Source organism: Stutzerimonas stutzeri, from assembly GCF_024448715.1.
GTDB classification, from domain to species: domain Bacteria; phylum Pseudomonadota; class Gammaproteobacteria; order Pseudomonadales; family Pseudomonadaceae; genus Stutzerimonas; species Stutzerimonas stutzeri_AR.
In genome coordinates this window covers 169,665-284,044 of the sequence record NZ_JAMOHZ010000004.1, presented here as the reverse complement: position 1 = coordinate 284,044, position 114,380 = coordinate 169,665, and the positions used below count along the sequence as shown (strand labels likewise).

The window sequence follows — 114,380 nt, the reverse complement described above, 5'->3', positions numbered from 1 at the left end:
AGTCCGGCAGCACGCGTGGCACGGATGACGTCCGGATTCATGTTCGGGGAGACGATAAGGCGGCCGCCGGCCGCAGCGACCGCTTTCACTTGGGCCACATCGAGCACCGTGCCGGCACCGACCAGACAGTCCGCACCCAACTCCGCGGCGAGCATTTCGATACTCACCAGTGCCTGCGGTGAATTCAGTGGGATTTCGATCAGGCGGAAGCCGCAATCAAAGAGCGCCCGGCCCACTGGGAGAATCGACTCCGGCGTGATGCCGCGCAGGATCGCCACCAGCGGTAGCTGGGCCATGAATGGGTCAAGCACGTTGCACCTCCTCTTTAGCGATCAGCCCGGCTGCCTGTGCGACTTGCCAGAGACCGGCGACGCCGGGGTTGTCCAGGCTCCGCACGCGATCGAAGCCGAACAGCGCCAGCGCTTCGCGATAACGGGCGCACAGCGCCGGTTCGCCGAGTAGCACCGGAGTCGGCACAGGTGACGATGCGAAGCCACACAGCGCGCTGCGCAGTTCCTCGCCGATCAACAGGCCGGAGAGATAATCGAGGCTATGGGCCGCCGGCAGCTCACCGCAAAGCACCAGGCTGCGAACGCTGAACAGTCGATCGGCAATGCCACCCGGGCCGATGTCGCGCGCCGTCTGAATCCCGCGACGGTAGGCCTCGGTACTGGCGACCGGACCCGCTTCCAGCGCCGGCCGGCCGAGAATCGAATGCTCCCGCAGCACTGCGAATAGTTCGCCAGTCATATAGGTGGAGAACGTTTGCAGCATGCCGTCGCGCACCTGGACCCACTTGCTGTGGGTGCCCGGCAGCAGCAACAAAGCTTGTTTCTCCAGGACGGGGTCGAGGGCCAGCGCTCCCACCACCTGGGTCTCCTCGCCGCGTAAGACGTTGGGGTGTTCACCGACCTGCCGGACCCCCGGAATCAGGTGTAGCGCGCCGACACCGGTTTCGATCTTGACCAATCCGGCAGCGAGGGCCGACGCGTTGGCCGGGCAGTCGGCATAGGGCACTTCACGCCAACCCTGGCGGCTACCGATCATGCCGGACGCGATGGCCGGCAGACCGGGCCATCGGGCGAGCCAGTCTTCAAGCAGGAATCGATAGGCACGGGCAAAATCGCGATCGGGTGTGTGCTGAATTCCCCAAGGTTGCGACCTGCTATCGAGCAGCAAGGCGCCAGGGCCAAGCAAATAGGCGCGCAGGGATGAGGTTCCCCAGTCGATACCGATCAGGCAGGGCTCGCTCATCGACCTCTCCATCCCAGCTCGGCGGATACGTCGGCCGCGCACCGTATGACCACAGGCCGCAGTTCTTCCAGGCGACTTTCCGGCATGTAGGGGATCGCACTGGCGACGCTCAGCGCTGCAATGATTTCCCCACCCGTGTCGCGAACAGGGGCCGCTACGCAGCGCACACCGAGTTCGTTTTCCTCCAGATCGAAGCTGAAACCACCCGCCGCGTATTCCGCCATCTGTGCGTGATAGTCCTGCCAGGGCGTGAACTCCTCGCGCAACCCGCTCTGGCCCGCTCGCCGCTGAAGCCCTTCTTCGTAAAGCGTCTGCCAGTCGGCTGCGGGCAAGTCGAGCATCAGTGATTTGCCGATCCCGGTCAGTGCAAGGGGCATGCGCAAACCAATACGCGAGCGCATCTCCAGCCCACGGGTGCTCGACAACTTGTCGATATAGAGAACGTCACCGCTTTCACGGACGCCGAGGTGAATGGTGTCCTGCGTCAGATCGGCCAGGCGCTGCAGATGAGGGCGCGCCAGTTTGATCAAAGGCATCTCCGCACGTGCCTTGTAACCCAATTCGATCAGCCTCGGGCCGAGACGATAACCCTGCGCCTCGCTGCGCAGATAGTCGGCCTGCACCAGCGCCGCGACCAGACGGTGTGTCGTGCTGCGCGTACAGCCGATGGCGGTGCCGATCGCGGCAAGCGAATCCGCACCCTGCGACACCGCATCGATTACCGCCAATCCCCGAAACAGCGCCTGCGCGCCGAGGGGAGCTTCTTTGTTGTTGTCTTGAGTCATGAGCGTCTCCTACGAAACGCACCTTAGTACCAACGACAGGTAATCTCAATATGCGAGTTACACTCCCACAATATGGGAATATGCTTAAGCGGATAAATTTGTCATATGGCTGCAACATTTCCGTTATCTAATGCCGAGCGACGAGAAACGGACCGAGAGCGGACATGAACGGCAAATGCATACTGATCGTCGATGATGAAGCGCCGATTCGCGAGATGATCGTGGTGGCGCTGGAAATGGCCGGCTACGAGTGTCTCGAGGCAGACAACACGCAACAGGCCCACGCGCTGATCATCGACCGTCAACCGGACCTGATCCTGCTCGACTGGATGCTGCCCGGCACGTCCGGAATCGAGCTGGCCCGGCGGCTCAAGCGCGACGAAATGACCGCCAACACCCCCATCATCATGCTCACCGCCAAGGATGCCGAGGACAACAAGATCCAGGGCCTTGAGGTCGGTGCCGATGACTACATCACCAAGCCGTTTTCGCCGCGCGAGCTGGTGGCGCGCCTCAAAGCGGTGCTGCGCCGCGCCGCGCCAAGCGACAACGAGACGCCGATCGAGATCGGCGGTCTGCTGCTCGACCCCATCAGCCACCGCGTCACCATCGATGGTTCGCCGGCGGACATGGGCCCCACAGAGTATCGTCTGCTGCAATTCTTCATGACTCACCAGGAACGCGCCTACACCCGCGGACAGTTGCTTGATCAGGTCTGGGGCGGCAATGTCTATGTCGAAGAACGCACCGTGGATGTGCATATCCGCCGCCTGCGCAAGGCGTTGGGCGAAACCTATGAGAACCTGGTGCAGACCGTGCGTGGCACCGGTTATCGTTTTTCCACCAAGAGCTGAACAAAGCCGCAACTGCCGGGCTTTCGCTGGCGTTGTAGATGATTTCCGGCCGGCCCAAGCTGTCTCAAGGAGCGTTAGCAGTGAACCAAGACTGGCAAGGCGCACTCGTGCGCCGGCTGCTTCTGCTGTTGGCGGGATGCCTGCTGATCGGCCTGATCACTGGCGAATATGCCTGGGCTCTGGTGGTGGGCCTGTCCGGGTATGTCGGCTGGACCCTAAATCAGATGCGGCGTTTGCAGGGCTGGCTCAAGCGCAGTCAGCCTGACGAGCCGCCGCCGGACAGCCACGGTCTGTGGGGCGAGATCTTCGACAATCTCTATCAGTTGCAGCGCAGGGACTTGCGTTTGCGCGGCCAACTGCAGGCTGTCATCGATCGTGTTCAGGGCTCGACGACAGCTCTGAAAGATGCCGTGATCATGCTCGACAGCGACGGCAATCTGGAGTGGTGGAACCCCGCCGCAGAGCGCCTACTGGGTCTTAAAAAGCCGGACACCGGCCATCCGGTCACCAATATGGTCCGCCATCCGAGCTTCAAGGAATATTTCGACAGCGGCCGGCACGAGGAACCGCTGGAGCTTTCCTCGCCGGTCAATGATCGCCTCTGGCTGCAGGTCACCATTACCCGCTACGGCAACAGCGAGCATCTGATGGTGGTACGCGACATCACCCGACTGCATCTGCTGGAACAGATGCGCAAGGACTTCGTCGCCAACGTTTCGCATGAGCTGCGCACGCCACTGACGGTGATCGCCGGCTATCTGGAAACTATGCTCGAACACACCGACGAGATGAATCCGCGCTGGTCACGGGCGCTGCAGCAGATGAATCAGCAGGCCGGGCGCATGCAGCATCTGCTCAATGACCTGTTGCTCCTGGCGAAACTGGAAGCCACCAATCCGCCGACCAATACCCAGCCGGTGGCTGTTGCCGGCCTGCTGCAGTCGATCAAAAGCGACGCCTTGGCGTTATCCGCCGAGCGCAACCATGACATTAGTCTCGAGGCCGACCCCACCTTGCTGCTCAAGGGCAGCGAAGCCGAGCTGCGCAGTGCGTTTTCCAATCTGATATTCAACGCGGTGAAGTACACCCCGGCTGGCGGCGAGATCCAGGTTCGCTGGTGGTGCAACGAGCACGGCGCGCATCTGGCCGTGCAAGATTCAGGTATCGGAATCGAATCCAAGCACCTGCCGCGCCTGACCGAACGCTTCTACCGGGTCGATTCGAGCCGCGCCAGCAACACCGGCGGCACCGGGCTGGGACTGGCCATCGTCAAGCATGTGTTGCTGCGCCATCAGGGCCGCCTGGACGTGAACAGTACGCCGGGCAAAGGCAGCATCTTTACCTGCCATTTCCCGCTGTCCCAGGCCTCGGTGCAGTAAGCGCCGCCAACCGGCCGCCGACCAATGTCCTCACTGGCTTCTTGAAATAACCCGAGTCGAGCCCCATCCTTGTGGCCGTCATCAACTACCCGAAACCTTCATGGACCCTTCCCCCAGTTACGTTGCCCCTTCCTACTTCGCCGATTTCGGCCTGATTCTTTTTGCCCTGTTCCTGGTACTGCTCAACGGCTTCTTCGTTGCGGCAGAGTTCGCCATGGTCAAGCTACGCGCTACCAAGGTCGAGGCCATCGCCAAGCAACATGGCTGGCGCGGGCATATCCTGCGCAAGGTACACAACCAACTGGACGCCTATCTGTCCGCCTGCCAACTGGGTATCACCTTGGCATCGCTGGGGCTCGGCTGGGTCGGCGAGCCCGCTTTCGCTCATCTGCTCGAGCCGCTGCTGGCAGCCGTCGGCGTGCAATCGCAGGCCGTGGTTCATGGCGTCGCGTTCTTCACTGCATTCTTCATCATTTCCTACTTGCATATCGTCGTCGGCGAGCTGGCGCCTAAGTCATGGGCGATCCGCAAGCCCGAGCTGCTGTCGCTGTGGACGGCCGCGCCGCTGTACCTCTTTTACTGGGCCATGTATCCAGCGATCTACCTGCTCAACGCCAGCGCCAACGCGATTCTGCGTGTCGCCGGGCAAGGTGAGCCGGGAGATCATCACGAACACCACTACAGCCGCGACGAGCTGAAGCTGATCCTGCATTCAAATCGCGCGCTGGACCCGGCCAACCAGGACATCAAGGTGCTCGCCTCGGCAGTCGAGATGAGCGAGCTGGAAGTCGCCGATTGGGCCAACTCACGCGAAGATCTGTTGCAACTGGAGCACGACGCATCGCTGTCAGAAATCCTCGACCTGATTCGTCGCCATAAATACAGCCGCTATCCGGTATTCGATGCCGAGCAGGGCGATTACATCGGCCTGTTGCATATCAAGGATCTGCTACTGGCGCTGGCCAGCGACGAACAACTTGCGCAACATTTCGACCTCACCACCCTGTTGCGGCCGCTTGAACGGGTGCCCCGACACCTGCCACTGAATGCGTTGCTGGATCAGTTCCGTCAAGGCGGCGCGCATTTCGTATTGGTGGAGGAAGGCGACCACAAGGTGGTGGGCTTCCTGACCATGGAAGACGTGCTCGAAGTGCTGGTGGGCGATATCCAAGACGAACATCGCAAGACCGAGCGCGGCATCCTCGCCTATCAGCCCGGCAAACTGTTGGTGCGTGGCGATACGCCACTATTCAAGGTCGAGCGGCTGCTGAACGTAGATCTCGACCACATCGAAGCAGATACCCTTGCCGGTCTGATCTACGAAACCCTGAAGCGCGTTCCGGAAGAAAACGAAGTGCTGGTTATCGAGAACCTGCAAGTCATTATCAAGAAGATGCGCGGGCCAAAAATCGTGCTAGCCAAGGTGTTGAAGCAGGAATAAAGCGGCTGGAGGCGGGACAGAATCGTAGGGCGGGCGAAGCCGCCAGATGTACGGGAGGCAATCGGCGGGTTGCAACCGCCTTACGCTGCAAGCTTGCCGCTACTCAATCCCCGCCAACCGCAAAATTCGGCAGGCTGTTTACCGGCTGAGAGAAGTCGAAGGGAATCGATTCGACCGCCAGCCCGACGTTACGCTGCACCACGAAGTGCAGGTGTGGCCCGGTGCTGTTGCCGGTGTTGCCGGAACGCGCGATGCGGGCGCCGGTCTCGACGCGCTGGCCCTCGCGGACGCTCACCGACCCCTTCATCAGGTGCAGATAGACGCCCATGGTGCCGTCGTCATGCATGATCCGCACAAAGTTGCCCGACGGGTTGTTACCGCGCCCGCTCTGGCTGTTCTCGATCTTCACCACCATGCCGCCACGCGCCGCGATGATCGGCGTGCCTTCGGGCATGGCGATGTCCGCGGCGTAGCGGCCTTTGGGCGTGAAATGGCTGTATTTGCCATTGGCGCCCTGAGTCAGACGGAACGGACCGCCGCGCCAGGGCAGCGGATAACGATAGGGTTTGGGTAGCAGGCGCGGATCGCCCAGCGCATGGCGCAGTTTGGGGGTGTATTTCAGCGGCTTTGAAGGGTCGAGCGGCGCCAGGGTCGCCAGACGGATCTGGCTGCGTGGCGGCAGCACCCAGCGAATCGGTTCATCCGGCACACCGACGGCGTTCTGCACACCGGTCAGCTGGAGCTCGATATCCACCGGCGCGAAGAGATCATTGCGCACCAGCAAGGTTTCCCCGGCGGCATGCTTGCGCGTCTCCAGCTTCACCTGATTATCGAGCGTCTCGACCATGCGGTCGTTGAAGGTGAACACGCGCGCGCCGGGAGCAGCCTGGTCGCTGTAGGTGACCACGCCGTTGGCGTCTGTGTACTTGTAGATGGTCAGGGCCGAGGCGGGCGATGCCAGCCAGAACAACCCGAGACAGAGAACGATGCGCCCCAACATAACGGCAGACTTCATATGGTTATGTATTCAGAGCGCTGCAGACTAGCAGCGCAACGGGGTACGCGCGAGCCACCGACTGTCGGGCTGTGAAATTGTTCCTTTTGCGAAGAATCTTCCGGACGGACGGAGTGATTCGTACAGGCAGTGGCCGGCAGGATCGACCTTCAAGCTCCCGGAACGAAATGCCGCTGCGCGGTGCCGCGGGCAATCAAACGCGACAGGTAGTCGAGCTTCTGCGGGTCGCGATCGACGAAACGGAAGGTCAGCTGTAGCCACTCGCTGTCGGGCTTTGGCTCTAGCGCCGCGACGGCATGCAAGTAGCCATTCAAGCGTGCGATCTCGCCACCCTCCCCCTGTTCCAGATCGAGCACGGCACTTTCCAATACCTGCGGCAGAATCTCGCTGCGCTTGACCACCAGCAGGCCTTCCTTGAGGCTCAGCGCCTTGATCACGCAGGGAAGCGTTCCGCTCGCCAGGCGTAACTGGCCCTGGCCCCGTCCGCCGCTCGAAGCAGTGGGTTTGGCCGCGCTCGGCTGGATCAACGGCGCGGCGGCCGCTGGCACCGAAGAGCTGGCCGATGCAGCGGACGCAGGCTTCACCACCTCCGCCTTGCCGCCGGTAAGCGCGGCCAGTGAATCATTGGCCATTCCGGTGTTCGTCGGCCGTGGCGGTGCGCTGGCCGCCAGTGCATCAAGCTTGCCAGCGCGGCCCAGTGCCTTGCGTACCTTGGTGGTCAGCTGTTCGTTGGAGAAGGGTTTGCCGATGAAGTCGGAAACACCGGACTGGATCGCCTGGACGACGTTTTCCTTGTCGCCACGGCTGGTGACCATGATGAACGGGATGGTCTTCAGTTTTTCGTGGGCACGGCACCAAGTGAGCAACTCGAGCCCGGACATTTCTGGCATTTCCCAATCGCAGAGAATCAGGTCGAAGCGTTCGCGATCGAGCATCTGCTGCGCCTTGCGACCGTTCACCGCGTCCTCGATGCGGATACCTGGGAAATGACTGCGCAATCCTTTCTTGACCAGATCCCGGATAAAGGGTGCGTCATCCACTACCAGCACACTGACCTTGCTCATCACTCGCTCCTGCTTGAATGGCCGCCAGCATAGCGGTAGCCGCCGGTCGAAAAAAGCACAGCCGACCAGCGTGGCACTTTAACTTCATTTGGCCAGCGATTGTCATTTGCCTGGCGCTCCCGACCGAATACGACGCTCGACTGACTTTTGAACTTACGAAAAAGCGAGCGCAACGGACAAAAAAATGAGCCCGACACCGAGCTTAAACCCCGGGCACCGGCGCCCTGTATGGATAGATCGTCACGCGGAGCAAGCGCTGCGCCTGTTTTTTTAATTTGTTGACCCTTACGGATGCGTCAAGCGCGCGAGCTGCGCCGAATAAGCCTACCGAATCCAGCCGATTCGCCCGAAATGGTCAGTTGCGTCTGGCCGATCCCCTGCTACGTTTAGTTCTAACAATAATTAAAAAAGACATAGTCAGGCCGAATGAAAACACCCCCATCGACTATTCATGCCTGCCCGGCACAACGACCGACGGCTTCTCCTGGAGCGACCCCGTTTGCTGCCGCAGCCCCGATTTATTTTTTCCAATCGCCGCGCCTTAAGGATTACGCCCGGAGCCGTTACCGCGGCGTCCGTCGGCGCCAAATCGTTGTGATGGAGGCAGTCCCGTCTGCCGGCACCCCTTTACCCACCGAACCGTCCAGTCCGTGGCAGCCCGCATGGGCCGCCCTGTAAGCGGTCAACCCCTGCAAGGAGATAGGCGATGAAGCTTCTGGCAATTGCAACGGCAGCATTGAGCGCGGCAGCGGTGATCCCCGCGTCGGCTGCGGAAATATCCGATGGAAAAGTGAAAATCGGAATCCTCAACGACCAATCCGGCGTCTACGCCGACTTCGGTGGCAAGTGGTCCTATGAGGCGGCCAAGATGGCGGCGGAAGATTTCGGTGGGAAAGTGCAGGGCGCGCCGATCGAGATCGTCACGGCTGACCATCAGAACAAGCCGGATATTGCCTCCAATATCGCCCGCCAGTGGTATGACCGCGAACAGGTCGACTCGATCATGGAGCTGACCACCTCGTCCGTTGCACTCGCGGTGCAAGGCATTTCCAAGGAGAAGAAAAAGATCGATCTGGTAACCGGCGCCGCCACCGCGGAGCTGACCGGCAAGCAGTGCTCGCCCTACGGCTTTCACTGGGCCTACGACACCCATGCGTTGGCGGTCGGTACCGGTGGCGCATTGGTGTCTCAGGGCGGAGACAGCTGGTATTTCCTCACCGCCGACTATGCCTTCGGTTATTCGCTGGAAGAGCAGACCAGCGAATTCGTCAAAGCCAAGGGCGGCGAGATCAAGGGCTCGGTGCGTCATCCGCTGGCCACCAACGACTACTCGTCCTTCCTGCTACAGGCACAATCCTCCGGCGCCGAAGTCATTGGCCTGGCCAACGCCGGGCTGGATACTGCCAACGCAATCAAGCAGGCGGCGGAGTTCGGCATCGTCGCCAGCGGGCAGCGCCTCGCGGCTCTGCTGTTCACCCTGTCGGAAGTACATGGCCTGGGACTGGAAGCGGCACAGGGCCTGACCCTGACCGAAAGCTTCTACTGGGACCGTGACGACCAATCTCGAGAATTTGGCAAACGCTTCTTCGAACGTACCGGGCGCATGCCGAACATGGTCCATGCCGGGACCTACTCGGGGGTTCTGCAGTATCTGAAGGCCATCGACAAGGTCGGCACCGACGAAACGGAAGCGGTAGCCAAGGCCATGCATGAGATGCCTGTGAATGACCTTTTCGCGCGCAATGCCAAGGTGGGCGCGAACGGTCGGCTGATCAGCGATGTTTATCTGATGGAAGTGAAGACGCCCGAGGAAAGCGAGGAGCCCTGGGACTATTACAAGGTGCTCGCCACTGTGCCGGGGGAGGAGGCTTACATCAAACCAGCCGAGAGCGGCTGCGACCTGGTCAAGCAATAAGCATGGCGGCCGGCGTCGGTAATGTGCCCGGGGAAGCGGCGGCTTCGCCGGGCATCGGCGATGAATCGCAACCGCGCGTCGTGCTTTCGGCACGCGGGCTGCGCCGCGATTTTGGGGGTTTCGTGGCGGTGAACAATGTCGATCTGGACGTTCACCATGCGCGCGTCCACGCTCTGATCGGGCCCAACGGCGCGGGCAAGACCACCGTGTTCAATCTGCTAACGAAATTCCTGCAACCGTCGAGCGGCAGCATCCGGCTGCTCGACCATGACATCACCCGCACCGATCCGGCCAGGGTCGCACGCATGGGACTGGTCCGTTCATTTCAGATTTCGGCGGTATTCCCGCACCTGAGCGTCCTGGAAAACGTGCGCGTGGCGCTGCAACGCCCCAGTGGGCTGGCCACTCAGTTCTGGCTGCCGCTGCGTTCGCTTAATCGGCTCAACGAGCGCGCCATGGCGTTGATCGAATCGGTAGGGCTGCAGGACGCCAGCCACAGCCCTGCCGCGGATCTGTCCTACGGACGCAAAAGGGTCCTGGAGATCGCGACCACACTGGCGCTGGAACCCAAGGTCTTGCTACTCGATGAGCCGATGGCAGGCATGGGGCACGAGGACGTGCATATCGTCTCCGAGATCATTCGCGAAGTCGCTCGCGACCGCGCCATCCTGATGGTCGAGCACAACCTGAAAGTCGTCGCCGACCTTTGCGATCAGGTAACCGTTCTGCAGCGCGGGGAAATTCTCACCTCTGGCGACTACCGCAGCGTGAGTCAGGACGCACGCGTTCGTGAGGCTTATATGGGGACGGAAGATGAGTGAGGCCACGCCGCTGCTGAGTGTTCGTGAGCTAAACGCCTGGTATGGCGAGAGCCATGCCCTGCATGGGATCGATCTGGACGTGCATCAGGGCGAAACCGTCACCCTGCTCGGCCGTAACGGCGTGGGCAAAACCACGGCGCTGCGCTCGATCATGGGCATCATTCGCAAACGTACCGGAACGGTTCAATTCGATGGCCGCGACATGATGCGCGTGCCATTGCATCGAACCGCGCACACCGGAATGGGCTTCGTGCCGGAAGAGCGCGGCATTTTCGCCACCCTGACAGTTGATGAGAACCTGACCTTGCCGCCGATTATCGCCAAGGGCGGCATGTCCACCGACGAGATTTACCAGCTGTTCCCCAACCTCAAGGAACGCCGCAACAGCGCCGGGACCAAACTTTCCGGCGGCGAACAGCAGATGCTGGCAATCGCGCGCATCTTGCGCACCGGAGCGAAACTGCTGCTGCTCGACGAGCCCACCGAAGGCCTGGCACCGGTGATCGTCCAGCGCATCGGCGATGTGCTGCTGACGCTCAAGGAGCGCGGCATGACCATCTTGCTTGTGGAGCAAAACTTCCGCTTCGCCAGCAAAGTCGCCGACCGCTTTTATCTGGTCGATCACGGACGGATCGTCGACAGCTTCCACGTCAGCGAACTGCCGGACCGTATGACGATACTCAACGAAACCCTGGGGGTCTGATGACGGAAATCTTCGGCGTACCCATCCAGGCCTTTCTAGGGCAATTGTTGATCGGCCTGATCAACGGCTCCTTCTACGCCATGCTCAGCCTTGGCCTGGCGATCATTTTCGGCCTGATCAAGGTGATCAACTTCGCCCACGGCGCGCAGTACATGATGGGCGCCTTCGCCGGTTACCTGTTGCTGGCGATGTTGGGCATCGGTTACTGGCCGGCGTTGATCCTGGCACCGCTGATTGTTGGCCTCGTCGGAGCAGTGATCGAGCGACTCGCGCTCTCGCGACTGTATAACCTCGATCATTTATATGGCCTGCTGTTCACGTTCGGCCTGGCCCTCGCGTTGGAAGGCGCGTTCCGCTACTTCTACGGCTCGTCCGGCCAGCCCTATGCAGTGCCGAGCCTGCTATCGGGCGGCTACAACCTTGGCTTCATGTTTTTGCCCAAGTACCGCGCCTGGGTAGTGTTGGCGTCCCTGCTGATTTGCCTGGGCACCTGGCTGCTGATCGAAAAGACCAAACTCGGTGCCTATCTGCGCGCCGCCACCGAAAACCCCACGTTGGTGCGCACCTTCGGTATCAACGTGCCACTACTGCTGACCTTCACCTACGGGCTGGGCTCCGGTCTGGCGGGGCTGGCCGGGATTCTCGCGGCGCCGATTTATCAGGTCAGCCCGCTGATGGGCTCCAACCTGATCATCGTCGTATTCGCCGTGGTGGTGGTCGGCGGCATGGGTTCGATTCTGGGCGCGATCATCACCGGTTACATGCTCGGGATTCTCGAGGGGCTGACCAAGGTGTTCTACCCAGAGGCCTCCAACATCGTGATCTTCGTGGTCATGGCGATCGTGCTGCTCGTGCGTCCGGCGGGCTTGATGGGAAAGGATGGCTGACATGCAGCAAGCAACCGCAACCGCCGCAGCAAAGCGAAAGCGCTGGAACGCAGAGACAATCCTAATCCTTATCGGTGTCGTCGCGCTGGTACTGGCGCCCCTGCATTTCTACCCCGTGTTTCTGATGAAGGTGATGTGCTTCGCCCTGTTCGCCTGCGCCTTCAACCTGCTGCTGGGCTATACCGGCATCCTCTCGTTCGGCCATGCGGCGTTCTTTGGCGGCGCCGCCTACTTCACTGCCCACGCCGTCAAGGAATGGGGACTGACGCCAGAGCTTGGGGTGCTCGTCGGCGTCATCGGTGCCGCATTTCTCGGCTTGGTAATTGGCTTTCTGGCGATCCGGCGGCAGGGCATCTATTCGACGATGATCACTCTGGCGCTGTCGCAGATGTTTTTCTTCTTTTGCGTGCAGGCGCCTTTCACTCATGGCGAGGACGGTATCCAGGGCATCCCGCGCGGCCACCTGTTCGGCCTGATCGACCTCAACGAGCCGCTGCACATGTACTTTTTCGTGCTGAGCGTGTTTCTCCTTGGCATGTTGGCGATCTGGCGAATCGTTAACTCGCCTTTCGGGATGATCCTCAAATCGATTCGCGAGAATGAAAACCGCGCCATCTCTCTCGGCTACTCGGTGACGCGCTATAAGCTCGGTGCCTTCGTAATGTCGGCGGCTCTGGCGGGATTGGCAGGAGGCTTGAAAGCGCTGGTGTTCCAGTTCGCCACGCTAACCGACGTTAGTTGGCAGATGTCCGGCGAGGTGGTGCTGATGACGTTGCTTGGCGGGATCGGCACGCTGGTCGGGCCTGTGTTCGGCGCTGCGCTGGTGACCACCCTGGGCAACTATTTCGCTACCTCAGAGCTACCGGTCACGCTAGTGACTGGAATTATCTTCATGGTCTGCGTGCTGATCTTCCGCCGCGGCATCATCGGAGAGCTGTATGCCTCCCGCCTGGGCCGTAAGATCGAACATGCAAGGGACGAGTGAGCTCAGGCACCCTCGAGATGCCCGTGCAGCGCGACGAATTGTTGGGTCAGCTTGTGTCGAGGGTCGAAATGGATCAGCGGCAGGCAGACCTGATGCGACTCGCGCATTCGCACCGAACTCATCAAGTGTACCGGCAGCACCGGTAGGCCTTCGGCCAACAGCTCGTCGATCATCTGTTGCGGCAGCGCCGCCCTCGGCTGGAACTGGTTGACCACGATCCCCTCGACCTTGAGCACGCCGTTGTGGTCTTCCTGCAGTTCCTTGATTTCATCGAGCAGGCTGTATAACGCCTGACGAGAGAAACTGTCGCAGTCGAACGGAATCAGGCAGCGATCCGCCGCGATCAATGCGGACACGGTAAAAAAATTCAGCGCCGGCGGCGTATCGAGGTAGATCCGCTCGTATTCCTCAGAGAGGCTTTCCAGCAACTTGCGCAGCTTGTTGATCTTGTATTTGGATTCGAGCTTGGGTTGCAGATCCGCAAGTTCGGCAGTGGCGGTGACCACATGCAGATTCTCGAAACGGGTTTCACTGATTGGCGGCCGCGCCTTCTTGCCCACCGCACCGCCAGCCAGCACCTGCTTGAAAAAATCGGCAATGCCGGTGGGCAGATCATCGCCGGTGAGACCCGTGAGGTAATGGCTGGAGTTGGCCTGCGCATCGAGGTCGACCAGCAGCGTCCGATACCCCTGCGCGGCACTCACTGCAGCGAGATTACAAGCGATACTGGACTTGCCGACACCGCCCTTCTGATTGAACACAACCCTGCGCATGCCGTAGCCCCTAAACCCCGAGCGGTCGAGTCTATACGGCAAATATGACACTGGCGTTAAACGACCGGAACGCGGCGTCCGGCCGTTCTCACACCGCGACGGGAGCCTTGATGTGCGGGTGCGCTTCGTAACCGACCAGTTCGAAGTCCTCGAAGCGGAAGGCGAACAGGTCTTTCACAGACGGGTTGAGCTTCATCGTCGGCAACGGCAGCGGCTCGCGTGTCAGCTGCAGGTCGGCCTGTTCCAGATGGTTGGCGTACAGGTGGCAATCGCCGCCGCTCCAGATGAACTCGCCGGGCTGCAAATCGCAGACCTGGGCCACCATCAGCGTCAGCAAGGCGTAGCTGGCGATGTTGAAGGGCACCCCGAGAAAGATATCGGCCGAACGTTGGTACAACTGGCAGCTGAGCTTGCCGTCGGCAACGTAGAACTGGAACAGGGCATGGCAGGGCGGCAGCGCCATTTGATCGACCAGCGCCGGATTCCAGGCGGAAACGATTAGCCGTCGCGAATCGGGGTTCTTTTTGATCATTTCCACCAGCTTGCCGATCTGGTCCACCGACTCGCCATTGGGTGCCGGCCAGTTGCGCCACTGGTAGCCATAGACCGGTCCCAGCTCGCCATTTTCGTCTGCCCATTCGTCCCAGATGCGTACGCCGTTTTCCTGCAGATAGCGGACGTTGGTGTCGCCCTGCAGGAACCACAGCAGCTCATGAATGATGGATTTCAGGTGGCACTTCTTGGTGGTCACCAGCGGGAAACCTTCCGCCAGATCGAAACGCATCTGGTAACCGAACACGCTGTAGGTGCCGGTGCCGGTGCGGTCGCTCTTGAAGGTGCCGTTCTCGCGCACGTGGCGCGTCAGGTCGAGATACTGTTTCATCGATGGACTCGAAACGGGCGCGAAGGCGCGGTGAAAAGAAACTCTAGGAATAGTAAGAGTCGCCGCCCGGAATGTCTCGCTGGAAGCGACAAGCCGGACGGAATCGACTCAGGCCGAAGCCTTGGCCGGGGCACGACGGTAGCCCCAGGCCATCATGCCGAGGCCGATCAGCACCATGGGTACGCAGAGTATCTGCCCCATCGTCAGCCAGCCGAAGGCGAGGTAACCAAGCTGGGCATCGGGCACCCGCACGAATTCGACAATGAAACGGAAGATGCCGTAGCAGACAGCGAACAGCCCGGATACCGCCATGGTCGGCCGCGGCTTGCGTGAGTAGATCCAGAGAATGACGAACAACGCCACGCCTTCCAGCGCGAACTGATAGAGCTGCGAAGGATGCCGCGCCAGCTGCTGCGGATCGGTGGGAAAGACCATGGCCCAAGGCACGTCGGTGGCCTTGCCCCACAACTCGGCATTGATGAAATTGCCGATGCGGCCAGCGCCCAGGCCGATGGGCACGAAGGGCGCAATGAAATCCATTAGCTCGAAGAAACGTTTACCGTTGCGCCGGGCGAAAATCCACGTGCACAGCAGCACGCCGATCAGGCCGCCATGAAAGGACATTCCGCCTTTCCACACTTGCAAAATCAGGCTTGGGTCGTTGAGGTAGGAGGCCAGATCGTAGAACAGCACGTAGCCCAGCCGTCCGCCGACAATCACGCCCATCGCCACCCAGAACACCAGATCGGAGAGTTTGTCCTTGTCCCAGCTCGGGTCGAAGCGGTGCAACCTGCGTGAGGCGAGCAGCCAGGCGCCACCGATCCCGATCAGATACATCAGGCCGTACCAGTGAATTTGCAGCGGGCCTAGCGAGACGGCCACAGGGTCAATCTGCGGGTAAGGCAGCATCCAGGTTTTCCTCAGATCAAGAAGTTGATTCCAACGCCCAGCAGCAACAGCGCGAACAGGCGCCTGAGCAACAGCGCTGGCAGGCGATGCGCCAGATTGGCACCGATACGAGCAAAGAACATGCTGGTGACGGCGATGCCGACCAGCGCCGGCAAATAAACGTAGCCCAGACTCCATTCCGGCAAATGCGCATCCTGCCAGCCGACCCAGGCGAAACTCAACGCGCCGGCAATGGCTATAGGCAGACCACAGGCCGCGGACGTCGCAATCGCTTGCTGAATGGGCACGCTGCGCCAGCTGAGAAAGGGCACCGTCAGTGAGCCACCGCCAATGCCGAAGAGCGCAGAAGCCCAGCCGACCACCACGCCTGCCAAGGTGAGCCCAGGCTTGCCGGGCACGCCGCGGCTGGCCTTGGGCTGCAGTGAGAAAGCCATCTGGATCGACATGGCAATGGCGAACACACCGATAATTTTCTGCAGCACCGGCCCATGGATCGCGGCCGCAGTAAGGCTACCCAGCGCGGCACCAAGCACGATGCCGACGGTCATCCAAAGCACCACGGGCCATTGCACCGCACCTCTGCGATGGTGAGCCTTGATCGAATTGAGCGAGGTAAAGACGATAGTCGCCAGTGACGTGCCGACAGCCAGATGGGTCAGCACCAGCGGGTCGAAACCCTGCGCGGTGAAGCTGAATACCAGTACCGGGACGATGATCATTCCACCGCCAACACCGAACAGTCCGGCCAGCACTCCAGCGAATCCGCCAAGAAGCAGATAAAGCGCGAACTCCATCGGACCATCCTGAACAACAAAAGCGGCATGGTAGCTGAAAAGCTGGAAGCTGGAAGCTGGAAGCTGGAAGCTGGAAGCTGGAAGCTGGAAGCTGGAAGAGGTTGCCGAGTCGGCTGCTTGGCTTCAAGCTTCTCTCTTCGAGCTTCCAGCTGAGCAAACCTATGTGCCTGATCGTATTCGCCTGGCGCCCGACTCATGCGCTACCGCTCATAGTCGCCGCCAACCGCGACGAGTTCCATGCCCGCCCCAGCTTGCCGCTGGGTCCTTGGGAGGATGCGCCGCAGATCATTGCGGGACGAGACCTGCAGGCCGGCGGCACTTGGCTGGGAGTGGGGCCTGAGGGTCGCTTCGCCGCGCTGACCAATATCCGTGACCCCGGCGCACCGACCGGATCGCTTTCACGCGGCGAATTGCCGGAGCGCTTCCTGCGTGATCAGCTGCCTCCAGAGGTTTATCTGACCGAGCTGACGGGCCATCTTGAACACTATTCGGGGTTCAATCTGCTGGTCGGCGATGCACACGAACTGTGGTACCTCAACTCGCACACCGGCGTACCGGAACAGCTTTCGCCTGGCGTTTACGGGCTGTCTAACGCGGCGCTGAACACACCATGGCCAAAACTCCTGCGAACGCGGGCAGCGCTGCATGAATGCCTGGACGCACCGGAAGCAGCAAACCTGTTGCAGCTGTTGAGCGACCCGCAACCGGCCGCCGACGCAGAGCTGCCCAGTACTGGCGTCTCGCATGAAGTGGAAAAATTGCTGTCGAGCGTGTTCATTGCCAGCCCCGACTACGGCACCCGAGCCAGCACCGTGCTGCTCCGCCGTGCGGATGGCTCAACGAGCATCACCGAGCGCTGCTTCGGGCCGGACGGCCCGCTGGGAGAGGTCAATATCCGCCTGCCGTTCGCCCAAGGCGAGAAGTCCGCTCTGGGCTAGATTGCCGCCGACGGATTGACCATGCGATCCAGGCCAAGATTGCGCAGGGCCAGCTGTACGGTGGCGTGAATCACCTGCGGGCTGTCCATGACCATTATCTTGGCCAACAACTCGCGCGCCGTGGTCGAGCTGATCTGACGCAGCATCCATTTCACCTTTGGCAGGTTTGTGGCGTTCATCGACAGGCTGTCGAAACCCATCGCCAACAGCAGGATGGCCGCGCCCGGGTCTCCGGCCATCTCGCCGCAAATACTCACCGGCTTGCCTTCCTCGTGCGCTTCGCGCACGACTCGCTGCAACGCCTCGAGTACTGCCGGGTGCAGGTAGTCGTACAGATCGGCGACACGCGGATTGTTGCGATCGACCGCCAGCAGATATTGGGTCAGGTCGTTGGAGCCCACCGAAATGAAATCCACCTGACGCGCCAGTTCACGGGTCAGATAGACCGCCGCTGGCACCTCGATCATCACGCCAACGGGCGGCATTTCGACATCGGTGCCCTCGTCACGAACCTCACCCCAAGCACGGTGAATGAGGTGGAGCGCTTCTTCTAGCTCGCGCGTGCCGGAGATCATTGGAAGCAAAATGCGCAGGTTATTCAGGCCGGCGCTGGCCTTGAGCATGGCGCGTGCCTGCAGCAGGAAGATCTCCGGATGATCCAGCGTGACGCGGATACCACGCCAGCCGAGGAAGGGATTCTCTTCCTTGATCGGAAAGTACGGCAGGCTCTTGTCGCCGCCGATATCGAGGCTGCGCATGGTCACCGGCAAGGGATGGAAGGCCTGGAGCTGCTCTCGATAGATCGCCATCTGCTCCTTTTCGCTGGGGAAGCGCTCCTTGATCATAAAAGGCACTTCGGTGCGGTACAGGCCGACGCCTTCGGCGCCGCGCTCCTGGGCTCTCACCACATCGGCGAGCAGGCCGGTGTTAACCCACAGCGGAATACGCACGCCGTCGGTTGTTTCGCACGGCAGCTCGCGTAGAACATCCAACCCTTCGGAGAGTTGCCGTTCCTGCTCGGCAAGGAACAGGTACTGCTCGCGCAACACCTTCGCCGGGTTGGTGATGATCTCGCCGCGCGTGCCGTCGATGATCAGCTCGATGCCATCGACTTTGGAATACGGCAGGTCAACCGCCCCCATTACCGTCGGGATGCCCATGGCCCGGGCGAGGATCGCCACGTGCGAGTTGCTCGAACCAAGCACCGAGACCATGCCCACCAGCTTGCCTTCCGGCACTTCGCCGAGCATCGCCGGGGACAACTCCTCGCTCACCAGAATGGTCTTGTCCGGGTAGGTCAAGGTCTGCTGGCGGGCCTGCTGCAGGTAACCGAGCAGGCGTCGGCCGATGTCCTTGACGTCTGAGGCGCGCTCGCGCAGATAGGCATCATCCATCATCTCGAAACGGGCCACATGATCGCCGACAACTTGGCGCAACGCGCCTTGCGCCCATTGCCCGGTGCGGATGACCTTGGACACTTCGCCGCCGAGCGCGGAGTCGTCGAGCATCATCAGGTAGACATCGAACAGCGCGCGCTCTTCCTTGCGCATTTGCGTGGCGAGCTTCTCGGACAGCGCGCGCATATCGGCACGCACGGCCTCCAGAGCGGTCTCGAACAGCATCAGCTCGGCGGCAATATCGCTGACCGTCTTATCCGGCACCACATCGAGATCGGCAGGTGGCAGCACCACCAAAGCCGTCCCGACCGCCGCACCGGGCGCGCCGGGAATACCAATGAAGCGAGTTTCCTGGATGCCCTTACCCTGCCGGCCGAGACCGCGGATCGACCCGGTCGCCTCGGCATGCGCGATGACGCCGGCGAGCTGCGCACTCATGGTAACGAGGAAGGCTTCTTCACCCTCGTCGAACAGGCGCTGCTCTTTCTGCTGGATGACCAGCACGCCCATTACCCGTCGGTGGTGGATGATCGGCGCGCCGAGGAAGGAGGCGTAGCGTTCCTCTCCGGTTTCGGCGAAGTAGCGATAGCGCGGATGCTCGGAGGCGTGCTCGAGGTTGAGCGGTTCCTCGCGGGTACCGACCAGACCGACCAGGCCTTCGTTGGGGGCCATGCTGACCTTGCCGATGGCTTTCTTGTTCAAGCCCTCGGTGGCCATCAGGACGAATCGACCGGATTCGGGATCGAGCAGGTAGACCGAACAGACCTGGCTGCCCATGGCCTCCCGAACTCTCAGCACGATAATGCCCAAGGCCGCCTTGAGGTCCTTGGCGGCATTCACTTCCTGGACGATCTTGCGCAGCGTGCCGAGCATGCTCAGGGGCTTTCTCCCGTCAATCCCGCGCCAGGAGGCGCGGGGCGAGTTCTTTTAAGGCGCGACGGTAAACCTCGCGCTTGAAGGTGACTACCTGCCCCAGCGGGTACCAGTAACTGACCCAGCGCCAGCCATCGAACTCGGGCTTACCCGTGAGATCCATGCGCACCCGATCCTCCGCGCTGGTCAGACGCAGGAGAAACCACTTCTGCTTCTGCCCGATGCACAGTGGCTGACTATGGGTGCGCACCAGGCGTTGCGGCAGACGATAGCGCAACCAGCCACGGGTACAGGCGAGAATCTTCACGTCCTGCTGTTCGAGACCGACCTCTTCGTTGAGCTCGCGGTAAAGCGCCTCTTCCGGCGTCTCGCGTGGATTGATCCCGCCTTGCGGGAATTGCCAGGCGTCCTGATTAATCCGTCGGGCCCAAAGCACCTGTCCGGCATCATTGGTCAGGATGATGCCGACATTGGGGCGAAAACCATCGGAGTCGATCACGGCATACAACCTCGCAAACGCATGTCGCGGCATTGTTCCACAAAAAGACGCGAAGCAGAAAGCACACTGAACGGCCAGTGATCGAGAGGCTCGCGGCCTTGGGCGACGCCTTCCAGCTGCCATGCGCGGAGCAATCCCGCTATGCTTTGCGCTCACACATCCGTTCCGAGGAAGCAGCGTGCGCCTGGCTCTATTCGATCTCGACAATACCCTGTTGGCTGGTGACAGCGATCACGCCTGGGGCGAATTTCTCTGCCAGCGCGGACTGGTCGACGCCGTCGCGTACAAGGCGCGCAACGATGCCTTCTACCAGGACTACCTGACCGGCGAGCTGGACGTGCTGGAGTATCAGAACTTCTGCCAGGAGCTGTTGGGCCGCAGCGAAATGGCGCAGCTGCAGCAATGGCATGCCGAATTCATGCGTGACCACATCGAACCCATCGTGCTGGCCAAGGGCGAAGCGCTGGTGCGTCAGCATCATGAGGCCGGCGATCGTGTGGTGATCATCACCGCCACCAACCGCTTTATCACCGGGCCGATTGCTAAGCGCCTGGGCGTCGATACGCTGCTGGCCACCGAATGTGAAATGCTCGACGGCCGCTATACCGGCCGCCTCACCGATATCCCCTGTTTCCAAGAAGGCAAGGTCACGCGCATCGAGCGCTGGCTGAAAGAGAGCGAGCAAAGCCTGGACGATAGCTATTTCTATAGTGACTCGCGCAACGACCTTCCCTTGCTCGAGCGCGTCAGCCATCCGGTGGCGGTAGACCCCGACCCGACCCTACGCGAGATCGCCCAGCAACGCGGGTGGGCGATCATCAGTCTGCGCTGATACCAGGGCGTGGGCGTTACGTCAGAGGACGGTTAAACCGGCTTGGCGCCCATCAGCCCCATGATAGCGATCAGAATCAGCAGGATCAGCCCGGCATAGATCAGCGCAAAGCGCGGCAGGCTGGCCGGGGCCGGCCTCTCACCCAAGCCCTGCCAGGCGCGCAGGCGCCCGCCGAGCAATAATCCAAGCGGTACCAGGATCAGGAATAGCACCGAGCTCGCCAGCAGCCACAGCTGGCCGAGCGGAAAGGCCGCCAGATGCGCCAGCCACCAGCCGGTGACAGGCAGCAACAGCGCCAACACCGCGAGCAGCGGCAGCGACATCAACCGAGTGCGGCGCAGCTTCTGCTGCATCACAGCGGCATCGCCCCGGCGCCAAGCCTTCCACAGCATGATGATGTGGGCGATCAGCCCGAGCGTGAGCAGAATCGCCAATGCGGCATGGACAATGTTCAGCAGCTGATAGTGTTCCATTGATCCTCGCGGTACGGCTGGTCAGCCGAGAAACAGTTGATAGGCCGGATTATCCGTCTCGTCCCAGTAGCGATAGCCGATCTTGTCCAGCGCCGCCGGTAGCAGGTGGCGCTCTTCGGCCGGTACCTGCAGCCCAGCGACCACACGACCATCGGCCGCGCCATGGTTACGGTAATGGAACATCGAGATATTCCAGCGCCCGCCCAGATTGTTGAGAAAGTTGAACAGCGCGCCGGGACGTTCCGGGAATTCGAAGCGGAACACTACTTCGTCGCTCACGCCGGAAGCGTGCCCGCCGACCATGTGACGGGTATGCAGCTTGGCCAGTTCATTGTCGGTGAGGTCGAGCACCGGGAAACCTTTGGCCAGCAGCCCTTCCACCAGCGCCGCGCGCGGATCGTTTTCCGGGTGGGTCTGCACGCCGACGAAGATATGCGCTTCGCGATTCTGGTGGTAGCGGTAATTGAACTCGGTAATCTGACGCTTTCCGATAGCCTCGCAGAACGCCTTGAAACTCCCTGGCTGCTCGGGGATGGTTACGGCGATGATCGCCTCGCGCTTTTCGCCAAGCTCGGCACGCTCGGCGACATGACGCAGGCGGTCGAAATTGACGTTGGCACCCGAGTCGATGCCGACCAGCACCTGATTTTCGATGCCGTCACGCTCGACGTATTTCTTGATACCGGCTACGGCCAGCGCACCGGCCGGTTCGGTGATCGAGCGGGTGTCGTCGTAGATGTCTTTGATCGCCGCGCAGATTTCGTCGGTACTGACGGTGATCACTTCATCGACGTAATCCTTGCAGATATCGAAGCAGTGCTGGCCGATCTGCGCCACCGCCACGCCATCGGCGAACAGTCCGACCTGAGACAGCACCACTCGCTCTCCCGCGGCCATGGCTTGCTGCAGGCAGTTGGAATCGTCCGGCTCGACGCCGATAACCTTCGTCTCGGGCCGTAGATATTTAATGTACGCCGCGACGCCTGCGATCAACCCACCGCCGCCCACGGGCACGAACACCGCATCCAGTCGGCCCTGATGTTGACGCATGATTTCCATCGCCACGGTGCCTTGTCCGGCAATCACATGCGGATCGTCATAGGGGTGGATGTAGACGTAACCCTTTTCCTCGACCAGCTTCAGCGAATGCGCCAACGCGTCAGGGAAGGCGTCGCCGTGCAGCACCACCTTGCCGCCACGGGCGCGCACGCCCTGCACTTTAAGTTCCGGCGTGGTGCGCGGCATGACGATGGTCGCCTTGATACCCAGTTCGCGCGCGGCCAGTGCCAAGCCCTGGGCATGGTTGCCGGCCGATGCAGTCACCACGCCACGCGCCAGCTCCTCGGGGGACAGCTGCGCCAGCTTGTTATAGGCGCCGCGAATCTTGAACGAAAACACCGGCTGCAGATCCTCGCGCTTGAGCAGAATCTGATTGCCGAGCCGCTCGGAGAGCTGGCGGGCGGGCTGCAACGGGGTTTCTACCGCAACGTCATAGACGCGCGAGGTGAGGATCTTCTTGACGTATTGTTCGAGCATCGTGGCTATCTTGGCGGGCATTGCGGGGCCAACGAGTCTACTCTGCGAAAAACCCTGCGACCACCGGCAATCGGCGCGCAATTCACCGTTACAGTCTCGCCGGGCAAGACCCACCGGTGAGGCCCCGTTATAATTTCCCACTTTCGATTCCACTTCGCCCGGACCCTTACGCCATGACCCAGGACCAACTCAAGCAGGCCGTCGCCCAGGCCGCCGTCGACCTCATCGTCCCGCAGCTCACCGACCGCAGCATCGTCGGCGTTGGCACCGGCTCCACCGCCAACTTTTTCATCGATCTGCTGGCCAGGCACAAGGGCGTCTTCGATGGCGCAGTGGCGAGTTCCGATGCCACGGCCGAGCGCCTGAAAGGGCACGGTATCCCGGTCTATGACCTAAATTCTGTATCCGAGCTGGAGTTCTACGTTGATGGCGCCGACGAAGCCAACAGCCACCTGGAACTGATCAAGGGCGGCGGCGCGGCCCTGACCCGCGAAAAGATCGTCGCCGCGGTGGCCAAGACCTTCATCTGCATCGCCGACGGCAGCAAGCTGGTCGACCGGCTCGGTGCCTTCCCGCTACCGGTCGAAGTCATTCCCATGGCTCGCAGCCATGTCGCGCGAGAACTGGTCAAGTTGGGTAGCGATCCGGTCTATCGTGAAGGTGTGGTGACCGACAACGGTAACGTCATCCTCGACGTACATAATTTGATGATCGGCTTCGCGCCTGATGTCGAAGCGCAGATCAACAACATCGTCGGCGTCGTCACCAACGGCCTGTTCGCTGCGCGTCCGGCTGACGTCTTGCTGCTGGGCACCAAGGACGGCGTGCAGACGATCAAGCGCTGACTGGAAGCACCCAGCGCCCTTACCGCCTTGTCCGCTTGAACACATAAAACCGATTCGGCTCGCCAACAACGTAGATGTTGCCCTGACTGTCCATTGCCACGCCTTCGGCCTGATCGATTCCCTGTACCAGGCCGTTGAGGCCGCCAAACAGGCTGATGAAACTGCGTGGACGGCCCTGCAGGTCGAGTTCGACCAGCAATCGGGACTCATCGGAAAGCATCAGGGTATGGCCGGTGCGCGAATCGATGGCCACCGAGGAAATATCGCGCACCAGCAGGGGCTGGCTGGGGAGTGCCTCGAGTGTTCCGGCGCTGCCGTCTTCGGGGAATGGCAGCTCGAACAGTCCCTGCGGGTCGCGTTCCTTGGCCAGCAGCATCCGCTGTGTTCTCGGATTCCAGGCTAGCCCCTCGAAACCTTTATTGCCTTCCCCGGCGAATCCCAGATCGTAACGGGCCATATCGTCGAGATCGAGGCTCTGCACACCAGGCTCCAGGCGAAAGACCGCGACCAGTCGGCGGCGCTCGTCGACGATAGCCAGTTGCCCGTCACTCAGCGCCTCGACCGCTTCAGGATCGGAAAAGCCGGTCAGCTTCACCCGCCGCAACACGACCCCACCGGGCGTGAATTCGATGAGCTGTGGGTTTTGTCCGGTGACGGTGAACAGCGTACCGGTGAGCGGATTCCAGGTCAGACCGGAAGTTTCATCCTCCTCCAGACCAACCAACGTCGTCTGTAATGACAATTGGTAATCAGGCAACCAGATGCTTTCTATGCGTTGCTCAGCGTCGACTGACTGCTCCTGCCAATACAACTTGAGCTGGTCGTCCCAATGCAGCAGCGCGCCGGCCACAGTCACCGCAGAAACGGCAAACAACAGCAATACGTAGAGAAACAGACGCAGGCGAGAAGTGCGAGTAGCGATGGCTGGCATGGAGATCAAACCCAGGGCGGGGCCGGATTACAGCATGACAGTAGCGAAGAAGAAACGAGAAACAGCGGCCGGATGCGCCAGAGCGCACCCGGCCCAGGTGAATCAGAGCACGCGGCTCTCGAAGCGCGACAGCCCGACCAACTCCAGCACCAGCTGATCGCCCTGCTTCAGCGGACCGACACCGGCCGGCGTACCGGTCAGCACTACATCGCCCGGCTGCAGACTGAAGTGTCCGGCAATGTGCTGCAGCAGCGGCAGGATGGTATTGAGCATCTGGCTACTGTTGCCATCCTGGCGAACTTCACCGTTGATAGTCAGGCGAATGCCGATATCGGTCAGGTCCTGTACCACATCACCCGGTACGAAGGGCGCCAGCACGCAGGCGCCATCGAAGCTCTTGGCGGTCTCCCAGGGATGGCCCTTTTCCTTGAGCTTGGCCTGCACGTCGCGCAGGGTCAGATCCAGTGCCGGGGCGAAGCCGGAGATCGCATCACGGGCTTCCTCGTCGTTCGGCTTGCGCGACAACGGCTTGCCGATCAACACGGCAATCTCCGCCTCGTAATGCACCGCGCCACGGTCGGTCGGGATAGTAAAACCGCCCGCCAGCGGTACCGTGCAGCTACCGGCCTTGATGAACAGCAGCGGCTCAGTCGGTACCGGGTTGTTCAGTTCCTTGGCGTGCTCGGCATAATTGCGACCGATGCAGACCACCTTGCCCAACGGGTAATGAATTGGCGTGCCGTCGGTGTACTGGTGTTTGTAGTTCATTGCGAAATCCTTAAAAGGGCGCTGCAAGCTGCAGAAGGCCAAATGCTCGGCTTTAGGCAAAAATCTTGCCCGGATTCATGATCCCGTTGGGGTCGAACGCTGCTTTGATCGCCTTCATATACGCAATTTCCGCGGGCGACCGGCTGTATTCCAGATAGTCGCACTTGGTCATGCCGACGCCATGTTCGGCGGAAATCGAACCATTGTATTTTTCTACCGTCTCGAACACCCATTTGTTGACCGAAGCGCACTTGTCGAAGAACTCGTCCTTGGACAGCGCTTCGGGCTTGAGGATGTTCAGGTGCAGGTTGCCATCACCGATGTGGCCGTACCAGAGCACCTCGAAATCCGGGTAGTTGTTGGTGACGATGGCGTCGATGTCGGCGAGGAAGGCCGGCACTTTGGAAACGGTGACCGAGATGTCGTTCTTGTAAGGCGTCCAGTGCGAGATGGTCTCGGAAATGTACTCGCGCAGCTTCCAGAGGTTCTGCAATTGCTGCTCGCTCTGGCTCATCACGCCGTCGATCACCCAACCTTCGTTGACGCAATGTTCGAAGGTCGCCAGAGCCTGCTCGGCACGCTCTTCGGTGGTCGCCTCGAACTCGAGCAGCGCATAGAACGGCGTGCGAGTCTCGAAGGGCGCCGGAATGTCGCCACGACCGAGGAGCTTGTCCAGACACTTGTCGGAGAAAAACTCGAACGCAGTCAGGTCCAGCTTGTCCTGGAAGGCATGCAGCACCGGCATGATCGAGTCGAAGTCCGGCGTACCCAGCACCATCGCGGTGAGGTTGGTCGGCTGGCGCTCCAGGCGCATGGTCGCCTCGACGACGAAGCCCAGCGTGCCCTCGGCACCGATGAATAGCTGGCGCAAATCGTAGCCGGTGGCGTTCTTGATCAGATCCTTGTTCAGCTCTAGCAGATCGCCCTTGCCGGTGACCACCTTCAGCCCGGCCACCCAGTTGCGGGTCATGCCGTAGCGAATCACCTTGATGCCGCCAGCGTTGGTGCCGATGTTGCCGCCGATCTGGCTGGAACCGGCAGAGGCGAAATCCACCGGGTAGTACAGACCCTTGTCCTCGGCGAACTGCTGCAGCTGCGCGGTGACCACACCGGGCTGGCAAACCACCGTGCGGTCCATCCCGTTGAAATCGAGAATCTGGTTCATGTAGTCGAAGGACACGACGACCTCGCCATCAGCCGCCACCGCGGCGGCAGACAAGCCGGTGCGCCCGCCCGACGGGACCAGCGCAACCTTGCGCTCGTTGGCCCAACGAACGATTGCCTGTACCTGCTCGACGTTCTTAGGGAACACGATGGCTGAAGGTGCAGGGGCGAAATGCTTGGTCCAGTCCTTGCCATAGGTTTCCAGGGAACTGGCATCGGTGAGCACTTTGCCGGGCTCGACCAGGGTCTTCAGCTCATCGATCAAGGCGGGGTCGGTCATGACGGGAACTCTCATACGATTCATAGTCACCCTGAATACGCTTCAGCTCAGGGATGGGGGTGCTTCGAGGGGCTCGTATGCTAGCATACGCCCCCCTTTCAACGTGCCTCGGCAGACTTCCCGACACCGCTTTCACCCGGTTCGGCCAGCCTTCGCTGGACACTTCAGTCCTATCCTTCGGCCTTAAGGTTTTAACGCAGATGAGCCAGACCTCTCTCGACAAGAGCAAGATCAAGTTCCTTCTCCTCGAAGGCGTACACCAGAACGCTGTCGACACTCTCAAAGCCGCAGGCTACTCCAACATCGAGTACCTCAAGACTGCGCTGACCGAGGAGGCGTTGAAGGAGAAGATCGCTGACGCCCATTTCATCGGGATCCGCTCGCGCACCCAGCTCACCGAAGAGGTTTTCGACTGCGCTAAGAAGCTGATCGCCGTCGGCTGCTTCTGCATCGGAACCAACCAGGTCGACCTCAATGCCGCCCGCGAGCGCGGCATCGCGGTGTTCAACGCCCCCTACTCCAACACTCGCTCGGTAGCCGAGCTGGTGCTGGCCGAAGCCATTCTGCTACTGCGCGGTATCCCCGAAAAGAACGCTTCCTGCCAACGCGGCGGCTGGATCAAGTCGGCGGCCAACTCCTTCGAGATACGCGGCAAGAAGCTTGGCATCATTGGTTACGGTTCCATCGGCACCCAGCTTTCGGTTCTGGCCGAAGCACTGGGCATGCAGGTGTTTTTCTATGATGTGGTGACCAAGTTGCCGCTGGGCAACGCCACCCAGATCGGCTCGCTATACGAGCTGCTGGGCATGTGCGATATCGTCTCGCTGCATGTTCCGGAGCTACCGTCCACCCAGTGGATGATCGGCGAGAAGGAAATCCGCGCAATGAAGAAGGGCGGCATCCTGATCAACGCCGCGCGCGGCACCGTGGTCGAGCTGGATCACCTGGCCGCTGCGATCAAGGACGAGCACCTGATCGGCGCCGCCATCGACGTGTTCCCGGTCGAGCCCAAGTCCAACGACGAAGAGTTCGAAAGCCCGCTGCGTGGCCTGGACCGCGTGATCCTCACGCCGCACATCGGTGGTTCCACTGCCGAAGCCCAGGCCAATATCGGTCTGGAAGTAGCGGAGAAGCTGGTCAAGTACAGTGACAACGGCACCTCAGTATCTTCGGTCAACTTCCCGGAAGTGGCGCTGCCATCGCATCCCGGCAAGCACCGCCTGCTGCACATCCACCAGAACATCCCCGGTGTGATGAGCGAGATCAACCGCGTGTTCGCCGAGAACGGCATCAACATTGCCGGCCAGTTCCTGCAAACCAATGAGAAGGTCGGTTACGTGGTGATCGACGTCGATGCCGAATACTCCGATCTGGCCTTGGAAAAGCTCCAGCACGTCAACGGCACCATCCGCAGCCGCGTGCTGTTTTAAAGCTGACACAGGATGAAAAAGGGAGGCTTCGGCCTCCCTTTTTCGTTACTGCCGGTTAGTCGGACGTTCAGCTCGCCGGAGCGTGATTACCGCTGGCGTCGGTACCGCGGCGCTCGGGCAGTTCCTGCTGCGAAGGACGCTCGACCGGTTCGACCGGCGGCACCTCGGGCGGTGCATCCAGCGTGGGTGGCCGGGGTTGGGTATCATTCTGCTGATCGATGACGTCCTGTCGGGGCTCGCGATTATCCAGCGGATGCTCGCGAGTTTTTTCCGGCAACGTCGGCCCGGTACCAGTCGCCAGCGCAGCGGAAGCGGCCGCGAAAGCTGCAACGAATATCAGAAGACGCAGATTCATGGCTCACTCCAAGAGTGGGTAACAGCTTGGCAGCCTCGCGCAACAACGGCTTTCAGCGGTACACCAGAGGCTAACGCTGCTTTTAAAGTAAAAAAGCCCCAACCAGCGTCGGCCGAGGCTTCGCAGGCCGTGACCGCATCAGTTGCCCGCACCGCCGGAGCCGCCCGCACCCGTACCGCCAGCACCCGCGCCAGTCGAGCTGTTACCGGTGCCAGTGGTATTGCCGACACCTGTGCCAGTACCGGTGCCTGGGCCTGCTTCAGCGCCAGAGTCAGTAGTAGTACCGGCGCCGGTGGTCATGCCCGAACGGTTGGTATCATCGGTGGTTTTGCCATCCATCGACTCGTTCATGGTTTCGCCGCTGGTGTCGCTGTCCATATCGGTAGTACCTGCCGCGAAAACGCCCGCGGACATCAGACTGGCCAGAGTCAAGGCAGCTAATTTTTTCGTTTGCATGTGTGCTCTCCTATTTTCCAAGGGTTACCTTCATTCCGGCATCAGGCAGGCGCAGGGGTTGCATCAGGCGCGTTACAAATTCTCTCCTGGACGCCGCGAAGCGCCAAAAACAGCACCGGCGAGGGATTACCGTTCGTCGCCATATGCCAGTCGTGACCGTTCGTCCTCTTCGGGGCGATCGCCAAGAAGATCCTCGACATAGAGCATGCGCACCAGAACCATGCCTACCGCCACCAACGGCGTGGCCAGCAATAATCCGAGCGTGCCGGCGAGCAGCCCAAACAGCAATTGCATACTGATGGTGAGCGCCGGCGGTACCGAGACGATGCGCTGCTGCATCCAAGGCGTGAATACGTAGCTCTCCAAGGCCTGCACGATGGCGTAGAGACCCACCACATAGAGCATGGTGCGGGTGCCTTCCAGCGACGCCAGCAGCACGGCGGGAACCACCGACAGCACCGGCCCAATATTGGGGATGAACGACAGCAGCCCGGCCATCAGCCCCAGCACCAGCGCCAGTTCGATATCCAGCAGCCACAGCCCCAGCGTGGTCAACACACCGATCAGCAGCATCTCGAAAAGCTTGGCGATCAGCCAGGATTGCAGCGTCGAGCCGCTCTGGTTCAGCACCGTGCGGGTGCGATTGCGATAGCCGAGCGGGACCAGCCTGATAAATCCATTAATGTAAACGCGAGGGTTTAGCGCCAGGCAGACGCCGATGACAAAGGCGACGACGAAACTGGTCAGGGCTCCGGCCAGCGACGTCATGACCTTGGTGATAACGCTGAAGGCACCGCCGCCCTGAGTGATGGTCTCTTCGACGTTGTCCTGATATTCCAGCAGCCGCCCGATCCATTCCGAGTCGTCGGCGCGTTCACGCAGGCGATCTACCGCCTCCGGCAAAGATTGGGACAGCGCATCGACCTGATCGGAAATGCTCGGTGCGACCAGCCAACCGAACAGGCCGGACGCCGTCAGCAAAGCCACGAAGAACAGCGCCATCGAAACATTGCGCGACAGCTGCGTCTTCTCGCTGAGCCAACGGCTGACGCCATGAATCAGCACACCGAAAAGGATCGCTGCGAATAGCAGCAGGAGGAAATCGAACGCCAGCCAGCCGACCAGCCCCAGCAACACCACCGCCGCGAGCACGCTGACCCTGACCATGGTCCGGCGCGCGACGCCTTTGGTATCGCCTACTTCAGTGTCGTCTGTCATTCGTTCCTCGTGGTCAACGCATTCAAGGTTACGACCGGAGGGGGTATGAGAAATTCATGGCGGAGCTTCAGCGCAGCAGCTGCCAGAGGGAAATGCCGATCCCGGCCAAGCTCTCGCCCGCCACCAGCCCGGCGGCGGCGACAATGACGAAGCGCTCCGCGAGGCTGCCCCAACGCGCAGAGAACAGCCAGGCCAGCAGCGCGCCGAAGGTCATCATCAGCGAGATCGAGGCCGGGATAATGAAAGCCAGACCGAGCGCCGCGGAACTCGGCAACCAGCGCAGCCGATGCGCCGGCAGCAGACCCTCGAATGCACCCAGCAATACGCCACTCAGCGCCCCCGCGAACATGGCCCAGCGGATATCGCTGCTGATCGAATCCAGACCCGCCGTCAGTGCCTCGGCTACCGCCTTCCAGGTGGCCACTGCCGGCGCCGGCCATTCGGCAGTAATCAGCATCGTCTGCGGGTCTGGAATCAGCAGTTGATAGACCAGCACCCCAACCATGCTGCCTACCAGAATGCCCAGGCACTGCGCGACCACCTGCCGAGATGGCGCGGCACCGATGGCGTGCCCGACCTTGAAGTCATTGAGCAGATCGGTGCATTGCCCCGCCGCACCGCCGGCGGTATTGGCGCTCATCAGGTTGATCGCCACCTGGCCGGGAGCGATCACGCCGAAACTCAGTTGCGACAGCTGACCGATGGCGCCGATCGGCGGGATGCCGGTGGCACCGACGACCCGCGCCGCCACCATCGCCAGCAGCAATGCCAACGGAATCGACAACGCCGCCATCAGCGGATGGATACCGAACAGCATGACTTGCAGGGCAATCACCAAGACTGCTGCCAAGGCCAGACCGAGCGCCGGTAAAGTGGCCGGTCGACGCAGCTGCAGGCGGCGCGTCGAGTCGTCCCGGCGTGCACGCAGGACGCGCAATCCGAGCGAGGTCAGCGTGGCGCAGACCATCAGGCTTACCCCCGGCCAGAGCAACCATTCGATCAGCAGCGCGAATTGCGGTCCGCTGGCATCCGCCGGTATCGTCACCAAACTATCGGCAACCAGCCAGGGCGCCAGCAGTCCCCATGCGAGTACCGCGCCGAGCAACAGCGACAGACCGACGCGCAGGCCGATGATCCCGCCGAACCCGACCAGCAACAGCGACGGCTCGAGACTGAACGTGAGCCGCTCCAGCTGGGCACTCGGCGCCCAACGCGGCAGCGCCCAGAGCAGGCTGTCGATCAGCTTGCTCGCCGCCGCCAGCAACGCCGCCGCTCCAAGCACCAGCAGTCGCCGGGTCGCTTCCGCGCCGTGGCTGTAGATCTGCTGCATGGTTGCCAGCGTGGCCATGCCCTCGGGAAAGCGTAGCTGCGCCTCGACGATCAGCGACGGGCGCAGATACCAGGCAACCCAGACGCCGAGAAAGCTCACCGAAAACACCCAGGCCATCAGCGGCAGGGTGTCCAGTTGCTGTCCGGTGATCAGCGTATAGGCGGGAATCGGTGCCACCAACCCACTGGAGATGATCGAGGCAGCGGACGAGGCGGCAGTCTGGTTGATATTGCTTTCGTGCAGCGACCAGGCTGGTCGGCGAAAGAACCTGGCCAGGCTTTGCCAGAAAGCGAACCCGACCAGCAGCGCAATGATCGACATATTGAAAGACCAGCCGATCTTCAACCCGGAATAAATATTCGAAGGCGTCAGCACAGCGCCCAGCAGCAAGCCGGTGGTCAACGCGCGCAACGTGAGTTCGCGAGACGGGCTCATGCCGGCTCCATCCAATGGGTGATTGACTCACCTTAGCCCATTCAGTCCACCCGGACGCTGACCTAACCGTCCGTCGGCTTATCGCCGTCCCAGCGCAGATGCCCTCTCAATCGCTACCTGAACGCTGAACTTAGTCATTTAGCGCCGGTCGTTTAGTAACTTTTCTACGCGACATAACGGTACCCAGACCAAGGATCGAACATGGACGAAGCGGATCTTACCCACCGGGAACGTAACCACCCTACTGTGACCCTGCTCACCGGCAATGAACTCTTGGGATTGTTCTTCAGACACTTCCTCGGTGAACAGGCCCAACTGGACGTATGCCTGACCCGGCTCGACGAAGCCTCCAGGGACGCCGCCGATCTCTATCTGGTCGACGCCGGCAACAGCCAGACCGAACAACTTTCCACGCTTCTCGATCGGCTCGACGAGCAAACGCCCGTAGCGCTGGTCAATATCGCTCCAGAGCAAGCCGAGCGGTTGGTGGACAAGCACCCCGGCATTCGCGGCGTGTTCTACAGCCATGCGACCCGCGAGCATCTGCTCGACGGCATCCAGGTGTTGCTCGATGGCGGCGATTGGCTGCCGCGAGTACTGACTGAGCGGCTGCTCAGCCAGTGGCGCCGCATGCGCCAGCTCGCCGGCAGCAAGCCGTCACTGACCCTGCGCGAGCGCGAGATTCTCAGCCTGGCCGGCAAAGGCCTGTCCAACGCCGAGATCGCCGAACAGCTGTGCCTGAGCCCGCATACCATCAAGAGCCACATCCATAACCTGCTGCGCAAGATCGGCGCCTCCAACCGCGCCGAGGCGGCGTTCCTGCTGCGCGGCCGGCTGGACTGGTCCGAGCCATGTCACGCCTGACGCTTGGCCTGCTCCTGCTACTTCTGGTCAGTCCGTTGCAGGCGCAGGAGCAGACGGAGCAGGCACAGGACGAAGCGGAACTGAGCGGGCTGATCATTGACAACACCATCACCCGCTTCGGCCACGACTTCCACCGCTACCTGAGCTTCCAGTTGCAGGACGCTAGCGACCTCGATGCCGATCTGGTGGTCCGCGAGCGGCCCTCGGCACGCTGGGGCAGCCTGGTCTGGGTGGAATACGGCCAGCGCACCGTGTACCGCCGGTTCCTGCAACCCAACGTAGCGGAAATCGAGGCAATCGCTGACGAAGCCGCACGGCTTATTCTCGATGAAATCAGCCGCAGCAAGCTGCAGAACCTCCTCCAGGACACCTTCGATATGGATCGCGATGAGCTTTAACCATGCGACAGGATTAAGCCGTTCCATTTATCAGCAAAGGTGTGTTTTGCATCATTCGATGGATGTTCATCGCAGCGTTGCCAATCAAGAATCCGAGCACTATTCCGAGGTGCCTGCATGGATTGTCTAGCGCTGTTTCGCCGCGGCTTGTTCGCCACCCTTCTACTGATCGTCAACGTTCCGCTCCAGGCCGCCGATCTGCTGGACAATGCCGACCTCGCCGACAGCTCGTTCAGCCTCGGTGACACGGCGGGCCTCACCACACAGCTACCCGCCGGCCAAACTGCGCAGGTGCTGCAGCAAGGCAGCGACAACCTGGCCGACCTCAGCCAGATCGGCGAGAACCAGCTGGCCAGCATCATTCAGCAGGGCAGCGATCAGCAGGCCTTCATTCTCCAGCAGGGCGAAAACCAGCTCGCCACCATTCTTCAGATCGGCCAGGGCAATCTGGCCGATATCACCCAGATCGGCAGCGACAACGTGGCGGCTATCGCCCAGGTAGGCGCCAATAACAACGCCAGCATCGAGCAGCTCGGCAGCGGCATGAGCAGCAGCGTCATCCAATACGGAAGCGGCCAGCGCGTCCAGATCGTTCAGCACCGCTAAAACAACAAAAGGAAATTGTCATGCGCAGACTGCACACCATCGCGTTTACCGCTCTGCTGGCTACGGCCATCGGCGCTCACGCCGATAACACCGCCGAGGTCGATCAGACCGGCAACGACAATACCGCCACCATCGACCAGACCGGCATGCTGAACGAAGCGCTGGTCAGGCAGAACGGCACCAGCAACACGGGCTCGATCTATCAGGCCCAAGCCGCTGAATCGAACCGGGGCAACATCGTGCAGGTTGGCGGCAACAACGATGCCTCCATCTATCAATCGCCCGACAGTTACTTCGCCACTGCAAGCGTCTATCAGCAGGGCAACGGCAACAGCGCCGACGTGCTGCAGACCTGGTACGCCAATGATCTGAACATCAGCAGCATCGGCGAAGGCAACTCCATTTCCGCCACGCAACAAGGGTTTGCACAGGCCGAGGCGTATCAGATCGGTAATGACAACACGGTAACCCTGACGCAGAACGGCATCTACCACGGTACGCGTCTTGCGGTGTACCAGGTCGGCGACGAAAACCTGGCCACGGTCGACCAAGGCGATGCCGGCAATATCCAGCTGGCCCAGAATGGCAATCTGAACACTGCGCATGTCACGCAGAACGCCTTGTTTGGTGAGGTCACGTTCAATCAGGCCGGTGACGATAACTTGCTGACCGTTGAGCAAAGCGGTCGCGGCCATAGCTTCCAGGGTTATTCGATCGGCGATGACAACAGCGTCGAACTGGTCCAGGGGTTCGAAGGCAACCAGGCCAGCGTGGCCCAGACAGGCGATGGCAACCTGGCCGACATCCGTCAGCTTGCCCAGTACAGCGAGGCACGGATTACCCAAACGGGCGATGCCAACGCGGCCTACATCAACCAGGCTGCGGCAAACATGACGGCTATCATTCAACAAACCGGTACCGGCAACCTGGCTACCGTCAGCCAGCAATAGCCATCTAGCACTCCACTTCGCAGCGCCAAACGAGCGGAGCCACCCTCATGTTGAGCGCCGTGACCCTGGCAAGCCTATTGCTGGCGTCCGGTGCCCTGCCGGTCGCGGCTCGCCTCGAACTGACTCCCGAAGGCAACGATCGGCTGGCGCTGCGGCTCTGCTTCAGCAGCCCGCAGGCGCACAACCTGAGCTATAGCCTGGAGGTCCGGACCAGCGGCAAAGCCGGGACCAGCCGCAGTAGGCAGTCTGGCGCACTGGTCAGTGGTCCTGCCGCTCAATGCCCGCTCAACAATCGTCTCGGCCTGTCCGCCGATAGCCGTGTCGATGCGACCCTCGAATGGAGCATCGATGGCCAACCGCAGCCGCCGCTGCAGCAGAGCTATCCAGCGGCCCGGCCGGCCAGCCCCGAGGCTGCACCTGGCGAACCGCCACCCATGGAGTTGGAACTTCAGCCCATCGAGCAACCACACGAAGCACCTGAGCTGATAGCCGGCACCGTTCCTCCCGCTGTGCCCGTCTCAGACCTGCGATAACCCCAGCGGCTCGTTCCTCGCCACTCGACGCCCCATCTCGATGCCCTTCAGCTCGACGTAGTGATACGTCAGGCTCGACACCGCCAACACCATACCCAGTTCGAGCAAGGTCAGCAGGTCATCCACGAGCACACTGCCGGTGCTGATGTAGCGCATGATCTGCTCGCTGCCAGGCTGCTGAAGAATCATGGTGTATTCGCTGCCCGTGAGCTTGGACATCACCACCGCGGCGCTGGTGAAGGCGAAGATCACCGCAGCGTGCGTCAGGTAAATAGAGAAGGACAGTTCACCCAACCGGGCAAAGCCCCGTCGCTGCAACAGCCACGAAACCGCACCGCGTTCGCCAGCGAAAACCAGCACCACCACACAGAACAGCAGGCTAGCGATGATGCCTTGATGCGGGGTCGGGTGCGTCAAGGTGCGATAGACCAGCAACAGACACAGCACCTCCAGAACGCTGAAGAACAGCCTGTCGTCGATCCGATCGAGCGCCGGTTCGAGCGCCTGATACAGCCGATAGGTCAGCGCACCGGCGAAAAAGCAAGACGCGCCGCGCCAGATGAACGGCTTGATCACGTCGAGATCGACGTACAGCGCCACGAAGGAGATCAGCGTCGCCAGCGCGAGGAGCCGCCCGCAATAGCGCGGCACAAGCAACAACACCAGCGCCAACAGCATGTACAGGTAGTACTCGATGCTGATGCTCCAGGCTGGTGTGTTGAAAGACAAGCTATTGAAGCCGCCTATCCACGACTGCAGCAACAACGCGTTGGGCAGGATCTCGCTCGGCGCCGTCTTGCCGGTGAACGCGGCATCGTTGAAAGAAAATCCATGGTGCTCCGCCCACAGCTTGCCGAACTCCAGGCCGATGAACACCAACAGCATCACCAGATGCAGCGGATACAGCCGAAAGGTCCGGCTGATGACGAAACGCCTCAGGACCTGCGGGCCGAATTCGCGAGTGCCATAGGCGTGAAACATGACGAAGCCGCTAAGCACGAAAAAGAACTCAACGAAGAGGTCGGCGTGCCGGAAAAAGCTGAGTTCGGAAAAACTCAACAAGATCTGGGTATGAAACAACACAACCGCAACCGCACAGATACCGCGAAAACTATCCAGTACGACAAAGCGTTTCATTCATGCACCTTGCTCGACATCCAAGTACGCCCGCCGCATCGATTGATCGAGCAGCGCCTCCTAACCACATCCGCAGGAAGAACCTCCAAACGCAAGTACTAAGAGCAATCTGCCATCAAAGAGTTCCAGCAATTATTTCAAACTATTTCCGAGAAGTCGGGCGTCCGTAAGGCTCTGTCGCAGCCATCCATCGCCTCTCTGGAACCGCAAGCGGGCCTGTGGCTTCTACCGAGCCAACCCATCATTGCCGGCGTGGCCGGTGGCAACAGGAGATCCGATGCGAACTTCCCTGAAACCCCTGCATGAACAAGTCATTGTCATCACCGGTGCTTCGAGCGGCATTGGCCTGGCCACTGCTCGCCTGGCCGTCGAAAAAGGCGCCCGCGTGGTGCTGGTGGCACGCAACGAACTGGCCTTGGCAGATGTTGAGCGCGACCTGAATGCGGGCGACCGGGTCCTGCATGTGATGGCCGACGTCGGTGAGCGCGAGCAGCTCGAACGGGTCGCCAGCCAGGCCGTCGAGCGTTTCGGCGGTTTCGATACCTGGATCAACAATGCCGGTAACTCCGTCTGGGGCCGCTTCGACGAGGTCAGCGACGAGGATCACTACCAAGTCATGCAAACCAATTTCTGGGGCACCCATTACGGCTCTTCGATTGCGGTGAAACATCTGCGCAACAAGGGCGGCGCGCTGATCAACATCGGCAGCGTGGAGTCGGCCAATGCGCTGCCCTTCCACGCCAGCTACAGCGCCAGCAAGCATGCGATCAAGGCGATGACCGATGTACTGCGGGTCGAGCTGCAGAAATCCGACACACCGATATCGGTGACCCTGGTGCGGCCGTCCTCCACCGACACCATGTTCATGGACCATTCGAAGAATTACTTGCCCAGCGCGCCAGTGTTTCCGCCGCCGGTCTACGCGCCGGAAGTGGTGGCACAGGCGATCCTCCACGCGGCCGAGCATCCGCAGCGCGACGTCTACATCGGCAACGCCAAGCTGCTGTCGCGCCTGGCGCAGAACGCCCCGCGCCTGGCCGACTGGGTCAACCGAACCTTTGTCTACAATGCCATCCAGAGCGGCCGCCAGGACCGCCACCGCGACGGCGCATTGCATGACCGCGACGTTGGTCGGGCCGGCGATGGCAAGGCCTCCGGCAATTATCCCGGCATGGTGCTGACACGCAGCCTTTATACGCGCGCCTCGCAGCATCCGGTGGCGACTACGGCTGCCGTAGCAATGGGTGCGATCGCTGTCTTTGCACTGCTCGGGCGACGTCAGCGCTGAAGTCCGATCGACACGCAGCAGCGGCGGCTAAGCTGCCCCGCGGCTGGTGTCGATGCTATTGCAACCGACCGACGAACAGGCGCTCCGGGAGCTGCCTCGAAAGATATCTACTGCTACAGTTCTGTATCGCGCCAGCCCATAACCTCCATTGGGCATGGCCCATGACACCAAAGGCAGGCTGAATGCCGCGAAGGCTGCTCCTCAAGACGCTATTTCCCGCCGCGGTGCTGTTGCCGGCACTCGTCTACGACCACCGTCGGCTTCCGTTGTCTTCCCTCTAGCGGACTGGAAAGCTCGTTATCCATGAGCTGTTACTTCTTTTCTATAAGCGCATGTAACACGGTTCGGACAGAATCAGGACAAGCTCGTATATATTCCAACTGACAGTTATTTCTCTGCCAGCGCGTTATCACGATCGTCGATTTGCACTATCGATGCATGCGCGTTTGCCGCTCCAACTCTCGTTAGTAGCATGAGTCCCGTGCCCACTCTATCGAGGACATGAACATGAAAACATTATTGGCAAGTCTGGTTATGGCCAGCGTCACGACAACTGCTCTGGCCGTTCCGCCAACTCATCCGCAACCTTTGCTGGGCGAAGCACACAGCATCAGTACCGTGTTGGACCGTGCCGCGCCCGATCGCACTGTCTCGGAAAATGGCTTTGAACGGACGCCACTTGGCGAGCAATTTGCCGAAGATGGATTTGATCTGACACCGCAGGCAGACCGTATTGCCGATGATGGCTTCGATCGCACACCGCTGGGTCAAATGATGATCGCCGAGGATGGCAGCGACCGAACCGGTCTAGGCCGAACTTAAAAAACAACCGATTCACCTAAGGCGCCGTAGGCGCCTTTTTAATTATCAGCAATTTTTATTTTTCTATGCGAAGCGATAAAACTTTTATTCGGCGAGCGGCTGTAGAGTTCAATTTTATTAATCATCTCCCGCAACTAGCACAACGGAATTAGCTTATAACCAATATCGCTCTGTTAGTTACAGCGCACTACCGGCCGGCAGCTTCAATTACCATAACCAACCCAGCCACAACATAGCCGCCAACAGCCAGGCACTCATTGCAAGCGCGCCGGTATCCCAGAAGCGGTTCCAGCACCGCTCCCGCTGCCGCCAGCGCGGCTGGTCCGGTTCGGCGTTCGGCACGGCCAGCGGCGGCCGCTGCACCAGACGTTTGAGCCGCAGCGACAACCAAAGCGCCGGGCTGGGCAGCGCAGCCAGCTGTGCCGGCACCGTCCAACCCGATTTCAGCGCCACCCCGGCCAAGACAATTGCCAGTAACAGCGGCCACAGCGCCGCCCAGATGCCGCCCGGGTAGAGGCCATGCAGCATGGGATCGCGCAAGGCAGGCCAAGCCCAGGGCAACAACAGCGCCAGGCTACTGAGCAACGCCCAGGGCAACAGCTGACGAAGCGGTGGCCCGGCTGCCGGCGCATCCCTGGCATCGCGGCGCAGCAGCCACAGCGCGCGGATCAGCAGCAAGGCGGTGGTCAGGCTGCTGAGGCTCAGCCAGACCAGCCAGCCCTCGAATTCGCCGCTGTGCCAGACGTCCTTCAACGCCGTCTTGACCGCCCCTCCACTGCTGAGCGGCAGTCCAATGATCGCCAGCGCCGGCACGGCCAGTAGCAACCAGCCGAGCAGCGGCAGGCGACCCGCATGAATCAGTCCGGCAGCGAGAAACAACGCGCCTTTGGCCAGCCCGTGATGCACCCCGTAGAGCATCAGCACAACGGTCATCGCCTGATATTGCTGCGGATGGCGCCACGCCAGCGCCAACAGCATCACCAGATAACCCATCTGGCTGACCGAGGAATAGGCCAGCGCCGCCTTGGCCTTGTCGCTGCACAACCCCAGCAATGCGGGGTAAATGGCGCCGAAGATTCCCACCGCGAGCAGCACGTCGGCCCAGCTCGACAACAGCGGATCGCTCTCCGGCAGGCAGCGCCAGATGCCCAGGAAACCCGCCTTGAGCATTGCCCCGGACAGCACCGCGCTGGCCGGTGCCGGCGCTGCCGGATGCGCCAGCGGCAACCAAACGTGCAGCGGCCAGAAACCGGCCTTCAGCCCCAGGCCAGCAAGCAGCAACAGCAACGTCAGGCCATCCATAGGCAATGCTTGCCAGGCCGCGAAGGAAAAATCACCGCTGGCGGCGTGGCTGCGCAGCATCAGTGCGGCGAGCAAAGACATCTCGCCGAGGATCGCCAGCTGAAGATACAGCCGCCCGGCACGCCGCGGGCCGGGACCGCCCTGATGGACGATCAGCCCGTAGGCCGCAAGGCTCATCACACTGAAGCCAAGGTAAAAACTCAGCGCGTCGGTGGAGATGATCAGCAGCAGGTTGCCGGCCAGCGCGAGCAGCCAGAATGTCCAGAAACGCATCCGCCGGGAGTCGTCAGCCTGGCTGCTGCTGGCGAATATTCCGGCGCAGCCCCAGAGCAAGGCGGTAAAGCCCAGCCATGCGCGACTCAGTTCGTCATTCGCGCCCCAACGCATGCCGTCCCAGAGCATCGGCAAATCCAGCGCCGACATCGGCCAAATGACCAAGGCCAGCGCCGGTATGCAGGCCAGCCACAGCCAGCCGATCGCCCGCTCGCGCCAGACCGCCAGCGCCAAGCCGGCCAGCAAGGGTGCCAGCGGCACCAGCAACCAGAACCAGGCGCCGCTCATATTTCGAACTCCCGGTCGACGATCAGCTGAGCCCAGCCCAGCGGACTTAGCGCGGTGCCGGCCAGTAGCCCGACCAGCACTGCCAGCGCCGCGGTGAACAGCGGCGGGAGCAGCAGCATCCAGTGGGTTTCCCAGCGTTCCTCGCGCCAGTTGTCTTCGTGCCAGTCGGCCGGTGATGCAAACCAGCCACGCCATAGCAAAGGAAGGAAATATCCAGCGTTGAGCACGGCCGAGGCCATCAGTACCAGCAATACCCAATCCTGCCCGACTTCCAGCGCGCCCATGCCCAGCGCCCATTTGCTGACGAAACCGGCAATCGGCGGAATACCGATCATGCCCAGTGCGCCGATGCTGAACGCGGTCATGGTCAGCGGCATTCGCCGGCCGACGCCGTCCATCTCGCGGATGCGGTGGATGCCCAGGGTTTCGGCGAAGTTGCCCGCGCAATAGAACAGCGTCACCTTCATCAACCCCTGATGAACCAGATGCACCAGGCCGCCGACTGCCGCGATCGGGCCGAGCATCGCAACGCCAAGGGTGACGTAGGAAACCTGGCTGATGGTCGAGTAAGCCAGGCGCTTTTTCAGCTCCTGCTGCTGCAACGCTCGCAGCGAGCCATAGAGAATGGTCGCCGCGGCCAGCCAGAGCAGCGGACCAGCCATGTCCAGCTGGCCCAACGCCTCTGCGCCGAATACGTCATAGACCACCCGAACGATGCCGAACGCCCCGGCCTTGACCACCGCCACCGCATGCAGCAAAGCGCTGACCGGCGCCGGTGCGACCATCGCCTGTGGCAGCCAGCCGTGCAGCGGAATCAGCGCCGCCTTGACGCCGAGCCCGGCCACCAGCAGGACGAACGCCACCCGCAGCGCCAGATCGTGCTCCCCCACCGCTTGTAGCAAGTAGCCGCCAGGCTGGAAATCCTGCCCGCCCGCCAGGCCGTGCAGCAGCGCCACGCCCATCAGCACCAGCGCCCCGCCACCGACGGTATAAGCGAGATAGATGCGTCCGGCACGCAGCGCCTCGGGTGTGCCGCGATGTACCACCAGGGGAAATGTGGCCAGCGTCAGCATTTCGTAGAACAGCAGAAAGCTGACCAGATTGCCTGCCAGCGCCAGCCCCACGGTGGCGCTGACGCAGAGGCTGAAATAGCCGAAGAAACGTGAGCGCAGCGGCGAGTGTTCGAGATAGCCAATGGCGTAGATGGTGGTCGCCATCCACAGCACCGACGATAGCGCGACGAACAGCAACGACAAGGCATCGCCTTGCAGCACCAACGGCGCGCCAGGCAGGAACGGCAAGCTGAAACGAAACTCCAGGCCGCGGCTGACGCCATAGATCATCGCCACTACCAGCAGCAGCTTGATCGCCACGCCACAAAGGTTGAGCGTGACCCGAAGCCGTTGCTGATCCTCGCGCAGAGTGAAGATGAGCAGCCCCGGCAGCAATGAGCTGAGCACGATCGCCAGAGGCAGCCAACTGGTCCAGCTCATCGCGCCACCCCGCCGAGCCAGAGCAGCAAGGGCTCACTGATCAGCGCCAGGCTCAGCACCAGCAACGCTGGCAGCATCGCCAGCCATTGCGCCAAGGGATCCGGCACGACGCTCGGCGGATTCGGCTTGGCCCGGTCGAAGCCCAGCGCTACCACGCGGAAGACATAGGCGGCGGACATCAGCGTACCGAGCAGCACGCCGAACGCCCAAGGCCAATGCTGCGGCTGTTCGAACAATGGCTGCAGCAACAACCACTTGGCGAGAAAGCCGCCACTGGGTGGCAGCCCAATCAGACTGGCACCGGCCACGGCGAAGGTCGCCATCGCCACCGGCATGTTCTGGCTGGCACCTTTTAGCGCACGCACCCGTCGCGTACCGAGTACTCGTTGCAACTCACCAGCGGCGAGAAACATCGACACCTTCGCCAGGCCGTGAGCGAGGATGAACAGCCACAGCGCCGCCTCCATCCGCGGCTCCTGCCAGTGCAGCAACGACCCCAGCGCCAGCAAGGCATAGCCCAGCTGGGCAACCGTCGAGTAGGCCACCAGCATTTTCAGCCGCGGCGCGCGCAGCGCCGACCAACCGCCAGAGAGCAACGCGAGGATGCCGGCGGCGGCGAACAGCACACCGGCCTGGCGACCCAGCTCGGGCGGGGCGATCTCGCTCCAGATCAGCCAGAGGATGTAGATCGGGCCCTTCACTACCAGTGCCGAGAGCAAGGCACTGACCGCTGTCGGTGCGCCGGAATGCGCCGGGGGCAGCCACAGATGCAGCGGCCACAGCGCAGCCTTGAGCATTAGCCCCAGGCTCATCAGCAGCAGCGCCAGGCGTGTGCTGGCGTCAGCCTCGGTCAGCTCCGCCAGCACCCAGACATCGAGCACGCCGTAGCGGCCATAGAACAGCGCAACGCCGAATAGATAGGCGAGCGAGCCGGCCAGCGACAACATCAGGTAATTGAAAGCGGGTCGATAGGCCTTGCGCCCGGCCAGTGCAACCAGCGCTACGGCGCTGAGGCTGAGCAATTCGAGCGTGACGTAAAGATTGAACAGATCCGCCGACAGCCACAGCGCCACCAGCGCCGCATGCAGCAGACAGGACAGCGGCCAGTAATCCTCGCTGCCGGTGGCATGCGCGCTGCGCGCGGCATACAGCGCGACCAGCAAATGCAGGCCGGCGGTGAACACCAGCAACAATGCCGTCAGCGGGGTCAGCTGGAAGCGGATCGCAAGCGGCGTCTCCCAGCCGCCAATCTGCAGCAATTGCGGCCCCAGCTGCATCGCCTGCTGCAGGGCGACGGCAGCGGCCAGCAGACTGCCGATACTGATGGCGATCACCCATAGCCCGCTGCGGCGCGGCTGCAGTAACACCAGCAGCAAACCACCGGCGAGCGGCAGAGACAGGCTAAGCAACGCCGCGTTCATTGCCGCGGCTCCTGTCGATCATGCGCCACGCCAGCCAGCCGCAGCGCCAGCGCGGTAGCGCTGACTGCTACCACCAACCCGGTGACCACCAGCGCCACCAGCAGCGGATCGCTCGGCTGGCTGCGCGCGGCCAGGGCGATCATCACCAAAAAAACCCCGCTGCCCATCAGGTTGAAGGCGATGATCCGGCGCAGCGCCTGACGCAGGCTCAGCAGGCCGTGCAAACCGAGCAACCAGAGCGCGGCGCCGACAGCCATCCAGAACAGGCTGCTGGTCATGCGGACTCGCCTTCGCCGACGACCAGCAGGCTCAGGCTGGCGGCGATCGAAAGTGTCGCCACCGATTCGATCAGCACGATCAGCAGCTTGGCCGACCCGCTGGGATAGGTCAGCCACCCGCTCCCCAGCCAGGCGGTGGCAATGGCGACGCCGATAAAAACCAGCAAGCCGCCCAACACCAGCAGCCGCAACGGCGCGAAGGACCAACGCAATAGCGGCAACAGACCGGACAGGCGCAGCAGCACCACGCCGGCCGCCAGCAATGCGCCGGCCTGAAAAGCGCCACCCGGTGCGCTGGCGCCACGCCAGAGAACATAGCCAGCGGCGAGTACCAGTAGCGGCGCCAGTACCCGCGCCCATGCCCGTAGCAGCGGCCAGGGCTCATCCAGTTCCAGCCGTCGCGGCCCGAGCTGGCGCGCCCCGAGCAGCGCCAGCAACAGGACGGCAAGCTCCAGCAGCGTGTCCCAGGCGCGGAAGTTCAGCAGCACGGCGGTCACCGGATGGCTGACGCCGGTTTCCGACAGATTCCGGGCTATCGCGGCGGGCAGCTGCGACTGGCGCTCGCCAAGCGGCGCCAGCCCCTGCAAAAGCAGGATCAGCAACGGCAACACCACCGCGGCAGCCGCCAGGCGCTGACGGAACCCGGAAATTTCGGGCAGCTCGGCCCGATCCGGCTGACGGGCCAGCGCGGCAAACAGCAGCACACCGGTCAGCCCGGCACCGATGGCCGCTTCGGCCAATGCCAGATCCGCTGCGCCCAGGCGCGCCCAGATCAGTGCCAGCGCCAGGCCGAAAGCGATGAACAACAGCACGCTGGCGTAGAGGTTGCGCCCGTGCAGCGCGCCGAAGGCCAGGCCGAGCAACAACAGGCCGAGCACACCGTCGAACAGCCATTCAGTCATCGCCGGGCTCCTCGTCGGCCTGCCGCGCCAACAGCTGGCAGGCGGTGGCGCTGGAGGCCAGCAGCAACAGCCAGATCAGCAGCATCTGACCGACCTCCAGCAGGCTTTCGGCGCGAATCGACAAGCCGGCGACGACCAGTCCGAGGCCCAGGGTGTCGGCCTTGGTCAAGGCATGCAACCGGCTGACGGTGTCGGGAAAGCGCAGCAGCCCGACGCTGCCGGCGGCGAAGAACAGCAACCCGGTGATCAGCAACAGCCAACTCAGGCCGTCCAGCAGCAGTTCAGTCATGCCGCCTCCGCCGCAACAGCTGCACCAGGGCGGCACTGGCCACCGCCGCCAACAATCCCAGCACCAGCGCCACATCGCGCAGCGCCGGTTGCGCCTGCCACTGCGCCATCACCAGCAGCAGCGCGGTGCCGGTCGTGCCGAACAATTGGATTGCCAGCAACCGATCCACCCGCCCCGGACCGAGGACCACACGAACAAGACCCACGACGATGGTCAGCAGCAGCAGCGCCGCGTACAACGCCATCAGCGCCCAGCCCCGGTATTAAGCAGTTGGCTCAGGCGCTGCTCCAGCTCAATCACGGTGGGCTCCCACGGCTGGCGTTCGTCGAGGACATGTACTCGCATCCGGTTGCCATCGATCCGCGACGACAGCGAGCCCGGCAGCAGTCCGATCAAGGCCGAGAGCAACAGTCGTACCCGTGGAGATTCGCTGCGCAGCGGATAGTCGAGCCAGGCTGGCTGCAGCGGCCGCCGCGGGTGCAATGCGCGCACTGCCACGTCCCAGCCACCGGCAACCATTCGCCCGAGGAAGAACCAGACGAATCCAGGCAGCACCGACAAGGATGGTCGCCAGGGGCGGATGCCCAGCCACACTGACAGCACGACCGCCAGCACGATGCTCGGCACGCCCAGCAACCAGCCGCCACCCTCCGCGAACAGCGTCCAGAGCGCACCGTAGAGCAGCATCCAGCCCAGCCCGTCGGCCCAACGGCGACGCACTCCAGTCTCTTCCATCGCGGGTTCTCCTTGCTGGCAGGTCAAGGTGTTGGACTGGGCTCAGCCACGGCGTTCCGTCGAATGCGGCGATGGGCTTGTATCGGCGCATTGCGAGCGCCGCCGCGGACGGCCCGGTTTCGGTGAGTCACTTGGGCGCCCGGCAAGGCACGTTCAAGGATTGCCCCGGCTCGAGCAGCATCTGACCGCCAGCGTGATGCACCGGCACCGCTCGGTCGTTGCCGCTGCTGGCCGTCACCTGCAGACAGCCGTGCTGTAGCCGTAATTGCAGATGCGCCTGGCGGTAAACCAGCGACAGCGACACGTGCGGCAGCTGCGCGGGCGGCGTGGGGAAAATGTGCAAACCGTCGAGTTCGGACCGCACACCGAAGTAGTGGCGCTGAAGAACGTCGAGCGAACCGGCCATGCAGCCCAGGTGTACACCCTCCTGCGTGCCGTCGTTGCTCGGGTCCTGCAGATCGGTATCCAGCACTTGTCTGAAATAGAGCCAGGAAGCCTCGCTATCGACTTGGGCCAGGGCACCGGCGCAGACCACTTTCGACAGACTCGACTCGTGGGTGATACGTGCCAGATGGTAGGCCAGCGTTCGACGAAGGCTTTTCTCGTCGTGCTGATAACCGAGCCGCTGAAACAGCTGCTGCAGGCTCTGCCGTGGCAGCAGATGGTGCGCCATCAATACATCGGCCTGCTTGCTCAGTTGATAGCGATCACAGCTGTCGTGCCGCGCTTCGAGCATCCAATCCAACCGCGGCCGGTCACCGTGCAGCCATTCTTGCGGCGGCGCGTCGAGTTGGTCGAAGCCGTCGAACTGGCTGAGCACATCGCCGTCGATGAAGGGCAGATACATGTGGCGACTGATGTGATCCCAGTTTTCCGCCTCGTCCGGTTCGAGCTGCAGCCGATCACGTAACGCGGGAGCCGCGTCCTCGGGCAGCAACTCGAGCACCTGCAGCGCGCGGCAAAGCGTCCAGACCGCCATGAGGTTGGTATAAGCGTTGTTGTCCAAGCCGGGTTCCGCCGCGCCGGGGTAACCATTGTGGTATTCGTCCGGGCCGATCACGCCGCAGATGAGATAGCGCTGCCGAGACTCGTCGAAGCGTGCGAGGCTGGCCCAGAAGCGCGCCACTTCGATGATCAGCTCACCGATAGGCCCAGCCAGCAGCGTCTCGTCCGCGGTCGCCAGATAGAGCTGCCACGCATCGAACGCCACAGCCGAGCCGATATGGCGCTGCAGGCGGGTGTGGTCAGCCATCCAGCGACCCGACATCGGGTTGCATTGCCACGGCGGGGTTTCTTCCTCGCCGCTATCAGCGCTGCGCCAGGGAAACATGGCGCCCCGCAGGCCGGCCCGACGCGCACGCTCACGGGCCTTATCCAGACGCCGATAACGGTAATCAAGCAGGCTGCGCGCCACGTCGGGGAAATGCGTAGCGAGGAACGGGAAGGCGAACACCTCGTCCCAGAACACTTGCCCGTAATAGCCCTCCATCCAGCCGCGCGGCGGAAAACCGATGTCCTGGCCGATGCTGTGCGGGGACCCTGTCTGTAGCAAATGAAAGGAATGGAAGCGCAAGGCCAGATGCAATTGCGGGTCATCCGATTCGATCGGCATGCGTCGCCAGAGCTGTGCCCAGCCATGGCTGTGTGCCTGCTGCAAACTGGCGAAGTCCTCGGTCGGCAATTGCTTGAGCAGCTGCTCCCGAGCCTCGCCATCGTCCGTCGGACGCTCATCGTCGACGCGCACCACCACCCGTTTTTCGATGACTAGCCGGCCGTCTGCCGGAACAGCGCATTCAGTCTGCTGAATCAGCCGCTGCTCGACCTGCTGGCCATGCCAAGGCAGACGCAGCCCCGGCGTCTGGACCTGCACGGCCATCGCCAATCGACGGCGATCGTCATACAAGGTTGCGCTGACCGCAGCGCCACCCAAGTCATCGTGCTGAAAACCCACCGCGCCGAGGCGCCGCCCCTCGTAGGCATCATTGCGCCGAATTGCGGCATTGGTCACGGCGCCATCGAGAGTCGCGCGCAGACGCAGCCGAGCGACCTCGGGCGGTACTCGCAGCTCCCAGCGCAGTACCGCGAGATGTGGCGTGGCCATGCTGACGAAGCGGGTTTCGTGCAACTTCACCATGTGGCCAGCCATGACGAATTCCAGTTCACGCTCGAGCAGCCCGCTATCCAGCGTCAGGCATTGGCGGTAGCCACGCAGCTCGACACCATCGAGGCTGTACCAGTCGCCGTCATCCAGCGCGAAGCTCAGACCGAAAGGATCGGGCAGGTTTACCAGCGCGGCCATCCGCACCGCGCTGCCATTCACCTCGCGGGGCGCATCGTCGTACCAGCCGGCACGGTAAAAACCAGCATAGTGGTCGCCGCCGTTCGCCGAATGCTGTGCAGCCGCTTCCGGCGCGCAGGCGCGGCAGGCCAGCACGCCGTTGCCCATCGCCAGCAGCGCTTCGCGCCGGCGCTCGTCGGCAGGATCGTAATGATCGAAGACCAGCTTGCACGGCATCTGATCAGTCATCGACAGGCCTCGCCTTAGCGAGCAAACCGTGCGCCATCGAAGCTACCTGCTCGCGCTCGGGATACGCCGGCTGAGAGCCATAACCGGTTACCGCCAGGTTGGCCGCGGCTACGCCCCAAGCCGCGGCCTCACGTGGCGCCAGTCCTTCTAGCAGTGCGATGGCGAACACGCCGGTAAAGGCATCGCCAGCGCCCGTGGTATCCACCGGCTCCACCTCGCCCGGTGGTATGTGCAGGGTTTCCTCGGCGCTAGCCAGGACACAGCCACCATCGCTCAGTTTGATGCAGACAATCGGCGTACCGGCCCGCTGTAGCTCACGCGCAGCACGCGCGGCGGCCGCGATGGAGTCGACCGGATGACCGACCAACGCCTCGGCCTCGGACGCGTTCGGTGTGATCGCTTGCAAAATAGGCAGCAGGTCGCGCTCCAGGCGATCCGGGAAGGACGGGTCGAGCACCGAACCGATGCCCTCGCGCGCGGCGGCCTCTATCGCGAGGCGAACTACCCAGGCGGGGATCTCATAATCAAGCACCAGGCTTGCCGGGGTCTCGCATGCCTCGATGGCCGCGACCATGGCGTCCGCCGCCGCTTGGTCCCAGCAATCGTTGGCATTGGTCGCGAGCACGATGTGTTTCTTCGCATCCGGCGGAACCATGATCATCGAAACGCCGGTGGATCGGCCGGCGGCGCGCCCGACCTCATTGACCTCCACCCCCGCCTGCCGCAACGGGGCGAGCGCCTGCTCGGCCAGCTCGTCGTCACCCACGCGCCCGAGCAGGCAGCTGCGATGGCCGAAGCGCACGGCAAGGTAAGCGGTGTTGCTCGCTTTGCCGCCGGACAAGCGGCTCAGATCATGAGCGATCAGCGTTTCGCGACTGCCGAGCGGTTCGTCGACCCGCACCTGGAAATCGGCATTGATACTGCCCAGCGACAGCAGGGTGAGGCGTTGCATGGACAGCTCCGACAGCTCAGGCTCGTCCTTAAACGGACCTGAACCGCCAGCGAGGGTTCGCGTTCCGCGCGCCGCTCCCGCGATCCGCTCGGTCCTTGTGCAAAGGAACACATACAGCAAGGTGCAAATTCCGATCATTGGCGACGCTTCTACAAAACGATTACTGGCGCCGTTAGGAAAACAGAATAGAATTCGCGTCCTTTTGCACGCAGCCCACCACCCCGGCGCTGCGTTTTGCCGAATGCCCTACCCGGGTTGCCGGTCTGCTGCTGGAGATACACGATGTCTACCGAACCCGTCACCCTGATGGTGGCCCGCCGCGTGCGCGATGGCCGTTACCACGAACTTCTCGCCTGGCTGCACGAAGGCGAACAACTGGCCGCGGACTTTCCCGGCTACCTCGGCTCCGGCGTCCTGGCGCCTCCGCCCGGTGATGACGAGTTTCAGATCGTTTTCCGCTTCGCCGATGAACAAACCCTCGACACCTGGGAGCACTCGGCATCGCGTCGTGCCTGGTTGCAACGAGGCGGCGAGCTGTTCGGCCAACCCTATGAACACCGAGCGCGCGGCATCGGCACCTGGTTCGGCATCAGCGACAGCGTTCCACCGCCGCGCTGGAAGCAGAGCGTGGCGATCTGGCTGGCGTTCTTCCCGGTTTCACTGCTGTTCAACGTATTGTTCGGCAACATGCTCGGCGAATTGAGCCTGGTCATGCGCATCCTGCTCAGCACATTGATGCTTACGCCATTGATGACGTATCTGTTCATTCCGTTTTCCACGCGCCTCCTGGCGCCGTGGCTGAACAGCCCGCCTCAACCACGCATTCGTCACGTTAAACAGCCGTCGCCTGTCCGCTGACGGAACGGCACGGTCGGATAAAAACATTGCCGCCATTCGTCCGGCGCCATTAAAGTGCCACTCCTGCGCGCCGATAGCTGAACGCCGGCCTCGGTGCGCGCACCAAACGGGTCGCCTCAAGGCAACACAGTCAGACGTCGATGCCGAGGCGACTCTAAGGGCCGCGCGAAGAAAGTACGCAGCCGTCGCTGCGACGACGGACCGGTGAACGCAGCAGCAGATGAATACCCGATGAATAGCACCAAGACACCTGCATCGTCCCGACGCACTTACAACGTCCTGTTGGCTGCGCTCAGTCTGCTGTTTCCGTCGACCACGCCGCACGCGACCGAAACCCTGTCTCGCTTCGGCGGGAGCGGGACGCGGCGACGCTTCCTCAGCGCGCTAATTGACCCCCATGACGCTCGGTAAACGCGCGCAGCTGGTGATCTTTCCGGTCATTCTGATCATCCAGCTGCTTGCCGCCACGGCCGCTTACCTGACCCAGCGAAATTCGCTGCTGGGTCTCGAACAGGCACGTCTGGCGCAACAGCTCTCAGCATTGAAATCCGCCTTTCTCGACTACGAAGCGTTCAATCGCAGCGTGCTGTACTCGATCATCGATAGCGAGGCGCTGCTGCTGTTCCTGCGCGAGTCGGATACCGCTGATCTCAACGAGAAGCTCGGGCTGCGCATTCAGCAGAGCATTCGTTCGCTGTCCACCACCTCGCTGCCGTTTACCTCCTTCGCGATCGTTCATCCCGACGGTAAGGTCGCCTGCTATTTCGAGAGCGGCCCGTCGCCTTTCGCCAGCATGAGTGCCACCCAGCAGCGGATCGTCCGTGAGGCCAGACAGGCGCCCGAAACCGGCGAAACGATTTACGTGGAAAACGCCGAGGGCGGGCCGCTGCTGCTGGCCACTGATTTCATCCTGCCAGCCTCGACCAGCCGGCCGCTGCCGAGCCAACGCCCGGAGGCCTTCGCCTTGCAACTGGCCGTGCGCCCTGAGCGATTTATCGCACTGAAAAACAGCCTGGAGCAGGAATACGGCGCGACGTTGGAAATCGCCCCGGTGCTGTCGCCGGCCGTGCCGGGTCTGTCGGCCGATATCGATCTGTCGCGCTCGCTACATGCGCGACTGACGCCAGCGCCCGACTACATTACCCAGCGCCTGCAAACGCTGAGGCTGGCCTTTCTCATCTGCGGCACGCTGATCTGTCTGATTTCCGTTGGTCTGCTGTTACTGCTGATCCGCCGCTATGTCACCGGTCCCATCAGTCGGCTCGACAGTCAGCTCACCGACCTGTTGCTGTGCAAGCGCGCCGCCCTGGACGAGCCCAGCGACGGTGGCGAAATCGGTCGCCTGACCACCAACATGAAAACGCTGCACGAGCGCAATACCGCTGCTCTGCGCCACATCCAGGAGATTTCCTGGACCGACAGCCTGACCCACATCAGCAATCGTGCCCACTTCGGCATACTGGCCAACAGCATGTATGAGCAGTGCGCAAAGGGGCACCGGCAGTTGGCGTTGCTGTTTCTCGATCTGGACAATTTCAAACTGGTCAACGATCAGCATGGCCATGACGCCGGCGATGCGTTGTTACGGATCTTCGCCCAGCGTGTACAGGGTGCGCTCGACCGGCACAAGCAGGCGCATCCGCACACCGAAACGGCGTTTGCGCGGCTGTCGGGCGATGAGTTCGCGATTCTGCTGATGGCAGATGCCGACAATGACACCCTGGCGGCGCTCACCGAAGCCTTGCTCGGCCTGTGCCGTGACGGCTTCCGTCTGGAAAATCGCATCAGCCCGGTCAGCGTCAGCATCGGCACCGCCCGCTACCCTGCTGACGCGGATTCCGTCACCCAGTTGCTGATCCGCGCCGACACCGCCATGTATCAAGCCAAGGCCGAAGGCAAGAACGCCGCGGTGGCCTTCTCGGCGCAGCTCGAGCAACGCAACCAGCGCATCCGTGTCATCGAGGAAGAGTTACGCACCCTCAATGGTGACGACCAGTTTCGCCTGGCCTATATGCCGGCCGTCGACCGTGAGGGCGCGGTAGTCAGTTGTGAGGTGTTGCTGCGCTGGCACTCGCCACTCCTGGGCACGGTATCGCCAGGGGAATTCATCCCCATTGCCGAACGCGCCGGCCTGTTCCCGAAGATCGACAGTTGGGTTATCGACCATGCATTGGCCGGCTATCGAGAGCTGGTCAGGCTGTTCGGCGAGGGTGTGATATTGGCGATCAACGTGTCTTCGGCGCAGCTGACCGATGACCGCATCTGCAGTTGCTTGATCGAGCGCGCCGCGCACCATGGCATCGCGCCGAGCAGCATCGAGATCGAGCTCACCGAGACCTTCGCCGCCGAGCTGAGCAGCAACACCATGGAAGTGGTCCGCGCGATTCGCCAGGCCGGGTTCCGTGTCGCCATCGACGATTTCGGCGTTGGTTACACCTCGATTCAGCAGCTGCTGGAATATCCGGCCGACACCATCAAGCTGGACATGGCGATCATCCAGCGCCTGACGCAGCCAGACATGCAGGAAAGCCTGACGGCGCTCATTGCCTTTTGCCGGGCACAGGGAAAGCGGGTCAATGCCGAGGGCGTCGACACCCTGCAAAAGCAGTCGGCACTGCTCGACGCCGGCTGCGACTTGTTCCAGGGTTACCTGATCTCGCCGCCACGTTCGGTGGTCGCGCTACGCGAGTGGATGGCGGTGCGCAGTCGTTCACAGGCCGATCTGCGCCTCGAACAGCTGCCAGCCGCGTCGCTCCACTGATGAGCTGAGCCACGCGCTGGCGGCAAACAGCATTGAGAAATCATGCATTCTTAATTGCGTCAGGCTTGGCCATTGCCTGATAGCCGTTCCGTTCGCAGGCCGCGCCATGCCGGAGACGTAACTCACACCTCATCCTGGTCCTGCTCCTTCTCGCCCAAGCGCCGGTAGAGAGTGCGCCGACCAATGCCGAGCAGCGCTGCGGCGCGCCGCTTGTTGCCGTCGACCCGCTCCAGCACGTGGCGGATGTAGCGCGTTTCCAACTCGTCCAGGGTCGGCAGCAGCGGGCCGTCGATCATCAGCCCGAGCAACTTATCCGCGCCGCCTTCGGGCGTGCTGTTCTGAAAGCTGGCGATCCGCGCTGGCAGGTGCTCCAACTCGATGTTGCGGCCATGACAAAAGGTGACCGCGCGCTCCATGGCGTTCTGCAGTTCACGAACATTGCCTGGGAAGGGATAGCGTCGCAGCTGCTCCAGCGCCGCGCGCGACAGCCCGCGCACCGGGCGCCCGTCACGGGCGGCGAAATGCGCGACGAAGCCGGCGGCAAGCAGCTCGCGGTCTTCTTCGCGGTCGCGCAGCGGCGGCACCTGCAGGATGAAGGTCTCCAGACGGAAGAACAGATCCTCGCGGAACGACTCGCGGCCAGCAGCGGTTTCCAGTGGCCGGTTGCTGGCCGCGATAATGCGCACGTCGACACTCAGCTCGCGCTCGCCGCCCACCGGACGGATGGTGCCTTCCTGTAGTACGCGCAGCAGCTTGGCCTGCAGCGGCATGGGCATTTCGCCGATCTCGTCGAGAAACAGGGTGCCGCCATCGGCTTGCTGGAACAGGCCCTTATGCGCGCGATGGGCGCCGGTGAAAGCACCCGCGGCATGGCCGAAGAATTCGCTTTCCAGCAGTTCGGCTGGCAGCCCGGCGCAGTTGATCGCCAGGAACGGTCGCTGCGCACGCTCGCTCTCGGCGTGCACCGCGCGGGCGACCAGCTCCTTGCCGGTGCCACTTTCACCGATCACCAGCACCGGGCCAGCGGCGCGGGCCAGTTGTCGGATCTGGTCGAACAATCCGCGCATCACCCGGCTGCGGCCGAGCATGCCGTGGAAGCGGTCGTCGCTCAGCAGCTGCTGGAAGCGCCGCACCTCGTCGCGCAAATGGCGGGTTTCCAGTGCCCGTGACACGGCGAGGCCAAGGTGATCGAGATCCAGCGGTTTGGTGAGAAATTCGTCGGCGCCTTCCTTCAGCGCCGCCACCGCCTGTTGAATGCTGCCGAACGCGGTGATGACCAGAAAAGCCGGTGCCGCCTGCATCGCCTTGACCCGGCGCAGCAGCGCCATGCCGTCGGCACCCGGCAGGCGCAGGTCGCTGACGACCAGGTCCGGTTCCCAGCTTTCCAGCAAGGGCACGGCGTCCTCGGCGCTGGCCACCGAGCGCACCTGCAGCGCGCGGTCCTCAAGTTCCTCGACCAGCAATTGCCGCAGGCTGTCGTCGTCCTCCACCACCAACACTCGCTGCGGCGCGATGTCATCCATTTTCATTGCGGTTGTCCTCATCGGCCAGCGCCAGGGAAATACGAAACGCCGCGCCGCCCAGCGGGCTCTCGACCAGATCGATACGGCCGCCGCACTCGGCGACCACGCCATGCGCCACGGCGAGCCCGAGCCCGCTTCCCTTGCCCACCGGCTTGGTGGTGAAGAAGGGCTCGAACAGCGCAGCACGATGGTGCTCGGCCACACCGGGACCGTCGTCCTCGACCTGGAACAACAGGCAATCCGCCTCCTGCCACCAGCGCAACACCACACGCCCGCCGGGGCTGGCCTGGGCAGCGTTGCGCAGCAGATTGGTCATTGCCTGTTCGAAGCGTGGCGGATCGACCTCGCAGTGCAGCGTGTCGGTGGGCGCTTCGAGCTGCAGATCGACGTTCAGCGTGGCCAGCTCGTCAGCCACTGCGGCCGCGGCTGAATGCGCCAGCACATCGGCCGGCATGCGCCGCGCCGGGCGCCCGGCGGCGCGGCCGAACTCCAGCAGCTGACGGACAATTTCGCTCAGGCGCTGCACCTGGCTGCGGATCTGCAGCAACCCCTTACGCTGCGTATCCTCCAGGCTCTCGCTGCGCAGAACACGCTGGGCCTTGCCATCGATGACGCTGAGCGGGCTGCCCAGTTCATGGGCGACACCGGCCGCCAAACGTCCGACCGCTGCCAGCTGTTGGGTACGCCGCAGACGGGCTTCCAGTTCCGCTTCACGGGTTTTCTGCTCGGCCATCTGCTGTTCGGCATCGGCGATGCTGTCCAGCATCTGGTTCAACGCGCGACCGAGTACGGCGATCTCCTGCGGCCCGCTGCGTGGCGCACGGTGCTGACGATCGCCCGCCGCCACACGCGCCATGCTCTGGGTCAGTTGCTGCAAATGCTTGCCGATCGCCGACCAGTGACCGAGCAGGACGATGCATACCGCAATCAACGCCAGCAGCCCGGCGGAAACGCCAGCAATCAGCCGCAACCGTCGGGTATCACGCTCGAAATCGCTCCAGCGTCGGGTGACCTGCAGCAATCCATTGATGCGCCCGCCGCCCTGCTCCAGCGGCAGAAAATAGGAATACACCTCGCGTCCGCGAATCCGCTGGTAGCCGCCGCGACGTTTGCCGTCGGCTGTCAGTTCTTGAATCGAGGACTGGTCCTGGTCCGGCTCGATGGCGCCAGCGAACGCCACCAGCTCGCCTTGATCGTCATAAAGATAGGCGCCATAGACCCGACCGACGCCAAGCACGGACTCCAGCACCTGTTGCATGGTGCGATCGTGCTTGCGTTCGAGGCTATCGCTGAGCGGCAGCCGAACCGCCCGCGCGACCAACTCGACCTCCTCCTGCAGACGCCGTTCGCTGTTGCGCTCGACCGTCCACAGCATCAGATAACTGAAGCCGAGCATGATCGCGACCAGCGGGATCACCACCTTCAAAACCAGCGCGCCGCGCAGGCTCGATATGCGTTGCCAAACTGCTACATGTGCCATTTTGGCACCATACAGTCCAGCGTTCTCAACGTCGAGGCGGGCATGACCGACGGTAAATTAACTTTCAATTCAATAACTTGTTTAGTTAAGCACAGCTTGGCATGGCGGATGCAAAACGCCTTGACGTACTTCAAGCACAGGATCTTAAGCATGACCAAGCTAACTACCCGCCTCGCCTCCGCCAGCCTCGTTGCCCTGTTCATGGCCGCCGGTGCCTCGCAGGTTTCCGCCCAGCAGGCCACCCAAGCCCCGGCAACCCAGCCGGCTCCGGCGATGCAAGCGGCGGACATCAGCGACCAGAAATTGGAGAAATTTGCCGACTCGCTGGGCGAGATTATGGAGATCCGTGAAGACTTCACAGCCAAGCTGGAGAAGACCGGTGACCCGGCTGAAGCCCAGCAGCTGCAGCAGCAGGCCAATGAGAAGATGATGAGCACCGTTGAGGACAATGACCTCAGCATTGCGGAATACAACGCCATCAACCAGGCAGTACAGAACGACCCGCAGCTGCGTGATCGCGTCATCGCGATGGTGCAGAACTAAGATTTAGCGGTTTAGCGAGCCCCGCCTTGGCGGGGCTTTTTTATTGCCCACACGAACCTTTTAGTGGACGTAGGGTGGGCCGGGCGGCGTTCCGCTTCAGCCCACCAGAACACCGCATCACTCCTTTGTAGTGGGCTAAAGCCCACCCTACCAGGCCGCAAATAGTGCTTCGGGAGTTCGCGTGCCCACGCAGCACTAGGGGGCCGGCGGCGCTCCGCCTCAGCGTAGGGTGGGCTTCAGCCCACCGTTATCCAGACTGACGGGCTGAGGCGGAACAACGAGCACCTCGCTCTATCACTGACCGCGCAGCGCCAAGCCCTTGAGAAAATTGCGTAGCAGCTGGTCGCCGCAGACACGGTAGTTGCTGTGTCCGGCTTTGCGGAACAGCGCGCTGAGTTCCGGCTTGGATACGGGAAAATCAGCCGCCTTGAGGATCGCGTGTATGTCGTCTTCCTTGAGCTCGAACGCCACGCGCAGTTTTTTCAGCACCATGTTGTTGGTGACCGGCACCTCGACCGGCGGCGGCGGCCGGCTTTCGTCCTTGCCACGCTTGTAGATCACCAGACCATCGAGGAAATGCGCCATGATCCGGTCGCCACAGGGTTTGAAACCCTCCTCGTCTTCCTTCTTCAGGTAGGCCACCGCCTCGGCATCGGGGATTTCGCAACCCGTAAGCCGCGTGATCTCGGCGATCTTCGCGTCATTGACGTTGAGGATGTAGCGCAGGCTGCGCAGCACATCGTTATTGACCATGAACAATCCTTTCTCCGTTGTAGAGCGAGCGCGGCGATGCGCGATTGCGCTGAATTCTTTGATCCAGGCAATGGCGGGGTGGCTCGGATGGGCGGGGAGTATAGGGGATAGCGCAAATATCCAGGAAAGCACCGCTCGAACGGCATTCGCCCGTCACCGGCCTGACCGTCAATCTAGAGCGCCCGAGCAACATGTTGATTCGCTGGTCAGAGTCAGGGTGCGGCGGAGCGGATCGTTCAGGCACGCCGCCCTAAGAACAATCAGATGGAGATCAGAATGAAAAGCGCTGCACTTAGCCTTGGCGTATTGATAGCTTGCACCAATGCCTGGGCCGTTACGCCAGGTACTCACTGGGATTATTTCGGCGAGGCGGGGCCGGAAAACTGGGCGAGACTCACGCCGGAATTTGGCGCGTGTGCGGGCAAGAATCAGGCGCCGGTCGACCTCAGCGGATTCGTCGAAGCCGACCTGGCTCCGCTACAACTTAGCTACGCGGCGGGCGCTAGCAAGGTCGTCAATACGGGGCACACGATACAGGCGGTCTACGAGCCCGGCAGCCATCTGACGCTCGACGGCAAACGGTTCGATCTGCTGCAGTTCCACTTTCATATGCCCAGCGAGAACCAGATAAAAGGCCAGTCCTACCCGCTCGAAGGGCATCTGGTGCACGCGGACGAAAATGGCAATCTCGCGGTAATCGCATTGATGTTCAAGGACGGCGAGCAGAACGCCGCATTGGCGCGTTTGTGGAGCGCGCCTCCGGCGGTAGGCCAGGCCCAGCCGATCTCGCCCGCGGCGAATGTAACCGACCTGCTGCCCGCCAACCTCGATTACTACCGATTCAACGGCTCGCTCACTACGCCGCCCTGCACCGAGGGCGTCCGCTGGCTAGTGCTGAAGCAGCCGGTCGTCGCCTCCCATGAGCAGATCGAAGCGCTGAAAAAAGCCGTGGGGCATTCCAATAACCGGCCGCTGCAACGGCTCAATGCCAGGATCATCCTACAGTAGAGACGCAGCGGCATGGACGTTCCACGAGGCGGGTTCATCGCAGTGATGTCCGCCTCTGATGACGCATTGACCTGAATGACAGCCTCAACCCGCGCAGCTACACTGCGCGCCTTCTCGTCTCTCGTCCGATTCGCCTGCCTGCCGTGGCCAGCGAATCGCTTTGCCGTCTCCACCTCTGCCGGGGCCACCGGCCAGGACCTGCCATGATTCGCATCAACGAACTGCAATTGCCGCTCGATCACCCCGCCGACGCCCTGCGCCAGGCCATCGTTGCGCGCCTAAAGATCAGCGATACCGAGCTGCTCGGCTTTAACGTCTTCAAACGCAGCTATGACGCACGCAAGAAGAACAGTGAAATCACCTTCGTCTACATCATCAATGCCGACGTGGCGAACGAGGACCACTTACTGCAGCGTCTGGCTGACGACCGCAATGTCCGCCCGGCTCCGGACACTGGCTACTGCCCGGTCGGCCAAGCGCCCGAGGGGCTGAGCGAGCGTCCGCTGGTTATCGGCTTCGGCCCGTGCGGGCTGTTTGCCGCGCTGACCCTGGCGCAGATGGGTTTCAAGCCGATCGTACTGGAACGTGGCCGTGATGTGCGCAGCCGTACCAAGGACACCTGGGCGCTGTGGCGCAAAAAGGTGCTGAGCCCGGAATCCAACGTGCAGTTCGGCGAGGGCGGCGCGGGGCTGTTCTCCGACGGCAAGCTCTACAGCCAGATCAAGGACCCGAAGTTCTACGGCCGCAAGGTGATGCACGAGTTCGTCCGCGCCGGTGCACCGGAAGAGATCATGTTCGTCAGCAAGCCGCACATCGGCACCTTCCGCCTGACCGGCGTGGTCTCGACCATGCGCGAGGAGATCAAGGCGCTGGGCGGCGAGGTGCGTTTCGACAGCCGCGTGGTCGATTTCATTATCGAAGACGGCCGCATTCAGGGCGTGCGCATGGCTGATGGCGAGGAACTGCGCAGCCGCTACGTCGTACTCGCCCTCGGGCACAGTTCGCGCGATACCTTTCGCGTGCTTCATGAGCGCGGCGTGTACATCGAGGCCAAGCCCTTCGCCGTGGGCTTTCGTATCGAGCATCCGCAGTCGCTGATCGACAACGCGCGCCTGGGCAAGTACGCCGGGCATCCGGAACTAGGCGCCGCCGATTACAAGCTGGTCTATCACGCCACCAACGGCCGCGCCGTTTACAGCTTCTGCATGTGTCCGGGCGGCACGGTGGTTGCGGCCACATCCGAGCCCAACCGCGTGGTCACCAACGGCATGAGCCAGTACTCGCGCAACGAGCGCAACGCCAACGCCGGTATCGTCGTCGGCATCAATCCGGACGAGGATTTCCCCGGCGGCCCGCTGGCCGGAGTCGAGCTACAGGAGCAGCTGGAATCGCGCGCCTTCGAGCTGGGCGGCAATGACTACTGCGCGCCGGGGCAGCTGGTGGGCGATTTCATTCGCGGCAAGGCTTCGAGCGAATTCGGCGAGGTCGAGCCGTCCTACAAGCCCGGGGTGCGTCTGGGCGACTTGGCGCCGTCACTGCCCGACTATGTGATCGAGGCGATCCGCGAAGCCTTGCCGGCCTTCGGTAAGCAGATCCGCGGCTTCGACCGCGCCGACGCAATTCTCACCGGCATCGAGACGCGCACCTCATCACCGGTGCGGATCAAGCGCGACAACGAATCGCTGCAGAGCCTCAACACCCGCGGGCTGTACCCGGCCGGTGAGGGCGCCGGTTACGCCGGTGGCATCCTTTCCGCTGGAGTCGACGGTATCAAAGTGGCCGAAGCAGTCGCCACGGCAATGCTGGCCGATCTGCAGAGCTGAGAAAGCGGCGCGTAATGCCGGCAGGATCGAACGCTCGGCTCAGTCCTGCCCCGCCATGAGGCGCGCCACTGTCCCATCCGCCTGCAGATGTTCGAAGGCCGCCTGGGTGCGCAGCACTACGTCCTCGCTGGTCTGCAGGCTGTACGCCATGTAAAGGCTCGTGGCGGTATTGAGAGGAAAGACGCGCTCCAGACAACCATCAGCGAGCCCCGCTTCAGTGCAGAACATCCTGACGCCTTGCTCCGACATCGGCACCAGGTCGACCTGGCCGTTGAGGAGGAGCTTGAAGCTGTCCGCGTTCGAGACGGTTACCACCAGCTTGGTAAAGCCCTCTTCCTGCAGATAGCGATACCGGACATCCCCGCGCAACGCACCGATGCGGTACTGCTTAGCCTGCTCCAGCTTGTCGATTTGGATGTCCTCTCTCGAGGGCAGCCGGTACAGGTGATAGTCGACCCTTAGGATTTCCCCAACCCAATGAAACTGGTCTTCACGCTCGCGGGTGCGGGCAATGAGGTAGATCAGCACGTTCGGCTCGCTCAGCGCCATGTCATATGCCCGTGCCCAGGGATACAGGCCAATGCGGTAATCGCTCAGACCCGCACGCGCTAGCGTTGCCTCCACTACCTGGGTGGCAGGGCCGACCACCCGGCCCTGGCGCCGATAGCTGAACGAGGTGTCTTCAGTGACTACACGGATGGTCTCAGCCTGCACGCAAGGCACCAGGCAGGTCAGCAGCAACGCGATACGGACGATCAGCGGGGGCATCATGAGGGCCTCGGTATTTCCTTAGTCGGCAACCCGATCGCGGCCCTGCGCCTTGGCCCGGTAGAGGGCCTCGTCGGCGCTGTGCAGCAAGAGGTCGAAATGATCCATGGTTTCGGCATCGAACGCGGCAACGCCAATGCTCAGCGTCACCCGTGGCGAAATCGGCGAGTCGCCATGGGGTAGGGCCCGCTCGGCCAGCCGTTGCTGCAAGCGCTCGGCCGCCCGCCGGGCACTGTCCCGATCCGTGCCAGGCAAGAGCACCACGAACTCCTCGCCACCCAGGCGCGCGACTACCTCGCCGGCCCGGCCAAAGGCGCTCGTCAGGATTTCGGACACGATCTGCAAGCAGCGATCACCGGCGGCGTGGCCGTGGGCATCGTTGTAGCGTTTGAAGTGATCGACGTCGCACATCAGCACCGTCAGCGCCTGGCCTAGTCGTAGCGCGCGGCGAAACTCGACTTCCTTGACTTCATCGAAGTGCCGGCGGTTGGCCAGGCCCGTCAACGGGTCGCTGCGCGACAGTTCCTCGAGCCGCCCGTTGGCGGCGCGCAGTTCGGCGGTGCGTTCTTCGACCAATTCAGCCAGACGGTCCCGATGCGCGGCTAGCGCCAGTTCGTCCTGATGCTGGCGCTGAAGATATGCCGAAAGTTTCGCCTGCAAGCCGTTGACACCGGACTCCAGCAGACTCAGCTCATCGTGGCGTTTAACGGAGCGCTCAAGACGCAGGGTCTGATCCAAATTTTCAGGAGTCAGACGGGTCAGGTGACGGGCAATCCGACGCACATGCAGGGTTACGGTGCGGTTGAACATCCACATGATCAGCCCAGCCAGCAGCAGCGACTGAATAACCTGAGTGATCACGATGTTGGCGATCTCATCGACCAGCCGCTCCCAGAGCAGCCCTTCGTTACCTTCCAGCTTCAGTTCGCCCACCGTCTCAAGGGCACCTGGATAAGGCTCGTACGTCAGGCGGTGCTGCAACGTCGGCGCTCGATGTTGAACCTGCTGCTGCGCCCGTTCGCGCCGGATGATTTCCGGCTCGCGCCCGGCGCGGATGATCTGCAATTCGACGCGGCCAACCGGCGCCGCCATGGCGACACTGTCGATCTGCGTTTGCAGGGCATCGCTGTCCATCTCCCAGATCGCCTTGGCCAGGTTGCTCTGGAACACCTGATCGATCAGCACCAGCTCAGCGTTCATTGCGGCCAGGCTGGTCTGCCAGGCCGACCAGGTGCGCACCCCGACAGTGACCAGCGTAAACAATAGGCAAAAGCCCAGCGTGGCCAGCACCAGACGACGTCCGAGCGAACCGGTCTGTCGTTGCAAAAGCGCTGTGGGGTCGGGGTTGTTGTGCGCGTTCATTTCAGCCATTTAGCGGCGATCACGTCATAGCGACCATCGGCCCGTATGTGCGCCAAAGCCTGACGGAACCGCTCGACCAGCTCATCCGGGGTGTTGAGGCTGAAAGCCATGCACAAGCCGTTGGCACCGCCCAGGTCATCCAGACTCAGCTGAGGGACGGCGTTTTCGTTCGGATTGCCGCTGGCCTGGCGCACCAGATAATGGGCGTTGAGCTCGTTGGAGATCCACAGATCCACCCGTCCGGCCTTGAGCTTCTCGTAGTTGTGTTCGTATTTGTTGCTCGACTGGAGATTGCGCCCCACCTCAAAGCCCTTGCTGATCAGATACTGCTCGCCGACGTCCTCCTTGACGGTTGCAATCTGGTATTGGCGTGCGTCCTCAAGGCTTTTCAGATCGAAATGCGTGCCGGGCAGCGAGAACAGGTACCAGCGAGTCGGCGCAATGACGCCTACCCATTTGAACAGCGACTCGCGCTGCCCGGTCCGAGCGATGGAATAAATCAAAACATTTTCGGAGTTGAGCGCGATGTCGTAGGCACGCGCCCAAGGCATCGATTGAATGCGTGCGGCTTCTCCCACCTCATCCAACACTGCTTGAACCACCTCGGTGGCCATACCGGTGAGCTTTCCGTCGACCGTCATGTTGTAGGGAGGAAGCTCCTCGGTGACGACCGTAACGCCGCTGGCGGCGCATGCCAGCGGTCCGCCGAAGAGCAAGGCCGTCAGCGAAAGGACGAACGTCAGGCGGCGGAACGAGGGTCGATTCATCAGGTGACCTCTAGGAAAACTGTCGTCCGGCATGTAACACGCGAGCTAGCCATCATACTGCCACCATTCGAAACGTAATCAAGCTCTCCTTGTTTCGGCGCTGGAACCAGAGACTTGAACATACGAAGGTTCTGACCACGCCGCTCCGACGAACGGGCACGGCAAAGCCGATCGGCCAGAACGCAGTCGAGGGGCTTATCTGAAAGCTTGCCCAACGCAAACGCGCAGCTCCGCCCCCTTGGGCGCAAGGGCGGCTAGCGGCTGCGCGTGACAGGTCATCGTCATCAAGGTATTGGTTGTTTCGATGATGCTTGGCCGAGATTGCTAGGCGCGGCGCGGTCCAGGCGCCGTCTACCGAGCTTTGATTGATCCAGCGCCGGACTGAGATCGCGATTTTTCTGGCGGTCCTGCGCGCGGACAAAGCGTTGCGCAAGCGTAGGGCAGCCCGCTTCCGCAGTCCGCTTCAAGCAGGTGAGCCGCCTGACCGCGCGCTGACTGTTGCTCACCCGGGTCCGGCTGACGGCTGCGAGTGGTTCCACGTGGTCCTGTTCGACCTCGCTAAGCGGATCAGCGCACCTGGAAGCGCTGCTCGGCCAGTTTGCGGTCGCCCTGGAACACCAGAAAATGCCATTCGCCCGGCACCAGCTCATGCGTTTCGGTGAATTCGAAGGCCATGACGTCCAGCGATGCATCCGGCACCAATTTCTGCACGACTTCGTAACGGTCATGCCGCTGCCCGCTCGGATCAACCACACCGGGAGTGAGGTACAACAGCGTGAGGGGTGTGTCGTCGGCCCGCTTGCCTTCCAGCCGGTAGCGCAGGCCGAACTTGGTGCCGATCTTCAACGGCACGTGATCGGCCTCCAGGATGCGTTGATCGCTACGGACCAGGACGCGCTCGCCTGGTTGTTGGTCCTGATAGCGATTTTCAAACACGCCAGCCTCGATCGGCCCGGCAACTCGCACATCAGCGCAAGCCAAACCGGGCAACAGCAAGGTGAATAGCAGCGGGCGAAGGTTAGGCATAGCGGGCTCCCTGGCAGAAAGCAGCGAGCCTATGACATTGGCGTGACAAACTCGTGACGCAACAATCCGCATCAATGTCGCGCCATCCGGCTGTTGAGTGACGATCGGGTTAGCGACGGCGCAAACTCAACGAGACGCTACCGGTCGAAACCAGATGATAGAGTCGCTGCCGTCGACCACACCGCAGGAGAAACCATGCGCTCACTGTTCACCGCCCTATTGCTGGCATTACCCCTGACCGCCACTTCGCTGGCCTTCGCCGCCGAATCGCCTGCGGGTCGCTGGCAAACCATCGACGATGAAACTGGCAAGCCCACGTCCATCATTGAAATCCAGGAAGCCGCTGACGGCACTCTAAGTGGCAAGGTGGCGAAAATTCTGCGATCGAACCATGGCCCAAACCCGGTGTGCAGCGCTTGCGATGGCGAGCGCAAAGACCAGCCGATCACCGGTATGACCATCCTCTGGGGTCTCAAGCCCGCCGGCGAGCGCGTCTGGAATGGCGGCAACATCCTCGACCCCGGCAAGGGCAAGACGTACCGCGCCAAGGTGACCGTGCTCGAAGGCGGTGAAAAACTGGAAATGCGTGGCTATATCGGCGTCGAAGCGCTGGGCCGCACCCAGACCTGGGTTCGCCAGTAGGCCGGGCGGTACTCCCAGACCAAGCCGGGTCACGCCCGGCTTTGATGCGCCCGACTCCAAGCTCGCCAGGTGACCGCACGGCGCGATGGGTTCAGGGTCAGACGTTGTATGCGTTTATTTCACTACGGCGCTTATGCGCAAACCCGCCTTCTGTTACGACGCGCAATCTGCGTAGCGTTGCTGCTCGCCATCGGCCCGCTGGCATCAGCCAACACCGAGCTGCACACGGTCATCGACGAGGCCGAGCGGCTCGATCAGCTGGAAACTCTTATCGTCGCGCAAGATGGCAAGGTGATTGCCGAGCGCGGCTACCGGGGCCACCGCCCGAGCGCGCCGACCAATATCAAATCCGCATCCAAGACGGTGATCTCCGCGCTGGCCGGCATCGCCATCGACAGGGGTGTTCTGGAAGGACCCAACCAGCGCATCGCCGATCTGCTCAAGGCTGATCTTCCCGCCAACCCTGATCCTCGTTTGCGGCAGGTAACGGTGGGCCACCTACTCTCGATGCAGGCCGGACTGGGATCGACTTCTGGCCGCAACTACGGCGCCTGGGTGGCGAGCCGCAATTGGGTGCGAGCCGCGTTGGCACGACCGTTCGAGGCCAAACCGGGCGGGCCGATGATTTATTCCACCGGGTCGAGTCATCTGCTCTCGGCGATCCTCACCCATCGCACCGGCAAATCCACCCTGCAGCTGGCACGCCAATGGCTCGCGCCGCTCGACGGCTTCGCCATCACTGCCTGGACGCGCGACCCGCAAGGCATCTACCTGGGCGGCAACGAAATGGCGATGACGCCGCGCTCACTGCTGGCGTTCGGCGAGCTCTACCGACGCGGCGGCGTTACGGCATCCGGGGAGCGGCTGCTGTCCGAGGACTGGATCGAGGCGTCCTGGACGCCGCGCACACGCTCGCGCTACACCAGTCATGGCTACGGCTACGGTTGGTTCATCACACAGCTTGACGGCGAGGACGTGCGCTATGGCTGGGGTTATGGCGGGCAGATGGTTTATGTGGTGCCCGGGCTCGACATGACGGTGGTGATGACCTCGAACACGCAACAGCCGTCTGGCGGCGCCTTGGGGCACCGCGATGCGTTGCATCAGTTGCTTGGCGAAATTATCGAGGCGGTTCGCGAGACGGTGCCGCCTTCGGCGGGATGATGAGAATTGCCGCTGCGATCGGCCGGGTCTGCAGCACGTGGACGGTTGTAAGACCAGGCGATCAATCCCGCTCCAATATATTGGTCGATTGGGCCGGGCAGCTAAGCACTTAATACAGCAGTCGATGCGATACAGCGGAGCGCGAGAAGCGTTCCGTCGATAACCAGGATTTTTTCGTGACCGGCTTCACGCCGGCACGTAAGCCATACGCTAACGCTCGTTGAGCGACCGGAACAGTTACGCCAGGATGCGCGCTCGAAGCGGTAGACCCCCTTCGCAGTATGAAGCAGTAACTGATCAGGCCGAGTCAGGCCAGGGAGCGGAAAAAAATGGGAATGGCAAGTAAGCACTCAACTCCACTGCGTGCGGGATTCAAGCGACTAAGTTTGGCGAGCGCCATCATGTGCATCACCGCTGGCCCCGCGTGGGCTGATAGCGGGCTGACCGATTTGGGACTGCTAGGAGACGAAACGCTCCTCAGTGCGGACGGTAGTACGTTGGGCAGTATCTATCGGCTCGGATCCGATGGGCTCTACCACAGTGATATCTGGACGGCGGAAAATGGCGTGCGGAATATCGGGACATTGGGTGACGAGACGATACTCAGCGGGCTGAGTGCCGATGGCAGCGTGGCGGCCGGTACGGCCTTTACGCGAGGTGGCGGGGCGGTTGCGTTTCGCTGGACGACTGGGGCAGGCATCGAATCGCTCAGCAGCTTAGGTGGCGTAAGCTCGCTGGCGCATGCCATAAGTGCCGACGGCAAGGTTATCGTTGGTGCGAGCGACCTAGCTAACGGCGAACAGCGTGCGGTTCGCTGGACGACCCAAGGCGTTACTGACCTGGGTACGCTTGCGGGCGGTAGCGATTCCTACGCCCTAGCGACCAACACAGATGGCGCCGTTGTAGTCGGCGGCAGCCTGGTAAGCGGCCATGCCCATGCGTTCCGCTGGACGAATGGAGTCATGAGCGATCTTGGCACGCTGGGTGGAAGCTATTCGATTGCAAGCGCCGTCAGCGCTTCAGGCCAGACCGTAGCTGGAGAGTCGTATAACAGTCTCGGCCAGGCTCGTGCATTCGTCTGGACAACCGAAAGCGCCATGCGCGATATCGGCACCCTTGGTGGCACTAGAACTTACTTTGCCGATCTCAGCTCCGATGGCACGGCCGTAGTCGGTGCAAGTGACACGGGCACCGCCACGCATGCATACCGCTGGACAGCGAGTTCCGGTATTAGCAGTCTGGGAACGCTTGGAGATAACGGCTCTTGGGCATTCGCCGTTAACGCCGATGGAAGCGTGGTAGTCGGTGAGTTCGACCTGGGTCAGCGAAACCGAGGCTTTCGCTGGACGCAAGAGACCGGGATGCAAACGATTGAACAGTGGCTGGGTGCCAGTGAGGTAAACATCGATCCGTCCTCCTCACAAGTCGCCTACGCAGAGGCAGTCAGCGACGACGGGAGCGTAGTCGCCGGTATTCTCCTGAACGACCACACCTTCATTGCACGCGTCGGCGAGCCTGGGGGCGGGACAAGCGGAATGATCGACCTGCAGGAGTTCAGTGCAAGCCTCGACGCAACAGCAGCCGCGCCGACGGCTGCCTTGGCCAATACCGACATGATCCTTAATGGCGCGCACGGCAGCCCGATGCGCAACCTGGTCCCGGAAGGCCGCTACAGCGTCTGGACCGGCGGTGACTATGGCCAGCAAGACGACACAGATTCCGATCAGAGTTCTCTAGAAGTAGGCGTGGCGACCAACATTGGAAATGGCGTGCAACTGAACGTTGCGATTGGACGCAGTTATGCCGAGAGCGAAACAGGTCTTGGTGGCGAAACGAAACTACGCGGCACTTACTTGATGCCTGAAGCCATTATCAAGCTGGGTGGCTTCCCGCTCTATGCAACCGTGAGTGGCTTCTACTCAGCGGGCGATGCCGACATCGACCGTGGTTATCGCAACGCTGGGGCCATCGTTCAGTCGCATGGCGAAACGGATGTCACCATTGCTGGCGGAAAACTGCGCCTCGATTGGCTCAACGCATTTGCGGTCGGAGCGACCTCATTCACGCCTTATACAAGCGTTGGGCACGTAAAAGCTAAGTTCGACGGATACAGCGAAACGGGAGGTGGTTTCCCGGTCCGCTGGGAGGACCGCACCGAACGAACCACCACCGGCCGCGTCGGCTTAGACGCCGTCCATACCTTCAGCCCGACCGTCAACTTGCTGGGGAGGCTTGAAGGCGTTCACCGGTTTGACGATGAGAGTGGCAGCGCCAGCGGTGAGCTGATTGGGCTGTCTACATTCGAGCTTCCAGGCCAGGCCTATCGGCAAAACTGGGTTCGCGCAGCGGTTGGTGCGGAGGCCGCGCTTGGTGGTGGGGTTGGGTCGTTAATGCTCAACGGCACCAGCGAAGGTGGAGACGCCGACTACTGGCTGGCTCTGAACTACAAGTGGCTGCTATAAGCTAGTAGGCATCCAGAACGCCCGATCCTTGCATCGGGCGTTTTCATTTGGAGAGCGAGCCAATATTAGGGGACACAAATATTAGGGGACAGACCACGATTTACCGAAATTAATTGTGGTCTGTCCCCTATTGCTCTTCGAGTGAGTCAATATAGGGCGGCTGCCGCTGCCCCTTTTTTTTTTACGAACCTAAGTGATGTCTGCAACCTAGATCGTTGACTGCGATGCGGTGAATCCACTGTTATCAGAATGCGACAGGAGATGGCAAGGCTAGACATCGGCTGGGTCTGTACTTATGCGCGCCAGCCGGGCCGCCGGCCAACGACAAGTCTTGCAAAAAAAGGGATAGGTCTATCCATCAGGCCGAGCCACAAGCCCGAAAATAAATCTGTCCCCTTTCCGCTTACTTCCAGACTCCTTGCTTAGCCTCCAAAAAGCCTTGACAACCAGCCTTTCCTTTTCTCATTTCGCACAGGGTGAGTACTCGGTCCGTCAGGACGAAGCAAGTCACCGGGATAATGCTCATGTCCCAAACACAGACCATCATCCAGCCCAAAAGCCTTGACTGCCGCAACAGCTTCTAGGCACCAGCGCCCAAAATAACTGCCTTTTTCTAGCGGATGCTTTTCCGGGTCGCCATAGATATACCACCACAGTTCATCCTTGCCCTTGCGCGCCAGTTCGGCGTACCAATGCTCCACAAAATCGCGCAGCAACGCAGCCTGCTGCTCTTTCGGTGCATTCACGGCTTTGAGCAGACGGGCATAAGGCTTTTTGTGCAGCAAACCCGTACCAATCTTGCGACTAGGCTGTCGGCTGGCAATTACCCGATCTAGCAATTCGTCCTCCCCCCCGCTACCGATCAAGGCCAACAGGCGCTGCCATTGTTCATCCGCGATTTCCAGCGCAAGCGCCAGCCCCACCAGCCAGAAACACCAGTTGTAGTGATTGAGGTTGCTCAGCCTGAAAACCCACGCACGTGGGTCTGGATAGCTACGTGGATCGTCACTTGCCAAGGGCGCTGTTAACAGATGACGATGATCCCAACCCTGTCCGTGCTTTAGCTGCGCATTCAATTCATCCGCTAGCCTGTTCGATAATTCCCAAGCATCAAGTAACGCGGGGAAATGCTGACTTAGCTCACGGATTGAGTCGCCTCGGGAATAACGGCGAAGGATCAGGCGCAGGAAGCCACCTTGAGATAAATCCCAAACGAACTGCGGTCGATATGCAGGATTTTTTGATGGCCTTTCTATCTGCTCTAAGTCTTTGGCAATGTTCTCGGCGCTAAAATTTGTCCATTTATCCCAATACGCTCGATCTCCCCACGGCGCCCGTATCATGGCTGAGCCTCCAACATATTCTTTGCAGAGGTTAATATTTTTGACGTATCTATCGATTTTGGCTTACCAACGGCGTCGAGCACCTCGATGATAGTTGAACCATCAGGGCGCGTGGTCACAACCCAGGACTCCACACGGCCGGACTCAATTGCGCGGCTTATCTCTGGAGTCTGTAATTCACCAACTGCTTTTTCCAACCTCCCCGATCCAGCTATCCAACTTTCACTTCCCTGCTTTCCATCTGTTGTATTTCCCAGCCGCGAACTACCCTTGCCGGTATCGCTACCGACAAACTTGTACTCAATCACCACATAATCCACATCTGGACGGTTAACTTTGTAAAGGTCATCGATTCCCGTCTCTCCCACTCCGGGAATACGGGCTAGCTTCTCCCCTTCCGGTACGATCTGCTTGACTATGTTTTCGCCAAACAGCTCACCCATAGCACCTTTCTGCTCGGTGGTCAGTTGCTTGAGGTCAAGTAGCGGTTTGCCATCCGTTCCATGGACACCTCCACTTTTGACCAAGGCCTGCTCAGCCAACTCGTTGAGAACATTGTCCAATTTCTTGCCAAGGGTTTCGGCAACTTCGCCGGTCAGCTTCGCACCCGCCTTACCTGCCGCTCCCGCTGTACCCGCACTTGCTATTGCCGTGACGGTGCGAACCAGCAGCATGGTCTCCTGTGCGGTGGAGACGTCCACACCGTAGATGGCATTTAGCTTGGAGGAAATGTCCTCGTTCAGAACGGTAGCAGCGCCTTCGCCTATGGCGTTTCCGCTTTCATGGAAACTATCCACAATGCCCTGCGGCAATTCCTGGATGGCATTTAATAAACCATCCAGAACCGCACCCGGCTGCTCGACAAACAGCTTGCCGAGCTCGACCGCATCGTCCTTCAACGAAACGCCTGAGTCTTTCAACTCTTTGAGCACACCTTCGCTGAGGTCGCGGCTGATGCCACTTTGCACGAAGTCACGATAGAACTGCGGATCGGCTGTATCAGCGAACATTTCCGGGCGGAACAACTGTTGTCCCTTTGCGGTAAAGAGCGCCTGCTGCTCGCCCAGGTCATTGGTGAAGGTCTGCCCAGCACTCGCCAGGTAGGCCTGTGCCGCGCTGTCGTCGCCATCGCTGAGCAGCCCGCGCCACAGGTAGTCGACGTCTTTCAGTGCCTGCTGGCTCAACCGCTCCAGCGCGACTTGCTCACTGATACCTTGCTCTTCGGCGAAACGCTCTGAGTTCTCTCTTAGCCACTTTTCCTCGGAGGCATGCAACTGCCGGTTGTACGCCGTCGCGTTCTTCGCAAGCTCCGCCGCCTTGTCTGGGTCTCCACCCGTGGCGGTGGCCGCTGCTACGCCGATTAACTGTGAGATAGCGAGCTCAAGGTTGCTGTCTCCGTTGATCACGCCTGCAAGGCGCTCGACTAGTGCCTCATTGGCGCCGGCAGCTACGGCCCCAGTCAGGAAGTCCCCGCCCGTCGCTTCGCCGAGTAAGCCGCCAACCACCGCATGGAGTGCAATTTTTTCAGGGCTGCCTTCTTGCCAGTTACCAAGAGCCAAGTCCCCCACCGCTTTAAAAGCCACCGCTTGCAACAGATGCTGGAGCTGATTGGTCAATACATGTTGGAGATTGTCACTCAGGCTTCCACCTTGAACGGCGGTTTGAGCGACAGCCTGGACTGCGCCCTGAGCGCCTAGGTACGAGCCGAACTTGGCGATCTCAGAAGGTTTGCTTAGATCGAAGCCCTTGGTGATCTTGTTGACGTTGTCTCCGGTTACACCGAAGGCAGCGTCCAACATCCCAGCGGTCAGGCCTGCGGTTATAGCAGAAGTTGCGTAGCCCTTCAGCGCGTCGCTGGACGTAACGTCTTTGAGAACAGCTCCTAAGTCGCCCCGATTATTGATGGTGCTTACCACGGCGTTAGTTGCGACTGCCGTGTAGACGACATTTGAAGCAGCTACGCCTGCAGTACTAGTCGCCCCAGTGAGAGCGGCGCCAACCCCCGCCGTAAGGTACGCAACGATGATGGCGATAATCATGGCCGCGCCACCACCCAACCCCGAATGGCTGTACTTGAAGGAGTCGTGTATCTCCTTCACACGCTGCCAATCCACATCCCCGCGGGCCTCGGCTTCCTTGATCCACGCCAGCTCCGGGTCAGCCTGAACCATCGCATCGATAGTCTGGCTGACGGTCTGCTGGTCGACGTGCTTGACGTCGATCATGAGGCCATTCACGGCCTTGATAACAGTCTCGCCCTTGGCGAGCAGCACGCTCTGCTGCAGCGTTTCGTCCGTCTTGCCTTTGCCCTTGGCTGAAGTCCAAACGAAGCTGTTGTCGCTTTTCTCGTGGCTTTCCTGCTTGAGGTCCTTGACGCCTTCGAAGGTGATGGCGCCACCACTTTCGAGCGTGAGGTCTCCACCGCTGTCCAGGCGGGCTTTCTGGTAGAGCTGGTCGTCACCACTGGCGAGCGTCAGGTCACCGCCGGTGGTGATGGTGCTGCCGACGTTGCGGATGCTGGTTTTTTCGTCCTTGCGGTAGCTCTTGCGGCCGAAGCTGCCGGAGGATTTTTTCTCGTATAGCGAGTAGTCCTCGTCTTGCGCGCTGAGCACGGCCATTTGGCCGCCCGCGACGAGGTAGGCTTCGCCGCCGGCCCGCACCTGGCTGGCCGAGAGCACCAGATCGTCCGTTGCAACAACGGAGACATTGCTGCCTGCCTCGATCTGCGCCGCCTGTTGCCGGACGGTGTCCTGCTGGCGTGTGACCTTTTTCGTCTTCGAATAGAAGTGGTCTTCGTTCGCCGCAGCGGCGATGACAACGTTAGAGCCAGCAGAAAGATTGACCTCATCGCCGGCCTTCACCGTCGTCGCGGCGACGGTCAGGTCGTTACCCGCCTCAACGGTGACGTTCCCGCCTGCAGTCACCGCTCCGGTGTGCTGACGAATGTGCTCGTCGAGGTAACGCCGGCCGTCCGCGCGCGCCTCACGCTGCTGCGTCTCGGCAGACACCAACGAGACATCGCCGCCGGCTGACAGATCGAGGTTGCCGCCACTTTGCAGTGTGCTGCCGCGGTTGATCAGGTCGCGGCCTGCAGCCAGCGTGAGGTCGCGGGTCGACTGGATGGTAGAGGCGTCGCCGACATAGTCGGTGATGCTGTGACGGCCGCCGTAACGCACCTCGTCACGGATGACGGTGCGCTCGTTGACGATGTCGCCGGTGAGGGCAATCGCACTCACATCCCGCCCCGCAATCAACCCACCCTGCGCGTTGCGAATGCTTCCAGTAGCCAGCAGTTGCAGACGCTCGTTCGCTTCCATCGCGCCGCCGACGTTGAGGATGTTGCTGGCAGTGACGTCTAGGTTCTGGCTAGCGCGCAGCGTGCCGCGGTTGATCAGGTCGCTGCCGGAAATCAGCGCGACGTCCTGGCCCTGGATCAGCGCGCCATTGGGCGCTAGGCGGCCTTCGGCCTGGGCCAGATAAAGCACCGGGACGAGGACCTTCTCGCCCATTACTTCCTGCTCTTCCATCCAGACGATATCGTGAGTCAGCGCGGCAACTTGTTCTGCGCTGAGCGACACGCCCAGGCTGAGATTGAGCGCTTCCTTGCTGGCGATGGCGTTGTCCATCAGGTAGCGGTACATGCCTTCGTCGCTGGTCAACCCGGCGAGGTAGCGCTGACCGGTGCGGGCCACGATGGCTTCGCGGATCAGGCGCTGTTCGTAAAGGCCGTCGCCGAGGCGCTTCTGTGCGGCGTCGGGGTCGTAGCCGAGTTTACCGAGCAGGTAATCCGATCCCATGAACTGCTTGAGGTCGGTCAGCGCAGGGTTGGTTTCGATTAGGTAATGATGAGCGCCCGCTGGGCGCGAAAGGCCCGCATTGACGGCGGCTTGCTGCATGGGCGGGCCGATCAGCGGAGCGGTGCCCGCATCGGTCGTTGCAACACTTGAAGCCGCCTCGCCATTGAGGCGGAACAAGCCGTTCTCGCCCTGCGGCAGGGCGAAGCCCGGCAACGTGATCGGATTGATCTGCTGCTGCGCGAGGTCCGGCGGGAGATTGCTAGTCAGCTCGACGACCAGTGGCTGACCGGTACCGGATGCCGAGGTGCTTCCCACCTGGCTGGCGCCGCGCTGGATAGCGGAGCGAGGGGTGATAACGCTGTTGGTCAGCGTCTGGCTGGCCTGAATGGTTACGTTGCCGCCGGCCTGGACGACGGCGTTCTGTACGTCCGAGCCGCCGCCGCGGACGATTTCGACGTCATTTGCGGGCTCACTATCAGCGAGATCATTCGGAAGTTGTGCCTGCTTCACTGCCTCGGCGTTATAGCGGGAAGAAGGAAGGCCGTCATAGTAGTCGTAAGCAACTGGTACGTGCACACTCTGATGAGTGATGGAGTCGCTCCAATAGGTCACCGACTCGTTGCTACAACCGTCACCCTCGCAGACCGTACCGAGTGTCGGAAGCGCTAGGCGTATTTCTCCAGAATTAGTCCGATAGTAGTAGCCAGGGTACTGAGGATTATACGTGCGGTTATAAGGCTCGACGTGGCCGGAAATAAAACGCCTAACTGTGCCGTCTGTTACCGCCCTACGATAAGTTCTTATCCGCTCAATTGTGCCGCCCGTTGCACCTTGGTTGGCAAAGCTGTCAGCTGCAATATTTATGTTCCGTACCGCCGAGAGTGTGCTGCCCTCGTTGCTGATGGCCCCGCCGACCAGCCGCAAGTCCCGCCCAGATGTAATGTGGGCAGCCGGCGTCGTATCGGTGATTTTGCCCTCGTAAATATCCCGAACGATGTAATCGACGGTGTAATTATCGCCACTGCAGTCGTAGCAATAGATGCCAATAGCGCTCTCTACAAGCGTGCGTTCGAGCGAGAAGACCTCGCGGCGGTTCCTGAGCGTTTGTGCCTGCAGGTACACGTCACCGGCCGCTTCCAGGCTGCCGGAGATGTTGTCGATTAACACAGCACGCGCGTTCGACAGACCGCCGATCGTCAACGAGCCCAGGCTATAGATGTCGCCGTACGTGTTAGTGAACTTATCCGCTTCGACCGACAGGCCGGCGCCGCTGAAGATCAACCCTCGGTCGTTGTTCAATGTGGCCGCGGCCAGCGACACTTGTTCGGCGGCCCCCAACGTGCCGGTATTGAGGATGCTGCTGGCGGCAAGTGCCAGGTCAGCGCCTGCCGTAATTCGCCCACCGTTTACCAGTGCGCCCGTAACGTCCAGGCCCAGTCCCTCTCCTGCTGTCAAACGTGCCGAGGCCCCCAACGTCATCGCACCAACCCGCACGCCCATACCGCCAAGGCTGGTCAGCTGGCCGCTCCCGCTATAGCGACCGGTCAGTTGAAGATCGAGCGCTTCATCGCTCGCAATCACGCCATTGTTGACCCAGTTAACGCCCGTTCCCTTGAGCGTCTCGGAAGCGAGCAGCTTGCCGGTTGCTGTTTGCGTGAAGGCTCCCACGTTGACCGTCAGGTTGCGCGCTTGCAGGATCCCGCTGTGCGTCCAGCTGGCAGCGGTCAGGCTGAAGTCCCCGGTCGTCGTGAGCGTACCGCCCGCCTCGATGGCATTGGCACTGGCCAGCGCCATGCTGCCTGTGCCGACATGGCGCAGGGTGCCATTGGTGTTGAGCAGCCTGCCGAGCGAAAACTGCACGTCGGTATTGGCAGTTTCGAGCAGACCGGCGCGGTTGTCGAAAGTATCGGTGGCTGTGATGAGCGTCACGCCCGCTCCGCCAAGTACCCGTATGGCTCCGTTGACGTTGGACAGGCGCGCAGCGGTGAGGGCTAAGGTGCTACCGCTCTCGATTAGGCCGGCGTCGTTGTTCAACGTACCTGCCAAGCTGAAGTCGATGGCGTTGGCGCCGATCTTACCGGCGCGGTTATCTAGGTCGCTTCCCTGCACTTTCAGGCTGTCGCGAGCATATAGGCCGCCCGCTGCGTTGTTCACGGTAGCGGCATTGATCACCGTGTCGCCTGAGACGGCCGAAACGTGGCCGCCGCGGTTGTCGAGCGCACCGGCGTTCAAGACCAACTTATCGGCCTGGATCGTGCCGCCCTGGTTGTCGAACAAACCGTTAGCGGTAGCGGTTATCCAACCTGCCAAACTTGTAAGCAAACCGTCCTGATTGTTTATTGAGTCCGCTTCAATGAAGACATCACCCTGTTCGCCCAGCAGCCGTCCGCGGCGGTTGTCGAGCGCTCCGGCAACTTGTACGTCCAGGCCGGTCTTGCCCTGAATCGAGCCGTCCTGATTGTTCAGTGTCGCCGCCTGAAGAGTCACCGTATCAGTCTGGCTATAGATCAAGCCGTCCTGGCCGTTATCGAGCAGACCGTTGACCTCGAGTCGCAGCGAGCCATTGGCAGCCAGCGTGCCGGCGAGGGAGTTGTCCAGGCGTGAGGTGACCAACTCAAACAGGCGCTGGCTCGCCAGTTGGCCACCACGGTTATCCACCTCCCCAGTTTTCATCAGGAGGTCGCTCGCGCTGCCGAGCTGACCGCCCGTATTTAGGAGCAGCTCGGTGAGTGTGAGCGTGATCGCCTGGTCGCTGCTGAACTGGCCGTTACTGTTGTCCAGATTCCTGCCATCAAAGAGCAGGTCAGCACCGCTGCGAACGCTTCCAGACTGGTTATTTACATCGGAAGCTTTAATCGACAACGTACCGCCAGCATTCACGAGCCCACCGACGGCGTTGTTCAGCGTACCTGCCGTCTGCAAGGACATATTCGCTTCGCTGGAGAGGATCCCGCCTTCGCTGTTATCGATCTCGCCGGACGTGACGGTCAGCGCTTGTTTGCTGACCAAAGCCCCCTCATTACTGTTATTCAATGCGCCGGTCAGCCGTGTCGACACGCCACCTTCGCGACTGGAGACGGTGCCCTTTGCGCTGTTATCGAGCGTACCGCCTTGTAGAATCACTCCCTTCCAACCAGAGAGTAGGCCGCCGCTATGGTTGTCTAGCGCGTCGCTTTGTACGACAAGTTCACCGCCGGCAATGACGCGTCCCGCATCTGCGTTGACCAGGCGCTCGGCTTCGATGTGCAGGTTGCCATTAGTCGACAGCTCACCGCCCTGGTTGGCCAGATCGCCAGCGTCGGTAATTGCCACGCCGGTTTGTCCCTTAATCAATCCCTGACGGTTGTTCAGCGTGCCGCCTTGAAGGTCGAGTTCAATCCGACCGTCGCTGATCAGGCGCCCCTGCTGCTGAGTCAGAGTTTTTGCCGTTACGAGAATATCGCCCCCAGCGGATACCTCGCCGCCACTGCTCGAGTCCAGTTCGCTCGCCTCGAGCGTCAGCGAAGCTTCACTGGCGATCAGTCCGCCGTCGCGGTTGTCTATTTGGTCTCCTTTGAGCGTGAGTGAACCGGCAGCACTGACCACACCGCCACGGTTGTCCAGTGAATCAATCTCCAGACCTGCGACACTACCGGCCATTACTCGGCCTTGCTCGGTGTTATCGAGGGTCAGGATGGATGCGTTCAAGGTGCCGGAGGCGACGACATCGCCGGCCCGATTATTCAGGGTGCTTGCAGCCAGTTGGGCTTCACCACGCGACTGCAATAAACCTGCTCGGTTATCGAGCGCGCCGGTTACGATGCTTAGTCGCTGTTCGGCGAGCACGCGGCCGCCTCCGTTGGCCAGCGAATCGGAACGAATGGCCGTGACAGCGCCTGCGAAGGTGCCACCACGGTTATCGATCAGCCCCTCGGTTTCGACATCCAGCCGCCCGCTGGCCTGGAGCGTCCCTTCGTTGGTCAGGCTGCGGCTCTTTATATCGAGTGCTGCCAAGGCATTGCTGCTGCCATCGGCTTTGATGCCGGCTTCGACGATACCGCGGTTGGTTATTTGATTGGCTGAAAGCACGACGCCCTGCCCAGCCGCCAAGCTCTTCGCGATGCCGAGCATGTCCGTCGCCTCGACACGCACAGCACCCGAGGCGTACGTATCCGCTCCCAGCTCCACCGATTCGGCTTTAGCGATCAGATTTCCATTCGCCGCAGTGCGCGCCATGCTCAGTTGCCCATTGGCATCAATCTGAATATCCCCTGCACTAGCCGCCATATCACCAGCCAGCTTCACGCCAACACCCGCTTCGGTGCCGACCAGGCGGATGGCGCCAGCGTACATGCCGCCGAGCGCGGAGCTGTCGATGGCGAGCAGAGGTTTGTCGCTGCCGTCCGGCGACTTGGCGGTCGCGGCGAGTGTGCTGGCATCGACTTCGTTGCGACCGGTGATGATGTTCAGCTTGTTGGCGTGCAGTTCGGCGTTGATCTTCGCGCTGCGGGTAATGAGATCGAACTGGTCGACGTTGCTGGCATTCAAGCCTTGTCCTTCGATGGCGATGCTGCCGCCGTTGACGTCGAAGCGATCGAGATGGCCGTTTTCGATGATTGGCGTGCCGGTGCTAAGGGTGACGCGCGGAGTGTTGATGAAGCCGCAGCCGTCGCAGCTGATGCCGTGGGGGTTGGCGACGATGACATGGGCCGACTTGCCGGCGACTTCCGTATAACCCTGTAAGCGGCTGGCGTTGCTGCCGGTGACTTCGTTGAGAATCAACCCGGCCGCTTTTCCGTTGAGGTTCGAGTTGCCAAGGATGATGCCGCCCAGTTGAGTGCTCTGGGTGCGCTCGGTGGCGTTGTTGAGGATCAGGCCCTGCTGGCCGACGTTGTAGTCCTTGAACGTGTTGTGCGACAGCCCGTTGCTGTTAGGCGCAGCAATGTTGACGATCGGCACGCCATTGGCGGCTTGCCCCACCGTCGCGCCGCTGCCGGCGGCGACTGTCAAATCCGCCGCCGCACTGACGATAGGGTTGAGAAACATGACACCCACCAGCACGGTGGCGACGTTCTGGAAGATGGGGCTGCGTACGTCCATGTCTAAGACTCCGGCTTTGCTTGACTCAAATAAGGGATAGGGAACGAGCTCCGCTCATTCCAGCCCGCTGCGTACGGCAGGCCATGGCTTTTCAGAAGAACAAGTCGACGCGGAAGTACACTGGGTGCTCGCGCTCGGTGATGGCACCCGGGCGCTCCAGCGAGCGGGCCAAGGTGATAGAGGTCGCCACGTGCGCGCCGCGTGCGCTCAGTTCCAGGCCGTGACCGGATAGCCGGCCGTGAAGATCGGGGTTGTAGCGGCCGCCGTGGATGACGCCAACGTCATAGGCGTAGGCCAGACCATATTCCTGCAGGAAAGGGCGCAGCGGCTCCCAACTGATCGGCCGGCGCCAGCGCAGCTGGTTGCGCCAGTAACCGCCGGTATCGCCGGACAGCGATTGCTCCTTGAAACCGCGGACGGAGGCCAGCCCGCCAATGCTGATGCGCTGCGGGCTGTAGAGCACGTCTTCGCTTTTCTGAGCGTTGAGCAGCGAATCGAAACTGAAGGACTCGCCCCACAACTGAAACGGCTGCAGCGCGCTCAGTGTCAGGCTGTATTTGTGATAGCGGGCGTCCGGCTCCCCATATTGCGGATCGCCCCGCCGCTGGGCGTCGAAGCTGCCGGTTCCATGTTGCCAACCAAGGTCTGCGTTGACGAAGGCGGTGCCAATGCGGCGCCCGTGGTTCAGGCCAAGTTGCGTCTCGGACAGCCGATGGCTGGAGACATCGAGCAGGCTGTTTTCGATGTAGTTGCGAGTTAGCAGATGAGAGACGCCGAAGCTGATGGCAGTCTTGCTGACTGCATTACGGTGCAGGACGCGCTCGGCGCTCAATTGATGGCTCTTGCTCTCGCCATCCATCTCGAAGAGAAAGCCTGACGTCTCCCCCTGGGTTCTGTAATAGCTCTGGTTGTAGCTGTAGCTAAAGGTCCACCAGCCGTACGGCAAGCTGTAGAACAAACCCTGATTAGCGGAATGGCGATACTTATCGCTTACCGCGTCCCCGCCGCCGTACAGCCTGAGTTGGTCCGCCAGGCCAAGCGGGCTGTCCCAATCGAGCCCTGCGCCCCATTGCTGCTCGCCGGTGCTGGACTCGCCGTTGTTATGCCGGTTGAGGTTCACCCGCCACGGTTTGAGCGGGTTGCCTTTCAAGCTTACCCGGCTCCCACCGACCTGCTCACCCGGCAACAGCTCCAGCTGGGCTGGACGTGACGGCAGGCGATTCAACTGGTCGACCAGCTGCTCCAGCTCTCGCAGATCAACCACCTTGCCCGTCTGGCCCGGAAAAGCCATCGCTAACTCGCGATCGCTGGCTACGGCGGACTGATCAAGCCCTTCAAGACGGCCTTCGACGACCAAGACCTCCAACTCGCCATCCGCCATGTCCTGCTGAGGCAGATAGGCGCGCGAGGTGACGTAGCCACGGTCGATATAGAACTGGGTAATCGCCTTCAATAATGCATTGAGCTGGTTGGCGCCCAGGCATTTGTCTTGAAAAGGCTGGACCAGCACCGCTTGCTCCTGCGCAGAAATGAGCGAAGCGCCTTTGAGGATGATGGTGTGGATGTCGAAGCAGCGCTGATCTTCCGGTATCGGCTCAACTTCGGTCGCATCGCGGCCAGGCAGTTGCTGGAGTTCTTCCAGGCGTCGACGCTGCTCCTCGAGGAGGCGTTCCTGGCGGTCTCGGATGAGGTCGCGCTCACCAGGCAACGGCGTATTGGGTGGGGGAACCTGGGCCGAAACTGAGCTGGCAGATGAAACAACGCAGAGGAACGTGGCGAACAACAGCGGGCGCATCGCAACCATCCTTGGTTCGGTAAATCGAGGGATGGCGATGATGGGCGTTGTGCCATCACTGGACAACTACCATTGATCTCAGATAGGCAGCGGAAGCGCGAACGACTTCGCATTTTCGAAATATTGGTCTAATCGTACGGAACTAAAGGAAGTCGGCGCGCAAGATCATATTGAAGGCAGCAAAAAGGCGCCCTAAGGCGCCTTTTCGTTGCAGCTAAGCGAGAATCAAGCCTTGTTGGCTTTCTTCGCAGCGCGGCTACGCTCGCCTTCGTCGAGGATCTTCTTGCGAAGACGGATCGACTTCGGCGTGACTTCACACAGCTCGTCGTCCTGGATGAACTCTAGAGCCTGCTCGAGGGTGAAGCGGACCGGCGGGACCAAGGCGATGGTTTCGTCCTTGCCCGAAGCGCGCATGTTGTCGAGCTTCTTGCCCTTAGTGGGGTTTACGCCGAGGTCGTTGTCACGGCTGTTCAGACCAACGATCTGACCGTTGTAGATTTCCTGGCCGTGCTCGACGAACAGCTTGCCGCGCGCCTGCAGGGTTTCCAGGGAGTAGGTCAGCGCCTTGCCGGTATCGATCGACACCAGTACGCCGTTCTGACGGCCGGACATGTGGCCCGACTTCATCACGTCGTAACGGTCGAAGATCGAAGTCAGGATGCCGGCGCCGTTGGTCAGAGTGAGGAACTGGTTACGGAAACCGATCAGGCCGCGGGCCGGGATGTTGTACTCGAGGCGAACACGGCCCTTGCCATCCGGCACCATGTTGCTCAGGTCGCCCTTACGCAGGCCCATCTCTTCCATGACCTTACCTTGGCTTTCCTCAGGGATGTCGATAGTGACGTTCTCGAACGGCTCGTGCTTGGCGCCGTTGACTTCGCGAATGATCACTTCCGGACGGCCAACGGCCATTTCGAAACCTTCACGACGCATGGTTTCGATCAGTACCGACAGGTGCAGCTCGCCACGACCGGAGACTTTGAACTTGTCTGCCGAGTCGCCTTCTTCAACGCGCAGGGCCACGTTGTACAGCAGCTCCTTGTCCAGGCGCTCCTTGATGTTACGGCTGGTGACGAACTTGCCTTCCTTGCCGCAGAACGGCGAATCGTTGACCTGGAAGGTCATGGAAACGGTCGGTTCGTCGACGGTCAGCGGCTTCATCGCTTCGACGTTGTTCTGGTCGCACAGGGTGTCGGAGATGAACAGCTCGTCGAAACCGCTGATGCAGACGATGTCGCCTGCGGTGGCTTCGTCGACGTCGACGCGGTGCAAACCGTGGTGGCCCATCAGCTTGAGGATACGGCCGTTACGCTTCTTGCCGTGCATGTCGATGGCAGTGACCGGCGTGTTCGGTTTGACGCGACCACGGGCGATGCGGCCGACACCGATGATGCCGAGGAAGCTGTTGTAGTCCAGAGCGGAGATCTGCATCTGGAACGGGCCGTCGATATCGACCTGCGGGGCTGGTACGTGGTCGACGATGGCCTGGTACAGCGGGGTCATGTCTTCGGCCATGTCGGTGTGATCCAGACCGGCGATGCCGTTCAGGGCCGAGGCGTAGACGACCTGGAAGTCCAGCTGCTCTTCGGTGGCGCCGAGGTTGTCGAACAGGTCGAAGATCTGATCCAGAACCCAGTCAGGACGCGCGCCTGGACGGTCGACCTTGTTGATCACCACGATCGGACGCAGGCCGGCTTCAAAGGCCTTCTTGGTCACGAAGCGGGTTTGCGGCATCGGGCCGTCCTGGGCGTCGACCAGCAGCAGCACGGAGTCGACCATCGACATCACGCGCTCCACTTCACCGCCGAAATCGGCGTGGCCGGGGGTATCGACGATGTTGATGCGGTAGTCGTTCCAGCGGATGGCGGTGTTCTTGGCCAGGATGGTGATGCCGCGTTCTTTTTCCTGGTCGTTGGAGTCCATCACGCGCTCGTCGTTGAGCTCGCCGCGCTCCAGGGTGCCGGACTGACGCAGAAGCTTGTCGACCAGAGTGGTTTTGCCATGGTCAACGTGAGCGATGATGGCGATGTTACGTAGATTCTCGATCACAGTAGTGGTCTCGTAGTTGGGTCGGGCTACTCAGCAGATGCATCGAGCGGCTCAACGCGAAAAATCGGATGAAGATAGGAGAAGGTCGCTAACGACGTGTCGCGGCAATACAGCCGCGCAGCGGGTCGGGAGGGCGGTGACGGATACTGCCGCCCAGCAGCCCAGGTTGTTTAACCCGGACGATAAACGCGCACATTGGCATGCCCCTCACTCAACAAATGATGAGCATGCAGGCGACTCATGACACCTTTATCGCAATACAGCAGGTACTGGCGGTTCACATCCAGTTCCTTGAATCGGTTGTTCAGCGCATAGAACGGCAGTGTTTGCACTTCGATGCCCTGCAATTGCAGAGGTTCGTCCTCAGCGGCGTCAGGATGACGAATGTCGATGACCACCTGGCCGGCAGTCGCCTCGACCACCTCTTCAATCTGCAGATCCTGACCCAGCTCGTCGATCACGCGGTCAATAGGGACCTGACGTGCATCCTCCAAGGCGCGCTCGAGAACCGCCATGTCGAACTGCTTTTCTTCATGTTCGATACGGTAGCGCTTGGCCTTGGTGGTCGGGTTCTTGGAGATCACGCCGCAATACTCGGGCATGTTCTTGGCGAACTCGGCGGTGCCGATTTCGAACGCCGTGTCGATGATGTCCTGCTTGTGCGCGGCGATCAGCGGACGCAGCACCAGCATGTCAGTGGCAGAATCGATCACCGAAAGGTTGGGCAGCGTCTGACTAGAGACCTGAGAAATCGCCTCGCCGGTGACCAGTGCGTCAATGTGAAGGCGCTCGGCGATCTGCGTCGAGGCGCGAAGCATCATGCGTTTAAGGACAACGCCCATCTGGCTGTTGTCGACCTTCTCGAGAATCTCGCCGACCACTTCCTCGAACGGAACGCTGATGAACAGCACCCGGTGCGAGCTGCCGTACTTCTTCCATAGATAGTGGGCGACTTCCATTACGCCCAGCTCGTGGGCGCGTCCGCCGAGATTGAAGAAGCAGAAATGGGTCATCAACCCGCGACGCATCATCTGGTAGGCCGCCACGGTGGAGTCGAAACCACCGGACATCAGCACCAGGGTCTGCTCCAGCGCACCCAGCGGGTAGCCGCCGATGCCGTCATGCTGGGCGTGAACGACGAACAAACGCTGGTCGCGGATTTCCATCCGCACTTCGATTTCCGGCGCTTTCAACGAGATTCCGGCGGCGCCGCACCGCTGACGCAGTTGGCTGCCGACATGACGCTCGACATCCATCGAACTGAACGGGTGCTTGCCGGCGCGTTTGCAGCGAACGGCGAAAATCTTGCCGGGCAGCCGGTCGGCGAAGTGCGCTTTGCATTTCTCGACGATATCGTCGAGATCGCCCAGCGGGTACTCGTGTACTTCCAGGCAATGGGCGATTCCCGGTGTGCAGCGCAGGCGCTCGATCATCTCGTGCAGCAGCTTCGGCTCGCTGAGCGCGGTTTCCACTTCAACGTTGTCCCACACCCCCTCCACCCGCAGATCGGAATCGAGGTCGCGCAGCACGGTGCGGATGTTCTTCGCCAACTGACGAATGAAGCCCTTGCGCACCGGCGGGCTCTTGATGGTGATTTCCGGGAAAACCTTGACGATCAGCTTCATGAAAACGCGCGCGGCAACATGGCGTAAAAAGAGGGGGGCGGAGTATAGCGGAAATTGATCAAGATTTAGGCGCTTTTATCTGGAGAGACCATCGCGCACCAATTCAGGCCTTAATCACAAATTAATGCACCAATTTGATTCATTTGAGTGAGCCATTGTGAACCGCGTAACTACGGGAACCCGTATAGAACCCCGATATGCGCGCCCGGACCCAATACAGAGCACTGGCATGCAATTTGCTCCCTTGTGAGGCAGGTCGCCAACGCGGAATATCCGCCGCTGGACTTCATCCCCTGATTTCGGAAGCAACCTGTCTCCGCTTCCACCACTTGGAGAGCACCATGTCGAAGTCGCTTCAACTGATCAAAGATTACGATGTGAAGTGGATTGATCTGCGCTTCACCGACACCAAGGGCAAGCAGCACCACGTGACCGTTCCGGCACGTGATGCCCAGGACGAGGATTTCTTCGAGCACGGCAAGATGTTCGACGGTTCGTCCATCCATGGCTGGAAAGGTATCGAAGCCTCGGACATGATTCTGATGCCAGTCGACGAAACCGCCGTACTGGATCCGTTCACCGAAGAGCCGACCCTGATTCTGGTTTGCGATATCGTCGAGCCAAGCACCATGCAGGGCTACGATCGCGACCCTCGCTCCATCGCCAAGCGCGCCGAGGAATTCCTCAAGTCCACCGGTATCGGTGACACCGTATTCGTTGGCCCTGAGCCTGAGTTCTTCATCTTCGACGAAGTGAAGTTCAAGTCCGATATCTCCGGTTCCATGTTCAAGATTTTCTCCGAGCAGGGTTCCTGGAACACCGACGCTGACATCGAAGGCGGCAACAAGGGCCATCGCCCGGCCGTCAAGGGTGGTTACTTCCCGGTTCCCCCGTGCGACCACGACCACGAAATCCGTACCGCCATGTGCAACGCCATGGAAGAAATGGGCTTGGTCGTCGAAGTGCACCACCACGAAGTGGCGACTGCCGGCCAGAACGAAATCGGTGTCAAGTTCAACACTCTGGTGAACAAGGCTGACGAAGTTCAGACCCTGAAGTACTGCGTACACAACGTCGCCGATGCCTACGGTAAGACCGCAACCTTCATGCCGAAGCCACTGTATGGCGACAACGGTTCGGGCATGCACGTCCACATGTCGATCTCCAAAGACGGCAAGAACACCTTCTCCGGCGAAGGCTATGCCGGCCTGTCCGAAACCGCGCTGTACTTCATCGGCGGCATCATCAAGCACGGCAAGGCGCTGAACGGATTCACCAACCCATCGACCAACTCCTACAAGCGTCTGGTCCCGGGCTTCGAAGCACCGGTGATGCTGGCCTACTCGGCTCGCAACCGCTCCGCCTCGATCCGTATCCCGTACGTATCCAGCCCGAAGGCTCGCCGTATCGAAGCGCGCTTTCCGGACCCGGCCGCCAACCCCTACCTGTGCTTCGCCGCACTGCTGATGGCTGGCCTGGACGGCATCCAGAACAAGATTCACCCTGGCGACGCCGCTGACAAGAACCTCTACGATCTGCCGCCGGAAGAAGGCAAGCTGATCCCGCAGGTTTGCGGCAGCCTGAAGGAAGCCTTGGAAGAACTGGACAAGGGCCGCGGGTTCCTGACCAAGGGCGGCGTGTTCAGCGACGACTTCATCGATGCCTACCTCGAGCTGAAGAGCGAGGAAGAAATCAAGGTCCGTACCTTCGTTCACCCGCTGGAATACGACCTGTACTACAGCGTCTAAGCCGGTCCGCGTGACAGAAAAGGCCTCCTTCGGGAGGCTTTTTCGTTCCTGCGATGTCACTAGATAGGAAATCGACCCCTCGCCAAGCCGGAGTGGCGCCGATCCCAAATCGCAACGGCCGTACTTGCCTAGCCGCCCGAGCGGTGCAAGGCTTCCGGCATCCCATCCGCGGAGCTTCTTATGCGCATTGCATTGTTCAGCCTGCTACTCGTTTTCATGGCGCCCGCCATGGCGCAGATTTACAAGTACACCGACGATAAGGGCAACACGGTCTTTACCAATCAACCGCCGGAAGGGGTCGCGGCAGATACCGTCGACCTGCCGCCTGCCAATACTGTTGACATCAAAATGCCTGAAGCCCCGCCGCCCCTGGCCGACGAGCAAAGCGACGAGCGTAAACAGCAGCCTTACCGCAGCCTGTCCATTGGCGGCATTCCGGACGAACAGGCGTTGCGCGCGAACAACGGCACCTTTGTTGTCAATGCCCAGCTCGACCCTCCGCTTAAGCGAGGCCATCAGATCCGCTTTCTGCTCGACGGCGTTCCGCAGGCAGAACCAGGCAGCACGACGTCACAACAGCTGACCAACGTCGACCGTGGTACGCATCTGCTTGAAGTCGAAGTGTTCAGCGGCGGACGAGTCATGCAGCGCGCCGAGGAGCAATTCACCGTTCAGCGCGTCCACATCTCCAGCCCGGCCCGCCGATGACGTGCGTCACGCGGCTCGGCCTGCTTGGGCTGTTGCTGACGCTCGCACTGCCCGCAAGTGCCGCGATTTATAGCTACGTCGGCGCCGAGGGCAATCGGGTCTTCACCGACCGCCCCGGTGGCCGAGCGGCCGAGCCAGTTGAGACCAAACCGACCAACAGCATGGCCGCACAGCCGGTACCGCCAACGAAGACGCCCGTAAAGGTCCTGAAAGCGATCACTCCAGGTTATGCGCTGCTCGATATCGTGCAGCCGGCACCCGACGCCACGATCCGCAGCAATCCGGGCGAATTGGCGGTTAGTGTCACCAGCAATCCCGCCCTGCAACCCGGCCACCAGTATCGCTTGCTGCTCAATGGCGCGCCTGTGGGGACGCCAAGCGAAGGTCCGGTGCTGGTAATCGGCAATGTTGATCGAGGCAGCCATCAGTTGGCCGTCGAAGTGATCGACAGCCTGGGCGCAAGCCTGCAGCGAAGCGCGCCGCACGTGTTTCACATGATGCGCACTTCGCTTGCCCAACGACGGATGGCCAACCCGTGCAAGACGGGCGATTACGGGGTCCGCCCCGAATGCCCCGTGAAAGACAAACCCAAGGAAAAGAAAGATATTCCCTTCGTGCCCTTTCTGTGACCATCCTACGCACCTGAATGGTGCACAAGCCGGACCAGCCTGATCCGCTTCACTCATTTCTCGCTACGCCCTGCTCTGGAGCGCTAGCGCCTAGAGTGCCGCGCCGAAAAGGAGCGCCTTGGTTTGCTTCTTGCATTTCCTGTCTCACATACCGGATGCAGACAGCCATGATCAACGAAGCCCTACAGCGCCTGCTGATCGAGAACCTAACCACCGCGACCCTGCTGCTCAATTCGCGCTTGCGCCTGGAGTACATGAATCCAGCTGCTGAAATGCTGCTTGCCGTGAGCGGCCAGCGCAGCCACGGCCAATTCATTAGCGAGCTTTTCACCGAATCGCCTGAAGCGCTGGCTGCCCTGCGCCAGGCCGTCGAACAGGCCCACCCCTTCACCAAGCGCGAGGCAACGCTGACTTCTGCCAGCGGCCAGACACTGACGGTCGACTATGCGGTTACACCCGTTCTGACTCGCCAAGAAACCATGCTGCTGCTGGAGGTGTTACCGCGGGACAGACTGCTGCGTATCACCAAGGAAGAGGCGCAGCTGTCCACGCATGAAACCACCAAGATGCTGGTGCGCGGTCTCGCTCATGAGATCAAGAATCCGCTTGGCGGCATTCGAGGCGCTGCGCAGCTGCTGTCACGCGAGTTGCCCGAGGAGCACCTCAGGGACTACACCGAGGTAATCATCGAGGAGGCCGACCGCTTGCGAAATCTGGTCGACCGGATGCTCGGATCGAACAAGCTGCCGTCCCTGTCGATGACTAATATCCATGAGGTGCTGGAGCATGTTGCCAGCCTGATCGAGGCCGAATGTCAGGGCAGCCTCATTTTGGTGCGCGACTATGATCCGAGCATTCCTGAAATCCTGATGGACCGTGAACAGATGATTCAGGCGGTGCTCAATATCATGCGCAACGCCATGCAGGCGCTCGCCGGGCAGAGCGAACTGGGCCTTAGCCGCCTGACCCTGCGTACCCGCACCCTGCGCCAGTTCACGATTGGCCATATCCGCCATCGCCTGGTCACCCGGATCGAAATCATTGACAACGGCCCGGGCATTCCCAGCGAACTGCAGAACACGCTTTTCTACCCGATGGTCAGCGGCCGCCCGGACGGCACCGGCCTCGGCCTGGCCATAACCCAGAACATCATCAGCCAGCATCAGGGCCTGATCGAGTGCGAGAGCCACCCCGGCCACACCGCGTTCTCCATCTTCCTGCCGCTGGAACAAGGAGCCCCATCAGCATGAGCCGAAGCGAAAACGTCTGGATCGTCGATGACGACCGCTCCATCCGCTGGGTACTGGAAAAGGCTCTGCAGCAAGAGGGCATGACCACCCAGAGTTTCGACAGTGCCGACGGCGTGCTGGCGAAACTGGCGCGCCAGCAGCCGGATGTGATCATCTCGGACATCCGCATGCCCGGCACCAGCGGCCTGGACCTGCTGGCGCAGATTCGTGAGCTGTACCCGCGCCTACCGGTGATCATCATGACCGCCCATTCGGACCTCGATAGCGCGGTGGCTTCCTACCAAGGCGGCGCCTTCGAATATCTGCCCAAGCCGTTCGACGTCGACGACGCGGTGTCTCTGGTAAAACGCGCCAACCAGCACGCACAGGAACAGCAGAACCTGCAGGCGCCGGCCAACCAGCACCATACACCGGAGATCATCGGCGAGGCACCGGCAATGCAGGAGGTGTTCCGCGCCATTGGCCGCCTCAGCCACTCCAACATTACCGTGCTCATCAACGGAGAATCCGGCACCGGTAAGGAGCTGGTCGCGCACGCGCTACACCGTCATAGCCCGCGAGCGGCTTCGCCGTTCATCGCATTGAACATGGCAGCGATTCCCAAGGACCTGATGGAGTCCGAGCTGTTCGGCCATGAGAAAGGCGCCTTTACCGGCGCCGCGAATCAGCGCCGCGGTCGTTTCGAGCAGGCCGACGGCGGCACCCTTTTCCTTGATGAGATCGGCGACATGCCCGCCGATACTCAAACCCGCCTGCTGCGTGTGCTGGCCGACGGCGAGTTCTACCGGGTCGGCGGCCACACGCCCGTGAAAGTCGATGTACGCATCATCGCCGCCACCCACCAGGACCTGGAAACCCTGGTGCAGGCCGGAAAATTTCGCGAAGACCTGTTCCACCGCCTGAACGTCATCCGCATCCACATTCCACGCCTATCCGACCGTCGCGAAGACATCCCAGCACTGGCCGGGCACTTCCTCGCCAGCGCTGCGCAGGAGCTTTCGGTCGAAACCAAGCTGCTCAAGAGCGAAACCGAGGAATATCTGAAGAATCTGCCCTGGCCGGGCAACGTGCGCCAGCTGGAAAACACATGCCGCTGGATCACCGTCATGGCCTCGGGGCGCGAAGTGCATGTCAGCGACCTGCCCCCAGAACTGCTCAACCAGCCCGCCGACACCATGCCGGCAAACAACTGGGAACAGGCACTGCGACACTGGGCTGACCTGGCATTGGGGCGCGGCCAATCGAACCTGCTCGACGAGGCGGTACCGGCTTTCGAGCGGATCATGATCGAGACCGCGCTCAAGCACACGGCTGGGCGCCGCCGCGATGCCGCGCTGTTGCTCGGCTGGGGCCGCAATACCCTGACGCGCAAGATCAAGGAGCTTGGGATGGGTGTTGACGGCAGTGATGAGGATGAAGGCGAGGAAACCTGATCCCTGCGAATGACACATTCACCAGCCGCGCTCTAGCGCGGCCTGACCTGCACCAGCAAGCGCCAGTCGCCATCAATCTTCTCACCCGACCAGCTGGCCGCCAGGGGTCGGGTCGCCACGAAGTGCAGCAGCAAGCCCTTCTCCGTCACCTGCACGCGCCAGCTGGCTCCTGTGCCTTCAACCTCTACACGCCCAGCATCAGCGCTGCCCTTGGCCTGGAATAGCACCCCGACGGCGCCGTCGATATCCTGGCTATAGAACTCTGGCTCGCGGTTGAACCATAGCTGTAACCCGCTGGCTACAGGCTCGACCCGCATCAACTCCACCGGCCCCGGCCGGAAGAAATGTCCGAGAAACGAGCCGAACAACAGCCCGAGTAACACGAGCGAGCCAAAAAAGCGGCGACGCTGACGACGTAGCGGATCGTGCGGCGCAGGCTCGCCTGCCGCAGTAGAATGCCGGTCGTTTTCAGAGTCGGTGACGCGCATGTTCCATGTGATCCTTTTCCAGCCAGAGATTCCGCCGAATACCGGCAACATTATCAGGCTCTGCGCCAACGCCGGCTGCAGCCTGCATTTGATCGAGCCACTGGGCTTCGAACTGGACGACAAGCGCCTGCGCCGCGCGGGCCTGGATTATCACGAATATGCACCGCTCAAGCGCCACGCTGATCTCGACAGCTGTTTGGAGAGCCTTGGTCAACCGCGCGTATTCGCCTTTACCACCAAGGGATCGCAGCCCTTTCATCAGGTGCAATTCCAGCGCGGCGATGCCTTTCTCTTCGGCCCGGAGAGTCGCGGCCTGCCGCCGGAGATCCGCGATGCGCTGCCCAACGAGCAACGCCTGCGCCTGCCGATGCGCCCCGACAGTCGCAGCCTGAACCTTTCGAACACCGTCGCGGTTGCCGTCTACGAGGCCTGGCGACAGCTGGATTTCGCGCTGCAATAAGGACCCTCTTCCCAACGAGTCGGTACTGATTGGGCCATGCGTGGCGCCACGGCAGCGAATCCCGTACGCCGGTTGAAATGCTTGGCAGCGTCCCCCATATCAAGCGCATTCGGGCATTCATCGCCCCGCTGCGTGGAGATTTTCCTTTGACCACCATCGTTTCAGTGCGCCGCAACGGCAAAGTCGTCATGGGCGGCGACGGCCAGGTTTCCCTGGGCAACACCGTCATGAAAGGCAACGCCAAAAAGGTTCGGCGCCTCTATCACGGCCAGGTGCTGGCCGGTTTCGCCGGCGCCACCGCCGATGCCTTCACACTCTTCGAACGTTTCGAAGGCCAGCTGGAAAAACATCAAGGTCATCTTGTCCGCGCCGCGGTCGAACTGGCCAAGGACTGGCGTACCGACCGTTCGCTGAGCCGTCTGGAAGCCATGCTGGCCGTAGCCAACAAGGACGCCTCGCTGATCATCACTGGCAACGGCGACGTGGTTCAGCCGGAAAACGACCTGATCGCTATGGGTTCCGGCGGCGGTTTCGCCCAAGCCGCCGCGATGGCGTTGATGCAGAAAGGCGGCGAGTCCATGTCGGCTCAAGATATCGCCGAAACCGCGCTGAATATCGCCGGCAGCATTTGCGTCTTCACCAATCAGAATCTCACCATTGAGGAGCTGGACAGCGCGATCTGACAGGTCGATGAAAAACTACCTGCGTTGGCAATCCTTCGTTAAAAACAGGCTCGGACTGCTCATTTAGACCACTAAACTCCGCGTCCTCGCCTGCTTTTGCCTCGTCTTGCCTGCCTCGCCCACGTTTTTCAAGCGGCCTGTTTGTATCCTGCCCAGCTTCGGGAGTAACGAAAAAATGTCCATGACGCCCCGCGAGATCGTCCACGAACTCAATCGCCATATCATCGGCCAGGACGACGCCAAGCGTGCCGTCGCCATCGCCCTGCGCAACCGCTGGCGGCGGATGCAGCTTTCCGCCGAGCTGCGCCCGGAAGTCACGCCGAAGAACATCCTGATGATCGGTCCGACCGGCGTCGGCAAGACCGAAATCGCCCGCCGCCTGGCCAAGCTGGCCAATGCGCCATTCATCAAAGTTGAAGCAACCAAATTTACTGAAGTCGGCTATGTAGGGCGCGATGTTGAGTCCATCATTCGCGATCTAGCCGATGCCGCGCTGAAAATGCTGCGCGAGCAGGAAGTCGGCAAGATGCGCCACCGCGCCGAGGATGCAGCCGAAGAACGTATTCTCGATGCCCTACTACCCCAGGCGCGCCCGGTCGGCTTCAGTGAGGAGCCGATACAGAGCACCGACTCCAATACGCGCCAGCTATTCCGCAAACGCCTGCGCGAAGGCCAGCTGGACGACAAGGAAATCGATATCGAAGTGGCGGAAAACCCGGGCGGCGTCGAGATCATGGCCCCGCCGGGCATGGAGGAGATGACCAGCCAGCTGCAGAATCTCTTCTCCAACATGGGCAAGGGCAAGAAAAAAAGCCGCAAGCTGAAGATCAAGGATGCGCTCAAGCTTGTACGCGACGAAGAAGCCGCCCGTCTGGTGAACGAGGAAGAACTCAAGGCCCGGGCGCTGGAAGCGGTGGAGCAGAACGGCATCGTCTTTATCGACGAGATCGACAAGGTTGCCAAACGCGGCAACACCAGCGGCGCCGATGTCTCTCGCGAAGGCGTGCAGCGCGATCTGCTGCCGCTGATCGAAGGTAGCACGGTCAACACCAAGCTCGGCATGGTCAAGACCGATCACATCCTGTTCATTGCCTCGGGCGCCTTCCACCTGTCCAAGCCCAGCGACCTGGTGCCGGAACTGCAGGGTCGCCTACCGATCCGCGTGGAGCTCAAGGCGCTGTCGCCGGAAGACTTCGAACGCATCCTCACCGAGCCGCACGCCTCGCTTACCGAACAGTACCGAGAGCTGTTGAAAACCGAAGGGCTAGCAATCGAGTTCGCTGATGACGGGATCAAGCGCCTGGCCGAGATTGCCTGGCAGGTCAACGAGAAGACGGAAAACATCGGTGCCCGTCGCCTGCACACGTTGTTGGAGCGCCTGCTGGAGGAAGTCTCGTTCAGCGCTGGCGACCTCGCCGGCCAGCAGAACGGCGAGCCAATTCGAATCGACACCGCCTACGTCAACAGCCACCTAGGCGAACTGGCCGAAGACGAAGATTTGTCGCGCTACATTCTTTAACGCAAGCGGCTACCGGGTCTCTTAGACGAGGCCCGGCGCCTTTGCCAGGAGCATTCGATGCGCATCCCCACCGCGATCAAGCTGCACAAGACGTCGAAAACGCTGGAATTGGAGTATGGCTCCGAGCAGCGCTACGTGCTGCCGGCCGAATTTTTACGCGTGCATTCACCTTCCGCTGAGGTTCAGGGCCACGGCAACCCGATCCTGCAGACAGGCAAGATCAACGTCGCGCTCGAAGGTATCGAGCCGGCCGGGCAGTACGCGTTGAAGCTGACCTTCAGCGATGGCCATGACAGCGGCCTGTACACCTGGGATTACCTCTACCACTTGGCGATCACTCAGCAACAGCTGTGGGCCGATTACCTCGACGCGCTGGCAAATGCCGGTAAATCGCGCGACCCGGACATTTCGCCGGTCAAGCTGATGCTTTGATATCCCGCGGGCGGCAGCGTCAGGCCTGTAGCGCCTTATTCAGCGCACGCTCGATTTTAGCTTGGACGCTACTGCCCATTGCTGACAGCAGCAAACCGAGATTCAGCAGCACCCGGACCCGGTCCTTTTCGACCTCAATGAGGCCATCCGCCCCGCTACGTCTTACTTTCAACACATCACCCTACCGCTCGCAGCTTGGCGCTCGATGGTGGTTTTAGGTTTAGAATGCGGTCACATTCTTCCGGTGACAGTGACATGACCGATCCCCGCAAAGAGCATGACGCAGAGCCCACCACCCACTTCGGTTACAAGAACGTGCCGGAGAGCGAAAAAGCACAGAAGGTGGCCGAGGTTTTCCATTCTGTAGCCGCCAAATACGACTTGATGAACGACCTGATGTCCGCAGGTGTGCATCGTCTGTGGAAGCGCTTCACTATCGAGCTGTCGGGCGTGCGCCACGGCAACCGAGTATTGGATATCGCTGGCGGCACTGGCGACCTGGCCCGTCAGTTCGCCCGAATCGTCGGACCAACCGGCGAAGTGGTGTTGGCCGACATCAATGCCTCGATGCTCAAAGTCGGCCGTGACCGGCTGCTGGACAAGGGCGTGGCCGGCAACGTGAAGTTCGTCCAGGCCGATGCCGAAAAGCTGCCCTTCCCGAACAATCATTTCGACGTTGTCACCATCGCCTTCGGCCTGCGCAACGTCACGCACAAGGAAGACGCCATCGCCTCCATGCTGCGGGTACTCAAGCCCGGCGGCCGGCTGCTGGTGCTGGAGTTCTCCAAGCCAACCAACCAACTGTTTTCCAGAGCCTACGATGCTTATTCGTTCAGCCTGCTGCCGATGATGGGCAAGTTGATCACCAATGACTCGGAGAGCTACCGCTACCTGGCCGAATCGATCCGCATGCATCCAGATCAGGAGACGCTCAAGGGCATGATGGCCGATGCCGGCTTCGAGCGCGTTACCTACCACAACATGACCGGCGGCATCGTCGCCCTGCACCGCGGCATCAAGCCCTGATGCTGCGCACTGCCCTGTTGGCCGGCGCCGAGCGCGGGATCAATCGCGTGCTGCGCCTGGACCCGACCGCGCTACCGCGGCTGGCCCGGCTCAGCGGCCGGATCATCGAAATCGACTGCACGATGCCCGGCTGGCGGCTGTTCATCCTTGCCGACGCCGATGGCCTACGGTTGGCCGAGCATTGGGGCAGCGAGCCGGATTGCCGTTTGCGCGCGCCCGCAACGAGCCTGCTGCGACTGGCCACCAGCCGCAACAAGACCGCAGTCCTGCACGGTCCGGATGTCGAGATCGAAGGCGACAGTGCTGTGCTGATGAGCCTTGCCGAAGTGCTGCAGGACCTCGAGTTGGATTGGGAATACGAAGTCTCTCGCTGGCTGGGTCCGGTCGGGACGCAGATGATCAGCGCCGGTTTGCGCGGGCAGTCCGCCTGGGCCAGGCAGAGCGCCGACAGCTTGCGCCAGGATCTGGCCGATTATCTCAACGAAGAGTCCCGAACGTTGGTTGGCATGGCGGAGGCGGAAACCCGCTTTGCCGAACTCGACCGCCTCAAGCTCGATCTCGACCGATTCGAAGCCCGCATCGAGCGGCTCGCCCACCCCCCGAAACCAGACCGATCCGAATGAAGTTGTTCGCCGCGACCCGCCGCCTGTTTCGCATCCTGCTGGTGGTGATCCGCTACCGCCTGGACGACATCATCCTTGACCTGCCGATGCCTTGGTGGCTGCGCGCGACCAGCTATCTGCTGCCCTGGCGCTGGCTGCCGCGGCGGCGCACCGAATTGTCCCGTGGGGCACGTTTGCGTCTGGCATTGGAAGGCCTCGGTCCGATCTTCATCAAATTCGGCCAGATTCTCTCGACCCGCCGCGATCTGCTGCCGCTGGATATCGCCGAAGAACTGGCGATGCTCCAGGACCGCGTTCCGCCATTCGACTCGGCCGTTGCCACAACTCTGATCGAGCGCCAACTTGGTGCGCCGGTAGGCGAGGTCTTCGCGAGCTTCGACAGCAAACCGCTGGCTTCCGCCTCGGTCGCCCAAGTGCATGCCGCAAAGCTACGCAGCGGCGAAGAAGTGGTGGTCAAGGTAGTACGACCGAATCTTCGGCCGGTGATCAGCCAGGACATCGCCTGGCTGTTCCTGCTGGCCAAGACGGCGGAGCGCGCCTCCACCGAGGCTCGCCGCCTGCATCTGGTGGAAGTGGTCGATGATTACGCCAAGACCATCTACGACGAGCTCGACCTGCTACGCGAGGCCGCCAACGCCAGCCAGCTCAAGCGCAACTTCCAAGGCTCGCCGTTGCTCTACGTCCCGCAGGTGTACTGGGATTTGTGCCGATCCCAGGTATTGGTGATGGAGCGCATCTACGGCGTGCCGGTGACCGACATGGCCCGCCTGGCCGAACAGCGCACCGACATGAAGCAGCTGGCCGAACGCGGCGTAGAGATCTTCTTTACCCAAGTGTTTCGCGACAGCTTCTTCCATGCCGACATGCACCCCGGCAACATTTTCGTAAGCACCCACCAGCCGTGGAATCCGCAATACATCGCAGTGGACTTCGGCATCGTCGGCAGTCTGACACCAGAAGATCAGGATTATCTGGCGCGTAACCTGATGGCCTTCTTCAGGCGCGATTATCGCAAGGTCGCACAGCTGCATATCGATTCGGGCTGGGTTCCAGCGGAAACCAAGGTCAACGAATTCGAGGCGGCGATTCGTACGGTCTGCGAGCCGATCTTCGAGAAGCCACTGAAAGACATCTCCTTCGGCCAGTTGCTGGTGCGCCTGTTCCAGGTCGCCCGGCGCTTCAACATGGAAGTCCAGCCGCAGCTGGTACTGCTGCAAAAGACCCTGCTCAATATTGAAGGCCTGGGCCGCGAACTCTATCCCGAGCTGGACCTCTGGGCCACCGGGCAGCCGTATCTCGAACGCTGGATGCGCGAACGCATGAGCCCCAAGCAGCTGCTAAAAAACGCGCAGGCGCAGATCGAGCAGCTGCCGCACCTGGCAGGCATGACCCGTGAGCTGCTCGAACGCATGTCCAACCCCCACGCGAATAACCCGCCGCCTCCGTGGCAGGAGCATCATCGGCACTGGCCGCTGCGCCTCGTCGGTGCCGTGCTGTTGGGCGGTGGTGCGACGTTGGCCGCCGCTGCCGATAGTTTTACCGCCATGAGCACCTGGCCGGCCTGGGTGATGTTGAGCGCCGGAATCTACATCGTGGTGCGCCGATAGCCAGCAGTCGGTGAGGCTGGCACACTTGGCGTATTGAGCGGAGAATTCGATGAACTGGCTGGACGACATAAACTGGAACGAAGACGGCTTGGTACCGGCTATCGCGCAAGACCATCAGACCGGGCGCATCCTGATGATGGCCTGGATGAATCGCGAAGCATTGGCGCTGACCGCCGCAGAAAACCGCGCCATCTATTGGTCACGCTCACGTGGCAAGCTGTGGCGCAAGGGCGAGGAGTCCGGCCATGTACAGAAACTGCACGAACTGCGCCTTGACTGTGATGCCGACGTCATCGTGCTGATGGTCGAACAGATCGGTGGCATCGCTTGCCACACCGGGCGCGAGAGCTGCTTCTACCGAGTCTTCACGGACGGTGACTGGAAAACCATCGAGCCAGTCCTCAAAGACCCGCAGGCGATCTACGCGGAGCATAAACATGAGTGACACCTTTGCCCGCCTGGCCGAGGTGCTGGAAGCCCGCAAGGGCGCCGCGGCGGACAGCTCTTACGTGGCCAGCCTGTATCACAAGGGGCTGAACAAGATTCTTGAAAAGGTTGGTGAGGAGTCGGTGGAAACCATCCTTGCCGCCAAGGACGCTGCTGTCAGCGGCGACCCCAGCGACCTGATCTATGAAACTGCCGACCTGTGGTTCCACAGCCTGGTGATGTTGGCCGCGCTGGACCAGCATCCACAGGCGGTACTGGACGAACTCGACCGGCGATTCGGTCTTTCTGGGCATGCGGAAAAAGCCGCGCGCCCTCAATCCTGATAATCAACTTCGGAGTACTGCAGCATGGGTTTTGGTGGAATCAGCATCTGGCAACTCCTGATCATTCTGCTCATCGTGGTCATGCTCTTCGGCACCAAGCGCCTTAAAGGCCTGGGGTCGGACCTTGGTGATGCAATCAAGGGTTTTCGCAAGTCCATGGGCACCGATGAGGACAAGCCCAGTGTAGAAGAGAAGCAAAGCCACACCTTCGATGCCGAGGCCCGCAAGGTCGAAGATCCGACGAAGAAGAACTGAGGCGCCATGTTCGATATCGGTTTCACCGAACTTCTATTGATCGGCCTGGTATCGCTGTTCGTACTGGGTCCGGAGCGCCTGCCCGGCGCGGTGCGCACCGCTGGCCTGTGGATTGGCCGGGCGAAGCGCAGCTTTGCCAACATCAAGGCCGAGGTCGAACGGGAAATTGGCGCCGACGAGATTCGCCGTCAGCTGCACAACGAACGCATCCTCGATCTTGAGCGGGAAATGAAGCAGAGCATCATGCCCAGCGCTCCAAGCACTAGCAGCAGCGCCACCCCGCAATCCGTCACGCCGCCGCCGCATCCCAGTAACCTAGACGCGCCGACACCTGCCGAAGCCAAACCCGCCGAAACGGCTCCCGTACCACGCCCGGACAAATCGCCTGAGCCATGAGCAATACCTCCATTGAAGATCAGGAAATGCCGCTGGTCGCCCATCTGACGGAGCTGCGCAAACGTCTGCTGCACTGTGTCGTGGCGATCCTGCTGCTGTTCGGCGGACTGTTCTACTTCTCCCAGCAGATCTATGCCCTCGTGGCAGCGCCGTTGCGGGCATACCTGCCGGAAGGCGCGACGATGATCGCCACCGGCGTCGCCTCGCCGTTCCTGACGCCATTCAAACTGACCATGATGGTCGCGCTGTTCCTGTCGATGCCGGTAATCCTGCATCAGATTTGGAGCTTCATCGCGCCGGGCCTGTACAAACACGAGAAGCGCATCGCGGTACCGCTGCTGATTTCCAGCATTTTCCTGTTCTATGGCGGCATGGCCTTCGCCTACTTCGTGGTGTTCCCGATCATGTTCGGCTTCTTTGCCAGCGTGACACCGGAAGGCGTGGCGATGATGACCGACATCGGCCAGTACCTGGATTTCGTGTTGACGTTATTCTTCGCCTTCGGCGTGGCGTTCGAGATTCCGGTCGCAACCTTCTTGCTGATCTGGGTTGGCATCGTCGATGTCGCCACCCTGCGCAAGAGCCGCCCTTATGTAGTGATCGGCTGTTTCGTGGTCGGCATGGTGTTGACGCCGCCGGATGTGTTTTCCCAAACGTTGCTGGCGGTACCGATGTGGCTGCTGTTCGAAGCCGGCCTGCTCTGTGGCAGCAGGGTCAAGAAACGCGAGGAATTCAGCGACGACGCCGACGACCACCAGCCGCACACCGGCGATCAGCCACCCGCACCTCGGCCGTGAACCTGCTGCTGCTGGAGGCGGCCGATTTCGTTGCCGCCGATCGGGTGATCCTGCGTGACCGTCGGCTCAAGCATATCCAGGACGTGCACCGTGCAGAGGCAGGCGAAAGCCTGCGGGTCGGCCTGCTTGGCGGCGATATGGGACAGGGCCGGCTGCTGCGTCTGGATGCCAACGAGGCGGAGCTCGAAATCGCACTGAATCAGCCACCGCCGGCAAAGCTGCCGATCACCCTATTACTGGCGCTACCACGGCCAAAGATGCTCCGCCGCGTGCTGCAGACGGTCGCCACCATGGGCGTGCCGCGGCTGGTATTGCTCAACAGCTACCGGGTGGAAAAGAGCTTCTGGCAAACCCCATTCCTCGAACCGGCGGCGATCCGCGAGCAGCTGCTGCTCGGCCTGGAGCAGGCACGGGATACCGTGCTACCGGACGTTACGATCGAAAAACGCTTCAAACCCTTCGTCGAGGATCGCCTGCCACAACTGGCCAGCGGCACCCGTGGGCTGCTCGGCCATCCGGGCGACTATCCCGCCTGCCCGCGCGCCCTCGACGAACCGGTGACCTTGGCGATCGGGCCGGAAGGCGGCTGGATACCCTACGAAGTCGACAAGCTCACCGCGGCGGGCCTGCAGCCGGTACAGCTGGGTGAACGCATCCTGCGTGTGGAAACCGCTGTCAGCGCCCTACTGGCGCGGCTTTTCTAAGCGGCGGTCCTGTCGCCATTGACTGATTACGCCTGCGCCTAATCCGTCCTGCTTTGACAGCTGCACCATACGTAGGATCGGGTCGGCGTAGGCGCTTGCGTCGTTTACCGCGAACCTGCTGCTCACGATCATCTCGTCAGAATGCGAAACAGTACCGATGAACGTAATGCACGCATCGGGAGCACGCGGGTCAGAGTTCATGAACCCCAAAACAGCAGTAACGCCCATGCGACCTTTGACCATTGACCTTCACCGTCTGGAGTACGCCCTGGACAACCGCGACGCCAGCGAACATTACCTTGATCTGGAGTCCGGCCAAATCCGTGCGGTATTTCCCGGCGAGACCGCGCCGGGCGTCAATGAGAAATATGACGTGCAGGACGATCGCTTTCTCCACATCGAGCCGCTCGGGCTGGCGCAAGCGGTCGCCATGCGCGAGGCTTTTTTGTTTACCCAGCACGACCCCAATGCCCATGCGGTGCTGAGCAATGCACTGCAGGGCCGCAAGCCGCTGCGGACCTTCGACTTCAAGCTGGAAGATTTTTCGGACGTTCGCCAGGCCTGGCTGGATTATCAGGCTGTGCAGTTGCGTGAGTACGCGATTACCTGGCTGCATGAGAATGACCTGGAGCCGTCGCAGCGCTAACTCCACCGAGCCGGGAATAGACTCAGCTTTCCAACAAAAAGGTCACCGGCCCGTCGTTCTGCAGGTGCACCTGCATGTCAGCACCAAAGCGGCCGCAAGCTACCTGGGAATGTTGCAACCGTGCCTGCCCGAGCAAATATTCGTAGAGCTCCTCACCCAGCTGGGGCGCGGCAGCGCTGGAAAAGCTCGGGCGCAGGCCGCTACCCGTATCCGCGGCCAGGGTGAACTGGGAAACCAGCAACAGACCGCCGCCGACGTCGGTCAGCGAGCGGTTCATCTTGCCTTGCTCATCGTTGAATACCCGATAGCGCAGCAGTTTATGCAGCAGCTTGTCGGCTCGCGCGCGGTCATCTCCACGTTCAACGCCGACCAGCGCCAGCAACCCCTGGTCGATGGCACCAACCACTTCACCAGCGACCTCGACCCGCGCATGCCGCACGCGCTGGATCAGCGCTTTCATCAAGCTTCTTCTGGTGGCAATTGGAGCAGGCGGTGGGCGACGTCGCCGGCGGCGCGCACCAGGGCGTCACAGGTGCCGGGTTCCGACGCGGAGTGGCCGGCTTCGCGGATGATCTGCAGTTCGCTGTTCGGCCAGGCCTCGTGCAACGCCCAGGCGTTATCCAACGGGCAGATGACGTCATAGCGACCATGCACGATGATGCCCGGCAAATGGGCAATCTTGTGCATGTCGCGCAGCAATTGGTCCGGGTCGAGAAACGCCTGATTAACGAAGTAATGACACTCGATGCGTGCCATCGCCAATGCCCGATGGGTGTCGGAGAAGCGATCGACGACCTGGGTGTTAGGCCGTAGCGTGGCGGTACGACCTTCCCAGCAGGACCAGGCTTTGGCTGCGTGCATCTGGGCGATCTGGTCGGCGCCCGTCAGGCGCTTGTAGAACGCTTGCATCAGGTCGCCACGCTCTTCCGGCGGGATCGGCGCAATGAAGTCCTGCCAGTAATCAGGAAACAGCCGGCTGGCACCCTCCTGATAGAACCAGGAAAAATCCTGAGGTCGGCAGAGAAAAATGCCGCGCAGGATCAGCGCATGTACATGCTCGGGAAACGTCTGCGCATAAGCCAGCGACAGCGTCGAGCCCCAGGACCCACCGAACAGCACCCATTTATCGATACCAAGAAATTCGCGGATGCGCTGCATATCGGCGATCAGGTGCGCGGTGGTGTTATTTTCCAGGCTGGCGTGCGGTGTAGAGCGACCGCAGCCGCGCTGGTCGAAGGTGATGATGCGGTACAAATTGGGATCAAAGAAGCGTCGGCTCAGGGCGTCGCAGCCGCCGCCCGGACCGCCATGCACGAACACCACGGGCAGGCCTTCCGGTGATCCACTCTCGTCGACGTAGAGCACATGCGGTTCTTCGACCGCCAGCTCGTGCCGGGCGTAGGGTTTGATCTCCGGATACAAGGTCTGCATGGCACACTCCATGGTCGGTGCGGCGGGCTCGATCCGCCTGACGTTTCCGGCATCATAACGAGGTTCGTGAGGTTCGGCATGCCCGTATGGAAATTAGCCGCGGCCATCGGGGCGTTGACGCTGCTGCTGATCGGTTGCGGCCGCGATGATCCGCAGGCAGCGTTGGAAATGGCCGTGCAATCGCTGCAGGAAAGCATCGAAAACAAGGACAACGGTGAGCTGATGGCTAGGATTCATCCCGAATTCAACGCCAATCAACGTCTCGACCGGGACTGGGTGCGGCGCACGGCCGCGCTGATGTTCCTGCGTCACAACAACGTACGGGTAATTGCCCTGAACGCCCGGAGCTGGATTGATCCAGCCTATTCCGACAAGGGCTACAGTGAGGCCCAGGTGGCGCTGACCGGCGCCGAGAGATGGCTGCCGCAACGCGTCGGGCAATATCACGTCAGGCTCGAATGGTGGCTGGAAGACGGCGAATGGCTGGTGGCGCGGCTGGACTGGGAATAACCGCGCCGAATATATGGACGAGGAAATCCCCCACGCTAGCCAGGTAAACAGCGGATAACGGGCGACCGATCAGGACGACTCGCCGCGCCAGATCAGTTCGCTGGTGTCATAGCCCCGCTGGCGCGCTTCATCGAGCAGTGTGTCGCGCGTCGCCGCGTCTACTTCCGCCTCCCGCGACAACAGCCAGAGGTAGTCGCGGTCGGGGCTGCCGACCAGCGCGACGCTGTAGCCCTCGTCGAGGTAGAGAATCCAGTACTGCCCCTTGGTCAGACCTGGGAATAAGTTGCTGAACCAGTTATCGAAGCGCACCCAGAGCTTGTCGGTCTGCCCAGGCTGCTGCGGCACTGCTTCGCCCTTGGCCTGCTCCCATTCGCCATCGCCCGTTTCACAGCGGTTGGTCACCGCTAAGCTGCCGTCATTCTGCAGCGCATAGTGAGCCTCCGAACGCACACAGTTACGCTGGAAGAACATCGGCAGACGCGCCAACTCGTACCAGGTGCCCTGATAGCGCTGCAGGTCGACCTGACCCACCGTACGTGGCGCGCCGTCGGGGCTCGAACCGGCGCAACCGATCAGCAGCAGTGCACTACATAACGCAACGGCAAGACGCATGGTTTCTCCTTATTTGAGACCTTGGCCGGAGAACATCATCACCTTGTCTCCGGCGAACTGAATGCTGATGAAGCGGTTTTTCTGCCCCCAGGTGCAGCTGGACATGCCTAACGCACCCGCGCACTCGCCGGGCTTGCCGAGCAGTTTCTCGACTTCCGCGCGAGACATTCCCGCCTGCAGCTTGGCGAAGTTTTCCTGGGTGACCGGGCTGCAGGCAGCTAGCAGAAATAAAGCGGCGATCAGCGACAAATGGCGCAACGGCATGGCGGGTTCCTTCAATAGTCGGCAGCTGGCCTTGCTTGGCCTCGCCTTTGCGTTATGAGTTAGGAAGCGGGCCGGGAGGTTCCTCACAGCGACTAGAAGCGTGACCCAGGCTCGGTAAGGAAAGCCCGCTCCGCCTCGCTGGTGGTTCGGCCAAGCACTTCGTTGCGATGAGGAAAGCGCCCGAACTTAGCGATCACTTGGCGGTGGCGCTCGGCAAAATCGAGGAAATCGGCAAAGAGCTTCTGCTCTTGCGGTTCTGCGATTCCGTGCAAGGTCTCGAACTGCACGACAGCCAAATCTTGCATGCCGAGGTTTTCGGCATGTTCGAGTACCAAATAAACGAACACACGCCGAATCGGGGCGAGCAGCACATCGCCACCGTGAGCCATGCCTTCGCGAACCAGCTGGAGGGCTCGCTCATCGCCAGCGAAGGCTTGCGGCGTGCCGCGGTAGATCATGCGAGGAAGCTGGTCGAGCAGCAGCACCAGTGCCAGCCAGCCATGCGGTGATTCAGCCCAGTCGCCAAGGCCGCCCGCCAGTGCCTGGTCGACCAGATCGCCGAAGCGGGCGCTGGCCTCGGCATCCTGTTCTGGTTTATAGCCGAACCACAGCCCGTGCTTTTCGTCGGCGATCTCACTGACGGTGACGCCTTCGCCGAACCACCAGTTAAGCAATTCCAGCCAAGGCGTGTGCATCGTTCAGCCCTGGTGATAGCCAGTGGCGCGCTCGACTTCTTCCTTGGAGCCCAGGAATACCGGCACACGCTGATGCAGGGATTCGGGTTGGATATCAAGGATGCGCTGAGTGCCGTTGGTGGCGGCGCCGCCGGCCTGTTCGATGATGAAGGACATTGGATTGGCTTCATACATCAGGCGCAGCTTGCCTGGCTTTTCCGGCTCGCGGGAGTCGCGCGGATACATGAAAACGCCGCCGCGGGTCAGGATGCGATGCACGTCGGCCACCATCGAGGCGATCCAGCGCATGTTGTAGTTCTTGCCCAGCGGGCCTTCCTCACCGGCCAGCAGTTCGCTGACGTAACGTTGCACTGGCGCTTCCCAGTGGCGCTGGTTGGACATGTTGATGGCGAATTCGGCGGTGCTTTCCGGGACGCGGATGTTGTCGTGGGTGAGCACGAAGCTGCCCAGTTCGCGGTCCAGGGTAAAACCCATCACGCCGTTGCCGAGGGTCAGCATCAGCATCGTCTGCGGGCCATAGATGGCGTAACCAGCCGCGACCTGCTTGGTGCCAGGCTGAAGGAAGGCCTCTTCACCCAACGCGTCGTTCTGGCTGAAGCATTTATCCGGGCAGCGCAGCACCGAAAAGATCGTGCCCACCGAGACGTTGACGTCGATGTTGCTCGATCCGTCCAGCGGATCGAAGACCAACAGGTAGGCGCCCTTCGGGTACTTCCCGGGGATCTGGTAGGCGTTATCCATCTCTTCCGACGCCATGCCGGCCAGGTGGCCGCCCCACTCGTTGGCTTCGAGCAGAATCTCGTTGGAAAGCACGTCGAGTTTCTTCTGCACCTCGCCCTGGATGTTCTCGGTTTCGGTCGCACCGAGAACGCCGCCCAGCGCGCCTTTGGAAACGGCGTGGCTGATTTCCTTGCACGCTCGGGCCACTACCTCGATGAGGAAGCGCAAATCCGCAGGGGTGTTGTTGCTGCGAGTCTGCTCGATCAGGTAGCGGCTCAGGGTTACGCGTGACATGGAATGGCTCCGGAGGATGGAAAAACCCGCGCAGTTTAGCAGGCCATGGGGAAACTAACCCTCCCTCAGACCCGCCTACAGGCAGCAGAGTTCAGCGAAGCGGCGAAGTGCCTGCAGCGTTTACGATGCGGCGGTTCTGCCAGCCCGTTTCCGCGGCCGAACGAAACTGAGGCGGCCCTGCAATTTCGCCGATCAGGCTTCTGCAGGGCGCTTCGTTCGTCTGGTTTCTTCCTGATTGGAGCGCGACGCGAGCAGGGCGCTCAGAGCACCTTCCAGATCTCCTCGGCGTACTCGCGGATCGTCCGGTCCGAAGAGAACCAGCCCGTGCGGGCGGTATTCAGGACTGCGGAACGCCACCAGCTGTCGGCGTCGCGCCAGCGCGCCTCGACCTCCAGCTGCGCCTGCCAATAAGCCTCGAAGTCCGCGCAGACCATAAAGGTGTCGTGCCATTTAAGACCGTCAATCAGCGCCGTGTAACGACCTGGATCATCCGCAGAGAAGGCACCGTTGCGAATCGCCATCAGCACTTCATTGAGCCGTGGCGAGCCGATGATAGTGGCTTCGGCGTTGTACTCGTTCGCCTGCTTGCGAGCCTCGACCTCCTGAGCGGTCATGCCGAAGATGAACATGTGCTCCGCGCCGATCTGCTCGCACATCTCGACATTGGCACCGTCCAAGGTGCCGATGGTGAGCGCGCCATTGAGGGCGAATTTCATATTGCTGGTCCCCGAGGCCTCCAGTCCGGCGGTGGAGATCTGCTCGGACAGGTCGGCGGCCGGAATGATGCGCTCGGCCAGGCTGACGTTGTAATTGGGCAGGAACACAACCTTGAGCAAACCGCGTACCGTCGGGTCGTCATTGATAGTTCGCGCAATATCGTTGGTCAGTTTGATGATCAGCTTGGCCGTGTGATAACTGGCCGCCGCCTTGCCGGCGAAGATCTTCACGCGCGGCACCCAATTGCCGCCCGGATCGGAGCGAATCGCCTGATACAGCGCCACTGTATGCAGCAGGTTGAGCAGCTGTCTCTTGTACTCGTGAATCCGTTTGACATGCACGTCGAACAGCGCGTTCGGGTCAACGCTAATGCCCAGGCGTTCCTGGATCATCTGTGCCAGCAGTTGTTTGTTGGCCAGTCGTTGGGCGGCGAAGCGTGCGCGGAAGTTCGGCTGATCGGCGAATGGTTCCAGCTGACGCAGAACGGTTTCCGGCGCGTCGAGCAACTCATCCCCAATATGCTCGACCAGCAACTGGGTCAGCTGCGGGTTGGATTGGTACAACCAGCGCCGGAACGTGATGCCGTTGGTCTTGTTGCTGATGCGTTTCGGATACAGCGAATGCAGATCAGTGAATACCGTTTCACGCATCAGTCCGGTATGCAGGGCTGATACACCGTTAATCGAATGCGAGCCGAGGAAGGCCAGATTGCCCATGCGTACCCGGCGACCATGCCCTTCTTCGATCAGCGAGACTGAGCGCAGCAAGTCCAGATCATGAACGCCGCGCTCGCGTAGCGCATCGAGGTGTTGAGCATTGATCAGGTAGATGATCTGCATGTGCCGCGGCAGCAGGCGCTCCATCAGTCCGACCGGCCAGGTTTCCAGTGCCTCTGGTAGCAGGGTGTGGTTGGTATACGAAAGGGTGCCGACCGTCAGTTCCCACGCTTTGCGCCAGGGTACGTCGTGCACATCGGTAAGCAGCCGCATCAATTCCGCCACGGCGATCGCCGGGTGGGTATCGTTGAGCTGGATGGCCGCGAATTCCGGCAGATTCGTCAGCGTGCCACGCTGCTCCAAGTGCCGCCGCAACAGATCCTGCAACGAGGCGGCCACGAAGAAATATTCCTGGCGCAGGCGCAGCTCCTGGCCGGCCTCGGTGCTGTCGGCCGGGTACAGCACCCGCGAGATGCTTTCGGCGCGGGCCCCTTCGGCGACGGCACCGATATGGTCACCGGCGTTGAAGCGCTCCAGATGGAAATCGGCCTCGGCGCGGGCACGCCACAGCCGCAACGTATTGACACTGGCCCCGCGCCAGCCGACCACCGGCGTGTCGTAAGCAATGGCGCGCACACCTTCGGCCCAGTGCCAGAAGTGCTTGGGCTGCTCCTGTCCGCCCGCGTCGTGCGGCATTGCCGTGACGCTGCCGCCAAAGCCGATCAGATAGCTGACCTCGGGTCGCTCGAATTCCCACGGATTGCCGAAATTCAACCAGGTCTCGGTCTGCTCATGCTGCCAGCCATCGACGATGGCCTGGCGGAACAGCCCATGGTCATAGCGAATCCCGTAACCATGGGCGGCGATGCCCAGCGTCGCCATGCTTTCCATGAAACAGGCGGCCAGCCGACCCAGGCCGCCGTTGCCTAGCGCCGCATCCGGCTCGGTGAGGCGAATGCGTTCGAAGTCCACATCGACATCGGCCAGCGCCTGGCGGGCAACGTGAAGCAATCCCAAGTTGCTCAGGCTATCGGTTAGCAATCGGCCGATGAGGAATTCCAGCGAGAGGTAATAGACGCGCTTCTTGCCCTCGCGATAGCTCTGACGCGTACGGTCCATCCATTGATCGATCATGCGGTCGCGGGCCGCCAGCGCTACCGCTTCGAACCAGTCGTGATCGGACGCATGTTCAGGATCCTTGCCGATCGCGTAGGTCAGCTTGCTGATGATCGTGTTGCGGAAGGCAGCGACTTCATCGGCGTTAGGAGCAGTCGATTCTTGCGTCATGGACAGACCTCGTGAAGCGGAAATAGGAATGAGGGGTTCATGGCGGCGCTTGGCCACCTCGACAAAAAAGGGCAATACCGACAGGTTTGCAGGTTTCAGTTGAATCTGCGCGACCGTCTGTCCGGCGTTCGACTCGTCGGATTCGCTGGAAATTCCGCGCCGGGTCGTTATGATCGCGCGCCGTCATTTACCGATATCGCCGCCGTGAAACCTCGAATAATCGCCTCCGCCGACCCTGACCGCCTGGAAACCTGGGCTCGCTACAGCAATGGCTTATGCGCCGATTGCCAGGCGACCTGCTGCACGCTACCGGTCGAGGTGCGTATCGATGATTTGATCCGCCTGGAGGTGGTCGATGCGTTCGAGCGAGAAGAGCCGGCCAAAAACGTCGCCAAGCGCTTGAGCAAGGCAGGCATCATCGAGCACTTCAATCAGAAGCGCGGCATTTTCACCCTGACTCGCATGACCAACGGCGACTGCCTGTATCTCAACCGGAAGACGCGGCTGTGCACGGTTTACGCCAAGCGTCCGGATACCTGTCGCAATCACCCCAGGATCGGCCCACGGCCTGGTTACTGCGCTTACCAGCAGAAAACCACCGCTCGCTGAAGCAGGGCGTGCGACTGTCGGATTGGCGTCCGGGAAAGCGGCAAAAAAGCGTGTCGGACCTGGCAATATCGTGACTCAGCAGTCATGCTTGACGTCTGCCTGTATTCGCAAACGTTTAGGAATCCACCCGGCATGAGCCGCGATAGCCGCTACCTGGAAGCCCTCCTGCATCACGACATTCCACTGACCCAGGCGCTGGGCCTGCGTGTTGAGCAGTGGGAGAACCATGAGTTGCGCTTGAGCGTCCCGCTGCAAGCGAACATCAACCACAAGAGCAGCATGTTCGGTGGCAGCCTTTATTGCGCATCGGTGCTGGCTGGCTGGGGATGGCTGCACCTGCGTTTGCGTGAAGCAGGGATCGAAGACGGTCATATTGTCATTCATGAAGGTCAGATCGATTACCCGTTGCCAGTAATGGACGATGCCACGGCCATTTGCTCGGCGCCGACCGACGAAGCCTGGGATCGCTTCGAAACCATCTATCGCCGTCGTGGCCGCTCTCGCCTCACGCTGAACAGCCGCATTCTTGCCGCCGACGGCCGTGACGCCGTGCGTTTTACCGGCCAGTTCGTCCTGCACAAGTAGGCGCTAGCGCGTCGATCCGCCAGCATGCTGGGTGTGCGCTACTTCCTCGCCACCCTGGCGGTCCGTTTTTCGTGTTTCATACCGTCGGTCCAAGCTACCGGGCCGAGCCGACGCCTGCCTTTTTTTGTCCGAGCCGAGCGCAGCCGTTCGGCGTAAACGTGTATCGGCGCACGTCGTGTTACTCGTTTGCTAGCAACAGACGCCCCGCAGGACTACGCTTACGCTGCCAACAACAATAAAACAGCGTCAAGGAGCCGATGCCATGGGCATGTCCCGTAAAGTCTTCCTATTGCTCAGTGTTCTGCTTGCCAGCATCGGCGTTGCCCATGCCGAGCTGCCTACTAACTACAAAATCATCCTGCAAACCGACAACTTCCCGCCGTTCAATATGGGGCCGAACCATAAAAATTTCGCCCGCGGTGACGGAGTCCAGGGCATCAGCACCGACACCGTGCGAGAAATTTTCAAACGCGCCGGGATCGACTACAGCCTGACGTTGCGCGCCCCCTGGGACCGTATCTATAGCCAGACGCTCGATAGCGCTGGTCACGGGCTGTTCTCAGTCACCCGCACACCACATAACCAGGCCCAATTCAAATGGGTGGGACCACTCGCCCGTTATGAGAGCGTTCTGCTCGCCGCACCTGGCAAGAACATCTCGCCAACCGATTTGAGACAAGCCAAGAGCTATGAGATCGGTGCACAGAAGAGCAGCGGAGTGAGTCAATATCTGACAAGCCAGGGACTACAGCCGATCGACAGCCTGAGCGAGGAAGAGAACCTGCGCAAACTGCTCGCCGGCCGTATCGACCTGTGGGCGACCGCCGATCCGAGCTGGCGTTATTATGCCGAACAGCACGGCGCCAAGGGATTGAAGCCGGTGCTGAGCTACCACCCGGCCGATCTTTATCTGGCGTTGAACAAGGATACGCCCGACGAAGCGGTGACGCGCCTGCAAGCTGCGCTGAACGAAGTGATCGGCGAGGGCTATGCCGGGTGCAGCAAAACCCCCGATCTCTGTTACCTGATCCGCGACCGCAAGGTGCCGTAACGGCACTTTGTGGTCGCCGTCAAACGTAGCGTGACTTCGGCGTGGCCATTGGCAGCGGGCCGTCGCCGATCAGACGGAACTCGCCACATGCCGCATCGTAGGCACGGATCTCGCTGGTGCCGATGTTATAGACCCAGCCATGGATAAACAGTTGACCGCTGGCCAGCCGTGCCGCCACTGACGGATGGGTGCGCAAGTGATCGAGTTGGGCCAGCACGTTTTCCTCAGTAAGGACACCAAGGGTGTTGTGATCGGCGCAGCCACAATTTTGCTCCACGACCGTGCGCGCCACCTCTGCATGGCGCAGCCAGCCCTTGACCGTCGGCATCCCCTCAAGACTCGCCGGGTTCAGCACCGCCTTCATCGCGCCGCAATCGGAATGGCCACAGACGATGATGTGATGGACGCCGAGCGCCATGACCGCGAATTCAATGGCAGTCGACACACCGCCATTCATCACGCCGTAGGGCGGAACAATATTGCCGACGTTGCGCGTGACGAACAGGTCGCCCGGCGAACTTTGAGTGATCAGCTCCGGCAGAATTCGTGAATCCGCGCAGGTAATGAACATCGCCCGCGGTTTCTGCTCATGGGCAAGCTTCTTGAATAGCTCACGCTGCTCTGGATAAACATCCTCGCGGAACCGCATGACGCCCGCGACCAGATTATCGAGCGCCTCCTGCGCCGTTTCGTTCGTGTCATCTTCGAGACTCATGTTCGACAGCCCTCTAGTAATGGGATGAATTCGACGCTGCACAAAGCCGTTTCGGCACTGTGCCGACATCAGGCGCTTCCGGGCACAGTGTTCGCCGCGCCTGTTATTCGCAGCGTCAATCGCTTTTTAGAATACAGACCTGACCATCTCTGTATGCAAAGCCGGCCCTGCAGACGTTTCCCTGCGATAAGGCTGCATGCAAAAAAAGGGAGCCTTGCGGCTCCCGAGGGGACATCGGTCAGGCTTCGATCTCAATCAACAGATCGCCTGGGGTTACCCGGTCACCTTTGGCTACGTGTACCGCTTTCACCGTGCCGGCGATTGGCGCCTGAATTTCGGTTTCCATCTTCATCGCTTCACTGATCAGCACCGCCTGCCCGGCCTTGACCGCGTCGCCCTCCTTGACCAGCACATCGACCACATTGCCCGGCATGCTGGTGCTGACGTCGCCGGGCGCATTGGCTTGCTTGCGTTTGCTGCCACCCTCGCCAACGAAATTGTTCAATGGCTCGAACACCACTTCTTCCGGCATGCCATCGATTGAGAGGAAAAAGTGCCGCTTGCCTTCGCCCTTTACGCCCACGCCGGTAATGTCGACCCGATAGCTCTCACCGTGCACGTCGATGACGAACTCTGTTGGCACGCCCTCTCCGCCAGCGGCACTGACCGCGCTGCCGTCCGGAATCGGCAGCAGCACCTCCGGTTGCAGAGTGCCGGCTTCACGCTCCTCAAGAAACTTGCGGCCGATGTCGGGGAACATGGCGTAGGTGAGCACGTCCTCTTCCGACTTCGCCAACGCACCAATCTCCTGACGCAGCTTGTCCAGCTCTGGCTTGATCAGGTCGGCCGGGCGCACATCGATGATCTCTTCGCCGCCGATGGCCTGGCGCTGCAGCTTGGCGTCGATAGTGCCCGGCGCCTTGCCGTAGCGGCCTTGCAGATAGAGTTTCACCTCGTTGGTGATGGTCTTGTAGCGCTCACCAGCCAGCACGTTGAAAAACGCCTGGGTGCCGACGATCTGCGACGTAGGGGTCACCAGCGGCGGATAGCCCAGGTCCTTGCGCACCCGCGGAATCTCGGCCAACACTTCATCCATGCGGTTGAGCGCGCCCTGCTCCTTGAGCTGGTTGGCCAGGTTGGAAATCATCCCGCCGGGCACCTGATTGACCTGCACGCGGGTGTCGACGCCAGTGAATTCGCTTTCGAACTGGTGGTACTTCTTGCGCACCGCATAGAAGTACAGGCCGATCTCCTGAATCAATTCCAAGTCGAGGCCCGTGTCGTACGGCGTGCCGCGCAGCGCAGCGACCATCGACTCGGTGCCCGGATGGCTGGTGCCCCAGGCCATGGAGGAAATCGCCGTGTCGATGTGGTCAGCGCCGTTCTCGATGGCTTTCAGCTGGCACATGCTGGCAACGCCGGCGGTGTCGTGGGAGTGGATGAACACTGGCAGGTCGACTTCAGCTTTCAGCGCCTTGACCAGATCGCCAGTGGCGAATGGGGTCAGCAGGCCAGCCATGTCCTTGATGGCGATGGAGTCGACACCCATGTCGCGCATGGTCTTGGCCTGCTCGACGAAGAGCTCGACGGTGTGCACCGGACTGGTGGTGTAGGCGATGGTGCCCTGGGCGTGCTTGCCGGTCTTCTTTACCGCGCGGATCGCGGTTTCCAGATTCCGTACGTCGTTCATCGCATCGAAGATGCGGAATACGTCTATGCCGTTCTCCGCCGCCTTCGCACAGAAGGCCTCGACCACGTCATCGCTGTAGTGGCGATAGCCGAGCAGATTCTGCCCACGCAACAGCATCTGCAGGCGGGTGTTAGGCAGCGCGGCCTTGAGCTGGCGCAGGCGCTCCCAGGGGTCTTCCTTAAGGAAGCGCACGCAGGAGTCGAAAGTCGCACCGCCCCAGACTTCAAGCGACCAGTAGCCGACTCGGTCGAGCTTGTTGCAGATTGGCAGCATGTCTTCCACGCGCATACGAGTAGCGATGAGCGACTGGTGAGCGTCTCGCAGGATGGTGTCGGTAACGGTGATTTTCTTCTGAGCAGTCATGGTTCGTTCCTCACAGTCCTGCGTGGGCGGCGATGGCGGCGGCGATGGCCAGAGCCAGTTCGCTCGGCTTGCGCTTGATCGAGTAAGTCATCAATTCCGGATGGTTGTCGACGAAGCTGGTGTTGAACTGCCCGCTGCGAAAATCCGGATTTTCTAAAATCTTCTGGTAGTAGAAGGCGGTGGTTTTCACGCCTTGTACGCGCATGTCGTCTAGCGCGCGGGAACCACGGGCCAGTGCCTCTTCCCAGGTCAGCGCCCAGACGATCAGCTTCAGGCACATCGAGTCGTAATACGGAGGGATGGTGTAGCCGGTATAGATCGCCGTATCGGTGCGCACACCCGGGCCGCCCGGCGCGTAGTAACGAGTGATCTTGCCGAAACAGGGCAGGAAATTGTTGCGCGGGTCTTCGGCATTGATGCGGAACTGCAGGGCGAAGCCGCGATACTGGATGTCTTCCTGCTTGACCGAGAGCGGCAGCCCGGAGGCGATGCGAATCTGCTCCCGGACGATGTCGATGCCGGTGATTTCCTCGGTGATGGTGTGCTCCACCTGCACCCGAGTGTTCATTTCCATGAAATACACCTCGCCATCGGCGAGCAGGAATTCCACGGTGCCAGCATTCTCGTAGCCCACTGCCTTGGCCGCGCGCACCGCTAGATCGCCGATATAGGCGCGCTGTTCGGGGGTTAATTGCGGGCTGGGGGCGATTTCGATGAGCTTCTGGTTGCGGCGCTGAATCGAGCAATCGCGCTCGAACAGGTGCACAGTGTTGCCGAAGGAGTCGGCCAGCACCTGAGCCTCGATGTGCTTGGGCTCGACGATGCACTTCTCCAGGAACACATCGGCCGAACCGAAGGCCTTGGTTGCCTCGGAGATCACCCGTGGGTAGGCCTGTTCGAGCTCTTCGCGCGAGTTGCAGCGGCGTATGCCGCGCCCGCCACCGCCAGAGGTCGCCTTGAGCATCACCGGATAACCGATGCGCTCGGCCTCCGCCAACGCTTCCCCGACATCGGCGACGTTGCCTTCGGTGCCGGGGGTGACCGGCACGCCGGCCTTGATCATGCTGCGCCGTGCTTCGGTCTTGTCGCCCATGCGGCGAATCACTTCGGCGCTTGGCCCGACGAAGCGGATGCCGCGCTCGGCACAGATTTCCGCCAGCTCGGCGTTCTCGGAAAGGAAACCATACCCCGGGTGCAACGCATCGCAGCCGGTCTCCACAGCCAGGTTCACCAGCTTGCGCGGGTTCAGGTAGCCAGCCAGCGGATCTTCGCCAATGAAGTAAGCCTCATCGGCACGCTTGACGTGTAGCGCGTGGCGATCAGGCTCGGCGAATACCGCCACCGAACGAACGCCCATCTCGGCACAGGCTCGCACGATGCGGACGGCGATTTCCCCGCGGTTGGCGATCAGCAGCTTCTTGATCACGCTGTATCCCTCGGATCAGTGAGCAGAGCGGCCCAGTTCGGACCATGTGATATCGCCGCTTCTGGCGATGCGTTTTACCCTACCCCTTGAGCAACAATTACTGAAAATGAATAATAATTTGGTTACGCATAAGCTATAACTTATATAACTGCGCAACTTATCCGTAAGCGCCGTGCCAATCCGTCGGAGTCCTTATGAGAAAGTCCCTGATGCGCATGACACTGCGCCAACTCCGCGTGTTTCGGGCGGTCTGCGACAACCACTCATACAGTCGTGCCGCCGAGGAGATGGCGCTGACGCAGCCAGCTGTCAGCCTGCAGATCCGCCAGTTGGAAGAATTGCTTGGCCAGCCGTTGTTCGAGTACACCGGCAAAAAGCTCTATCTCACCGACGCAGCCGAGGCACTCAAACGCACCAGCGAGGACATATTCGGCAGATTGGAAAGCCTCGACATGCAGCTGTCCACGCTGCAGGGCTCACTACAGGGTCAACTGAAACTGGCGGTCGAATCGAGTGCAAAATACTTCGTTTCACACTTGTTCGCTTCGTTTCGCGAACTGCACCCTGAAGTGAGCCTGCAGCTGGTGGTGGTCAACCATGCCCAGGCGATCCA

106 protein-coding genes and 1 pseudogene (2 of these 107 cut by a window edge) are annotated in these 114,380 nt (G+C 61.3%); 52 read left to right on the top strand and 55 right to left on the bottom strand.

The genetic code is table 11. The annotated features are described in order from the left end of the window. The 3 genes in view from NAV33_RS10875 to NAV33_RS10865 are tightly spaced (each overlapping or abutting the next) and all read right to left on the bottom strand, a layout consistent with a single transcriptional unit that may run on beyond the window. On the bottom strand, positions 1-311 hold the beginning of the coding sequence (locus tag NAV33_RS10875) for a 2-dehydro-3-deoxy-6-phosphogalactonate aldolase (RefSeq protein ID WP_255979821.1). The gene continues 349 nt to the left of window position 1, outside the view; 311 of the gene's 660 nt are visible here — the first part of the coding sequence; its start codon is at positions 309-311; the stop codon falls past the left edge of the window. Beyond that, the gene (locus tag NAV33_RS10870; RefSeq protein WP_255979819.1) at positions 304-1,254 is read right to left on the bottom strand and encodes a 2-dehydro-3-deoxygalactonokinase; all 951 of its coding nucleotides are present in this window, start codon (positions 1,252-1,254) and stop codon (positions 304-306) included. The genes NAV33_RS10875 and NAV33_RS10870 overlap by 8 nt, the downstream gene beginning before the upstream one ends. Continuing rightward, complete coding sequence (locus NAV33_RS10865; protein ID WP_255979817.1) at positions 1,251-2,039, bottom strand: IclR family transcriptional regulator; 789 nt, start codon at positions 2,037-2,039, stop codon at positions 1,251-1,253. The genes NAV33_RS10870 and NAV33_RS10865 overlap by 4 nt, the downstream gene beginning before the upstream one ends. 164 nt (positions 2,040-2,203) lie before the next feature. On the opposite strand from NAV33_RS10865, the gene phoB reads away from it, so the two are divergent. The 3 genes from phoB to NAV33_RS10850 all read left to right on the top strand — a co-directional run bounded on the left by phoB (position 2,204) and on the right by NAV33_RS10850 (position 5,713). Beyond that, the gene (phoB, locus tag NAV33_RS10860) at positions 2,204-2,893 is read left to right on the top strand and encodes a phosphate regulon transcriptional regulator PhoB (RefSeq protein WP_255979815.1); all 690 of its coding nucleotides are present in this window, start codon (positions 2,204-2,206) and stop codon (positions 2,891-2,893) included. A gap of 80 nt (positions 2,894-2,973) precedes the next feature. Then, positions 2,974-4,272 (top strand): phosphate regulon sensor histidine kinase PhoR, encoded by a 1,299-nt coding sequence (gene phoR / locus NAV33_RS10855; RefSeq protein WP_255979813.1) that lies wholly within the window; start codon positions 2,974-2,976, stop codon positions 4,270-4,272. A gap of 100 nt (positions 4,273-4,372) precedes the next feature. After that, the gene (locus NAV33_RS10850; protein ID WP_255979812.1) at positions 4,373-5,713 is read left to right on the top strand and encodes a hemolysin family protein; all 1,341 of its coding nucleotides are present in this window, start codon (positions 4,373-4,375) and stop codon (positions 5,711-5,713) included. A gap of 103 nt (positions 5,714-5,816) precedes the next feature. Here the strand turns inward: NAV33_RS10850 and NAV33_RS10845 are convergent, their stop codons facing one another. Both NAV33_RS10845 and NAV33_RS10840 read right to left on the bottom strand, forming a co-directional pair. Beyond that, positions 5,817-6,713, bottom strand: coding sequence for a peptidoglycan DD-metalloendopeptidase family protein (locus tag NAV33_RS10845; RefSeq protein ID WP_255980236.1), 897 nt, complete (start codon positions 6,711-6,713; stop codon positions 5,817-5,819). Between the two features lie 164 nt (positions 6,714-6,877). Then, positions 6,878-7,792: a response regulator gene (locus NAV33_RS10840; protein WP_255979810.1), complete on the bottom strand. Its 915-nt coding sequence runs from the start codon at positions 7,790-7,792 to the stop codon at positions 6,878-6,880. 706 nt (positions 7,793-8,498) lie between these two features. On the opposite strand from NAV33_RS10840, the gene NAV33_RS10835 reads away from it, so the two are divergent. Genes NAV33_RS10835 through NAV33_RS10815 form a run of 5 tightly spaced genes read left to right on the top strand, consistent with a single transcriptional unit; the run spans position 8,499 to position 13,103 of the window. Beyond that, positions 8,499-9,707, top strand: coding sequence for an ABC transporter substrate-binding protein (locus tag NAV33_RS10835; protein WP_255979808.1), 1,209 nt, complete (start codon positions 8,499-8,501; stop codon positions 9,705-9,707). Continuing rightward, a complete protein-coding gene (locus NAV33_RS10830; RefSeq protein WP_423836665.1) occupies positions 9,704-10,528 on the top strand; it encodes an ABC transporter ATP-binding protein in 825 nt (274 codons plus the stop codon). The genes NAV33_RS10835 and NAV33_RS10830 overlap by 4 nt, the downstream gene beginning before the upstream one ends. Then, positions 10,521-11,231, top strand: coding sequence for an ABC transporter ATP-binding protein (locus NAV33_RS10825; RefSeq protein WP_255979806.1), 711 nt, complete (start codon positions 10,521-10,523; stop codon positions 11,229-11,231). Before NAV33_RS10830 ends, NAV33_RS10825 begins: the two co-directional genes overlap by 8 nt. After that, on the top strand, positions 11,231-12,118 hold the full coding sequence (locus NAV33_RS10820; protein ID WP_255979804.1) for a branched-chain amino acid ABC transporter permease: 888 nt from the start codon (positions 11,231-11,233) through the stop codon (positions 12,116-12,118). The genes NAV33_RS10825 and NAV33_RS10820 overlap by 1 nt, the downstream gene beginning before the upstream one ends. Position 12,119: 1 nt before the next feature. Further along, on the top strand, positions 12,120-13,103 hold the full coding sequence (locus NAV33_RS10815) for a branched-chain amino acid ABC transporter permease (RefSeq protein WP_255979802.1): 984 nt from the start codon (positions 12,120-12,122) through the stop codon (positions 13,101-13,103). Positions 13,104-13,105: 2 nt separating this feature from the next. On the opposite strand, the gene NAV33_RS10810 is transcribed toward NAV33_RS10815, so the two are convergent. The 4 genes from NAV33_RS10810 to NAV33_RS10795 form a co-directional block, all read right to left on the bottom strand. Next, positions 13,106-13,876 carry a ParA family protein gene (locus NAV33_RS10810; protein ID WP_255979800.1) on the bottom strand — a complete coding sequence of 257 codons (771 nt, stop codon included), beginning with the start codon at positions 13,874-13,876 and terminating at the stop codon, positions 13,106-13,108. Positions 13,877-13,964: 88 nt separating this feature from the next. Next, positions 13,965-14,759 (bottom strand): thymidylate synthase, encoded by a 795-nt coding sequence (locus tag NAV33_RS10805; RefSeq protein WP_255979798.1) that lies wholly within the window; start codon positions 14,757-14,759, stop codon positions 13,965-13,967. Between the two features lie 108 nt (positions 14,760-14,867). Continuing rightward, positions 14,868-15,668, bottom strand: a complete 801-nt coding sequence (lgt, locus tag NAV33_RS10800) for a prolipoprotein diacylglyceryl transferase (RefSeq protein ID WP_255979796.1) — start codon at positions 15,666-15,668, stop codon at positions 14,868-14,870. 11 nt (positions 15,669-15,679) lie between these two features. Continuing rightward, positions 15,680-16,462, bottom strand: a complete 783-nt coding sequence (locus tag NAV33_RS10795; RefSeq protein WP_255979794.1) for a sulfite exporter TauE/SafE family protein — start codon at positions 16,460-16,462, stop codon at positions 15,680-15,682. A gap of 161 nt (positions 16,463-16,623) precedes the next feature. On the opposite strand from NAV33_RS10795, the gene NAV33_RS10790 reads away from it, so the two are divergent. Further along, on the top strand, positions 16,624-17,400 hold the full coding sequence (locus NAV33_RS10790) for an NRDE family protein (RefSeq protein ID WP_255979792.1): 777 nt from the start codon (positions 16,624-16,626) through the stop codon (positions 17,398-17,400). Here the strand turns inward: NAV33_RS10790 and ptsP are convergent. Together ptsP and NAV33_RS10780 are read right to left on the bottom strand one after the other, a co-directional pair. Next, the gene (gene ptsP / locus NAV33_RS10785) at positions 17,397-19,670 is read right to left on the bottom strand and encodes a phosphoenolpyruvate--protein phosphotransferase (RefSeq protein WP_255979791.1); all 2,274 of its coding nucleotides are present in this window, start codon (positions 19,668-19,670) and stop codon (positions 17,397-17,399) included. The two genes, NAV33_RS10790 and ptsP, sit on opposite strands and share 4 nt — an antisense overlap. A gap of 19 nt (positions 19,671-19,689) precedes the next feature. Next, complete coding sequence (locus NAV33_RS10780; protein ID WP_255979789.1) at positions 19,690-20,169, bottom strand: RNA pyrophosphohydrolase; 480 nt, start codon at positions 20,167-20,169, stop codon at positions 19,690-19,692. Positions 20,170-20,347: 178 nt separating this feature from the next. Here NAV33_RS10780 and NAV33_RS10775 point away from each other — a divergent pair, with 178 nt between their 5' ends. Next, positions 20,348-21,001, top strand: a complete 654-nt coding sequence (locus tag NAV33_RS10775) for an HAD family hydrolase (protein WP_255979787.1) — start codon at positions 20,348-20,350, stop codon at positions 20,999-21,001. Positions 21,002-21,033: 32 nt separating this feature from the next. Here the strand turns inward: NAV33_RS10775 and NAV33_RS10770 are convergent, their stop codons facing one another. Next, the gene (locus NAV33_RS10770; RefSeq protein ID WP_255979785.1) at positions 21,034-21,474 is read right to left on the bottom strand and encodes a DUF2269 family protein; all 441 of its coding nucleotides are present in this window, start codon (positions 21,472-21,474) and stop codon (positions 21,034-21,036) included. Positions 21,475-21,495: 21 nt separating this feature from the next. Beyond that, positions 21,496-23,031 (bottom strand): threonine ammonia-lyase, biosynthetic, encoded by a 1,536-nt coding sequence (gene ilvA, locus NAV33_RS10765; protein WP_255979783.1) that lies wholly within the window; start codon positions 23,029-23,031, stop codon positions 21,496-21,498. A gap of 152 nt (positions 23,032-23,183) precedes the next feature. Between ilvA and rpiA the strand changes: the two genes are divergently transcribed. After that, positions 23,184-23,855 carry a ribose-5-phosphate isomerase RpiA gene (rpiA, locus tag NAV33_RS10760; RefSeq protein ID WP_255979781.1) on the top strand — a complete coding sequence of 224 codons (672 nt, stop codon included), beginning with the start codon at positions 23,184-23,186 and terminating at the stop codon, positions 23,853-23,855. Between the two features lie 19 nt (positions 23,856-23,874). On the opposite strand, the gene NAV33_RS10755 is transcribed toward rpiA, so the two are convergent. From NAV33_RS10755 to NAV33_RS10745, 3 genes are all read right to left on the bottom strand, one after another. Further along, positions 23,875-24,777: an SdiA-regulated domain-containing protein gene (locus NAV33_RS10755; protein ID WP_255980232.1), complete on the bottom strand. Its 903-nt coding sequence runs from the start codon at positions 24,775-24,777 to the stop codon at positions 23,875-23,877. A 111-nt stretch (positions 24,778-24,888) separates the two neighbouring features. Then, positions 24,889-25,554, bottom strand: coding sequence for a fumarylacetoacetate hydrolase family protein (locus tag NAV33_RS10750; protein WP_255979780.1), 666 nt, complete (start codon positions 25,552-25,554; stop codon positions 24,889-24,891). Positions 25,555-25,606: 52 nt separating this feature from the next. Further along, entirely contained in the window at positions 25,607-26,998 is a 1,392-nt protein-coding gene (locus NAV33_RS10745) for an FAD-binding oxidoreductase (protein ID WP_255979778.1), read from the bottom strand. Positions 26,999-27,198: 200 nt separating this feature from the next. Here NAV33_RS10745 and serA point away from each other — a divergent pair, with 200 nt between their 5' ends. Beyond that, entirely contained in the window at positions 27,199-28,428 is a 1,230-nt protein-coding gene (serA, locus tag NAV33_RS10740) for a phosphoglycerate dehydrogenase (protein WP_255979776.1), read from the top strand. Positions 28,429-28,495: 67 nt separating this feature from the next. Here serA and NAV33_RS10735 read toward each other — a convergent pair whose 3' ends face one another. The 4 genes from NAV33_RS10735 to NAV33_RS10720 all read right to left on the bottom strand — a co-directional run bounded on the left by NAV33_RS10735 (position 28,496) and on the right by NAV33_RS10720 (position 32,222). Further along, the gene (locus tag NAV33_RS10735; RefSeq protein ID WP_255979774.1) at positions 28,496-28,783 is read right to left on the bottom strand and encodes a hypothetical protein; all 288 of its coding nucleotides are present in this window, start codon (positions 28,781-28,783) and stop codon (positions 28,496-28,498) included. Positions 28,784-28,921: 138 nt separating this feature from the next. Then, positions 28,922-29,239 (bottom strand): hypothetical protein, encoded by a 318-nt coding sequence (locus NAV33_RS10730; protein ID WP_255979772.1) that lies wholly within the window; start codon positions 29,237-29,239, stop codon positions 28,922-28,924. Between the two features lie 126 nt (positions 29,240-29,365). Further along, entirely contained in the window at positions 29,366-30,457 is a 1,092-nt protein-coding gene (locus NAV33_RS10725; protein WP_255979770.1) for an AI-2E family transporter, read from the bottom strand. Between the two features lie 67 nt (positions 30,458-30,524). Beyond that, the gene (locus NAV33_RS10720; protein ID WP_255979768.1) at positions 30,525-32,222 is read right to left on the bottom strand and encodes an OPT family oligopeptide transporter; all 1,698 of its coding nucleotides are present in this window, start codon (positions 32,220-32,222) and stop codon (positions 30,525-30,527) included. A 279-nt stretch (positions 32,223-32,501) separates the two neighbouring features. Here NAV33_RS10720 and NAV33_RS10715 point away from each other — a divergent pair, with 279 nt between their 5' ends. From NAV33_RS10715 to csgH, 5 genes are all read left to right on the top strand, one after another. Beyond that, positions 32,502-33,086: a helix-turn-helix transcriptional regulator gene (locus NAV33_RS10715; protein WP_255980229.1), complete on the top strand. Its 585-nt coding sequence runs from the start codon at positions 32,502-32,504 to the stop codon at positions 33,084-33,086. Beyond that, positions 33,074-33,484: a CsgE family curli-type amyloid fiber assembly protein gene (locus NAV33_RS10710; protein WP_255979766.1), complete on the top strand. Its 411-nt coding sequence runs from the start codon at positions 33,074-33,076 to the stop codon at positions 33,482-33,484. Before NAV33_RS10715 ends, NAV33_RS10710 begins: the two co-directional genes overlap by 13 nt. A gap of 117 nt (positions 33,485-33,601) precedes the next feature. Continuing rightward, positions 33,602-34,090, top strand: a complete 489-nt coding sequence (locus NAV33_RS10705) for a curli production assembly protein CsgB (RefSeq protein WP_255979764.1) — start codon at positions 33,602-33,604, stop codon at positions 34,088-34,090. 20 nt (positions 34,091-34,110) lie between these two features. Next, positions 34,111-35,040, top strand: coding sequence for a hypothetical protein (locus NAV33_RS10700; RefSeq protein WP_255979762.1), 930 nt, complete (start codon positions 34,111-34,113; stop codon positions 35,038-35,040). A gap of 47 nt (positions 35,041-35,087) precedes the next feature. After that, on the top strand, positions 35,088-35,573 hold the full coding sequence (gene csgH, locus NAV33_RS10695; RefSeq protein WP_255979761.1) for a curli-like amyloid fiber formation chaperone CsgH: 486 nt from the start codon (positions 35,088-35,090) through the stop codon (positions 35,571-35,573). Here csgH and NAV33_RS10690 read toward each other — a convergent pair. Then, positions 35,559-36,710, bottom strand: a complete 1,152-nt coding sequence (locus NAV33_RS10690) for an acyltransferase family protein (protein WP_255979759.1) — start codon at positions 36,708-36,710, stop codon at positions 35,559-35,561. The genes csgH and NAV33_RS10690 overlap by 15 nt on opposite strands. A 277-nt stretch (positions 36,711-36,987) precedes the next feature. Here NAV33_RS10690 and NAV33_RS10685 point away from each other — a divergent pair, with 277 nt between their 5' ends. After that, positions 36,988-37,998 carry an SDR family oxidoreductase gene (locus NAV33_RS10685; RefSeq protein ID WP_255979757.1) on the top strand — a complete coding sequence of 337 codons (1,011 nt, stop codon included), beginning with the start codon at positions 36,988-36,990 and terminating at the stop codon, positions 37,996-37,998. 501 nt (positions 37,999-38,499) lie between these two features. Then, positions 38,500-38,820, top strand: a complete 321-nt coding sequence (locus tag NAV33_RS10680; protein WP_255979755.1) for a hypothetical protein — start codon at positions 38,500-38,502, stop codon at positions 38,818-38,820. A 207-nt stretch (positions 38,821-39,027) separates the two neighbouring features. Here the strand turns inward: NAV33_RS10680 and NAV33_RS10675 are convergent, their stop codons facing one another. The 10 genes from NAV33_RS10675 to NAV33_RS10630 all read right to left on the bottom strand — a co-directional run bounded on the left by NAV33_RS10675 (position 39,028) and on the right by NAV33_RS10630 (position 49,280). Beyond that, a complete protein-coding gene (locus tag NAV33_RS10675; RefSeq protein WP_255979753.1) occupies positions 39,028-40,683 on the bottom strand; it encodes a proton-conducting transporter membrane subunit in 1,656 nt (551 codons plus the stop codon). Next, a complete protein-coding gene (locus NAV33_RS10670; RefSeq protein WP_255979751.1) occupies positions 40,680-42,176 on the bottom strand; it encodes a complex I subunit 5 family protein in 1,497 nt (498 codons plus the stop codon). Before NAV33_RS10670 ends, NAV33_RS10675 begins: the two co-directional genes overlap by 4 nt. After that, positions 42,173-43,597: a complex I subunit 5 family protein gene (locus tag NAV33_RS10665; RefSeq protein ID WP_255979749.1), complete on the bottom strand. Its 1,425-nt coding sequence runs from the start codon at positions 43,595-43,597 to the stop codon at positions 42,173-42,175. Before NAV33_RS10665 ends, NAV33_RS10670 begins: the two co-directional genes overlap by 4 nt. Next, positions 43,594-43,875, bottom strand: coding sequence for an NADH-quinone oxidoreductase subunit K (locus NAV33_RS10660; RefSeq protein ID WP_255979747.1), 282 nt, complete (start codon positions 43,873-43,875; stop codon positions 43,594-43,596). The genes NAV33_RS10665 and NAV33_RS10660 overlap by 4 nt, the downstream gene beginning before the upstream one ends. Further along, on the bottom strand, positions 43,872-44,777 hold the full coding sequence (locus NAV33_RS10655; protein ID WP_255979745.1) for a hydrogenase subunit MbhD domain-containing protein: 906 nt from the start codon (positions 44,775-44,777) through the stop codon (positions 43,872-43,874). Before NAV33_RS10655 ends, NAV33_RS10660 begins: the two co-directional genes overlap by 4 nt. Continuing rightward, the gene (locus tag NAV33_RS10650; RefSeq protein WP_255979744.1) at positions 44,770-45,066 is read right to left on the bottom strand and encodes a cation:proton antiporter; all 297 of its coding nucleotides are present in this window, start codon (positions 45,064-45,066) and stop codon (positions 44,770-44,772) included. The genes NAV33_RS10655 and NAV33_RS10650 overlap by 8 nt, the downstream gene beginning before the upstream one ends. Next, complete coding sequence (locus NAV33_RS10645) at positions 45,059-45,310, bottom strand: MrpF/PhaF family protein (RefSeq protein WP_255979742.1); 252 nt, start codon at positions 45,308-45,310, stop codon at positions 45,059-45,061. Before NAV33_RS10645 ends, NAV33_RS10650 begins: the two co-directional genes overlap by 8 nt. After that, entirely contained in the window at positions 45,310-45,801 is a 492-nt protein-coding gene (locus NAV33_RS10640) for a Na+/H+ antiporter subunit E (RefSeq protein ID WP_255979740.1), read from the bottom strand. Before NAV33_RS10640 ends, NAV33_RS10645 begins: the two co-directional genes overlap by 1 nt. Before the next feature lie 127 nt (positions 45,802-45,928). Further along, on the bottom strand, positions 45,929-48,328 hold the full coding sequence (locus NAV33_RS10635; protein WP_255979738.1) for a glycoside hydrolase family 65 protein: 2,400 nt from the start codon (positions 48,326-48,328) through the stop codon (positions 45,929-45,931). After that, positions 48,321-49,280 carry a PfkB family carbohydrate kinase gene (locus NAV33_RS10630; protein ID WP_255979736.1) on the bottom strand — a complete coding sequence of 320 codons (960 nt, stop codon included), beginning with the start codon at positions 49,278-49,280 and terminating at the stop codon, positions 48,321-48,323. Before NAV33_RS10630 ends, NAV33_RS10635 begins: the two co-directional genes overlap by 8 nt. Positions 49,281-49,562: 282 nt before the next feature. Between NAV33_RS10630 and NAV33_RS10625 the strand changes: the two genes are divergently transcribed. The 3 genes from NAV33_RS10625 to NAV33_RS10615 all read left to right on the top strand — a co-directional run bounded on the left by NAV33_RS10625 (position 49,563) and on the right by NAV33_RS10615 (position 52,899). Beyond that, complete coding sequence (locus NAV33_RS10625) at positions 49,563-50,138, top strand: antibiotic biosynthesis monooxygenase (RefSeq protein ID WP_255979734.1); 576 nt, start codon at positions 49,563-49,565, stop codon at positions 50,136-50,138. Between the two features lie 231 nt (positions 50,139-50,369). Further along, complete coding sequence (locus tag NAV33_RS10620; RefSeq protein WP_255979732.1) at positions 50,370-50,549, top strand: hypothetical protein; 180 nt, start codon at positions 50,370-50,372, stop codon at positions 50,547-50,549. Next, entirely contained in the window at positions 50,536-52,899 is a 2,364-nt protein-coding gene (locus NAV33_RS10615) for a putative bifunctional diguanylate cyclase/phosphodiesterase (RefSeq protein ID WP_255979730.1), read from the top strand. The genes NAV33_RS10620 and NAV33_RS10615 overlap by 14 nt, the downstream gene beginning before the upstream one ends. 122 nt (positions 52,900-53,021) lie before the next feature. On the opposite strand, the gene NAV33_RS10610 is transcribed toward NAV33_RS10615, so the two are convergent. Further along, a complete protein-coding gene (locus tag NAV33_RS10610; RefSeq protein WP_255980227.1) occupies positions 53,022-54,422 on the bottom strand; it encodes a sigma-54-dependent transcriptional regulator in 1,401 nt (466 codons plus the stop codon). Further along, complete coding sequence (locus NAV33_RS10605) at positions 54,415-55,902, bottom strand: sensor histidine kinase (protein ID WP_255979728.1); 1,488 nt, start codon at positions 55,900-55,902, stop codon at positions 54,415-54,417. Before NAV33_RS10605 ends, NAV33_RS10610 begins: the two co-directional genes overlap by 8 nt. Positions 55,903-56,052: 150 nt before the next feature. Between NAV33_RS10605 and NAV33_RS10600 the strand changes: the two genes are divergently transcribed. After that, entirely contained in the window at positions 56,053-56,445 is a 393-nt protein-coding gene (locus NAV33_RS10600; protein WP_255979726.1) for a DUF4168 domain-containing protein, read from the top strand. Positions 56,446-56,739: 294 nt separating this feature from the next. Here the strand turns inward: NAV33_RS10600 and NAV33_RS10595 are convergent, their stop codons facing one another. Further along, the gene (locus tag NAV33_RS10595) at positions 56,740-57,198 is read right to left on the bottom strand and encodes a DUF1456 family protein (protein ID WP_255979724.1); all 459 of its coding nucleotides are present in this window, start codon (positions 57,196-57,198) and stop codon (positions 56,740-56,742) included. Between the two features lie 276 nt (positions 57,199-57,474). Here NAV33_RS10595 and NAV33_RS10590 point away from each other — a divergent pair, with 276 nt between their 5' ends. Both NAV33_RS10590 and NAV33_RS10585 read left to right on the top strand, forming a co-directional pair. After that, positions 57,475-58,206 carry a carbonic anhydrase gene (locus NAV33_RS10590; protein WP_255979722.1) on the top strand — a complete coding sequence of 244 codons (732 nt, stop codon included), beginning with the start codon at positions 57,475-57,477 and terminating at the stop codon, positions 58,204-58,206. Between the two features lie 203 nt (positions 58,207-58,409). Further along, positions 58,410-60,029 carry an NAD(P)/FAD-dependent oxidoreductase gene (locus NAV33_RS10585; protein WP_255979720.1) on the top strand — a complete coding sequence of 540 codons (1,620 nt, stop codon included), beginning with the start codon at positions 58,410-58,412 and terminating at the stop codon, positions 60,027-60,029. Positions 60,030-60,068: 39 nt separating this feature from the next. On the opposite strand, the gene NAV33_RS10580 is transcribed toward NAV33_RS10585, so the two are convergent. The 4 genes from NAV33_RS10580 to NAV33_RS10565 all read right to left on the bottom strand — a co-directional run bounded on the left by NAV33_RS10580 (position 60,069) and on the right by NAV33_RS10565 (position 63,952). After that, complete coding sequence (locus NAV33_RS10580) at positions 60,069-60,800, bottom strand: substrate-binding periplasmic protein (RefSeq protein WP_255979718.1); 732 nt, start codon at positions 60,798-60,800, stop codon at positions 60,069-60,071. 18 nt (positions 60,801-60,818) lie between these two features. After that, on the bottom strand, positions 60,819-62,168 hold the full coding sequence (locus NAV33_RS10575; protein ID WP_255979716.1) for a diguanylate cyclase domain-containing protein: 1,350 nt from the start codon (positions 62,166-62,168) through the stop codon (positions 60,819-60,821). Beyond that, positions 62,156-62,926, bottom strand: a complete 771-nt coding sequence (locus NAV33_RS10570; RefSeq protein WP_255979714.1) for a substrate-binding periplasmic protein — start codon at positions 62,924-62,926, stop codon at positions 62,156-62,158. Before NAV33_RS10570 ends, NAV33_RS10575 begins: the two co-directional genes overlap by 13 nt. A gap of 567 nt (positions 62,927-63,493) precedes the next feature. After that, positions 63,494-63,952 carry a DUF3859 domain-containing protein gene (locus NAV33_RS10565; protein ID WP_255979712.1) on the bottom strand — a complete coding sequence of 153 codons (459 nt, stop codon included), beginning with the start codon at positions 63,950-63,952 and terminating at the stop codon, positions 63,494-63,496. A 195-nt stretch (positions 63,953-64,147) separates the two neighbouring features. Here NAV33_RS10565 and NAV33_RS10560 point away from each other — a divergent pair, with 195 nt between their 5' ends. From NAV33_RS10560 to NAV33_RS10550, 3 genes are all read left to right on the top strand, one after another. Beyond that, the gene (locus NAV33_RS10560) at positions 64,148-64,594 is read left to right on the top strand and encodes a DUF2147 domain-containing protein (protein ID WP_255979710.1); all 447 of its coding nucleotides are present in this window, start codon (positions 64,148-64,150) and stop codon (positions 64,592-64,594) included. Between the two features lie 108 nt (positions 64,595-64,702). Further along, a complete protein-coding gene (locus tag NAV33_RS10555) occupies positions 64,703-65,758 on the top strand; it encodes a serine hydrolase domain-containing protein (RefSeq protein ID WP_255979708.1) in 1,056 nt (351 codons plus the stop codon). A 401-nt stretch (positions 65,759-66,159) separates the two neighbouring features. Beyond that, on the top strand, positions 66,160-68,220 hold the full coding sequence (locus tag NAV33_RS10550) for an autotransporter domain-containing protein (RefSeq protein ID WP_255979706.1): 2,061 nt from the start codon (positions 66,160-66,162) through the stop codon (positions 68,218-68,220). 422 nt (positions 68,221-68,642) lie between these two features. On the opposite strand, the gene NAV33_RS10545 is transcribed toward NAV33_RS10550, so the two are convergent. From NAV33_RS10545 to thiI, 5 genes are all read right to left on the bottom strand, one after another. Further along, positions 68,643-69,563 (bottom strand): PoNe immunity protein domain-containing protein, encoded by a 921-nt coding sequence (locus tag NAV33_RS10545; RefSeq protein WP_255979704.1) that lies wholly within the window; start codon positions 69,561-69,563, stop codon positions 68,643-68,645. Next, on the bottom strand, positions 69,560-78,439 hold the full coding sequence (locus NAV33_RS10540) for a DUF637 domain-containing protein (RefSeq protein ID WP_255979702.1): 8,880 nt from the start codon (positions 78,437-78,439) through the stop codon (positions 69,560-69,562). Before NAV33_RS10540 ends, NAV33_RS10545 begins: the two co-directional genes overlap by 4 nt. Positions 78,440-78,530: 91 nt before the next feature. Next, entirely contained in the window at positions 78,531-80,243 is a 1,713-nt protein-coding gene (locus tag NAV33_RS10535) for a ShlB/FhaC/HecB family hemolysin secretion/activation protein (protein WP_255979700.1), read from the bottom strand. Positions 80,244-80,459: 216 nt separating this feature from the next. After that, entirely contained in the window at positions 80,460-82,283 is a 1,824-nt protein-coding gene (typA, locus tag NAV33_RS10530; RefSeq protein WP_255979698.1) for a translational GTPase TypA, read from the bottom strand. Between the two features lie 170 nt (positions 82,284-82,453). After that, on the bottom strand, positions 82,454-83,908 hold the full coding sequence (thiI, locus tag NAV33_RS10525) for a tRNA uracil 4-sulfurtransferase ThiI (protein WP_255979697.1): 1,455 nt from the start codon (positions 83,906-83,908) through the stop codon (positions 82,454-82,456). A gap of 341 nt (positions 83,909-84,249) precedes the next feature. Here thiI and glnA point away from each other — a divergent pair, with 341 nt between their 5' ends. The 5 genes from glnA (at position 84,250) to ntrC (ending at position 89,676) form a co-directional block, all read left to right on the top strand. Continuing rightward, a complete protein-coding gene (gene glnA / locus NAV33_RS10520; protein ID WP_255979695.1) occupies positions 84,250-85,656 on the top strand; it encodes a glutamate--ammonia ligase in 1,407 nt (468 codons plus the stop codon). Between the two features lie 180 nt (positions 85,657-85,836). Then, positions 85,837-86,364, top strand: coding sequence for a DUF4124 domain-containing protein (locus NAV33_RS10515; RefSeq protein ID WP_255979693.1), 528 nt, complete (start codon positions 85,837-85,839; stop codon positions 86,362-86,364). Then, complete coding sequence (locus tag NAV33_RS10510) at positions 86,361-86,993, top strand: DUF4124 domain-containing protein (RefSeq protein ID WP_255979691.1); 633 nt, start codon at positions 86,361-86,363, stop codon at positions 86,991-86,993. Before NAV33_RS10515 ends, NAV33_RS10510 begins: the two co-directional genes overlap by 4 nt. 167 nt (positions 86,994-87,160) lie before the next feature. Next, on the top strand, positions 87,161-88,243 hold the full coding sequence (glnL, locus tag NAV33_RS10505; RefSeq protein ID WP_255979689.1) for a nitrogen regulation protein NR(II): 1,083 nt from the start codon (positions 87,161-87,163) through the stop codon (positions 88,241-88,243). Next, positions 88,240-89,676: a nitrogen regulation protein NR(I) gene (ntrC, locus tag NAV33_RS10500; protein ID WP_255979687.1), complete on the top strand. Its 1,437-nt coding sequence runs from the start codon at positions 88,240-88,242 to the stop codon at positions 89,674-89,676. The genes glnL and ntrC overlap by 4 nt, the downstream gene beginning before the upstream one ends. 32 nt (positions 89,677-89,708) lie before the next feature. Here the strand turns inward: ntrC and NAV33_RS10495 are convergent, their stop codons facing one another. After that, entirely contained in the window at positions 89,709-90,164 is a 456-nt protein-coding gene (locus tag NAV33_RS10495) for a hypothetical protein (RefSeq protein ID WP_255979685.1), read from the bottom strand. On the opposite strand from NAV33_RS10495, the gene trmL reads away from it, so the two are divergent. The 4 genes from trmL to NAV33_RS10475 all read left to right on the top strand — a co-directional run bounded on the left by trmL (position 90,163) and on the right by NAV33_RS10475 (position 93,258). Further along, the gene (gene trmL / locus NAV33_RS10490; protein WP_255979683.1) at positions 90,163-90,624 is read left to right on the top strand and encodes a tRNA (uridine(34)/cytosine(34)/5-carboxymethylaminomethyluridine(34)-2'-O)-methyltransferase TrmL; all 462 of its coding nucleotides are present in this window, start codon (positions 90,163-90,165) and stop codon (positions 90,622-90,624) included. The two genes, NAV33_RS10495 and trmL, sit on opposite strands and share 2 nt — an antisense overlap. 146 nt (positions 90,625-90,770) lie before the next feature. Further along, positions 90,771-91,307, top strand: a complete 537-nt coding sequence (hslV, locus tag NAV33_RS10485; protein ID WP_255980225.1) for an ATP-dependent protease subunit HslV — start codon at positions 90,771-90,773, stop codon at positions 91,305-91,307. A 175-nt stretch (positions 91,308-91,482) separates the two neighbouring features. Then, entirely contained in the window at positions 91,483-92,826 is a 1,344-nt protein-coding gene (gene hslU / locus NAV33_RS10480; RefSeq protein WP_255979681.1) for an ATP-dependent protease ATPase subunit HslU, read from the top strand. A gap of 57 nt (positions 92,827-92,883) precedes the next feature. Further along, the gene (locus NAV33_RS10475; RefSeq protein ID WP_255979679.1) at positions 92,884-93,258 is read left to right on the top strand and encodes a gamma-butyrobetaine hydroxylase-like domain-containing protein; all 375 of its coding nucleotides are present in this window, start codon (positions 92,884-92,886) and stop codon (positions 93,256-93,258) included. 19 nt (positions 93,259-93,277) lie between these two features. Here NAV33_RS10475 and NAV33_RS10470 read toward each other — a convergent pair. Next, positions 93,278-93,439: pseudogene (locus tag NAV33_RS10470) on the bottom strand (polyhydroxyalkanoic acid system family protein); the annotation flags it as partial. A 74-nt stretch (positions 93,440-93,513) separates the two neighbouring features. Here NAV33_RS10470 and ubiE point away from each other — a divergent pair. The 10 genes from ubiE to NAV33_RS10420 all read left to right on the top strand — a co-directional run bounded on the left by ubiE (position 93,514) and on the right by NAV33_RS10420 (position 100,082). Then, a complete protein-coding gene (gene ubiE, locus NAV33_RS10465) occupies positions 93,514-94,284 on the top strand; it encodes a bifunctional demethylmenaquinone methyltransferase/2-methoxy-6-polyprenyl-1,4-benzoquinol methylase UbiE (RefSeq protein ID WP_255979677.1) in 771 nt (256 codons plus the stop codon). Continuing rightward, positions 94,284-94,907: a ubiquinone biosynthesis accessory factor UbiJ gene (locus NAV33_RS10460; RefSeq protein WP_255979675.1), complete on the top strand. Its 624-nt coding sequence runs from the start codon at positions 94,284-94,286 to the stop codon at positions 94,905-94,907. The genes ubiE and NAV33_RS10460 overlap by 1 nt, the downstream gene beginning before the upstream one ends. Continuing rightward, complete coding sequence (gene ubiB / locus NAV33_RS10455; RefSeq protein ID WP_255979673.1) at positions 94,904-96,514, top strand: ubiquinone biosynthesis regulatory protein kinase UbiB; 1,611 nt, start codon at positions 94,904-94,906, stop codon at positions 96,512-96,514. The genes NAV33_RS10460 and ubiB overlap by 4 nt, the downstream gene beginning before the upstream one ends. A 49-nt stretch (positions 96,515-96,563) precedes the next feature. Further along, positions 96,564-96,959: a phosphoribosyl-AMP cyclohydrolase gene (gene hisI, locus NAV33_RS10450; RefSeq protein ID WP_255979671.1), complete on the top strand. Its 396-nt coding sequence runs from the start codon at positions 96,564-96,566 to the stop codon at positions 96,957-96,959. Further along, the gene (locus NAV33_RS10445; protein WP_255979669.1) at positions 96,952-97,284 is read left to right on the top strand and encodes a phosphoribosyl-ATP diphosphatase; all 333 of its coding nucleotides are present in this window, start codon (positions 96,952-96,954) and stop codon (positions 97,282-97,284) included. Before hisI ends, NAV33_RS10445 begins: the two co-directional genes overlap by 8 nt. A gap of 24 nt (positions 97,285-97,308) precedes the next feature. Beyond that, positions 97,309-97,539 carry a twin-arginine translocase TatA/TatE family subunit gene (gene tatA / locus NAV33_RS10440; RefSeq protein WP_255979667.1) on the top strand — a complete coding sequence of 77 codons (231 nt, stop codon included), beginning with the start codon at positions 97,309-97,311 and terminating at the stop codon, positions 97,537-97,539. Between the two features lie 6 nt (positions 97,540-97,545). Beyond that, a complete protein-coding gene (tatB, locus tag NAV33_RS10435; RefSeq protein ID WP_255979665.1) occupies positions 97,546-97,935 on the top strand; it encodes a Sec-independent protein translocase protein TatB in 390 nt (129 codons plus the stop codon). Then, complete coding sequence (tatC, locus tag NAV33_RS10430; protein WP_255979664.1) at positions 97,932-98,732, top strand: twin-arginine translocase subunit TatC; 801 nt, start codon at positions 97,932-97,934, stop codon at positions 98,730-98,732. The genes tatB and tatC overlap by 4 nt, the downstream gene beginning before the upstream one ends. Next, positions 98,729-99,436: a 16S rRNA (uracil(1498)-N(3))-methyltransferase gene (locus NAV33_RS10425; RefSeq protein WP_255979662.1), complete on the top strand. Its 708-nt coding sequence runs from the start codon at positions 98,729-98,731 to the stop codon at positions 99,434-99,436. The genes tatC and NAV33_RS10425 overlap by 4 nt, the downstream gene beginning before the upstream one ends. 226 nt (positions 99,437-99,662) lie before the next feature. Then, a complete protein-coding gene (locus NAV33_RS10420) occupies positions 99,663-100,082 on the top strand; it encodes a UPF0158 family protein (protein ID WP_255979660.1) in 420 nt (139 codons plus the stop codon). A 22-nt stretch (positions 100,083-100,104) separates the two neighbouring features. Here the strand turns inward: NAV33_RS10420 and dtd are convergent, their stop codons facing one another. Both dtd and pip read right to left on the bottom strand, forming a co-directional pair. After that, positions 100,105-100,542, bottom strand: a complete 438-nt coding sequence (gene dtd, locus NAV33_RS10415; protein ID WP_255979658.1) for a D-aminoacyl-tRNA deacylase — start codon at positions 100,540-100,542, stop codon at positions 100,105-100,107. Continuing rightward, a complete protein-coding gene (pip, locus tag NAV33_RS10410) occupies positions 100,542-101,513 on the bottom strand; it encodes a prolyl aminopeptidase (RefSeq protein ID WP_255979656.1) in 972 nt (323 codons plus the stop codon). The genes dtd and pip overlap by 1 nt, the downstream gene beginning before the upstream one ends. A 78-nt stretch (positions 101,514-101,591) precedes the next feature. Here pip and NAV33_RS10405 point away from each other — a divergent pair, with 78 nt between their 5' ends. After that, a complete protein-coding gene (locus tag NAV33_RS10405; RefSeq protein WP_255979654.1) occupies positions 101,592-102,023 on the top strand; it encodes a hypothetical protein in 432 nt (143 codons plus the stop codon). A 69-nt stretch (positions 102,024-102,092) separates the two neighbouring features. Here NAV33_RS10405 and NAV33_RS10400 read toward each other — a convergent pair whose 3' ends face one another. From NAV33_RS10400 to NAV33_RS10380, 5 genes are all read right to left on the bottom strand, one after another. Continuing rightward, complete coding sequence (locus NAV33_RS10400; RefSeq protein WP_255979652.1) at positions 102,093-102,635, bottom strand: lipocalin family protein; 543 nt, start codon at positions 102,633-102,635, stop codon at positions 102,093-102,095. Positions 102,636-102,644: 9 nt separating this feature from the next. Beyond that, complete coding sequence (gene bamE, locus NAV33_RS10395; RefSeq protein ID WP_255979650.1) at positions 102,645-102,899, bottom strand: outer membrane protein assembly factor BamE domain-containing protein; 255 nt, start codon at positions 102,897-102,899, stop codon at positions 102,645-102,647. Between the two features lie 92 nt (positions 102,900-102,991). Further along, on the bottom strand, positions 102,992-103,594 hold the full coding sequence (locus NAV33_RS10390; RefSeq protein ID WP_255979648.1) for a DUF924 family protein: 603 nt from the start codon (positions 103,592-103,594) through the stop codon (positions 102,992-102,994). A gap of 3 nt (positions 103,595-103,597) precedes the next feature. Continuing rightward, the gene (locus NAV33_RS10385) at positions 103,598-104,608 is read right to left on the bottom strand and encodes a class 1 fructose-bisphosphatase (protein WP_255979646.1); all 1,011 of its coding nucleotides are present in this window, start codon (positions 104,606-104,608) and stop codon (positions 103,598-103,600) included. A gap of 260 nt (positions 104,609-104,868) precedes the next feature. Then, complete coding sequence (locus tag NAV33_RS10380) at positions 104,869-107,328, bottom strand: glycogen/starch/alpha-glucan phosphorylase (protein WP_255979644.1); 2,460 nt, start codon at positions 107,326-107,328, stop codon at positions 104,869-104,871. A gap of 204 nt (positions 107,329-107,532) precedes the next feature. On the opposite strand from NAV33_RS10380, the gene NAV33_RS10375 reads away from it, so the two are divergent. The 3 genes from NAV33_RS10375 to NAV33_RS10365 all read left to right on the top strand — a co-directional run bounded on the left by NAV33_RS10375 (position 107,533) and on the right by NAV33_RS10365 (position 109,573). After that, positions 107,533-107,937 (top strand): YkgJ family cysteine cluster protein, encoded by a 405-nt coding sequence (locus NAV33_RS10375; RefSeq protein WP_255979642.1) that lies wholly within the window; start codon positions 107,533-107,535, stop codon positions 107,935-107,937. Positions 107,938-108,069: 132 nt separating this feature from the next. Further along, positions 108,070-108,522 (top strand): thioesterase domain-containing protein, encoded by a 453-nt coding sequence (locus NAV33_RS10370; RefSeq protein WP_255979640.1) that lies wholly within the window; start codon positions 108,070-108,072, stop codon positions 108,520-108,522. Positions 108,523-108,784: 262 nt separating this feature from the next. Further along, positions 108,785-109,573 (top strand): substrate-binding periplasmic protein, encoded by a 789-nt coding sequence (locus NAV33_RS10365; protein ID WP_255979639.1) that lies wholly within the window; start codon positions 108,785-108,787, stop codon positions 109,571-109,573. 19 nt (positions 109,574-109,592) lie between these two features. Here NAV33_RS10365 and NAV33_RS10360 read toward each other — a convergent pair whose 3' ends face one another. The 3 genes from NAV33_RS10360 to NAV33_RS10350 all read right to left on the bottom strand — a co-directional run bounded on the left by NAV33_RS10360 (position 109,593) and on the right by NAV33_RS10350 (position 113,767). Then, a complete protein-coding gene (locus NAV33_RS10360; protein WP_255979637.1) occupies positions 109,593-110,288 on the bottom strand; it encodes a carbonic anhydrase in 696 nt (231 codons plus the stop codon). Between the two features lie 238 nt (positions 110,289-110,526). Continuing rightward, positions 110,527-112,341, bottom strand: coding sequence for a sodium-extruding oxaloacetate decarboxylase subunit alpha (gene oadA / locus NAV33_RS10355; RefSeq protein ID WP_255979635.1), 1,815 nt, complete (start codon positions 112,339-112,341; stop codon positions 110,527-110,529). Between the two features lie 10 nt (positions 112,342-112,351). Continuing rightward, a complete protein-coding gene (locus NAV33_RS10350; RefSeq protein WP_255979633.1) occupies positions 112,352-113,767 on the bottom strand; it encodes an acetyl-CoA carboxylase biotin carboxylase subunit in 1,416 nt (471 codons plus the stop codon). 194 nt (positions 113,768-113,961) lie between these two features. Here NAV33_RS10350 and NAV33_RS10345 point away from each other — a divergent pair, with 194 nt between their 5' ends. Beyond that, on the top strand, positions 113,962-114,380 hold the 5' end (the start) of the coding sequence (locus NAV33_RS10345) for a LysR family transcriptional regulator (protein ID WP_272887306.1). It continues 529 nt past the right edge of the window; only the first 419 of its 948 coding nucleotides appear in the window; it begins with the start codon at positions 113,962-113,964; its stop codon lies off the right edge, out of view.

Coding starts and splice junctions, on each gene's coding strand:
- NAV33_RS10870 (WP_255979819.1), bottom strand. CDS start 1,254: ATGAGCGAGCCCTGCCTGATCGGTATCGACTGGGGAACCTCATCCCTG.
- NAV33_RS10865 (WP_255979817.1), bottom strand. CDS start 2,039: ATGACTCAAGACAACAACAAAGAAGCTCCCCTCGGCGCGCAGGCGCTG.
- phoB (WP_255979815.1), top strand. CDS start 2,204: ATGAACGGCAAATGCATACTGATCGTCGATGATGAAGCGCCGATTCGC.
- NAV33_RS10850 (WP_255979812.1), top strand. CDS start 4,373: ATGGACCCTTCCCCCAGTTACGTTGCCCCTTCCTACTTCGCCGATTTC.
- NAV33_RS10845 (WP_255980236.1), bottom strand. CDS start 6,713: ATGTTGGGGCGCATCGTTCTCTGTCTCGGGTTGTTCTGGCTGGCATCG.
- NAV33_RS10840 (WP_255979810.1), bottom strand. CDS start 7,792: ATGAGCAAGGTCAGTGTGCTGGTAGTGGATGACGCACCCTTTATCCGG.
- NAV33_RS10835 (WP_255979808.1), top strand. CDS start 8,499: ATGAAGCTTCTGGCAATTGCAACGGCAGCATTGAGCGCGGCAGCGGTG.
- NAV33_RS10825 (WP_255979806.1), top strand. CDS start 10,521: ATGAGTGAGGCCACGCCGCTGCTGAGTGTTCGTGAGCTAAACGCCTGG.
- NAV33_RS10820 (WP_255979804.1), top strand. CDS start 11,231: ATGACGGAAATCTTCGGCGTACCCATCCAGGCCTTTCTAGGGCAATTG.
- NAV33_RS10815 (WP_255979802.1), top strand. CDS start 12,120: ATGCAGCAAGCAACCGCAACCGCCGCAGCAAAGCGAAAGCGCTGGAAC.
- NAV33_RS10810 (WP_255979800.1), bottom strand. CDS start 13,876: ATGCGCAGGGTTGTGTTCAATCAGAAGGGCGGTGTCGGCAAGTCCAGT.
- NAV33_RS10805 (WP_255979798.1), bottom strand. CDS start 14,759: ATGAAACAGTATCTCGACCTGACGCGCCACGTGCGCGAGAACGGCACC.
- lgt (WP_255979796.1), bottom strand. CDS start 15,668: ATGCTGCCTTACCCGCAGATTGACCCTGTGGCCGTCTCGCTAGGCCCG.
- NAV33_RS10795 (WP_255979794.1), bottom strand. CDS start 16,462: ATGGAGTTCGCGCTTTATCTGCTTCTTGGCGGATTCGCTGGAGTGCTG.
- NAV33_RS10790 (WP_255979792.1), top strand. CDS start 16,624: ATGTGCCTGATCGTATTCGCCTGGCGCCCGACTCATGCGCTACCGCTC.
- ptsP (WP_255979791.1), bottom strand. CDS start 19,670: ATGCTCGGCACGCTGCGCAAGATCGTCCAGGAAGTGAATGCCGCCAAG.
- NAV33_RS10770 (WP_255979785.1), bottom strand. CDS start 21,474: ATGGAACACTATCAGCTGCTGAACATTGTCCATGCCGCATTGGCGATT.
- ilvA (WP_255979783.1), bottom strand. CDS start 23,031: ATGCCCGCCAAGATAGCCACGATGCTCGAACAATACGTCAAGAAGATC.
- rpiA (WP_255979781.1), top strand. CDS start 23,184: ATGACCCAGGACCAACTCAAGCAGGCCGTCGCCCAGGCCGCCGTCGAC.
- NAV33_RS10750 (WP_255979780.1), bottom strand. CDS start 25,554: ATGAACTACAAACACCAGTACACCGACGGCACGCCAATTCATTACCCG.
- NAV33_RS10745 (WP_255979778.1), bottom strand. CDS start 26,998: ATGACCGACCCCGCCTTGATCGATGAGCTGAAGACCCTGGTCGAGCCC.
- serA (WP_255979776.1), top strand. CDS start 27,199: ATGAGCCAGACCTCTCTCGACAAGAGCAAGATCAAGTTCCTTCTCCTC.
- NAV33_RS10735 (WP_255979774.1), bottom strand. CDS start 28,783: ATGAATCTGCGTCTTCTGATATTCGTTGCAGCTTTCGCGGCCGCTTCC.
- NAV33_RS10730 (WP_255979772.1), bottom strand. CDS start 29,239: ATGCAAACGAAAAAATTAGCTGCCTTGACTCTGGCCAGTCTGATGTCC.
- NAV33_RS10725 (WP_255979770.1), bottom strand. CDS start 30,457: ATGACAGACGACACTGAAGTAGGCGATACCAAAGGCGTCGCGCGCCGG.
- NAV33_RS10720 (WP_255979768.1), bottom strand. CDS start 32,222: ATGAGCCCGTCTCGCGAACTCACGTTGCGCGCGTTGACCACCGGCTTG.
- NAV33_RS10710 (WP_255979766.1), top strand. CDS start 33,074: ATGTCACGCCTGACGCTTGGCCTGCTCCTGCTACTTCTGGTCAGTCCG.
- NAV33_RS10705 (WP_255979764.1), top strand. CDS start 33,602: ATGGATTGTCTAGCGCTGTTTCGCCGCGGCTTGTTCGCCACCCTTCTA.
- NAV33_RS10700 (WP_255979762.1), top strand. CDS start 34,111: ATGCGCAGACTGCACACCATCGCGTTTACCGCTCTGCTGGCTACGGCC.
- csgH (WP_255979761.1), top strand. CDS start 35,088: ATGTTGAGCGCCGTGACCCTGGCAAGCCTATTGCTGGCGTCCGGTGCC.
- NAV33_RS10690 (WP_255979759.1), bottom strand. CDS start 36,710: ATGAAACGCTTTGTCGTACTGGATAGTTTTCGCGGTATCTGTGCGGTT.
- NAV33_RS10685 (WP_255979757.1), top strand. CDS start 36,988: ATGCGAACTTCCCTGAAACCCCTGCATGAACAAGTCATTGTCATCACC.
- NAV33_RS10680 (WP_255979755.1), top strand. CDS start 38,500: ATGAACATGAAAACATTATTGGCAAGTCTGGTTATGGCCAGCGTCACG.
- NAV33_RS10675 (WP_255979753.1), bottom strand. CDS start 40,683: ATGAGCGGCGCCTGGTTCTGGTTGCTGGTGCCGCTGGCACCCTTGCTG.
- NAV33_RS10670 (WP_255979751.1), bottom strand. CDS start 42,176: ATGAGCTGGACCAGTTGGCTGCCTCTGGCGATCGTGCTCAGCTCATTG.
- NAV33_RS10665 (WP_255979749.1), bottom strand. CDS start 43,597: ATGAACGCGGCGTTGCTTAGCCTGTCTCTGCCGCTCGCCGGTGGTTTG.
- NAV33_RS10660 (WP_255979747.1), bottom strand. CDS start 43,875: ATGACCAGCAGCCTGTTCTGGATGGCTGTCGGCGCCGCGCTCTGGTTG.
- NAV33_RS10655 (WP_255979745.1), bottom strand. CDS start 44,777: ATGACTGAATGGCTGTTCGACGGTGTGCTCGGCCTGTTGTTGCTCGGC.
- NAV33_RS10650 (WP_255979744.1), bottom strand. CDS start 45,066: ATGACTGAACTGCTGCTGGACGGCCTGAGTTGGCTGTTGCTGATCACC.
- NAV33_RS10645 (WP_255979742.1), bottom strand. CDS start 45,310: ATGGCGTTGTACGCGGCGCTGCTGCTGCTGACCATCGTCGTGGGTCTT.
- NAV33_RS10640 (WP_255979740.1), bottom strand. CDS start 45,801: ATGGAAGAGACTGGAGTGCGTCGCCGTTGGGCCGACGGGCTGGGCTGG.
- NAV33_RS10635 (WP_255979738.1), bottom strand. CDS start 48,328: ATGACTGATCAGATGCCGTGCAAGCTGGTCTTCGATCATTACGATCCT.
- NAV33_RS10630 (WP_255979736.1), bottom strand. CDS start 49,280: ATGCAACGCCTCACCCTGCTGTCGCTGGGCAGTATCAATGCCGATTTC.
- NAV33_RS10625 (WP_255979734.1), top strand. CDS start 49,563: ATGTCTACCGAACCCGTCACCCTGATGGTGGCCCGCCGCGTGCGCGAT.
- NAV33_RS10620 (WP_255979732.1), top strand. CDS start 50,370: ATGAATAGCACCAAGACACCTGCATCGTCCCGACGCACTTACAACGTC.
- NAV33_RS10615 (WP_255979730.1), top strand. CDS start 50,536: ATGACGCTCGGTAAACGCGCGCAGCTGGTGATCTTTCCGGTCATTCTG.
- NAV33_RS10610 (WP_255980227.1), bottom strand. CDS start 54,422: ATGGATGACATCGCGCCGCAGCGAGTGTTGGTGGTGGAGGACGACGAC.
- NAV33_RS10605 (WP_255979728.1), bottom strand. CDS start 55,902: ATGGCACATGTAGCAGTTTGGCAACGCATATCGAGCCTGCGCGGCGCG.
- NAV33_RS10600 (WP_255979726.1), top strand. CDS start 56,053: ATGACCAAGCTAACTACCCGCCTCGCCTCCGCCAGCCTCGTTGCCCTG.
- NAV33_RS10595 (WP_255979724.1), bottom strand. CDS start 57,198: ATGGTCAATAACGATGTGCTGCGCAGCCTGCGCTACATCCTCAACGTC.
- NAV33_RS10590 (WP_255979722.1), top strand. CDS start 57,475: ATGAAAAGCGCTGCACTTAGCCTTGGCGTATTGATAGCTTGCACCAAT.
- NAV33_RS10585 (WP_255979720.1), top strand. CDS start 58,410: ATGATTCGCATCAACGAACTGCAATTGCCGCTCGATCACCCCGCCGAC.
- NAV33_RS10580 (WP_255979718.1), bottom strand. CDS start 60,800: ATGATGCCCCCGCTGATCGTCCGTATCGCGTTGCTGCTGACCTGCCTG.
- NAV33_RS10575 (WP_255979716.1), bottom strand. CDS start 62,168: ATGGCTGAAATGAACGCGCACAACAACCCCGACCCCACAGCGCTTTTG.
- NAV33_RS10570 (WP_255979714.1), bottom strand. CDS start 62,926: ATGAATCGACCCTCGTTCCGCCGCCTGACGTTCGTCCTTTCGCTGACG.
- NAV33_RS10565 (WP_255979712.1), bottom strand. CDS start 63,952: ATGCCTAACCTTCGCCCGCTGCTATTCACCTTGCTGTTGCCCGGTTTG.
- NAV33_RS10560 (WP_255979710.1), top strand. CDS start 64,148: ATGCGCTCACTGTTCACCGCCCTATTGCTGGCATTACCCCTGACCGCC.
- NAV33_RS10555 (WP_255979708.1), top strand. CDS start 64,703: ATGCGTTTATTTCACTACGGCGCTTATGCGCAAACCCGCCTTCTGTTA.
- NAV33_RS10550 (WP_255979706.1), top strand. CDS start 66,160: ATGTGCATCACCGCTGGCCCCGCGTGGGCTGATAGCGGGCTGACCGAT.
- NAV33_RS10545 (WP_255979704.1), bottom strand. CDS start 69,563: ATGATACGGGCGCCGTGGGGAGATCGAGCGTATTGGGATAAATGGACA.
- NAV33_RS10540 (WP_255979702.1), bottom strand. CDS start 78,439: ATGGACGTACGCAGCCCCATCTTCCAGAACGTCGCCACCGTGCTGGTG.
- NAV33_RS10535 (WP_255979700.1), bottom strand. CDS start 80,243: ATGGTTGCGATGCGCCCGCTGTTGTTCGCCACGTTCCTCTGCGTTGTT.
- thiI (WP_255979697.1), bottom strand. CDS start 83,908: ATGAAGCTGATCGTCAAGGTTTTCCCGGAAATCACCATCAAGAGCCCG.
- glnA (WP_255979695.1), top strand. CDS start 84,250: ATGTCGAAGTCGCTTCAACTGATCAAAGATTACGATGTGAAGTGGATT.
- NAV33_RS10515 (WP_255979693.1), top strand. CDS start 85,837: ATGCGCATTGCATTGTTCAGCCTGCTACTCGTTTTCATGGCGCCCGCC.
- NAV33_RS10510 (WP_255979691.1), top strand. CDS start 86,361: ATGACGTGCGTCACGCGGCTCGGCCTGCTTGGGCTGTTGCTGACGCTC.
- glnL (WP_255979689.1), top strand. CDS start 87,161: ATGATCAACGAAGCCCTACAGCGCCTGCTGATCGAGAACCTAACCACC.
- ntrC (WP_255979687.1), top strand. CDS start 88,240: ATGAGCCGAAGCGAAAACGTCTGGATCGTCGATGACGACCGCTCCATC.
- trmL (WP_255979683.1), top strand. CDS start 90,163: ATGTTCCATGTGATCCTTTTCCAGCCAGAGATTCCGCCGAATACCGGC.
- NAV33_RS10495 (WP_255979685.1), bottom strand. CDS start 90,164: ATGCGCGTCACCGACTCTGAAAACGACCGGCATTCTACTGCGGCAGGC.
- hslU (WP_255979681.1), top strand. CDS start 91,483: ATGTCCATGACGCCCCGCGAGATCGTCCACGAACTCAATCGCCATATC.
- NAV33_RS10475 (WP_255979679.1), top strand. CDS start 92,884: ATGCGCATCCCCACCGCGATCAAGCTGCACAAGACGTCGAAAACGCTG.
- ubiE (WP_255979677.1), top strand. CDS start 93,514: ATGACCGATCCCCGCAAAGAGCATGACGCAGAGCCCACCACCCACTTC.
- NAV33_RS10460 (WP_255979675.1), top strand. CDS start 94,284: ATGCTGCGCACTGCCCTGTTGGCCGGCGCCGAGCGCGGGATCAATCGC.
- ubiB (WP_255979673.1), top strand. CDS start 94,904: ATGAAGTTGTTCGCCGCGACCCGCCGCCTGTTTCGCATCCTGCTGGTG.
- hisI (WP_255979671.1), top strand. CDS start 96,564: ATGAACTGGCTGGACGACATAAACTGGAACGAAGACGGCTTGGTACCG.
- NAV33_RS10445 (WP_255979669.1), top strand. CDS start 96,952: ATGAGTGACACCTTTGCCCGCCTGGCCGAGGTGCTGGAAGCCCGCAAG.
- tatA (WP_255979667.1), top strand. CDS start 97,309: ATGGGTTTTGGTGGAATCAGCATCTGGCAACTCCTGATCATTCTGCTC.
- tatB (WP_255979665.1), top strand. CDS start 97,546: ATGTTCGATATCGGTTTCACCGAACTTCTATTGATCGGCCTGGTATCG.
- tatC (WP_255979664.1), top strand. CDS start 97,932: ATGAGCAATACCTCCATTGAAGATCAGGAAATGCCGCTGGTCGCCCAT.
- NAV33_RS10420 (WP_255979660.1), top strand. CDS start 99,663: ATGCGACCTTTGACCATTGACCTTCACCGTCTGGAGTACGCCCTGGAC.
- dtd (WP_255979658.1), bottom strand. CDS start 100,542: ATGAAAGCGCTGATCCAGCGCGTGCGGCATGCGCGGGTCGAGGTCGCT.
- pip (WP_255979656.1), bottom strand. CDS start 101,513: ATGCAGACCTTGTATCCGGAGATCAAACCCTACGCCCGGCACGAGCTG.
- NAV33_RS10405 (WP_255979654.1), top strand. CDS start 101,592: ATGCCCGTATGGAAATTAGCCGCGGCCATCGGGGCGTTGACGCTGCTG.
- NAV33_RS10400 (WP_255979652.1), bottom strand. CDS start 102,635: ATGCGTCTTGCCGTTGCGTTATGTAGTGCACTGCTGCTGATCGGTTGC.
- bamE (WP_255979650.1), bottom strand. CDS start 102,899: ATGCCGTTGCGCCATTTGTCGCTGATCGCCGCTTTATTTCTGCTAGCT.
- NAV33_RS10390 (WP_255979648.1), bottom strand. CDS start 103,594: ATGCACACGCCTTGGCTGGAATTGCTTAACTGGTGGTTCGGCGAAGGC.
- NAV33_RS10385 (WP_255979646.1), bottom strand. CDS start 104,608: ATGTCACGCGTAACCCTGAGCCGCTACCTGATCGAGCAGACTCGCAGC.
- NAV33_RS10380 (WP_255979644.1), bottom strand. CDS start 107,328: ATGACGCAAGAATCGACTGCTCCTAACGCCGATGAAGTCGCTGCCTTC.
- NAV33_RS10370 (WP_255979640.1), top strand. CDS start 108,070: ATGAGCCGCGATAGCCGCTACCTGGAAGCCCTCCTGCATCACGACATT.
- NAV33_RS10365 (WP_255979639.1), top strand. CDS start 108,785: ATGGGCATGTCCCGTAAAGTCTTCCTATTGCTCAGTGTTCTGCTTGCC.
- NAV33_RS10360 (WP_255979637.1), bottom strand. CDS start 110,288: ATGAGTCTCGAAGATGACACGAACGAAACGGCGCAGGAGGCGCTCGAT.
- oadA (WP_255979635.1), bottom strand. CDS start 112,341: ATGACTGCTCAGAAGAAAATCACCGTTACCGACACCATCCTGCGAGAC.